This window comes from Pseudorhodoplanes sinuspersici, assembly GCF_002119765.1.
GTDB classification, from domain to species: domain Bacteria; phylum Pseudomonadota; class Alphaproteobacteria; order Rhizobiales; family Xanthobacteraceae; genus Pseudorhodoplanes; species Pseudorhodoplanes sinuspersici.
In genome coordinates, this window is sequence record NZ_CP021112.1 from 3,685,131 (window position 1) to 3,797,365 (window position 112,235).

A 112,235-nucleotide genomic window follows, 5' to 3' on the forward strand; every position below is an offset into this window, starting at 1 on the left:
GACGGTCTCCGGCAGTTCGTCGCCGACCACGATCTCACGATCCATCGTGGTGACCTGACCGCCGCTGCCGGTCGTGCGCCGCTCGGTCGCGCCGCGGCGGATTACGTCACGCTGCTTGTCCGTCAGGGTCAGCTTGCTGCGCGAGACGGACGCCGCCCGGCCACTGCGACGGCGCTGGTCGATCACCGTCACGATCTTTTTCGTGCGCGGCTCGACAATGACGATCTCGTCCTCCACCAGCACGAAGCTGTAGCCCCGATACTGCGGATAGACTGCGACGATCGCCGGCGTCACCGGATAGAGGCGAACAGAGGCGGGAACGGCTGTGCCCACAGACACCGAGAAATTCACGTTGCGAACAGGTTGGACATTAGCTTGCCGGATCGAGGTTGAAATCCGCGTGCGCTCCTGCTCGGTCGGCTGCGCCGCTTGCCGGTTGCTGTCGCCGGAACGTGCGCTGTCACGGGCGCTCTCGCCTGTTCGATTCTGCGGTGACCGTGCGTCGTCCTGCTGTCTCTGCCGATCGGGGGCAGCGCGCTGCTGTGTGCGATCGGTGTCGCGCGACTGGGTTCGCTGATTGTTTCGCATGCGCTCTGTGTCGCGCGATTGCATCTGCTGTTTACCAGGACCGCGATCCACGTCCTTAGACTGCGACCGCTGTTTCTGCTGCGACTTCGGCTGCGACGGTGATTGCCCCTCACGATCCTGCGCCGCGCCTGGCTTGCTGGTGCCGGCAGGCGTGTCAGTGTCTTGCCGCTCAGTGTCTTGCCGCTCAGTGTTTTGCCGCGGGCTCCCCTGGCCTGTGGTATCGCGCTTTTCCGACCGGTCCTGCATGCGCTGACGACGGTCCTGCTGGGCCGATGGCTGGCTGCTGCCGGGACTCTGTGATTGCGTTGCGGCGGGGCGATCCTGCGATTTCGACGGCATCTGCTCTTGCGCAGCGGCTGGTATCGCAAGAATTGTGGCCGCAGCAGTCGATAACAGGAGCGGTTTGAGCGCGAACGATTCCCCTTTGCGTTTCATCTTGTTGTTCCTCCGGTTGGTGCGTGTCCCGTCTCAACATCCAACAGCCGAAACATTTCAACGTTCCGAAAACATGGAATGCGCACCGGCGCATAACACATGGAGTTCACCCATAAGGAGAGCCCATAAGTTTCATCCATAGGTTCCACCTTGAACTTTCGTTCAGCAATATTCGCGGAACGGCGCATGTGATTCCGCGGTTGATTTGCTGTTCAAGAAACCAAGGAGGACGCCATGAAACGCCGTGTTTTGACAGCCGTTCTCGCGATAGCTTTCTCGACTGCGGCTTTTGCGCAGACCACGGACTATTACGTGGTTCAGGATGTGAAGACGAAAAAGTGCACCATCGTCGATAAGAAGCCCGAGACGACGACCGAGGTTACGGTTGTCAGCAATGGTGTCTACAAAACGCGGACCGAAGCTGAAACCGGCATGAAGTCCGTTAAAGTCTGCAGCTCGAACTAATTCCTCTTCCAGAAGGGATTGAGTATCCGGCGAAGGGCCTGCAGCTTGGACTCACGCTCTCATCGATCGGTCGACACTTGCGGATATTTGGAACGTGCAGAGCGTGGTGGCGTTAGGGGAGGGGCATAACCGGGAGAGAGTTCCATGAAGACCGTGGCTTTATTGACGCTAGGACTCATCGCGTTTTCAGCAACGCCATTGCTTGCGCAGGGGTCGTCCAAATCGGCACCCGGTCAACAGATGCAGCAAACGCCGCAAAAAGAGGACAAGGGCGCCTCAAGCGTCGCTCCGGGTCGGAAAATGCAACAGACCCCAAAGAAAGAACCGCGCGGCGCGTCGTCATTTGCACCCGGCCAGACGACAGGTTCGGGCGGCAAGTCCAAGAAAACAAAGTGAGGTCGATTAAAGCGTTTTCGAGCGAAGTGAGTACCGGTTCGCGTGAAGAAAACGCGTCAAAACAAGAGCGAGAGTTCCGGCTTTGATTCCATCAAAGCCGGAAGGGCTCGAGCTTTCGGCCCGCTTCGGTCACTTGAAATGCCGGTGCGGGCCGACCATTTGCCGCCTCTCGTCATTGCTTGTGTTTATCGCGATGCTGATTGGTCTCTTGTGATCGCGTTGGTGTCTCTTGCGATCGCACGCTGGCGCGCCGCTTTGTTTCCTCAGCGTCGTGTCGGCGAACAAGGCGTCAAATTCCGGATCTTCGTCGCCAAGGCACCAGGCTCTCCAGCGATCCTGGAATGCCATTTCGCAGTGGTGGCAATGCGCTTCAAAATTGCGGCGCTCCGTTGCCGTGAGTGTGGCCCGGCAACCGGGCAATGGCGCCCGCCCCATACATATGAATGTCCGGTTCGGCATGAAGTCCTCGCAGGCTCGGAATCGAATCACCTCCAAGCAGCGTGACATTCTGGCATGCAACCGGCCACTCGAATGTCATAATATAGGACATCGGCTTGGACGAGAACTGAACAAATTCAGAGCGTTTGGAGAACCCCAAATTTATTCCCCGGCACTCCAAAAAATATTGATGGTGGCGAGGGCGGAAATGTTTACGGCTTTGTCGAAGGCTTCGCAGCCATGAGGATTTTCATCGGTATCCTGGTCTCCCTGCTTTTGTTGCTGGCCATGGATTCTTACTGGCTGGGCGGGAAATACTTCAACACGCTGACGATATTCGTCGACACCGTGACGATACTGGGAGGCCGCTGATCTCGAAAACGCTGGGCATGTCACGCGAAATGAGATCATTGCGTTTCGTCGCTCGATCGTCTCAGAGGCCGGTCTCGATCGCACGGCCGCATCCACACGAATGCCGCAATCACCCCGCCCACAAGCGCCATCACCGCCATCGCAGCATATCCGGCAACGCCAATCGTTTCGTAGAGGAGGCCGGCCAGCAGCATGCCAAGGCTGAGGGTGATGCCTTGCATCACCGAGAAATAGCCCTGGGCCGTCGCGCTCTTTCCGTCATGCGTCGTGTGCGTGATGTAGGCGATGGCGCCAAGATGCGAGGCGCCGAAGGACAGGCCATGCAGGCACTGCAGCAACGGCAGGCTCCATCCGGGTGGGTCGAGCGCCATGATGCCCCAGCGAAGGACGCCGCCGGCGGCACCGATCATCAGCATCGGCACGCCGCTGAGCCAGGGCGGCAGCCGGCTGGACAGTGCGAACAGAACGATCTCGGCGATCACGCCGAGCGCCCATAAGGCGCCTATGGCGACGCCATCGAAGCCCGCCGCCTTCCAGGCGATGGTCGAGAAGCCGTAGTAGAAGGCATGGCTCGACTGGACGAGGCTCGCGGCCGCCACCACCGCCACGAAGCGCGGATCGCGCCAGAGCGGGCGGCTGGCGTTCGGATCGTCCTTCACGGCATGTACGGTCGGCAGGGGCAGGAGCCAGAGCGAGGTGACCGCGATGCCGATGGCCGCCGCCGCCAGCAGCCAGATCAACTGGCGCGCGTCGATCAGGTCGAAGGCGATGCCGGCACCGAGATTGGCAAAGATGAACGAGATCGATCCCCAAAGCCGCACCGGGCCGTAAGCCTTGCCCCTCGTGCGCAGGCCGCGCAGCGCATAGGCATCGAGCAGCGCCATGGCCGGTGTATGCGCGAAAGCGGCGAAAACCGTAAAGGCGACGATCAGGAGATGGGTCGGTGCGAGGCCAAGCGCGGTGAATCCGAGCGCGGTTGCACAGGCGCAGATGATGATGACGCTGCGCAGCGGAAATCCGCGTTCGGCCGCCCGCGTCGTCACCGGCACCGAAATGATGCGCAGAAGCGCCGTCGCCGACAGGATGGCGCCGACCTGGCCGGCATCGAACCCCTTGGCCTGCAGCCAGACAGGGAAGAACGGCAGGTGGATCCCGATCAGGATGCAGGACACCGCGTAGAAAAACGACGTCCTGAGCGCGAAGCCGTCGGTGGATAAGTGCCGTTCGTGAGCCATTCGTCAGCTTGGGACCAGTGGCCTTGAATCGGCCTTCACAATCATAGCGTCGATACCACGAATCTGGTCTGCATTGGCGTCATGCGCAGCCCGTCAGATCAGCCCCCGGCCTTGACCAACCGGACGCCGCCTGCGGCGGATTCGGACTATGACAGTATCCACGCCGCAGTGATGGAGACCGTGCGCGGCCGCTGGTTTCTCTCCGAATATGCCCGCCGCAACCGCCAGGCCGATACCGATGTGCTGCTCAGAGCCATCGGGCGGATCGAGTCGTTCGTCGAGGAGCAGGTCCGGCATCACGCTCCGGAGCCGGTCCCGAGCGAGAACAACGATAACCGGCCGGCGTTATCCGACGATGCGCCGGCCACCGAACCGTTTTTCGTGCCGAAGGACAAACTCGAAGGAGCCAATGCTGACCTGGTGCTGGTCCGCGAGCACATCCGCAATATCACGGACAGTCTGATCGAGTGCGGTGCGCCGTCGTTTCTGACCAACGATTTGAAACGCCGCCTGGGCGACATCGCGCGCATCTGCACGGATCTTGGTGAGATCGCCAAGGTGGCGCAGCCGGCACCGGACGAGGTTGTTGTTGCGACGGATGAGAGTGCTTCGGTTCAGGAGCACCTGGTTGAGGAGGCGCCGGAGACCGAGGCTTTCGCCCAGCCCAACGACGCCTCCGACGTGCTCGTATCGAAGCCCGAACCGCAACCGCAGCGCGATCCCTTTGCCGATATCCGCGCTTTGTCGGATGTCGAGAAGATCGCGCTGTTCACCTGATCGCGGACGACGAGCTATCTCCCATCGAAGCCACTTCACACCGGCTTCGGATTGCGTTCCTGGAAGCCGCGCTGATGCCAGTAGGGATAAACCGGCGTCACGTCGCTGGCGGCATCGAGCTTGTCGATCTGTTCTTTTGTCAACGACCAGCCGACCGCGCCGAGATTCTGCTGCAACTGCTCCTCGTTGCGGGCGCCGACGATGACGGTCGACACTGTCGGGCGTTGCAGCAGCCAGTTCAGCGCGATCTGCGGAATGCTCTTGCCGGTTTCCTTCGCCACCTCGTCAAGCGCATCGACGACGCGGTAGAGATACTCGTCATCGACCTGCGGGCCATATTGCGCCGTGTCATGCAGGCGGCTTTGCTTCGGCAGCGGCTGGCCGCGGCGGATCTTGCCGGTGAGGCGGCCCCAGCCGAGCGGCGACCACACCACGGCGCCGATGCCCTGATCGAGGCCGAGCGGCATCAGCTCCCATTCATAGTCGCGGCCGATCAGCGAGTAATAGGTCTGGTTGGCGACATAGCGCGGATAGCCGTAGCGATCTGCGGCGGCAAGCGACTTCATGATGTGCCAGCCGGAGAAGTTCGATACGCCGACATAACGGATCTTGCCGTCGCGCACGAGCGTATCGAGCGTGGAGAGCACTTCCTCCACCGGCGTCATCGCGTCGAAGCCGTGCAACTGGAACAGATCGATATGATCGGTGCCGAGCCGCTTCAGCGATGCATCGATGGTCGAGAGCAGGTGGAAGCGCGAGGAACCGACCGCATTGGGTTCGTCGTTGAAGCGGAAGGTGGCCTTGGTCGAGATCAACACCTTGTCGCGGCGGCCCTTGATCGCTTCGCCCAGCACGCGCTCGGATTCACCCGTCGAATAAACGTCGGCGGTGTCGAACATGGTCACGCCGGCATCGAGGCAGATGTCGATGAGGCGGCGCGCGCCCTTGGCATCGGTGTCGCCCCAGGCGCTGAAGAGTTCGCCCTTGCCGCCGAAGGTGCCGGCGCCGAAGCTCAGGGCCGGTACGGTGAGGCCGGATGCACCCAGTCGTCGGTATTCCATCATTGTCACTCCTGTAAAATCAAATCGTCCGTTAGAGAGGGTCGGCCGGGCAGGACACCGCGACACGTGCGGGGGTAACGCGCGTCTCACGGCGTTGGCTCCACAGCGCCACGGCAAAGGCGGCGAGCGGCACCAGCGCTGCGACCGCTGTGACCGCGCCGAGGCCCGGCCCGTAATCGATCACCACACCGCCAAGCCAGGCGCCGATGGCGTTGCCGAGATTGAACGCACCGATATTGAAACTCGAGGCGATCGCCTGACCCGCGCCCGAAGCGCGCTCCAGCACCCACATCTGCAACGGCGCGACGGTTGCGAAAGCGGCCACACCGAACAAGCCGATGAATGCCACCGCTGCGAAACGATCATGGATCGCGAAGGTCAGCGCAAACAACACAACCGAGAGCGCGATCAGGCTGCCCAGCATGGTTGGCACAAGGCGCCGATCAGCCAGCTTGCCGCCGAGAAGATTACCGACCACGAGACCGGCGCCGAATACCAGAAGGATCGGCGATACAGCTGCTTCCGAGAAGCCGGTGATGCGGGTGAGGATCGGCGCGATATAGGTGAAGCCTGCAAACACACCGACCCAGCTCAGGACTGTCGTCAGCAAGCCAAGGAGCACAGGCGTGCGGCCGAGCACAGCGAGGTCGCTACGCCAGCTGCCGTCTGCTTCCGGCGCATCGTCACGCGGGACCAGCCATACGATGACGGCGAGTGCAAGCAGGCCGATCAGTGTCACCGCCCAGAAGGTCGAACGCCAGCCGAACGCCTGGCCGAGCCAGGTGCCGAACGGTACGCCGAGAATGTTGGCGACGGTCAGGCCGGTGAACATGATGGCAATCGCCGATGCCTTCTTGTCGGGGGCGACAAGGCTGGTCGCGACGACCGATCCGATGCCGAAGAACGAGGCATGCGCGAAGGCGGTGAGAACGCGCGCTGCCATCAGCGACCAGTAATCGGGGGCCAGCGCGCAGGCGGCATTGCCGATCGTGAAGATGACCATCATCGCGATCAGCAGCGTCTTGCGCGGCCAGCGGCCGGTCAGCGCCGTGAGCAGGGGCGCCCCGACGACGACGCCGAGCGCATAGCCGGAGATCAGCAGCCCGGCGGCGGAAATGGACACTTGGAGGTCGGCACTGACCTCCAGCAGCAGGCCCATGATGACGAATTCAGTAACGCCGATTCCGAAGGCGCCGGCGGCAAGCGCATACAAGGCAAGGGGCATTGGGAAGGTCAGTCCTGGCTGTCCGGTAGAGGTGAGGAACTGGCCAAATGGACACGGCATCACCTGTGAACTAGTGTGCGCCAAAGAACATGACATGTGAGATCAATTCACGATAAGGCTGACCCCGCCATGGCCCGTCTGGACGTCAACCGGTCCGGTGAAATCGAGGTTTTCGCCCGGGTCGTGGAACTGGGCGGCTTTTCCGCGGCTGCCCGGGCCTTCCGGATGACCCCGTCGGCCGTCAGCAAGCTGGTGGCCCGTCTCGAGGCGCGGCTCGGCGTCCGCCTCGTCAATCGCTCGACCCGCAAGCTGCAACTGACCGCCGAAGGCGCGGCGTTCTACGAGCGGGGCGTCCGCATCCTGAGCGATATCGATGCCGCCGAACAGGAAGCGTCGGCGGGGGCGGCGCCGCGAGGGCGCCTGCGGATCAACACCAATGTGGCTTTTGGCTATGGCTTCCTGCTGCCCTTGATGCCGGGATTTCTGGACGCTCATCCCGGCATCTCGGTCGACATCGCTCTGACGGATACGGTGGTCGATCTCCTGGAGGAACGGGCGGACGTCGCCATCCGCGTCGGTCCCTTGCGCGATTCAAGCCTGATGACCCGCAAGCTGGGCGAAAGCCGCAATGTGGTGGTGGCGTCACCGGAATATCTTGAGACGCATGGCGTGCCGCGCACGCTCGATGACCTGCTGAAGCATAACCGGCTCGGCTTCAGCTTCACGCGGATCTTCGAGGGCTGGCCATTCCTGGATGTTGCGGGCGACATCGTGCGTGTGCCGCCGGTCGGGAATGCCTTGGTCAGCGATGGTGATGCGATGCGTCATCTTGCGCTCGCCGGTCTTGGTATTGCGCGACTCTCCGCGTTTCACGTCAATCACGACGTCGCTGCAGGGCGGCTCTTGACTTTGCTGGACGATCTCAATCCCGGCGATGTCTCGCCGATCACGGCGATCTTCGCGGGGCAAAGCGGATACGTGCCGGCGCGCGTGCGGGCATTGCTGGATTATCTGGTGGAGAATGTGAGGTTGGATTGATGCGGGATCGGATTAGTTCGACGACTGAAAGCGATAGCCGCGTGGATTGACGCCCATGATATCGCGGAAGCGGCGATTGAACGTCGAGAGATCGTCGAAACCGCAATCGAGTGCGATGGTGGAAATCGGTTCCTTGGTCCGTCTTATACGCACAGCGGCCCGATGCAGTCGCATGCGCAGTACATATTGATGGGGCGTCATGCCGACGATCCGGCGGAATGTGCGCAGGAAGTGATAAGGGCTCATCGCCGCTTCATGCGCAAGCGTCGTCAGCGGAAATCGTTCACCGGCTTTGGCTTCAATGCGTTGGATCGTCTCGGCAATTCTGCGAATGTCGCGCGGGGAGGGAGCGCGTTCTTTTGCGGCGGCGTTGCGCAACATCGTCGCAACACCGCCGGCCAGTCTCACAGCAGCTTCCTCAAGCGCAGATATGTCATTTTCGTCGCGCGCCGTTTCCGCATCGGCAATCACGCGTGCAAACCGAGGCAGGCATGGCAGCCGCGCTATGTCGAATTCGGCTTTGCCGGCTCCTGACACGGCCGAAACGGCAGCCTCGTGAAAGCGCTGCGTGAAGTGGAACGACAGGCAACGATCGCCTGTCGCATGTTCATGGCCGCATTCGAAGCAGGCGCCGGCATTGCCAAGCAGCAGCGTGCCTGGCGTCATCAAGGCCTCACCCTGCCGTGTGCGATAACGAAAAGTGCCGGATGTCACGATGGCAATGCAGACTTCATCGTGCATTTCCTCAAAGGGTTTGTCGGCTGGCCCTGATGTGCAGATAACATCCTGCACCCGCCATTCCGGCCCAGAAGCCACCAAGGTCGAATTCGTGCTCATCGATGAAAAATAGCAACTTTTCCCAAGAGGCGGAGAGGAGATCGTTTTAGAATTTCGAGATGATCAATCCAGTCAGGCTATTCCATGTCGATGCCGAAATTCGAAAATTTTGTTGCTGCCTTGCAAGCTCCCGGACCTGCAGCCGATCGGGCTGCCGGCATGTCTCTGTACGGCTGGCTGATCGGCGACTGGACGATGGATGGCATCGTCTATCTGGATGACGGCACGACGCATCGTGATCGCGGTGAGATCCATTTCAACTGGGTTCTCGAAGGCCGCGCGATTCAGGATGTGTGGATTTTTCCGGGCGTCTTCTTCGGGACGACATTGCGAGTTTACGATCCTGGCCTCGATGCTTGGCACATCCTGTGGAGCGACCCGCTCAAACAATACTACACGCGCCAGATCGGACGCGCGCATGGCGAGGACATCGTCCAGGAGGGCAGGAACGATCAGGGCGAGCCGATCCGCTGGCGTTTCACGAAAATCACGCCGGACTCGTTTCACTGGATCGGCGAGCGCAAATCCGGGGATGTTTCCGATTGGCAAATTCAGGCGGAGTTTTTTGCGCGGAGAAGGGAGCAATGATTCAACAATCGACCTGTCTCCGTTCGTCCCCGCGAAAGCGGACGAAGATTTTCAAGTCTGGGTTCCCGCTTTCGCGGGAATGAACAGAAGATAAGTTCGATCGAAATTGCTGGATCGCGCTATTCGGCTCTCACATTCATCACGCGGGTGAGCTCGCCCCAGCGGGCAAGATCATTCTTGGTTGTGCGGCCGAGTTCCTCCGGCTTGTCGGCAACGACAGGAAGACCGGCTTCCTCAAGTTTGCGCTTCACCTCGGGGTTGTTGAGCGCGAACACCAGTTCGCGATTGAGCGTGTCGATCACCGTCTTTGGTGTCTTCGCGGGTGCATAGAAGGCCAGCCACGATGTCGCTTCGAAACCCGGCACGGTTTCGGAAATCGTCTGCACATGCGGTATGCCTGAAAAACGCTGTTTCTCACCGATGCCGAGGATGCGCAGCGCGCCGTTCTTTTCATGTTCAAGCATGGTGACGATGGTGGCCACGACCGACTGGATATGGCCGCCGAGCAGATCGTTCATGGCCGGGCCGCCGCCCTTATAGGGCACGTGAACCAGTTCGATACCGGTGGCGCGATTGAGCAGCAGGCCGGCCATGTGCTGCGGACTGCCGATGCCGGCCGTGCCGTAATTGACCGTCTTCGGATTCTTTTTCACGTACGCGATGAACTCGGGCACGGACTTCGCCGGCACTGATGGATGCACGGCGAGACCGAGAATGCCGCGAACGGCGGTCGTTATCGGCGCAAAATCCTTGACCGGATCGAACGGCATTTGCTGGATGTGCGGGGTGATCGTCATCAGCGCGTTGGTGGCCAAAACAATGGTGTGACCATCGGGATCGGATCGCGCGACCGCCATCGTGCCAATACTGCCGTTGCCGCCCGGACGGTTCTCGACAATGACTGGCTGTTTCAATCGCTCCTGCAGGATCGGCTGGACGAGCCTTGCCACTTGCTCCGTTGATGCGCCGGGCGGATAGGGAAGGACGATGGTGATCGGCTTGTTGGGAAAGTCCTGTGCCGGTGCTGCGCCGATTGCGCCAAACATTGCAAGACAGGCCAGCAAAGCGGCCCTTTTGAACAACATCATCGTCATTCCCTCCCACGGGATTCATGCGGACCCTTGCGCAGTTCACGCGGTGAACCGAGCGGGCGCTCTTAATTTCGCTATAGCGAATTATTTATCGATGTAACGAATTTAACGGATCGCGCAAAACGCAGCAAGCCGCGCCCCCGGGGAATACCGGAGACGCGGCCTTTATCTGTGCGGTTGTGATGTGCGGCCTTTCGGCAGGCGTCGCGCTAGTGCGCTAGCGCGCCCGCCGCTGCGACGTTGCCGGTACCGTGCCGGTGGTCGCCGGCTTGCCGCCGCCGAAGATGAGGCGTGTCGGGTTTTCGTCGAAGTTTTTCACCGCACGATCGATCGTGTAGAGCGTGCGCCGTCCATCGGCCGCCAGTGCATCGATCTTTTTGTCGAGATTTTCCGCCGTCGCCTTGATCGCACGCACCGCTTCCGGCACGTCGCCTTTGCCGTCGGGGCCGCCGATGAGATTGTCGACGCCGGCCAGGATGTTGTCGATCTTTTCCGAGTTGCGCGACAGCGTCTCCGAGAAGGCTTCCACATTGGTGGCCGTCTTTTCGAAGCTCTGGATTGTCTTCGTAAGCGAATCCGAATTCTTCGAGAGCACATCCGAAAGCACTTCCGTGAAGGTCTCGATGTTGCGCAGCGAGTTCTTGAGCGCTTTCTCATTGTCAGCCAGCACAGAATCGATGCGCCGTGCGACATCGCGCGCCGCCGCCATCATGTCCTGCGACGAACTTGAGCCAGCCGTCAGAACCGGAATGTCGTCGAGTTTCGTGGTGACAGGGCCAGCTGTCGGCGAGCCGCCGCGCAAGGCCAGCACGGCAATGCCGGTCAGGCCCTGCGTATCGAGGCTGACCTGCGTGTCGGCCCGCACCGGTGTGTTGGCATCGACGGAGATGGTGGCGAGCGCCTGTTTCGGATCCCGCGGATCGAGCGTCAATTGGGTGACTTCACCAACGCGAATACCGTTGAACGAGACGGTCGCACCGGAGCGCAATCCACCGATCGGACCCTCGAACACAACACGATACAGCATGCGCTCGCCGGTGCCGCCGACATGATGGAACCAGTAGACGAACCCGAACGCGCCAAAGATGACGGCGAGGGAGAACAATCCGATCAGAATATAATTTGCTCTGGTTTCCATAGTCCCTCACATCGTCGCGCCAACGCGCCCGCGTTTGCCGCGGAAATATGCTTTCAACCAAGGATGCTCCGAAGCGAGCATTGTCGACATCGGCCCTGCGGCAATCACTTTGCCATCGGCAAGCACGGCAATTCGGTCACAGACGGAATGCAGAGAGTCGAGGTCATGGGTTACCATGAAAACCGTCAGCCCCAAAGTGCGCTGCAGGGTGCGGATCAGGTTGTCGAATTCGCCGGCGCTGATCGGATCGAGGCCCGATGTCGGCTCGTCGAGAAACACGATCGCCGGATCGAGCGCCAGGGCGCGGGCGAGGGCGACGCGCTTGATCATGCCGCCGGAGAGTTCCGACGGCATCTTGTTCAGCGCTTCCGGCGGCAGGCCGACCATTTTCAGTTTGGCCGCGGCGATCTCGTCGAGCAGCCGCGGCGACAGTTTGAGATATTCGCGCATCGGGAATTGCACGTTCTGGCGCACCGTCAACGCCGAGAACAGGGCGCCGTGCTGGAACAGGATGCCCCAGTGCCGCTCGATCAGTTGGTCGCGCAGTTCCTTGGCCCTGGAGAATTCCTGGCCGAACACTTCGATGGTGCCTTCGCTCGGCTGAATAAGGCCGATCATGGTGCGCAGGAGCACAGACTTGCCAGCGCCGGATGCGCCGACAAAGCCGAGAATTTCGCCGCGCTTCACGTCGAAATTCACGCCCTTCAAAACTTTCTGACGCTTGAAATTGACCTGCAGGTTGCGCACCCGCAGTGCGATATCCTGCGAAATGTCGAGCGTCGCCGGCGCTTCGTCATCGAAAAGCGAGAGAACATTATCGGTGATGGACATGGTGTCTTTCGCCCGTTTCTTATTTGTCGATCGCCGCGAAGAATACCGCAAAGACGCCGTCAAGCACGATCACGAGGAAGATCGATTGCACCACGGCGTTGGTGGTCTGCAGGCCGAGCGATTCCGCGCTGCCTTTTGTTTCGAGGCCGCGCACGCAGGCGACGATGCCGATCACCAAAGCCATGAACGGCGCCTTGATCATCCCGACCATGAAATGATCGAGGCTGATGACTTCACGCAGCCGCTGCAGGAATACGTCCGGCTGGATATTGCCATAGAGCGAGGCGACAAGGCCGGCGCCGTACAACGCCGCCATCTCGCCGAGGAATGTCAGCATTGGTACGGCGATCACGAGCGCGAGGATGCGCGGCAGCACCAGCACACTGATCGGATCGAAACCCATCGTCTGCAGCGCGTCGATTTCCTCGCGCATCTTCATCGAGCCGAGTTCGGCGGTGTAGGCGCTGCCCGAACGGCCGGCGACCATGACGCAGACGATCAGAACGCCGATCTCGCGCAGCACCAGGATGCCGACCATGTCGACGACGAAGACATCGGCGCCGAACTTGCGGAAATGGAAGATGCCTTGCTGCGCCAGAATGGCGCCGATCAGAAAGGTGATCAAAAGGATGATCGGGACAGCCCGCCAGCCGACGAGGTCGATCTGGTTCACCATCGAGATGAAGCGGAAGCTGCGCGGCCGCCACAGAATGCGCAGCCCTGCGACGGTCACCGCGCCAAGCATCTGCGCGAACAATGCACCCGATCTGACGATCTCGACGATGTTCTCGCCGATCGTCTCGAACCAATCTCCGATATAGTTGCGCCGAACGCGTTCGGGATTGGGAACTTCGGTGGTCTGATGAACCGTCTCGACGATGACGCGAAACTGCTCCGGAAGCCCGACGACATCGGCGCGAATGCCCTTCTCGCTGCTGCCACGCAAGAGACGCTCGAGCAGCCAGGCGCCATAGGTGTCGAGCTTGGCGACCCCTTGCATGTCGATGCGGAGAGTCTTCACCGGCCCCTTCGGGGCCGGCGTTGCGCGGATCACCTGCTGCTCAAGCTCACGGGCCTGATCAGCCGTCCAGTCGCCAGCCGCTACGAGCTCAAGCCGCTCGCCGCTGACCCTCCCGGTGAGCAACGCTTTTACGCTCATATAACTCCCCGCCCCGTATGCCTCTGGACGGCTCCGGGCGACACGCGCCTTGAGAAGATCCGCATTACCATCATGCTTAACAGAGCCTTACCGCCTGTCGAGCTTCCCCTTGCGAAGCGTTAAACCATGGTTAACCAAAAAGCCTTGCAGCTCTCGGTCCGCGTCGAAACCTGGCCCATAGCGGGACATTTCACCATCAGCCGCGGTGCCAAGACCGAGGCGAGGGTGGTGGTCGCCGAACTGTCGGACGGTGAGTTCCAAGATCCGATTATTGGTCGCGGCGAATGTGTCCCCTATGCCCGCTACGGCGAAAGCGTGGCGGCGGTGGCAGCCACGCTGGAAAATTTGGCTCAAAAAGTGGCCGCGGGGCTCTCTCACAAGGAAGTGCAGTCGGCGTTACCGGCGGGCGCGGCCCGCAATGCGCTGGATTGCGCCTTCTGGGACCTTGAGGCCAAGCGCACCGGCACGCCCGTTTACAAGCTGGCCGGGCTTGCGGCGCCGGCCCCCTTGATCACGGCCTTCACCATTTCGCTCGGTTCCCCCGACGCCATGGCGAAAGCAGCGAAAGAGGCGGGTGCGCGGCCGCTGCTCAAAATCAAGCTGGGTGGCGAGGGCGACATCGAGCGCATTGCAGCAATCCGCGACGCGGTTCCGCATACGGAACTCATCATTGACGCCAATGAAGGCTGGACGCCCGACAATCTCGCCGCAAATCTCGATGCCTGCGCCAAGGCCGGCGTGACGCTGGTGGAACAGCCGCTGCATGCCGATGCCGACGCTGCGCTCGCCGAGATTCAAAGACCGGTTCCGGTTTGCGCCGATGAAAGCGCACACGACACCGCCTCGTTAAAGGCGCTGCTTGGAAAATATGACGCGGTGAATATCAAGCTCGACAAGACCGGCGGGCTGACGGAGGCGCTCGCAATGACGCGTGAGGCCCAAAAACTTGGCTTGATGACAATGACCGGATGCATGGTGGCCACGTCGTTGTCGATGGCGCCGGCGATGTTGGTCGCGCAGAGCGCGCGCTTTGTCGATCTCGATGGGCCTTTGTTGCTTGCAAGAGATCGCGACAATGGCCTGCGTTACGAAGGCAGCCGTGTTTATCCGCCGACGAGGGAACTATGGGGATAAAATTCCTCGTCTGAAGATGTCGCAAAACCTTTGTGTGGCGCGGAAAAAGACACGCTTTGATGCCGAAAAAGGCGCAACGTATTTTATTCCGGGTTCCGTCCGGATTCTTCTTGGCAACGTCATGCCATCCCGTTTAATTTTGAAATCGGGACGACCCAAAACAAACGGGGAGGGTCGGAGGAATGTTCTTCCGTACCGCTTTTGCTGGCGCGTTGCTGGCTGTGCTCACTTGTGCCAACGCGAATGCTGCGTTGCGAATTTCAAACGATAAGGGTGGGCAGATTGGCCCTTATCTGGACGCCTACACAAGCCTCCGGAACTCCGGCGAACGCGTCATCATCGACGGGCCGTGTCTGTCTGCCTGTACGATCGTTCTCGGAGTGGTCCCGCGGGATCGCATCTGCGTAACGCGCCGCGCGCGGCTGGGGTTTCATGCAGCGTGGAATCCGGGTTCGGACGGCCGGCCAGTATTGAGCCGGGCAGGCACCAATGCCTTGTGGAGCCTTTATCCTGGTCACGTCAAAAGCTGGCTGAAGCGGCGCGGCGGCCTGAAGCCACGGATGGTCTATTTGTCGGGCGCAGAACTCGCCTCGATGTATAGGCTCTGCGATTAAGCGGACGCGCGGTTCGGCTTAAATAGCCCGATCGTTGATCGGGCTATTTGTGTTTGGATGGATTCAGAAAGCCGCCGGATAAACGCCGCCGTCGATCATGATATTCTGTCCGGTGATGTAGCCGGCATGTGTCGAGCAGAGGAAGGCGCAGGTTGCGCCGAACTCGTCGGCGGTTCCGAAGCGTTTTGCCGGCACGCTGTTGATACGATTCTGACGCGCCTGCTCGACGGAAATATTCTGTCGTTTGGCATTGCCTTCGATATTCGATGTCAGCCGATCGGTATCGAAAGCGCCGGGCAGCATGAAGTTGATCGTCACATTCGAGCCCGCGACCTGGCGCGCGACACCCGCCATGAAGGCGGTGAGGCCGGCGCGAGCGCCCGACGACAGATCGAGTCCGGCGAGCGGCGCTTTGACCGTGCCCGAGGTGATGTTGACGATGCGGCCGAACTTCTTGGCGATCATCGGGTCGATGACTTTCTGCGTGAGTTCGATCGCCACCGCCATATTAGCGATCACACCGTCGAGGATCTGCTCGCGCGACAATTCGCGGAAATCGCGCATCGGCGGGCCGGCATTGTTGTTGACCAGAATGTCCGGCTCCGGGCAGGCTGCGAACAGCGCCTTCTGGCCCTCAGGGCTGGCGACATCGGCGGCGACCGGAATGACCTTGGCGCCGGTGGCGTTGGCGATTTCTTCGGCCGCCGCTGTGAGGCGTTTCTCGTCGCGACCGTTGATGACGACTTCGCAGCCCTCTCGGGCCAGTGCCATGGCGCAGCCATAACCTAGGCCGCGGCTCGACGCGCAGACGATGGCCTTACGGCCGGCGATACCCAAATCCATGCCATTCTCCGTTGTCATCGTCCGCGAAGGCGGGCGATCCAGCCCTGTCAGGCTATTTTGCCGAACTGGATGCCCCGCCTCTGCGGGGCATGACAAGCGGAAAGATCGCGGCCGCCTCTTACGACAGCCGGGCGCCCTCGACCGCGCGCATGTCGTTGCCGCGCCATTCAAAGCCACGGCCAAGCCAGGCATTGACATAGAGTACCGGCAGCATCAGGTCGCGCAGCATGTAAGTCGCAACCGCCCAGCGCGAGTGATGCCAGCCCGCCTTGGCGGCCAGAAGCCATTCGGCGCCATACCAGACGGCGAGGAAAACGATCAGTGACGGCAGAACCGGTATACCGGCGAGGACGGCGGTGGCGGCGAGGGCGATGGTCGGTGGAAATCCGCCGGACACGATTTCCAGCGAGAAATAGAATGGAAAGCTTGCGCGCCGCAGTCGCGCCCAGCGCCGCTGCCGCTTCCACACATCGGCGGCTTTGCGAAAGCCGAGCGGCTGGCGCACCGGCGGCTGCATCAGCCGGACGCGCAGGCCGAGATTGCGGACGATCTTGGTGCAGGCCGCGTCCTCGGCCGATTCGGCGCCAAGCGCCCGAATGCCGCCTGCGCTTTCCAATTGCTCACGCCGCCAGAACAGCGTTTTGCCCTGCGCGAAGCCAAGGCCGATGAAGTCCGCCAGATATTGCCAGCGCGCCTGATAGGTGTTCAGCATCGCGCATTCGGTTTCGGCGAAGAAGCCGTCAGGACGGCAACCAATCGGCGGCGAACAGACAAGGCCGGTCCCTGGATCAAGCTTTTCCAGCAGCCGCTGAATGTAGTCGCGCGGCAGAAGCACGTTGCTGTCGCAGATCGATATCAGAGGATAGGCGGCTTCCCGCCATCCCTTGAAAACATTGTTGAGTTTTGGATTCTCGCTGATGCGCTCGTCGCCGATCAGCAGCCGCGCATCGATCCAGCGATGATCCGACATCAGGCGATGCAACAGCGGCACAACCGGATCGTCGGGACGCGCGGCGCAGAAAATCAATTCGTAACGCGGATAATCGAGCCGGAAGGCTGAACGTAGCGTGTCTTCGATGTAGTTCTCGAGCCCGCAAACCGGCAGCACGATGCTGACCGGCGGCGAGTCGGGTGCGGCGGCGATCGCGCGCTTATCCGGCCGGCATTGCCGAATGGCAACGGCGATGCTGATGAGATGGATCGCAAGCGCGGTCGCCGCGAAAATTGTCAGGGCAACAAGGGCGATGCTCATTCGACAAAACATGACGAAAAGCGATGACATGCTGATGACGAATGTGAGCGATTTGACCTAGGGCGTTGTCATCAAACGGCAATACGGATGTGAGACACCGGCAGCAAACCAGCGCACCGTTTCCGAAGTTCGTGCTGTATCTGCGGCAATCACTTACACGAACTCCGGAAACAAAGGTGCACTGGCAAGTCTATAATTCTAGTGCCGCTTTTGATTTTGAAGTTCCTGGCAGGAGCTTGCTGCAAATGATGCAGGAACTTCAAAATCGCGGCACTAGCAGGAATGGTGATCCCTTGCTGATGAATGCCACGAGGCCGCGCCGGTTTCGCACGCTGTTCATTTCGGATGTGCATCTTGGCGCCCGCGGGTGCCAGGCGGGCAAGCTGCTGGACTTCCTCCGTAACCACGAGGCGGACACGATCTATCTGGTCGGCGACATCGTCGATGGGTGGGCGCTGAAATCGGGCTGGTACTGGCCGCAATTGCATAACGACGTGGTGCAGAAATTCCTGCGCCAGGTTCGCAAGGGTACGCGGATCATCTACATTCCCGGCAATCACGACGAATTCCTGCGCGGTTATTACGGCACCCATTTCGGCGGCATCGAGGTTGTCGAACAGGCGACCCACATCGCCGCTGACGGCCGCAAATACCTCGTCGTCCATGGCGACCATTTCGACCTTGTCGTGACGCAGGCGCGCTGGCTGGCGTTGCTCGGCGACAAGGCCTACGATTTGGCGCTGACCGTCAACCGGATCTTCAATGCGGTTCGCCGCTGGCTTGGTCTTGGCTACTGGTCGTTGTCACAATGGGCCAAGCTCAAGGTCAAGAATGCCGTATCCTATATCGGCGAGTATGAGCGGGCTTTGGCTGCCGATGCCAAAAAGCACGACGCTCAGGGTATTATCTGCGGTCACATCCATCACGCCGCCATCCATGATGATTTCGGCATCCGCTATATGAATTGCGGTGATTGGGTGGAGAGCTGCACCGCGATTGCAGAGCATCAGGACGGCCGGCTCGAAATCATCCAGTGGCTTGCCGAAAACCCGGAAGTCGAAGTTCCGGAGTTTTCCGAAGTTCGGGCAGCCTGAGCCTTGGATTTTTGCGTTTGGCCTTTTAACGTGCCGGCGGGCTAAATTGCGGCCCTTGAGTCGACAAGAGCGTATTTTCAGATGAGCACGCATCCCGCATTGAAACCCGGCCAGCCGGTGGGGGCCGCGTTGCGGGACGTGGCTGCGGCTGTTGTTGCCGAAGCGCAGGCCATTCTGGGCGATGGCAATGGTGACCCGACCAAGACTGTTCACGGTATTCGTCGCACTTTCAAACGATGGCGCGCGTTGTTGCGTATGCTGGCGCCATTTGTTGACGAAAGCGGTCATCAACTGCGGATCGATGCACGCGAACTCGCACGCAAACTCGGGGGTGCGCGCGATGCACAAGCCACGATCGATGCATTTCGGGACGCGGCGGCAGAGCGCTCGGATCACTCGGTTCCTTTTTCTTCGCGATCCATTGCAACCATTGAAGGGCGCCTCGAAGCCCAGCGTACGTCGCATGAAACGGAGTTCTGGAATCCGCAGATCCGGCAGGAGATGTCGGACTATCTCGCCGCCGCCGCTGCGCAAGTTGCGCAGTGGGATTTGAACGAAGTTACGTTTTCCGACCTTGCCGACATGCTGGCGAAGACCTATCGCCGTGCACGCGGCTCGATCCCGAAATCCTGGGACGAGACCGAAGCCGAAGATCTGCACGAATTGCGGCGGCGCGTGGTGGAGCATCGTTATCAGATGGAATTGATCGAGCCGGCCTGGCCGCGTCTTGGCAAGATCTGGGTCGATGAAGCGCAGCGTCTGCGAACCCGGCTTGGGAAATTTCAGGACCTGGCGGTATTGACCGAAAAGACCGGACCGCATCAGACACTGGCGCCATGGCGATCCAAACTCGTGCCGCTGATTGCCCAGAGGCAGGCCGAGCATGCGCAGGCGGCGCGGAAGATGGCGGCGCGGATGTTTGCGGAACCGCCAAAGGCATTCCGCCGCCGTATCGAGGCGCTATGGGACGCACAGGCCGAAGAAGCCGAGACCTAAAGCGGCAAAAGCATTGAATCCGGCGCCGCGAGCGTTACCTTCGGGCTATGGACGCCATTTCGATTGCCGATATCGAACAGGCTGCGGGCCGTATAGCCGGTATTGCCGTCCGCACGCCGCTGATTCAATCGCCGGTGCTTGACGAACGGGTCGGGGCCCGCGTCTTCCTCAAGGCAGAAATCCTGCAGCGCATGGGCTCGTTCAAATTTCGCGGCGCCTATAACCGTTGCGCGTCGCTGCCAGTGGAAAGCCGGCCGGGTGGGGTGGTGGCTTATTCTTCGGGCAATCATGCGCAGGGGGTCGCAGCGGCGGCCAAGCTGCTCGGCATGCCGGCGGTGATCGTCATGCCCGCCGATGCGCCACGGCCCAAGCGCGAACGCACCGCCGCGCTCGGCGCGCAGGTGGTGCTGTATGATCGCGACAAGGAAGATCGTGCGGCGATAGCCCAGCGCATTGCCGATGAGCGCGGCGCGGTGATCGTGCCGCCTTTCGACGATCCGATGGTGATTGCCGGGCAGGGCACGATCGGCCGGGAGATCGTTGAGGATCTGGCCGCGCTCGGGATGCAGCCCGATGTCGTGGTGGTCGGCGCCTCGGGTGGCGGGCTTGCCGCCGGGATTTCAATGGCCGTCAAGGCCCAGGTGCCGGACGCCGATTTCTATACCGCGGAGCCCGACGGCTTCGACGATACGCTGCGCTCCTTTGCCAGCGGGCATCGCGAGCGCAACACCCGCGCCAGCGGCACGATTTGCGATGCACTGATGACGGCAACGCCGGGCGAACTGACCTTTCCCATCACCAGCCGACTGATCGGCAAGGGCGTCACCGCGACCGACCGCGAGGTGGAAGCGGCGGTCGCATTCGCCTGGCGCGAATTGAAGCTTGTGGTCGAACCGGGCGGCGCCATCGGCCTCGCCGCATTGCTGGCGGGACGGCCGAATGTGAAGGGCAAGGTCGTGGTGGCGATCCTGTCCGGCGGCAATGTCGATCCGGAATTGTTTTCCCGCATCATTGCGGCGTAACTTACGACACAAACGAAAAAGGGGCGCGCCGTTGTCGACGCGCCCCTTTTTGCTGTGTTCTTGCGGGATCGTTTAGAGCCCGGCTTTGATGGAATCAAAGCCGGGCTCTAATTTTTTATTTTGACGCGTTTTCTTCACGCGAACCGGTACCCACTTCGCTCGAAAAGCTTTTAATCGAAGCGCCCGGCTGCGTGTGCCAGCATGGTATAGACCTTGCCGGTTTCGGACGTGAGATAGGTCCGCACCATCGCCTGACCACCACGGTCGTCGCGCGACACGTCTTCCAGCAGCCGTTCGAATTCGGCGATATAGCGATCCACCGTCTGACGGAAATTGCGATCGCCGCGATAGCGGTTGCGCATGTCGTCGAACGCGCGCTGGCCATGCATCGTGTAGAGCTGACGCGTGAAGGCGTTGCGCTCGCCGCGATTGTAGCGATCCCACATATCGACCGCGACATCGTGCTCGACCATACGGGCGATATCGACCGACAGGGCATCGAGCGAGTCGATCGCCTGACGCGGTGGCGGCGGGCCCTGGCGGCCGCGCTGCGGCTGCTGCGGTCCCTCATGGGCTTCCTCACCGGCGCGGTGCAGGAGATCGGTCAGCCAACCCTGGTTTCCCGCCGGAGTGCCGCCACGTGGACCGGGCGGCTGCGGCTGGGCCGGGCCGTGCATTTCGGGCCGGCGCGGTGCCGGAGGAGGCGGCGGCGGCGTCATGACGGCCTGGGGAGCCGCCGGTTCAGCTTGGCGCGCCTGCGGGCGTGCGGGCTCGTTGCGTCCACCGACCACGGCCAGCACCGGCTCGCGCCGCTGTTCGGCAACGTCGAGATTGCGGCCATGCCGGCTGACGATGCGATTCAGCTCTGCCAGGGCCTCGATCTGGTCGACGATGACGCGGCGCATCTGCGCGGCATTTTCCGCGGTCTCCTGCGGCAATTCCATGATGCCGCGCTTCAGTTCGGCGCGCGTCTGTTCGAGCTGCGACTTCATCTCCGCAGCCATCTTCTTCATGCCGGCCAGCGTCTCGTTGAAGCGATCGGACGATTGCCGGAACATGGCATCGACCTCACTGGCCGACTGTTCGTAAATCGAGCGCATCGCGTCGCTGGTGCGCTTACGCTCTTCTTCGGTGGTTTCCCGGATGAGGTCGAATTGCTCGGCGATGGTCCGTGTTCCGCTGGTTGCCGTTTCGGCGATCACGCGGCCGATTTCGCGCGCGCGTGCTTCGGCACCATGCAACGATTGATCGAGCAGGGCGGTGAAGCGTTCGAGACGCTGTTCGAGGTCTTCGGACTTGAGGTCGAGTGTGGCGATGAGATTCTCCAGCGTCGTGCGGCGGTCGGAGACCACGTCTTCGGTGCGCTGGTTGCTTTTCTCCACCGCTTCGACCGCAAGCGCCAGCGTGCGGCCATGCTGATCGAATTGCGACACGAGGCCGGACAGATTTTCCACCACATTCGCGGTGTCGGAGCGGAATGAGGCGATATGCGAGCTCATGCGCTCGCCGGCCAGGCCGCTTCGTTCGGTCACGTCGTTGATGACATTCGCGAATTCGCTGATGCGGCTGTTCAACGTGCTTTCGATGGCCCCCATATTGTCGTGGGCACCGGTCAGCACCTCGTGCAGCAGCACGTTGGCTTCGCGCATACGCTCGAACAGGGTCGTCGATTCGTTGCGCAGCTTGGCCTGGTTTTCCAGGATCAGCGACATCGACTCGGTGGTGACACGCTGCGATTGTTCGATCGCCTCGCGGGTATTGTCCTGCAGGCTGCGCAGCGTGTGGTTGACCTTGGTCGTGGCCGTTTCGCCCGCATCGTTGATCAACCGCGCCAGCTCGTTCGAATTGTCGAGCATCGTGCGGGTGAAGTCGAAGCCCTTGGCCTCGATCGCGCTGACGGCGGACTGCGTCGCCTTCTGCACTTCGCCGGTGAATTCCTGGCTCTTGGCCGACAGGGCGGCGAGGAGCGTGCTGGAATTGGTGTCGAGAATGCGCGTCATCTCGGCGGCGCGGCTCGAAACGGCGATGGCGATCTCGTTCGCCTTGCCGGTGAAACCACGCGACACCTCGGCGCTGACGCCAAGCAGCGTGCGTTCGACCTCGGTCGAACTCTGCTTGAGCGTGCTGCCGATGCTCGTCGAGACTGCCGACAACACACGTTCGACTTCGCCGGTCGCCGCGCGCAAGGCTTCCGTCGAGGACGCCGTCAATGCCGTGAGCGACTTTTCGGCGTCGCTGGAATTGGTGCGCACCGATTCCGCCATCTCCGCCATCTTGGCATTGAGCGTATCGGCCGCCGACTTGCTGCGGGTTTCGATCTGGTTGGTCACGGCATCGGACCGCGAGGTCAGGAGGTCGACCACGGCATAGGTCCGCGATTCAATCTGCTGAGCGATCTTTTCGCTGCGTTCGGCCAGTGCTTCGGATGCGGTCCGCGTGCGGCTTTCCACCTGCGAAGCGGCATTCTCGGTCCATTCGAGCAGGAGGTCGCCTGCCGCCTTGGTGCGGGTCTCGACCTGATGTGACAGCGTATGCGCGCGTTCCGCCAGCATATCGGCGGCCGTCTTGGTCCGGCCCTCGACCTGCTCGGCGATCGCATGCGTGCGGTCGGCGAGGAGATCGGTGGTCGCCTTGGTGCGATTTTCGATGTGCTGTGCGGCTGCCTCGGCCCGCTCGCTCAGGAACTCGCCGGCCGCGCGGGCCCGGCCTTCGACTTGCTCGGCGAGGCCGTGCGTGCGCTCGATCAGGACGTCACTCGCGGTCCGAACGCGGCTTTCCACATTCATGGACGCCGTGTCGGCGCGCTCGGTCAGGAATTCGCCGGCGGTCTTTGCTCGCCCTTCGACCTGTTCGGCAAGGCTTTGCGCCCGCTCGATCAGCAGGTCGGTCGCGGAGCGGGTGCGGCCTTCGAATTGCAGAACGGCATTTTCGGTTCGATCCGAGAGGAATTCGCCCGCGGCTTTGGTGTGGCCTTCAACCTGCTCGGCGAGGGTGTTGGTGTGCTCGGTCAGCGCCTCCGCCGCCGCCCTGGTGCGGCCCTCGATCTGCGAGGTCATCTTCTCGGCGCGATCGAGCAGGAAGTCGGCAACGAGCTTGGTCCGCGCTTCCATCATCTGCGCGGCAGTCCCTGAACTCTCGTTGATCAGGCGAGAGGCGGTTTCGGAACGTTCCGACAACAGGTGCGCGGCGGCATTGCTTGTGCCGGTGACGAGTTCGGCAACCTTGCTGACGCGATCGGTGATCATGTCCACCGCCAGCTTGGTGCGCGTTTCCATCGTCTGCGCCGCCGAATCCGAACGGTCGGTGAGAAGCTGCGCCGCTTCGGCGGAACGGCCGGTGAGGAGTTCCGCCACCTCGGCCGAACGATCCGTCAAAAGCTGGGCCATTGCTGTCGAGCGCTCAGTCAGCAGTTGCGCGACAATGTCGGACCGTTCGCTGAGCAACTGAGCGGCTGCACCGCTCTTGGCTTCGACCTGCTCGGTGACCTGATTGATGCGGTTTGCCAACGCATCGGCCGCCGCGCGGCCGCGCGTTTCAAGCTGCTGGGTGACATTTTCGGTGCGGCCGATCAGCAATTCCTCAAATTTGCCGATGCGGGTATCGAGCGTGGTTGCAATTTCCTGCGCGCGATTGCCGAGAACGCCATCGATCTCCTGGCTCTTCGCCGCGATCGTATCGGCAAGGCTTGCGCCGCGCGAATTGATCGTGTTGGTCACGTCGTTGATGCGCGTATCCAGCGCTGCGACAACTTCCTTGCCACCTTCGGCGAGGGTCTTGGCGATCTCGAGAACGCGTCCGCCGAGCGCGTCGTTTAACGTCTGGGTGCGGCTGTCGAGCGCCTCCTGGAAGCGGACGAGACGCAGGTCGAGCGCATCGGTGATTTCGCCGGTCTTGTTGCCGATACGGCTGTCGAAATTGTCGATGCTGGCGCGGATCGTGTCGGAGACGGTCTGGGTGCGATCGCCGAGCCGTTCGACGAGTTCGGCACCATGCAGCTTCACGGTGCGGTCGAATTCGCCGAGATGGCGGGTGATCAGGTTTCCGAGCGACGAGGAGTCGTTGGCGATGCGCTCGGCGAGGGCGGCGCCGTCCTGATTGAAGATTTCCTCGAACGACTGCAGACGGGCGCCGAGCATCTCCCGCAGGGCGTCGCCACGGGTGCCGATGGTGCGGGCAATGGTGTCGGCCGACACGCTGAAAGTTTCCATCGCTTCGTCGCTGCGCGACAGGATAGCATCGGTGATGTTTGCCCCCGCCTGCTCGAATTTCTTGACGACGTCGTCGCCACGCAGGGTGAGATCGAGGATCAGGGAATCGCCCGTTGCTTGCAACGCCGAACTCACCTCATCGCTGCGCAGCGCAATGGCTTCGGCAGCCTGCGATGACGTATCCAGCAATTGCGCGGAGATCTCCTGCGAACGATCGCCCATCAATTCGGTGATGGCCGTCGCGCGCCGGGAGAAATCGTCCGTCACATTGGCGAGCCGAAGCTGCATCATCTCCATGAGATTCTGCGACAGCATGTCGAATTCGTCGGCGACGTTTTCGGTCTTGAAGGCGAGGCTGGCATTGAGCCGTTCGGTCGCGGTATCGATCGCGTTGGTCGTGGCGTTGCCGGAATTTTCGATCGAGCTTGCTGCGGCCAGGCTGATATTTTCGACGGCTTGCACCGTTTCCTGCGCGGTGCGCTCCAGACGCTCCAGAATTTCACCGCCACGCTCGCCGAGATGGGCCAGCATCTCGTCGCTGATGCGGCTGAGAGCGGCAGCGATATGTTCGCTCTTTTCCGTCAGATCGCGGGTGATGCCTTCGGTCGCGGAACTGACCTGCGAGGCGACCTGATCGCTGATGCCGGTGATGTCCTGATTAAGGTCGAGATGGACGCCGGTGATGGCGTTGCGTACCTGCTCGGCCTGACCGATCAGGCTGTCACGCTGTGCGGCCAGATCGTCGAGCAGGCCACGAATACGAACTTCGTTGTCGTTGTAAGCGCGTTCGAGTGCGGCAACTTCGTTCTGCACAAGCGATTCGAGTTCGGCTGCGCGCGCCAAGGCCCGTTCAACGCCATCACCCATCGCCGCCACTTCGCGACGAATGGCTTGACCGACGGTGACGAGGGATTCTCGCGCGACGCCTTCCGGTTCCGACAGGCGTATTGCGACTTCGGACATCGAATGCGTAAGGACGCGCATCTCCTGCGAGCGGGCGACCATATGCGCAATGGCGAAGAAGAAACCGAGCGGCGCGACGAAGGTCACTACAAGCGCAATCAGGGCAGGTGCAAAATTCTGCTGGAGCTGCGGCAGGAAGGACATCGCCAATATGGCGGCAAGCACCACCCAGACCGCGGATGCGATGCTGGCCATCACGTAATATTTTCGGAATGACGGCTGTGCCTGCGCCGCTTGAAGAATATGAGCCGCCGACCGCCAGTCGTCATTGGCAGGACGGCCGGGCTCGACATCGAGTGAATTGTCTTCGATGAAGAGTTCGTCTTCGAACTTGCCGGATGGTTGGGGCGCGGCGGGACGCCGAGGCTCGGCCGCGCTCGGCTGTTCGGCGATAGGGGCGCGCGGTGCAGGCGGTGTCGGAGGCGTCGAACGGGAGGCAGCGACGGCGGCTTTCCTTTCCGCATCCCTGACGTTCAGCGCCTCCTGAATGGCGGACATTGCCGCCTCGGTCGGATCCTGAACTTTTCTGGAATTATTTGACATGTTTTGCCGCCTCACCTGACGCCACTAACAGAAGCGAAGTTCCGCCGCCCGGTCAGGCATTCTCCCCCGAGCAGCATGTCCCGCTTAAAGACTACGCCGCGTCACTATCCTAACGGCTTGCCGGATCGAATAGAATATCGGCTTTTAAGCCCTTTTTAATCATCGTTAATTTGTGTGGCAGCAATCTGTGCAATTTTGGCACAGAAGGTTCCCGGGAACCGTCGTGCCCCTGCGCCGTTCATTAACCACCGTGACGGTTCGCCGGCTGAAATGGCCGCCGCTCAACGAGTTTTTACCTCGCTTTGGCCGATTCCGGGTCAAACTCATCCGATAAGAGCCGAAGAGCTCTGGGAGGCAGTTTTATGGTCGAACGGACCCCCGCGGGCCTGAAAACCGTGCTGGCGCCGCCGATTGTACCGGCTCAGCGCCCGATTGATCTGGTGCATTTGTCCCGCATGACGCTGGACGATCGCGCGCTCGAGCGCGAAGTCCTGGCGCTGTTCGATCGCCAGATGCTGCTGATGATGGAGCGGATCGGCTCGTCGACGCCCGACGTTGCCGCCGCCGCCGCGCACACCCTGAAAGGGTCGGCGACCGGCATCGGCGCCTGGCAGGTTGCCAATGCGGCAGCCGCCGTCGAGACCGCTGCAAAGGATGGGGATAAATTCTCCTGGCAGCAACGGGTGGCCGGTCTTGATCAAGCCGTGCGCGATGCGCGCTGCGGAATATCCGAGCTGCTGCAGGCGGGTTGATAAACCGCGCCAATACGCTCCACGCGCGACTAGACTATGTGGATATCGGGGCTTTTGCCGCGATGCTGGCGCATTTCATGCGATGCGCTATATAGCAGTTCCAATCTCACGGATCCCCTGCTGGCGATGCCAGCGTTCCCCTTCAAGAGGCAGGTTTCAAGCCGCAATGGCCAAGATTACGTTTATCGATCATGGAGGCGAAAGCCGCACCGTCGACGCCGAAAATGGCGCCACCGTCATGGAAACTGCGATCAAGAACGGTATTCCCGGCATCGAAGCGGAATGCGGCGGTGCTTGTGCCTGCGCGACCTGCCATGTTTATGTGGATGAAGCTTGGACCGAGGTCGTTGGCGCACCGTCGCCGATGGAAGAGGACATGCTGGATTTCGGCTTCGACGTGAAACCGAATTCGCGCCTCTCGTGCCAGATCAAGGTCACCGACCAGCTCGACGGGCTGGTGCTGCGGACGCCCGAGCGTCAGGCCTGACTCTTTTCGGTTGCGGCCGGCGATGTCCAAAATCACGTTCATTGAGCATGACGGCACCGTCCATGAGGTGGAGGCCGAGACCGGCGAGACCGTGATGGAAGCCGCGATGCGCGGCGGGGTCTCCGGCATCGTTGCCGAGTGTGGCGGGTCCTGTACCTGTGCCACCTGCCACGTTTATGTCGACGAGGCCTGGCTCGACAAGACCGGCGAACGCTCGCCGGACGAGGAAGATCAACTCGACAATGCCTACGATGTGCGCGCAAATTCGCGGCTATCGTGCCAGATCAAAATAAGCGAAGAACTCGACGGGCTGCTGGTGCGCACTCCGAGTTATCAGGGCAGGTGATTGACCAAGGGCAGGTGACGTTATGCTGGATACGACCAATGCATCCACCATCAAGACCGACGCGCTGATCATTGGCGCCGGCCCTTGCGGATTATTCGCTGTCTTCGAGCTTGGCCTGCTCGACATCAAGGCGCACCTCATCGACATTCTCGACAAGCCGGGCGGCCAATGCGCCGAGCTTTATCCGGAAAAGCCGATCTACGATATTCCCGGCATCCCGATGGTCACCGGCGACGGTCTGACCAAGGGGTTGCTCGAGCAGATCAAGCCGTTCGGTCCGCAATTCCATTTCGGCGAAATGGTGCAGACCATTGAGCGTATCGGCGATCCGCTATTCCGCGTCACCACAGATGCCGGCAAGGTGTTCGAATGCAAGGTGGTGATCGTTGCCGCGGGGGGCGGCTCGTTCCAGCCCAAGCGCCCGCCGATCCCCGGCATCGAAGCGTATGAGGCCAAGTCGGTCTATTATGCCGTGCGGCAGATGGAGCAGTTCCGCGGCAAGAAATTGCTGATCGCGGGTGGTGGCGATTCTGCCCTCGACTGGACGCTCAATCTCGCGCCGATCGCCAGCCATCTGACGCTGTTGCACCGGCGGCAGGAATTTCGTGCGGCGCCGGATAGCGTCAACAAGATGATGGCCCTGGCCGGTGAGGGAAAGATCGATTTCGTGCTCGGCCAGGTGTCATCGCTCGAGGGTGCCGACGGTCAGGTGAGCAAGGCGATCGTCAAGCGCAACGATGGTTCGAATTTCGAGATCGCCTGCGATGCGATCCTGCCGTTCTTCGGGTTGACGATGAAACTTGGACCGGTTGCCGATTGGGGCTTGAAGCTCAACGACGATCTGATCGAGGTCGAGACCGCCAGCTTCGAGAGCTCGGAGAAGGGCATTTTTGCCATCGGCGACATCAACACCTATCCGGGCAAGCTGAAGCTGATCCTGTGCGGCTTCCACGAAGGCGCACTGGCGGCGCAGAAAATCCACCGTTACGTCTATCCCGACAAGAAGCTGACCTTCCAGTACACGACATCGTCGACCAGCCTGCAGAAGAAGCTTGGGGTGGCCTGATGCGTTCAAGGCCATGTCGGTTCGTTGAATAAGCCGCTAAAAACTTTTGACACCTCCGGCGTGTCTGTTGCGGAGCATCGTCTCCGTTATCGACCGGAAATCGACGGCCTGCGAGCGGTGGCCGTCGTTCCGGTTATTTTTTTTCATGCTGGCTTCACTGGGTTTTCTGGCGGATTTGTCGGCGTCGACATTTTCTTTGTGATCAGCGGCTATCTGATCACCTCGATCATTGTCGCCGAACTCGAGGCCGGACATTTCTCTCTTCGCGCTTTCTATGAGCGGCGCGCGCGCAGAATTCTGCCGGCGCTTTTTCTTGTGACTTTGACCTGCATCCCGTTTGCGCTCATGTGGATGCCGCCCGAGCAACTCAAATCATTCGGCAAAAGCGTGGTCGCCGTCGCGCTTTTTGTGTCGAACATATTTTTCTGGTCGGAAGCTGGCTATTTCACCGCAGCCGTCGATGAGAAACCGCTCCTGCACACGTGGAGCCTCGCGATTGAAGAACAATATTATCTCATCTTCCCGCTCTTGATGATTTTGTGCTGGCCTTTGGGATCGCGGCGCATCGTTCTGCTGATTTTTCTGTCGATCATCCCGAGCTTTGCCCTGGCGCAGGTTGGATCGTATCGCTGGCCAGATGCGACCTTCTTCCTGATCTTTTCGCGAAGCTGGGAACTGGCGATCGGCGGCCTGATCGCCTTTTATCTCAAGGCGCCCATGGCGAGTGGCCGGGTCATTCGCGAATTGATGAGTTTCATCGGCATCGGTCTGATCGTGTGGGCGATCATATTTTACAGCGGCAAAACACCGTATCCCGGGATTTATGCTCTGACGCCCACGCTTGGCGCGGCCTTGATCATTGTATTTGCGGCTCCTGGAACGATCCTCGGCACCATCTTATCGATGCGGCCTTTGGTTAGTATCGGCCTAATCAGCTACAGCCTCTATTTGTGGCATCAACCGCTTCTGGCCTTTTCCCGCGTGATTTTTTCCGGGCGGCAATCGACACCACTTCTCCTTGGTTTGATCGCGCTTTGTGTTGTGCTGTCGTATTTGTCGTGGCGCTTTATCGAAAAGCCGGCCCGCAAGGTCGTTTTCCGTCCTTCCATCATGGCCGGGGCTGCTATCGCGTCGGTTCTGGTTGCCGGCCTGGGTCTTCTGGCCGCCTATGGCAATATTGGCCGGAGCTTCACTCCGGTTCAGCTTGCGCAGATGGCACCGCCGAATGCGAACCGGGATCCGCGTCTGTTGACGTGCCCGCCTGCGCCGGGGAGCCGACATGATTTTCGCGCCTGCAGCCAAAATCCCGCCCTGAAACGCAAGGCCGTTCTGTATGGCGATTCCCATGCCGGGGCATTGTATCTCGATTTGGCTGCAGCCTTGTCACAACACGGCATCGACCTCGTATTGCTCAGAAACGGAGAAAGAGGAGCGAGGCGTTTCGAATGCCAGCCGCTTCCTGGAAATTTTCGTTATGGGCAATTCGAGCCCGACATGAAGGCGCGATGTGCCGATCAGGAACGCGAGGTCGCTCGAATAGCGAACGTGCTTGGTGCGGAATATCTGTTCGTTTCATTGCGCTATACTTTCCGTCTTTTTCCCGCAACCGGTGCTGTCGACGAATTGGAATATGACAACGGAGAGGGCGGTGTCGGTGATGAAGGGTTTCGGCAATATTTCGTTCTTGGCACGAAGGGCGAGGTCTCGTTCAGCGCTGAGGATAAATTTACGGCGACTACGAATGCTTTCCGGTCTTTGATCGATTTATTTAGTGGGCGGACCGTGCTGGTCGGACCGGTGCCCGAGGTGGGATGGCGTGTGGAGAACCGCAACCGTTCCAGTATTTTGCTGTTTGGCGCCGCCGAACAGACGATTTCAACAGACTATGTTCGTTTCAAGCAGCGCAACCAGTTCGCCAATAGGATTTTGCAGAACATCGAGGGGCACAAGGGCGCGCTCCTCGTTCAACCGTCCGATGTGTTTTGCGATCGCTTGGTTGCCGGCAGGTGTGTTGCGCAACTCAATGCCGTTCCGCTCTATCGAGACGACGATCATCTCGCCTATGATGGCGCGAAGATGCTGTCGCGCTATATCGTCGAACAGCTCCAGGCCCGAAATGCACTGCGGTAATCTGCCTGCCGCGGAGTGGCTTCTTCGCGTTGAACGCCGATTAGCGCGTTGCCGGCGGCATGAGGAGCGGCAAGAGGGGCTCGACGCGAATCTGTTGCGGCGCAGGCAGCTCGAGCAGAGCCCGCAAGACCGGCAGCGCCGCATCGGCCATCGCAGCATGGCCTTCCGCCGTCGGATGGACCGCGCCGCCATAGACGGCGCTGGTCGCGCCCCAGGTGGCATCATGCAGATCGCTCGGCTGCAGCGTCGGCGACACGCCTTCGGGGAAGGTCATCGCCGTGAAATAGCTGTCATTCGCAGTGCGGACCCAGCGTGCACGGGAAGCATAGGGGCGAAAGTCGCGCGCGCGCAGGTTACAGCGCATCGGGTCCGCGGCGGCGACCGCCGGATTGCTTTCGAAGCTTTCGCCATTCTCAAGGAAGCATTCGCGATCGAAGGCCGGATCGCTCGCGGCACGCGCGCAAAAGCCGTGATTGGCGAAGTCCGCCGTATGCGTATCGACGAAGGTCATACGATCGGTGACAGGATCGCGGCAGGCTCCCGGCGTGTCGCAGGTGGCGAGCGCGCGCAATTTGGGTAGGAATCTGCCTTCAACGAAATCGGAAACGCTTCGCAGCCGTTTTGCATCGACATTGAATGCGGGGTGCACATCAAAGCCGCCGCGGCCGCCCTGGCAGATCTGTCCGCCATTCACCATCGCCGGATTGCCGTAGGTGACATAGATGACGCGCTGCAGGTTGCCGCCGAGATAAGGCTTCAGCGCCGCACGCAGCTTGGCGAAGTCACCTGGCAGATCGCGGTCCAGGGCTTTCTGGGCGTCGGATACGTCGGTAAACAGGCCGCCTTTTTCGAACAGGCCCCGCTCGGTCGAATCTTCCGTGATGATATTCGCGACGAGGCCGGCGAACCCAATGTCGTTCGCCCCGATTGTCAGCATGATGGCGTCGAGCTTGCGGTCCTTGTCGGTTTTGCGGGCAAGATCCAGTGCCTCCTTCAGCCTCGCCATCTGCGCAACGGAAGATGTTGTGCAACTGCCGACAGGCGGGCACTCGCGTGCACGCAACGAACTGAAGAAGCCATCGTCGATGGTCGAACCGGAGCAGGCCAAGGGCAGGAAGGTGACGGCGATATGCGGGTTCTCGATCGCCAAAGCGAGCGCAGCCCGCACCTGGTAGCCATAAAGCGAGCGGTGACAGGTTGCGCTCCACCAGCGGGCATTCAGCCGCGCCCAATCCGACGACGCGTTGCCGGTTCCGCTGGCCAGGGCGGGATCGCAGGCGCGGCTGCCCTTGAAGCCGACACGGCCGGGCCGGAAATATTCGCTCGTGCTGCCGGCAAGGAAACGCCGGAAGCAGAAGCCGCCATCGTCGAGGGCAATCGGACGATCCGGATTGCCTTCACCGGCGGCGATGGAATCGCCCATGCCGGCGATCAGGATATCCTGGATGGCGATATCGGCGGCCACGCGTTGCGCGGTGCCATCGGGCAGTTCGACATCGACCGTTGCAATCGTCGTGCGATCGCGGCGGACCCGGATCCGCACCTCTTCGTCGCAGCGGGTCGTGGCTTGCCGCGGCGCCCCGGCGCCATCGTCAAAGCTCCAGGCGCAGGCCGCATTGGGCGGGACCGCGCCGGCAGCGATGGCGGTGATCGGGTAGTCGGCCGCGCTCAGGTAGTTTTCCTTCTCGCCATCGCGCGTGCAGGTCTCCGGCAGGCGGCCGGATTGATCGACACAGAGATTATCGACCATGTCGCGGGCCCAGCCGCGGCCGTCGCTGGCGCGGGCCAGCCGTTGTTCGGAGGCGAGGACGCCATCGCCCCGGTAGGCGGCGGCGTGGCGGCGGAAGTCTGCCTCGTTGCGGAACAGGCGGAAACGGTTTCGGATCTCCCATTCGATCCGGATCGGGCCGGCGGCTGCGCCCGGCGCCGCGCTGGATGAGGGCAATTGCAGCGGTTGCTGCCCGCCATATTGCGCGTGGGCCGAAAATCCGCCGGTCAACAGGGGCAGGGCGGCGAGAATCGCCAGGGCATGGTGCCGATAAGTGCGAAGCGGTTTTCGGATAACATCATGCTCTAACGTATGAGAATCGATCACGTCATCGTGGTCTAGGGTGAGAGCGGGCATAGCTGGTCCGGGGGATAACGTTTGGACCGAACTAGCATACTGGTTTGGGCGGAAATAAGGGGATCTTAGTGGTCTCGCAGAGATCGTTGGCGTTGCGGAGCGGGTTTGCAGGTCGGCGCTGAACTCACCTTTTTGGACGGTGCGCGCGAGGCCATCAGCAATTCCCGGCAGATCATGATCGTCAGAGCCAGTGCAAACGGCACCATGTAATAGATCACGCGGAAGATCAGCAGCGTCGCCAGCAACTCTTCCTTTGGATACTGCGTCAGCGCGATCAGGATCGCCGCGTCGAACACGCCAAGGCCGCCCGGCGTGTGGCTGAGAAATCCGAGCAGGGTGGCGAGCACGAAGACGACGACGAAATGGGCGAAGTCGATCGGCGGCGCGACCGGGAGCAGCATATACATGCCGATGGCCGATAGACCAAGGTCGAACACGCCGATCAGGATCTGAACGAAAGTCAGCGGTGCATTCGGCAGGACAACAGACACGCCCTTGACGCCGATTTCGCGTTTGCCACCCAGAAGCCAGACGAGATAGCCGCAGATGACCAGCAACCCGCCAATGCCGATGAGCCGGTTGATCCAGGGCGGCAGATGATCGATCGCGCTGGCTGCGTCTGGCGCAAAGGCCATGCCGAGACCGAGCACGAAGGCATTGCCGAGCCAGAAGGTCAGACCGGTGACGAAGGCGATCTTGGCAACATCGAGAAGATTCAGACCCCAGGCCGAATAGATGCGAAAGCGGATCGCGCCACCAGTGAAGACTGTGGCGCCGAGATTATGGCCGATCGCATAGCTGGCGAAAGCACCCAAAGCAGCGATCCGGTAGGGGACGTGCTTGGCACCGATCGTTCGCAGCGAGAAGAAATCGTAGAAGGTCAGCGTAAAATAGGCAGCCGCAACGAACACGGCCGCGGTCGCGATCGTCGATGCCGGCACATTGCCAATCGCCTCGAGCACACGGGCCGGCTCCACATGGCGCAGCATCCGGTACAGGGTGACGCCGGCAAGGCAAAGAACCGCAAAACTGGCAATAAAACCGATCTTGTTCCAGCCGATCCTTTCATGAATCGTGCTAACGAAAATTGTCCAAATCTTCCGCATTCAGGATAGGGTCCGGCGTCGTCTTAATGTCATAGATCGGTGGGCTATGTGGCGTCTTGGCGTCCTTTTGAGGCTAGACTATGCCCGGCAAGCGACTCACGAATTCACCATCTATTGCAATCGCGACAGTTTTCTAACAACTGTTCCATCCTACAAAGCCGCAGCGTCGTAAAACTGAGACACGGTTCGCGCATCGTGCAGCCATGCGAATCGACCAGCGACACAGCGGCGGACCGGGGCGGGAATTTCGCCATCGGGTCCGTACGCTCTTTTTGTCGGATGTTCACCTCGGCACGCGCGCGAGTAAAAGCGATCGGCTGGTCGATTTTTTGCGCCATCATGATGCCGAGACGATCTATCTCGTGGGCGACATTATCGATGGATGGCGGTTGCGGTGCCGCTGGCATTGGCCGCAAGCCTATACCGATCTCATCGATGAATTGTTCAGCGCGGCGCAGAACGGCTCACGCATCGTCTACGTCCCAGGCAATCATGACGCATTCCTGCGCGATTATCCGGGCACCCACTTCGCCGGCATCGAGGTTACCGATTCGACCGTGCATGTCGCAGCGGATGGCCGGCGCTATGTCGTGGTTCACGGCGATCATTTCGACAAGACAGCGCATGTATCGCATTCCGTGGCCGCGATCGGTGCGCGGCTGAATGCGGGTTTCTTTGCACTGAGCGATTCCTGGAACCGGCTGCGCATTGCTCTCGGGTTATCGAATTGGTCTCTGTCGCAATGGGCGCGGCTTCAGGTCAAGCAGAGCATCGACTATCTCGGCGCGTTCGAACGCGACATCGCTGCGCTGGCCGCAGAGCATCGCGCCGACGGTGTCATTTGCGGCCATGTCCATCATGCGGCCATGCACGAGCGCTTAGGTCTTCTCTACATCAATTGCGGCGACTGGCTGGAGAGCTGCACGGCGGTGGTCGAGCGTTTCGACGGCACGTTTGAAATCAAATCCTGGCCGGCTGTTTCGGGAGTTACATGCTCCCGTGCGCCGTTCGGGGAATTGCAGGAAGCATGATGCGCATTCTCGTCGCCACCGATGCCTGGCACCCGCAAGTCAATGGTGTCGTCCGAACACTCCAGACGTTGGCATCGACCGCGCCGCGGTTTGGTGCCGAGATCGAGTTTCTGACGCATCAGGGACTTCGCACCTTTCCGTTGCCGACCTATCCGGCGATCCGTTGCGCGATCACCGCGCCCTGGACAATCGCCAGGAAGATCGATGCCCTCAAGCCGGACGCGATCCATATCGCCACCGAAGGCACGATCGGTCATGCGGTCCGGCGGTATTGCATTCGCCGCGGCATCGCTTTCACCACCAGCTTCCACACACGTCTGCCGGACTATGTGACGGCACGTGTGCCGATCCCGGAAAACTGGGTGTGGCGATGGCTGCAGCGGTTTCATGGCCGGGCCGAACGGGTGATGGTGTCGACGCAATCGCTGATCTCGGAATTGTCGGGGCGAGGCTTTCGCAATCCAGTGTTGTGGCCGCGCGGGGTGGATGGTGATTTGTTCACGCCGCGCAACACGGCGCCGCTGGATCTGCCGCGTCCGATCTTTCTCACGGTCGGGCGCGTCGCGGTTGAAAAGAATATCGAGGCCTTTCTCTCGCTCGATCTGCCGGGAACCAAAGTGGTGGTCGGTGACGGGCCGATGAAAGCCGAGTTGATGCAGCGCTTTCCGGATGTCGTGTTCCTGGGCGAAAAGCATCGCGATGAACTGGCGGCGATCTATTCCGCCGCCGATGTGTTCGTGTTTCCGAGCCGCACCGACACCTTTGGCCTCGTCATGCTGGAAGCGCTGGCCTGCGGGGTGCCGGTCGCGGCATTTCCGGTCGCGGGTCCGAACGATGTCATCGGCGATGCGCCGATTGGCGTGTTGAGCGAGGATCTGCGGGACGCCGCCTTGCGCGCGCTGACGATTGACCGCAAGGCGTGCCGCGACTTTGCCGAGCAGATGACCTGGGAGCGCTGCGCGAGGATGTTCCTCGACAACCTCGCGATTCTGCGGCGTGGCGCGGAAGCGGGGCGGGAAGCCGAGATGACCGCCCGCCGCGCATCCGACATGGCGTGGCCGTCAGGCCGCCGAGCCTAGCGCCGTCTTCACCTTTGCCGGCGTGAACGGCACCGAACGCATGCGTATGCCGGTGGCATCGAAGATCGCATTCGCGATCGCCGACGGCACCACAGCCGCAGCCGGTTCTCCGGCACCCCATGGCCGTTCATTCGGCCGGTCGATCAGATCGTAATGGAGCTCCGGCACATCGGGGAATGTGATGATTGGATAGCTCGCCCAGTCGAGCGTCGTGACCATCGAGCGATCCCACTTCACCTCCTCGATCAGTGTGCGGCTGACGGTCTGGATGATGTTGCCGTCGAGCTGCGCTTTGACGCCGTCCGGATTGATGATCTGGCCGCAGTCCTGAACGAGATAGAAGCGCGACACACGAACTTTACCGGTGGTGCGATCGACTTCGACATCCGCCACCGCACCGACATAGGTCCGCACCAGTTCGTATTTCACATACGATACGCCGCGCCCCTTCAAGACGTTCCCGGAATCGACCTGCTGTGCAGCGGGGCGGGTCTCCCATTTCGATAGCGCGGCCAGCCGGTCGATCAGTTCGAGTCCGCGTTTGTCGTCGAGATATTTCTTCCTGAATGCGATCGGATCGCTCTTCGCGGTCGCGGCGAGTTCATCCATGAAGCTTTCGTTGGCATAGGTGTTCTGCATGCGGCCCGGCGTCCTGATCCAGGATGGCCGGAACACTGTGTTCTCCAGACGCCGGCACACCGTGCGGACATTGGCGAATTTGTAGGGGATCGCCGAATTCTGGAAAACGTTGCCGGGCGCGATGTCATCTTTCTGCGGCAGGCCGGCGAGTGTGGCGCCGGTGAGCGGCACAAGAAAACTGCCGGCGGTCTGTTGCGGAATGAAGAAGTCGGATTCCCAAGCCGACACATTGCCCGATGAATCCATCGCCGCCCTGATATCGATCAAGGTCGGCGGCCCCATCGGCTCCCAGCCATGCTCGTCGGCACGCGACCATTGCACACGAACGGGCTGGCCGACGGCTTTGGAGAGAATGGCGGCATCGCCCGCCGCGTCCTCATGGCCATTGCGGCCGTAGCAGCCTGAGCCTTCCAGATAAATGCAGCGGACATCGTCCGGGGATATCGCAAGCATCTGCGCGAGCTGCTTGCGCAGCGAATGCGTCGACTGCGACGCCGACCATGATGTCAGCTTGCCGTTCTTGAATTCCGAAATGGCGCAGGACGGGCCGATCGAGCCATGCAGGTTCACGGCAAAATCATAAGTGGCGGAGATCTTGTTGCCGTCACCGGCGAGCGCATCCTTTGTGCTGCCGGTGTCGCTCGTCACCTGATCCTGGACCACTTTGGTGCCGCGCACATGCTCCCATAGCTTGGCCTGATCGGGCAGGGTGGCGGCTTTCGACCATTGGGCTTTAAGTTGTTGCGCGGCGCGGATGGCATTCCATTCGCTGCTGGCAACGACGCCAAGGAAGTTCTTGTCGCGCACCACGCGGACACCGGGAATGTTCTTGATCGAACTTTCGTCGACGTTTTCCAGCATAGCGCCATAAGCCGGCGGACGCACCACGCGGCCATGCATCATGCCGGGCACGCGGAAGTCCTGCATATAGGTGAACTTACCGGTCACCTTGTCGGGGATGTCGACGCGTGCGACCGGCTTGCCGACCAGCTTGTAGTCTTTCGGATCTTTGGCCTTCGCCTTTTCGTCAACCTTCAGACTGAAGGATTTGCCGCCGATCAGTTGCGCGTAGGTGACCTTCTTGCCGCCGCCAGACACAACGCCCTCGGCGATGGTGAGGTCTTCCTTTTTAACGTTGAGTTTCTTTGCCGCTTCCTCAAGCAGCGCATTGCGGGCGGTCGCGGAGGCGTTGCGGATCTGGATGCCGGCAGATTGAATCGTCAGGCTGCCCCAGGTGTTGCCCTGGTCCGGCGTGAGTTGGGTATCGCCGGTGACAAGCGAAACGCTGTTGAACGGCACATCCAGCTCTTCGGCGCACATCTGCGCCAGAGCCGTGCGAATGCCGGTGCCGAGATCGACCTTGCCGGTATAGAGCGTGACTTTCCCGGCTTTGTCGATGGCAAGGAATGAATCGACTTCATTCAGTGCGACGGGTTTGGCGGATGCTGCGCCTTGCGCGAGCACGTCGGATACCTTTCCGGCGAATGTAAAGCTGACAACGAGTGCACCGGTGCTTTTCAGAAGCTTGCGGCGTGAAAGCTGCATGGTCATGTTGGGCCCCCTCACGCGTATGTCGAAGCGCGTTTGACAGCTTTGACGATGCGGTCATGCGTGCCGCAGCGGCAAAGGTTTTTGGCCAGCGCCTGCCGGATCTGTGCGTCGGTCGGCTTCTTGTTGGAGGAGAGGAAAGCGGCGGATTCCATGATCATGCCGTTGATGCAATAGCCGCATTGCGCGGCCTGCTCTTCGATAAAGGCGCGCTGCACCGGATGCAGCTTGTTGCCGGCGCCGAGACCTTCCAGTGTCACGACTTTCTGGCTCGCATTCAGCGACGATACCGGTGTCACGCAGGACCGCACCGCCTTGCCGTCGACATGCACGGTGCAGGAGCCGCATTGCGCGAGGCCGCAACCGAAGCGCGGACCATGCAGAGCCAGATTGTCACGAAGGGCGTAGAGGAGCGGCATGTCGGGGTCGTCGATATCGACCGTGACCCGCTTGCCGTTGACGGTCAGCTGCTTTTTGGGCATTGCGAAACCTCCCGGTTTGGAACCCGGCGGCTTCGGCGTGACGGCCGTGCCGCCTTAGCGCTTGTCAGAAGAAGGCTTTCGGATCATCTGTTACCCTGGAGCCGTTCCAGAATAGCTTACGCCGATTTGTTCAGCCGCCAAGTGCGATCACAGGGAAGCGGGACGGCGTCTTGACGCGAAGGGAGGGATCGGGCCTTTCTGCATCGCACTGCAGCAGAACGTGCCGCCAAGAGGCGCCAAGAGATTCGAGATGTTCATCACTTTCTTTACCGAATTGAAGTCGGCCGGAGTGCCTGTGAGCCTGAGGGAATACCTCACGCTGATGGAGGCGATGGATCAGGATCTCGCATCGCGTCGGGTCGAGGACTTTTATTACCTGTCGCGCGCGACGCTAGTGAAGGACGAACGCAATCTCGACAAGTTCGATCGTGTGTTTGGCCATGTCTTCAAGGGCCTCGAATTGATGGAGGAGGCGCTCACCGCCGAAATTCCCGAAGAATGGCTGCGCAAACTCACCGAGAAATATCTGACCGAGGAAGAGAAGAAGCAGATCGAGGCGCTCGGCGGTCTCGACAAGCTGATGGAGACGTTGCGCCAGCGCCTCGCCGAGCAGAAGGGCCGGCATCAGGGCGGGAGTAAATGGATCGGCACCGGCGGCACGTCGCCGTTCGGTGCGTATGGTTATAACCCCGAAGGCATCCGCATCGGCCAGGACGGCAACCGCAATTTCCGGGCGGTCAAGGTATGGGACAAGCGCGAGTTCAAGGATTTCGATGACGATGTCGAGATCGGCACGCGCAACATCAAGGTGGCGTTACGCCGGTTGCGCAAATTCGCCCGCACCGGCACGCCGGAAGAACTCGATCTTGACGGCACGATCAAGGGCACCGCGCATAAAGGCTATCTCGATATCCACATGCGCCCGGAGCGGCACAATGCGGTGAAGGTGCTGCTGTTCTTCGATGTCGGCGGCTCGATGGACTGGCACATCAAGGCGACGGAGGAGTTGTTTTCCGCTGCCCGCACCGAATTCAAGCACATGGAGCATTTCTATTTCCACAATTGCCTTTATGAGCGGGTGTGGAAGGAGAACCGGCGGCGCTATCAGGAGACGACGCCGACCTTCGACGTGATGCATACCTATCCGCATGACTACAAGGTGATCTTTGTCGGCGACGCATCGATGTCGCCTTACGAGATCGCGATGCCGGGCGGCTCGGTCGAGCATATGAACGAGGAGCCGGGGCAGGTGTGGATGGAGCGGCTTACACGCACCTATCCGGCAGCGGTGTGGCTCAACCCGGTGCCCGAAAATGAGTGGGACTACACCCAGTCGATCCGCATGATGCGCCAGCTCATGAGCGGGCGGATGTATCCGCTGACACTGGAGGGATTGGATCGCGCGATGCGGGAACTGGTGCGGTAGACTTGTTGCCCGACGAGCCTGATAACCACATGCTGACCCCGCAGAACCAACCCATTGTCATTCTGGTCGATGCCGATGCCTGCCCGGTCAAGGCCGAGATCTATCGTGTAGCCGAACGGCATGGGCTGAAAGTCTCCGTTGTCTCCAATATGCCCATCGCAGTGCCGCGCGATCCGTTGGTTGAACGCGTGGTGGTGGCGGAGGGTATGGACAAAGCCGATGACTGGATTGCGGAGAGGGCACGGCCCGGTGCCGTCGTGATCACGGCAGACATCCCGCTCGCCAGCCGGGCGGTGAAGGCAGGCGCTTCGGTTCTTGGGCCGACGGGCCGGGCGTTTACGGAGGATTCCATCGGCATGACGCTGGCCACGCGCAATCTGATGGATGACCTGCGATCGGCCGGCGCGGTGACAGGCGGGCCAAAGCCGTTTTCCCCGCGCGATCGCTCTGCCTTCCTCTCCGCGCTTGATCTTGCCATCGTCAGGCTGAAGCGGGCCGGCTTTGCGGCCGTTTGAGTGTCTGCCAAAGTCAGCGAACTTTACGTGTTTTCGCCGCAACATCTGTGAAAAAGCGGGCTTCGGCGTCTCGACTTGAGACCGCAAATATCCTCTAGATACGAATCTGGGCTGGTGGATTCCCTCTGGCCCCGTTCGTCTGACCGGCCTCAACCAAAATGTCCGGCAGCCAAGGGGGTTGTCTCATGAAAAAGATTGCATTTGTCGCTGCGGCCCTGGCTGCGGCGTTGGTCGTGACCGGTGGGACCGCTGAAGCCGCCAAGAAGCGGGCGCGGGTCGTCGTCACGCCGCCGGCTCCGGCCTATACGTGGTGGAATTTCTGGGGCGTCCGCGATCCGCGTCTCGACGCATCGAATACGGTTGTCGGCGCTGGCGCTGCAGGTGCTTATTATGCCATCCGCCACGACAGGGGCCACAAGTTCTGGAGCAGCGGCGGCGGCGGTACTTATGTCGGCACCAGCGCAGCTTGCGCGGCCGTCTCGCCGATCGTTGGCACGATCGTGACCCAGCGCGAACTGACCCAGCGCGAAGTCTTCATCTCGACCGCCAATTGCTTCGTTCCGGTCGTCGGCGGCTGGGCCATGAACTACTGGTTTGACTATTATGGCTGGGACCAGCCGAAGGCCCCGCCGAGGGGACGGCGCGGCTAGAGACTTTCCGGCTTTGATGGAATCGAAGCCGGGCTTAAGGCTTATTGTTTTGACGTGTTTTCTTTACGCGAGCCGGTATCCACTTCGCTCGAAAACGCTCTAATCGCCGACGTCGAAACTAATAAAAAAGCCGGTCCGCGATGCGGGCCGGCTTTTTGTTTGAGCGTGTCGCCTTCAGAACTTTTCCGGCTTTGGGGATCAAAGCCGGAGCTCTAGCTTTTTTGTTCGCATTCTCTTCACCCGAACCGGTCGTCGCCGGACGAATCCGGCTGAGGCCGGTCCTCACTTCGTCGAAAACTAAAAATCGTCGCGACACAATTCCCATCGGCCATAGCCTTGGTCGGCGAGCAGCATCGCTGCCAAGCTCACATGCGCCGGATCGTAAGACCAGAAGATGCCATTGAGAATCCGACGATCATTCACCCTTGGCATGCCGCGCGGCGGCATACTCTGAAAATTCGCGGGATTTCCTGCGCTTCCGGTACACGAGCGCGAGGATGGTCGCGCAGCAGATTGTGTTGGCCAGAAAGATAAGCGACATGGTCGCGTCGGCGACGACGCTGGCGGCGTAGAGCGCCGTCATGCCGTTCGACACAAAGAAGAGGAACCAAGTCGTCGATGACACGGCAGACGTGTCACTCTGCCTTAAAAGCAGCGCGATCTGCGGCAGATAGGCGAACAGGCGGAAGATATTGGCGACCGAGAAGGCAACGATGATGATGGTTTCGGCGCGCATCATGGGGCTTTCCTGTGAAGGCGTGACCGTTGTGGGGTGTCGTCACTCCGCCGAACGGATGCCAAGGCGGGCAATGAGGGCATTCCAGCGTCTTGCTTCCTTTTCCTGCCACGACTGAAGCTCGCTTGGGTCGGTGCCGAGGACTTCGGCACCGGCGCGATCGAGGAGGCCGCGTATTGCGAAATCGGTAGCGAGCGCTGAGCGGACCACGTCAGCAATCCGACGTGCTGTCGCCTCTGGGAAACTTGCCGGGGCGACCATGCCCGACCACCCGAAGAATGGTTTCGACGACGGATCGAGTTCGTGCAACGTTGGCATGCCAGCGAACTGGCTCAGTCGCGTTGCACCGGTCTGCGCCACTGCCGAAAGCCGTCCCGCCCCAATATGCTCTGCGGCGGCACTGGGTATGTTGAACATCAGGTGACAGCGTCCGGCCACCAGATCGAGGCTTGCCTGCGGAAAGCCGCGATAGGGCACATGGACGACATCGAGCCCGAGCTGAGATTTCAGCTCCTCCATCGCGAGGTGCGTGGTTGTCCCCGGGCCGATCGATGCGTATGACAGGCGGCCCGGATGCGCTCGCGCATAGTCGACAATGTCGGCGAAGCGCTGCCCCGGGAAGGTGCCGGGATGAACCGTCAAGACGAACGGTGTACGGTTCAGCAGACTGATGGACCGGAAGTCTCTGGCGGGATCATAGACAAGGTTCGGATTCAGCGCCTTGGCCGTCGTCGTCGGGCCGCCCAGGACGATGCCGAGGGTATGGCCGTCGCTCGCGCGCGCCACTAAAGCCGCAGCCGCTATTCCGCCGGCGCCCAGCACGTTCTCCACGATGAAGGGCTGACCGAAGGCGGCCTGCAGGTGCGAAGCAAGACCGCGCGCCCAAGGGTCGGTACCGGAGCCGGCCGGTTGACCGAGCACAATGCGCACGGCCTGGGCCGGCCAGGCAGCCTGCGCGCGCGCGGCCGTCAGGAGGGCCGGTATCGCGCAAAGCGACGCGACAGCGCGGCGGCGCGACATCGCAACACGGAGCGGCAGGTCTGTCATCTCGCACCGGGAAAGGCTCGGAACCATTTTGAAACCTCCGTGATCTTACCGTCGCTAAGATTTCACGGAAGGATGCTCGCGTCCTGACAGCCCGCTGAAGCTGTGCTGAAATTGCGCCATGGCAGAAGATGCACCGATCCGAGCCAGTCAACCGCCCGTGCCGTCTGCGATCGGGTTCGAGGGTTTCGTGCTGGAGCCTGGACGGGGCCGGCTCCTGGGTCGCGACGGGGCCGAAATTTCCTTACGCCCCAAGGCGTTTGAACTGCTCGTCGCGCTGACTGAAGCCGGCGGGCGCCCACTGAAAAAAACCGAATTGCTGGATCGCGTTTGGGGCAAGACCCACGTCACCGAGGACAGCCTGTTTCAGGCGGTCAAGGACGCCCGGCGCGCGCTCGACGATCGGGAGGGGCGCCTGCTGCGCTACATGCCGCGCCGCGGCTATGTGCTCGATTGTACGCTGAACACCGACCGTCCTGGAAAGGTCGCGCCAGAGCCCGCTCTTTCTATCGACCGACCTTCGGTGGCAGTACTGCCGTTTCGAACACTCGGCGAGGATACATCGACGTATCTTGCAGCGGGGCTGACCGAAGAAATTTCGATTGCGCTTTCGCGGTTCCGCTGGCTGTTCGTGCTCGCCAACGCTTCCGCCATGGCGATTGCAGCACAAACCGGCAGTGCGAATGCGGAGATTCTCGAAGCCGCACGCAATCTCGGTATCCGGTATCTCGTCGAGGGCTCTCTTGCCAGGACGGAACGCCAGATCGTCGTCCGGTGCCGCCTGGTCGAGACAGCCACCGGGCGTCAGGTCTGGCAGGAGCGCTTCACGCGCGACTCCGTCGACGTGCTCGATCTGTACGAGGCGATCACGTCCGCGATTGCGGCAGCGATCGAACCGAGGCTGCTGCGGGCGGAAGTCGAACGTGTGCTGCGGCGAGGCACCAGCAACCTCGATGCTTTCGACAGCTATCTGCGCGCGCTACCCGGTTACTATTCGCGTACGCCCCACGGCAACAGTGAAGCGATCGCGCTCCTGGAAGCTGCGATCGCACGCGATCCGCATTTTGCGCTGGCGACTGCGCTGCTCGCACGCTGCGTCGCCACGAGCGTCTGGCTGGGTACGGAGCCGGACTTTGCCTCCGGGACCGCCCGTGCATTGGCGCTGGCACGTGCCGCGCTCAACATTGATCGGTCGGACTCCCAGGTGCTCGCGCTATGCGGCCACCTCCTCGTCATTGTGGGCGGCGAACATGCCGAGGGCGGGGCACTGGTCGATCTGTCCTTGCGGATGAACCCCAACAGCGCCGAAGCATGGCGCCTTGGCGGCTGGGTTTCCGCGTGGGGCGGCGAGACGGAGCTTGCCTTGCATCGCCTGGCCGAGGCCGAGAGGCTTGACCCGCTCTCGCCCCTCCAGTCGGACGTGCATTCTGCGCGCAGTGTTGCGCTGCTCATGGCACAACGCTTCTCCGAAGCAGTGGAAGCCGCACGTCGCTCCATCGCAACCACGCCGGAGGCGACGACGCCGCGGAGATTTCTCATTGCCGCGTTATGGCACGCGGGTGCACGTGAAGAGGCAAGACAGGAATGTGCGGCAATGTTGCAGCGCCAGCCCAACGCCTCGCTTCGGCGAGGGCGATGGCTTCAGGTCATGCGGCATTCCTGGATGGCAGACCTGGTCACTGAAGGACTGCGCGGAGCGGGAGTGCCGGAATAAGGCTCACCAGCCGGGTTTTGTTTTTCTCTTTTAGTTTTTGTTATCAGAGCCCGGCTTTGATGGAATCAAAGCCGGGGCTCTTGTTTGTGGTTTGACGTATTCTTCTCGCGAACCAGCCCTCGCCGGACGAAGCCGGCTGTGTCCCCGCTTTAGCTAGAAATCGTCGTCACATGATCCCCATCGGCCATAGCCGAGGTCGACAGGGCAAGCGAGGCCCGGTGGCGGCTGGTATGGGCGGCCGTACTGGTCGAAGGATGGATCTGCAGGCCTCCATCCCCAGCCGGACGTGTAAGGCTGATACGTGGGAACGGCCTGCGCGCGGGCCGCTCGCGCCTTCTTGTTTTTCTTCTTTTGAGCCGAGATATCAGTCGGCGCTGTTTGATGAAAGCCCGCCTCACGCAGGTTCTCATTCGCTGTCCCAGGCGACAAAACGGATGCTTGCGATGCATTGGGTATCAGCAGCCCGAATGCGAATGCGGCGGGGATCGCGGCTTTCAGGATTCGTGTCGACATTGTTTGTGTCCTTAGTGTTGTGTCGTCAGCGCGAGCCGCAGGCGGCCCAGCGTCCATAACCGAGATCTTCCACGCATTGGCCGATCGACCGGCGCCATGCAAATTCACCGGCATAGCCGGGCGGTCCGACATAACCGAACGACGGTGCGACGCCCGGTCGTAAATAATATGGCGAGCGCGTCGGGTCACCTCCGTAGGCACGGTAACCGGCATATCCCTGCCACGAACGTCGATGCGAAGTTTTTTTCCTTTTTTGCGCAGACAGTTCTGAATGCAGCGCGGTGTCGTGGGGCGATATCACTTGCGCTTCAGCGGCATGCGCCGGCTGAATGGTCGAGACGGCTGACACCGCGAACAACACGGCACCTGATGCAAGTAAACCCGATGCAGGTATGCGTAATGGAAGGATCAGTCTCATGACGCGGCCTTTCAACGATGAAACGATCAGTGGCGTATGATCGAGAACCCCACTGACCGTCTTAATGTGTGGTGACCTGTCTGCAGGCCACTTCACGTCTTCGTGTGAGATGCCTTGCTGCATCTCCTCGTCAGCACGCACGCCAGCGGCCGTAGCCAAAGTCCATCACGCATTGGCCCGCCGCCCGGCGCATCGCGTATTCACCCGGATAGCCATCCGGTCCACCGACGAAATCGTGCGATGGTGCGATATAACGTGGGCGAAACGGGTTAACGATCTCGCCGGTAATTGCGTCAACATAGGTGGGTTCGGCGAAAACGATGCGCCGCTTTTTTGCCGCTGATATCTCCTCGACGGATTGTGTGCCCGCTTGCGGAGCATTCGATATTTCTGCGGCCGTTGCGGCCGGGGCCGTATTGATAAGGATCGCGGCGGCAACGCCGGCCACGGCAAAGAACGCGAGTTTCATCTGAATATGCCTTCTGATTCAGGCGGGTGCGAAATTGCAAACGCCTACCGAAGACATTGGTCGAAGGAGAATGGGAACGCGTTCAACGCGTGTCGGCGCGCTTGGCAGATTTGCGGCGAGAGGCCGCACGCGTTTTTGTGGCTGTCGTTCGCGAGGCCGCAGTCCTGGCACGCCGGCGGCGAGGCGCTTTCCGCGCCGGCTTGTCATCGAACAAGCCGAATGTCGGAATATGTGAAGCGATCGCTCCGGGTGCGGCTGCCATGGTCTTTTTCAGCCCGGCCAATGCGCCGGTGTTGTTCATGACTTGCCCGAGCAGAACACCCATCTGAAAGGCCGCGGCCGCGCTCAGACGCGAATGACTGGCGATCGTGTCGCTGATGCGCCCAATGAGATCATCGGAATGGGACGATTGGGTAGTGCGGGCGGTGCGGGCCATAACAGTCTCCTGATCGCTGGAACCATGCCCTTCAAGTCGGGCCTCCGGGTTCCAGTTCCGTAAGGCGTGTGTTTGCCCTGACCTAACGTTCGTCGCCGACCCACCAGTTGCGGTAAGGCGGATCGTCATCCGTTGCTGTCGGAAGCCGGCGAAGATCCGAAATATCGAACGGCATCCGCGTATTCCGGTTGGATTCCGCCTCCCTCTGGTCGGTTTGCCGGTGCTTTTCTGGAGTTTCTGGATCGTTCATTGCTCGCTCATGCTCGTCATCATGGATTTTTATTGCGGTGCGGCTGCTCCCAATGAAGTTGCCTCGGTTGGAGAATGCGCCCGGACCGTGACTGGTTCCGGACGGCAGTGTGTCAAATTTCAAAGATTGCCTGATGCCCGACCGGAACGTCACCTCGGCTGTGACGTTGGCTGCCCAAGGGAGCGCCGCCGGCGGTCCCATGGATCTCATCACAAAAAGAAAGGAAGCCGCCTATGGGCCTGTTTTCCGCCGACATCAAAACCATGAACGATCTTTACGTCCACCAGCTTCAGGACATCTATTACGCCGAGAAGCAGATCCTGAAATCGTTGCCGGACATGATTGGCAAGGCCAGCGATCGAGATCTGAAGAACGGTCTGCAGAAGCATCTTCAGGAAACGGAAAACCACGTCGCGCGCCTGGAACAGGTGTTCAAGCTGCAGGATCTGAAGCCGAAGGCCGTGGATTGTCCGGCCATCGACGGCATTATCGATGAGGCCGAGGAAGTATCCGGCGAGGTCGAGGACAAGGAAGTACTCGATGCTGCTATCATCGCTGCGGCGCAGGCGGTCGAGCATTATGAAATCACGAAATACGGGACACTGATCGCATGGGCGCATCAGTTGGGGCGCGATGATGCCGCCGCGATCATGACGAAGACGCTCGAGGAAGAGAAAGCTGCTGACAAGAAACTGACGTCAGTTGCCGAAGCGAAGGTGAACCGGAAGGCAGCGAGCTGATCGCAGCCATCGGTCATTCAACGAAAAGCGCCGGTCGAAAGACCGGCGCTTCCTTTGTTGCGTCTTGATCGCAGGTCAGCAACCCGCAGGGATAGATGAATCAATCCGCGGCGCGCCGGCCACCGAACCACTGGTGCCGGTCGTTGCGCCACTTGCGGCAGAGCCGGTCGCGCAGGGGCGGGCATTAGGCAATGGCGCCGGCTGTGAGACGACAGGCGCGCCGCTGATATTCGGTACACTCGGTCGCGACGCTGCATTCGGATTACTGGGGCTCACCGCACCGGGAATTGGCGATTGAGTTGGACGGCTTGGTCGGCTTGCCGTTCCAGACATTGTGCCCGTTCCCGGCATTTGTCCGGTCATGCCCGGTGTGGTCATTCCAGGACTGACGCGTCCGGGTCCGGGAGTTGCCGGGGCGACGCCGGGCGGTGCCGATCCCGGAGTTAAGGACGGCGCGGTTGCGGTGCCGGTCGGGGTGCCGCTGGAAATCCCGGACGAGACGCCGGACGATCCTGTCCCGGTGCTTTGGGCATACGCCGAAACGCTCATGATCGCGGCAAATCCTGCCGCCAGGATAATTTTTTGTGACATTATTTTGTCTCCCTCATCTTCTCTCCCTCAAGCGCTCTCCCCCTAAGGGCATTCCTCGACATCAGGCCAACGTGCTGGCTATCGGCCAGTTCCGGATAAGTTCCGTGCGAAGGTCAGCCATGTGCTAAGGACGGCAAAAAAGAGGACGGTGATGGATCAGGCTACCGGCGAGACCGCGGACATTGAATATTCGTACAAGCCGTCGCTCATGGGCGGGGGGTGGACTTTCCGGCTCGCACCGGATGGCCTGCAATGGTCGGTCGGCGCGCTGACGGGGCAGGTGGCTTATCGGGACATCCGCCGCATTCGGATGTCGTTTCGGCCGGTGACCATGCAATCCTACCGTTTCCTCACGGAAGTCTGGTCGGATCGAAATCCGAAGCTGTCGATTGTTTCGTCATCGTGGAAGTCGCTAACCGAACAAGAACGGCTTGACGAAGCTTACACCCGCTTTGTCGTCGGGCTGCATGAGAAGATTGCTGCCGAAAAGGGGAACCCGCAATTGCAGGCCGGCGCGGCGGCATTTCTGTATTGGCCGGGTGCTATGATCTTCGTCGCGATTTGTCTGGCGACGATCGGAATATTGGTGCGTGCGTTGCAACAGGGCGAAACGACGGCCACGCTGCTCCTGTTGGCATTTTTTGCGTTTCTCGTTTGGCAGCTTGGCCGCTTCTTCAAGCGCAATCTGCCGCGCCACTATACGCTCGATGCCATTCCCAATGACGTGCTGCCGATCTCGCGCGGCTAATCTCGCAGCACCAGCACCGAGCACGTCGCGTATCGCACAACGTGGCCGGCGTTCGAACCGAGGAAATAGCTGCGCATGTCCGGCCGGTGTGAGGTCATTACGATAAGGTCGGCATTGATGGCTTTGGCCTCCTCGATGACCTCATGATAGATGCCGCCCTGGCGTACAGTCGCCGATATTCTGTCCGGTCCAAGGCCGCTGTCGTCGGCCAGTTTCCTCACGGCTTCATCGGCCGATTGGCGCTGCTGTTCGTCAAAATCCGGCGGCACATATTCGGCCAGCATGACAGGTGTCATCGGCAGCACATTGACGATACGCACCGAACCGGACGACGCACGCGCCATGGCGATGGCGGTATCGATGGCCGGCTTGGCGAGCTCGGGTTCAGCAAGATCGACAGGAACCAGAATCCGTTTGAACATGATCAGGCCCTCCGGGTGGTGCTCTAAAAGTCTAATCGTCCTCGCCGCCGATGGCACGCGGCGTCACAAAGCGTTCAAGACGTCCGCTGCCCGGCCCAATGGCCGACCAGCTTTTGACGTCGAAATCGATCACGGCCAGCGCGGCGGTTGGAAATTTTGCAGACAGCTTTGCGCGCGCGCGTTTGTCGCCAGATCCGACGAGCAACATGGCCGTCTCGTGTAATCCAGGGTTGTGTCCGACAATCAGGAGGGTTTTGGCAGAGGAGGGCGCCTTCGCAATCGCCGCCAGGATAGCCTCGGGTTCGGCTTCATAGATGCGTTCTTCATAGCTCGCCGGCGGCTTCTGCGGAAAAGCCTCGGCAACCAGCCGCAAGGTCTCGCGGGTTCGGACAGCTGTGGATACGATGGCTTGGTCCGGCACGAGGGCCTGACTGGCCATATAACGGCCCATGAGCGGGGCTGCTGTCTCTCCCCGTAAGGCCAATCCGCGTTGGTGATCGGTCTGGCCGGAGACCGACCAGTCTGATTTGGCGTGGCGGAGCAGCATCAGGCGGCGCATGCGTTATGAAGCCGGAGTAGGATTCGCATGGAAAAGGCTAGCATGTCATCGGATACCGCAAGCGGGCAAACCCCTGGTGAGCCACAGGTTGTCGCACCGCAGGATGCCCTGTACGGCGAGACTTATTTCGCCGCCACGGCGGTCGAGATGCCAAAGCGACCGCCGCTCACGCAGGATATCGACGTCGACATCTGCGTGATCGGCGGCGGCCTTGCCGGCTTGACCACCGCGTACGAGATGGCGCGTCGCGGCTGGTCGGTGGCCGTATTGGAAAGCCGGCGTGTCGCCTGGAACGCCTCCGGACGAAATACCGGATTCGTGCTGCCCGGCTTTGGCCAGAGCGTCGACAAGATCGTTGAGCGCGTTGGACCAGATCACGCGCGGGAATTATGGACGTTGTCACAAGGCGGCGTCGACTATGTCCGGCAGACCATCGCCGAAAGCGAGATGCAGGGAATTGCGCCGAGCGAGGGCTGGTTGCACGTCTCCAAAACAGATCGCGCGCGGCAGGTGAGCGATGACGCGGATCTGCTGCGCAGTCTCGGTGCCGATATCGAAGTCTGGCCGGAACGTCTTGTCCGCTCGAAGCTGAAAAGCGATCGCTATTTTCAGGCGATCCATTTTCCGACGGCGTTCAATATTCACCCGCTCAACTATGCGGCCGGGCTTGCGAAGCTTGCAGAAGACGCAGGCGTGCGGATTTTCGAAGAGACACGGGCGTTGTCGATCGACCCGGCGGGCGTGCGCAAACGTATCGAGACCGCGAATGGCCGTGTTCGCGCCGCGCGTATCGTGCTGGCCGGCAATGTCCATCTTGGTGAACTGATGCCGGAGATTGCGCAGACGCTGATGCCGGTGCACACCTTTGTCATCGTGACGAAGCCGCTCGGCGCTACCTTGTCGGAGGCGATCGACTATCCGGGCTCGGTGAGCGACACCGATTGGGCCGACAGTCACTACCGCATCGTGGGTGGTGACCGGCTGATGTGGTGTGGCCGCATGACGGTGTGGGACGCGCATCCGCGCCGGTTCGGCCGCAAGCTGCGCCGCGATCTGCGCAACCGATTTCCGCAATTGGCAGATGCCGAGATCGACTATGCCTGGGCGGGAACGCTCGGCCTCTCGGTCCATCGCATGCCGCAGATCGGCGAGTTGTCTTCAGGGGTGTGGCTCGCGAGCGGGTTCGGCGGTCACGGCATCAACACGACGGCAATGGCGGGCAATCTCATTACGCGCGCGATGACGGAAGGCGATGACCGCTGGCGGTTGTTTCAGCCATTTGAACTGGTCTGGGCCGGCGGCCGTGCAGGCCGCATCGTGCTGCAGACGGCTTATTGGGGGCAGCGCAAATACGAGACATGGGCGTCAGGCCGCTCGCACGGCAGCGAGGTGAGGCGTATCCGCGCCGATGCCAGAGCGAAAAAGGAGGCCGCTGCCGCTGCCGAGCGGCTTCAGGCGGAAACGGATGCTGCGGAGACAGCGCGGATCGCAGCCGGCCAGATCGGGACGCATACGGACCAGCAGGTAGTTTATGCCGAGGACATGGCGACAGCGGGAGTCGATCAGGCCGATGATTCACGCTTCGCGCGACGCCTGCGCAAGTGGAGAGACCGGACCTGATCTTTGCCTAGAGTCTTTCCGGCTTTGATGGAATCAAAGCCGGGCTAGCTTATTGTTTTGACGCATTTTCTTCACGCGAACCGGTACCCACTTCGCTCGAAAATGCTTTAGCGTCACGCCGTTTTCAGCGGCTCTCGCGCCGTGCCATGAACGCCAGCCGCTCGAACAGATGCACATCCTGCTCGTTTTTTAGCAACGCACCATGCAATGGCGGAATGAGTTTCTTCGGATCGCGCTCGCGCAGAGTCTCGGGGCCGATATCCTCGACCATCAGGAGTTTCAGCCAGTCGAGCAGTTCAGACGTTGACGGCTTCTTCTTCAATCCCGGAACGTCGCGGATTTCATAAAACAGCTTCAACGCTTCAGCCACCAGGCGCTGCTTGACGCTTGGAAAATGCACGTCGACGATCGCGCGCATGGTTTCGGCATCGGGGAAGCGGATGTAATGGAAGAAACACCGGCGCAGGAACGCGTCCGGCAATTCCTTTTCGTTGTTGGAGGTGATGACGACGACCGGCCGCTGCTGCGCCTTCACCGTCTCTCCTGTCTCGTAGACAAAGAATTCCATCCGGTCGAGCTCCTGCAGGAGGTCGTTCGGGAATTCGATATCGGCCTTGTCGATTTCGTCGATCAGAAGGACAGGGCGCTTGGGGGCCGAGAAGGCATCCCACAATTTGCCGCGCTTGATGTAGTTGCGGATGTCCTTGACGCGCTCGTCGCCGAGCTGGCTATCGCGCAAACGCGACACTGCGTCATATTCATACAGGCCTTGCTGCGCTTTGGTGGTGGACTTCACGTGCCATTCCAGCAGAGGCGCATCCACGGCCTTGGCGATCTCCTGCGCCAGCACGGTCTTGCCGGTTCCCGGTTCACCCTTCACGAGGAGCGGCCGCTCCAGCGCAATGGCCGCATTGACCGCAACCCGCAGATCGTCGGTGGCGACGTAAGCCTTAGTGCCTTCAAAACGCATGATTATTCCTTGAAACCTGATGTCGCGGCGGACACTAGCCGGCGTCTTGCACTGCGGCAATCGCTCACGGCGCCAGGCGCGACTCATGCCCGTATTTTGCCCGGCAAATTCTGCCGCCACAGTCATTGAAACGGAACTTGTTGCAGCCCGGGGCGACGCGGGAATTTCAGTAAGCTATTGATCTGACTATTTTATTTCTCTGGCATGACGCTTGCGACGTTCTTCCCCGAAGCATGCGGCCTTGGTCGGCCGCTGTCGTTCTGGAGGAAGAAGTAAATGGGTATCTTCGGCGCTCTCAATACCGCGGTCACGGGCATGCGCGCGCAGTCTTATGCGCTGGAAAACGTGTCCGGCAATATCGCCAATTCGCAGACAACCGGCTTCAAGCGGATCGATACGAGCTTTGCCGATCTGATCCCGGACAACCAGCCCAGCAAGCAATTCGCCGGCAGCGTGACCGCGAGCTCACGCATGACCAACAGCGTGCAGGGCGACATCCAGAGCGCGTCGATCGGCACCTTCATGGCAATCAACGGCGACGGCTTCTTCGTGGTTCAAAAGCCCGACAACTTCCAGGACAACCGGCCGGTCTTCGGCGGCGTCGACATGTATACCCGCCGTGGCGACTTCCAGCCTGACAAGAACGGCTATCTGGTCAACGGCGCCGGCTATTATCTGATGGGTATCCCGATCGATCCGTCAACCGGCAACGTCACCGGCAGCGTTCCGCAATTGCTGCAATTCCAGAATGACTTCATGCCGGCGCAGGCAACGACCCGCGTCGACTACCGCGCCAACCTTGCGAAATATCCGCTCACTTACCGTCATGACAAGGATGTTCCGGGCTCCGAACTGATCAATCCGGCGAACTTCTCCACTAACCCGTTGGCAGGCCCGCCGTCGCCGGCCCGCATTCTTGGCTATGGCGCGAGCCTCTCGCCCGATGCTGTCGCCGTTGCGACGGGTACGCTCGATCTGTCAGCCTTGTCTGTCGGTGCCAACGGCACGATCGAGATCAATGGGACCTCGATTGCCATCGCCGCAGGCGATGACGCGACCGCTGTGCTGAACAAGATCAATGCCGAGACCGCGACGACCGGCGTCACGGCAACACTTAACGCCTCAAACCGATTGGTTCTGACCAGCGGCGATGCCGATACCAATATCGCAATCGGTGGCGGTTCGACTCTCTCGCTGCTCAATGAGTTGGGCGTATCCGTCGGTACAACCAATGCCACAAATCTGCTCACGCAGAGTGCGGCTTCTGCCGGTCAGACCCTGGTCTTCCAGGTTGGCGCAAATCCTCCGCTGACGATCACCTTCGGTACGGGCGCTGGTCAGGTTTCCACACTCGCGGAGCTTGCAACGGCGCTCGGCGGGCTGACTGGCGGTACCGGGGCGGTCAATGCCACCAATGGCAATATCACCGTGACGGCCGGCACCATGACAGAGCAGGTCACAGTCTCAGGCTCCGCAACAACGGCCAATTTCGGCATCCGCACGCTCACCGGTCTGCCGTCGAACGGTAACGTCATTGCCAACGATGTGCAGACATTTGTCGAATCGTCCGTCGATGGCGGCGCGATCACCGTCTATGACATTTCCGGTACACCGGTGAATATCCAGTTGCGCTGGGCCAAGGTCGAGAGCGCGCTCTATGGCGGCACCGACACCTGGAATTTGTTCTATCAGACCAGCTCAAGCGCCACCGGAACGCAGACGGCCTGGACCAACGCCGGCGTCAATTACAAATTCGGCGCCGATAACCAGATGAATCCGCCGATTACAACGCTGGCTCTGAACAACGTTGTCATCGACGGCGTTTCGCTCGGCAATATCGAAGTGGCGCATGGCGCAGGCGGCATCACGCAGTTCGACTCCGCGCAGGGCAATGCGCAGGTCAATCTGATCCAGCAGAATGGCTTCGCTGCAGGTTCATTGGAAACAGTGACGGTCAACGACAAGGGCCGGATTGTTGGCTCTTATTCTAACGGCCGTACCATCGATCTGGCGGAAATCACGCTCGCCAGCTTCAGCGGCGCAGACTTCCTGAAGCGAGCTGACGGCGGCGCATTCGAAGTGACCGATCTCTCGGGTACGCCGACCTATGGCGCCTCCGGCAAGATTTCCGGCAACTCGCTGGAAGGCTCGAACGTCGATATCGCCGACGAATTCACCAAGCTGATCGTCACGCAGCAGGCCTATTCGGCCAATACCCGCGTCATCTCCACCGCGAACGATATGACGCAAGATCTGTTGAACATGCTGCGATAAGCGGCCCGATCGTAGCGAGGAGAACATCATGAGTCTGTCTCAGGCTCTCAATACGTCGGTCGCCGGTTTGAAGGTGGCGCAGACCGGACTGTCTGTGATCGCCTCAAACGTGGCGAATGCGGAAACACCGGGCTATGTCCGCAAAACCCTACATCAAAGTGCTGTCAGCATCGGTGCGGCAGGGGTCAGCGTACGGACCGAATCGATCAACCGCGAGCTCGACGCCTACCTGCAGCGGCAATTACGAACCGAAGCGGCGGGAGGCGCCTATGCAAGCCTCCGTGCCGATTTTTATTCGCAGTTGCAGCGCATCTACGGTGATCCCGGCGCCGAAGCGACGTTGGAAACGTCCTACAGCAATTTTACGACGGCGCTACAGGGGCTCAGTACGTCGCCGGATGCGCCGGCTGCACGGAGCGCGGTGATCAGTGCAGCGCAGGTGCTGGCGCAGCAGCTCAACAGCATGTCGACCGCCATTCAGGGGATGCGGAGCGACGCCGAGCTGGGGCTGAGCGATTCGGTTCAACGTGCCAACAACGCGATGCAGCAAATCGCGGCGATCAATCGTCAACTCGCGCTGAATACGCGGCCCGATGCTGCCACGGCATCGCTGCTCGATCAGCGTGACGCCTATATCGACGAGTTGTCTCAGTTGATGGACATCCGGGTCGTTCCCGGCGATCTCAATCAGATCAATGTCTTCACCAATTCTGGCGTCCAGTTGGTTGGAACGGATGCTGCGAAGCTCAAATTCGATCCGCAAGGAACGATGACTGCTGCGGCGCAATGGTCGCCTGACGCAGGCAAACGTACCGTCGGCACGCTGACGCTGGTAACGCCAACCGGCGGCGAAGTCGATCTGCTCATGAACGGCTCGATCCGTTCGGGGGAGATTGCAGCCTATATCGAGATGCGTGACGACATTCTGGTGCAGGCGCAGGCTCAGCTCGATGAACTCGCGGCCATGATGGCATCGGCACTCTCGGATGCCACCATTCCCAGCACAGCAGTCACATCGGGAGCCCAGACGGGCTTTGACATCGACACGGCGGGCCTTCTCAACGGCAACAAGATCAACCTGACCTATACAGACAATACCGGTCAGCAGCGCAACGTCACGATCGTTCGCGTCGATGATACGTCGGCCTTGCCTTTGTCGAACGATGCGACCGCCGATCCCAACGATACGGTGATTGGGGTGAGCTTTACCGGCGGCCTTGCAGATGTTGCACAGGCGCTGAACAGCCATTTCAACGGCAAGGTCAATTTTTCAGCCTCCGGCAACACACTGCGCATCCTCGACGATGGCGCTGCCAATAACACCACAATCAACGCAGTGACCGCGACCGTGACGCGGACGGGTTTAAGCGGGGACGGCGCGGAACTGCCTCTCTTCACCGACGGGTTCAGCGCTTATACCGGCGCCATTACAGGATCCGGTTCGCAAAGCATCGGCCTGGCCGGACGATTGACGGTCAATCCGGATCTTGTCGCCGATCCGAGCAAGCTGGTCGTTTATCAGGCTGGCACGGAGGCGGGCGATGCGACACGGCCGAACTTCATCCTCGACAAGTTGACCAAGGCTTCGGTCACATTCTCCGCCAAAACCGGCATTGGTTCGGTAGCGGCCCCGTTCAAAGGCACCATTTCATCGTTCTTGCGTCAGGTGATCAGCGTGCAGGGCGAGGCCGCCGCGAACGCTGAAAATCTGGCGATCGGTCAGAATGTCGTCGTCAATGCACTCAAGGAACGGGTGGCGGACGACTCCGCCGTTAACATCGATGTCGAGATGGCGAACCTTTTGAACCTGCAGAATGCTTACGGCGCCAATGCCCGGGTCATGTCGGTTGTGAAAGAGATGTTCGACCAACTGATGAATATGGTGTGAGGATAAGATGAGTATCGGTATCGGTACACGCTCGCTGCTGCTGACCCAGTCCCTTGTCGGAATGCGGTCGCAGATGGCCGATCTGCAGCGGCAATTCGCGACCGGAAAGCGGTCCGACGATTATGCCGGCATCGGCCTCAATCGCGGGCTGACGGTCAGCTTGCGTTCCCAACTCGCCGCAACCGCGAGTTATGGCGACACCATCACCAATCTCAATGTGCGGATCGATCTGGCGGAATCGGTCCTCTCGCGCATCGGCGAAATCGGCATGGAGACGAAGAATTCCGTCGCCGAGATGACGTCGGAGGAAGGCCGTATCAATGCGCAGGGCTCCGCCAAGTCGGCGCTCGGCGAAATGCTGGGTCTTCTCAATTCGCGTGCGGGCGACCGTTATATCTTCTCAGGGCTGGCCGCCGATACGCCATCGGTGGAATCGCTCGATATGATCATGGACGGCGATGCCGCTCACGCCGGATTCAGTCAGATCGTGTCGGAACGCCTTCAGGCCGATATGGGCAGTTCGGGCCTTGGGCGCCTGGTGATCTCATCGCCGGCGCCGGGTAGCGTCAGCATTGCCGAAGATGTGGCCGGTTCGGTGTTCGGCTTCAAATTGAATGCAATCAGCTCGACGCTGAGCGGCTCGACGGTGAGTGGCCCTGCGGCAACGCCACCCGCAGCGCCGGAGATGTCAATCGATCTCGGCGGGGTCAATCCTGCCTCCGGCGAGAAGGTCAGTTTCACATTCGATCTGCCGGACGGATCAAAGGAAACGATTACACTGACGGCAACGACAACGGTTCCGCCCGGCGCCGGTGAATTTGCCATCGGCCAGGATTCGGCCACGACGGCCACTAATCTGCAGACGAAATTACAATCGTCGATCGGAACGCTGGCCCGCACAAGCCTGACCGCCGCTTCGGCGCTGGCGGCCGCAGATAATTTCTTCAATACGGACGCAGCCAATCCGCCGCAGCGTGTCGACGGGCCGCCGTTCGATACGGCGACCGGTCTCGTCGCCGGCACCGCGTCCAACACCGTGATGTGGTACACGGGCGAAGCTGGCAGCCAGCCGGCACGCAGCACGGCGGCGGCGAGGATCGATCAGTCGATCACCGTCAACTACGGCTTGCGCGCGAACGAAGAAGGCATTCGCTGGCAGCTGCAGAATGTTGCTGCGCTTGCAGCGATCTCGATGGCTCCCGGCGATGCCGATTCTGAAGCGCGCGCGTCAGCGATGGCCTCTCGCCTGCGGACCGCGCTCGATGTGCCGCAAGGCACGCAGAGCACCGCCGATATCCGCACGGAGCTCGCGGGCGCACAAAAGTCGATCGATTCGGCGAAACAGCGTCATCAATACACCAACGCAACGCTGAGCGATTTTCTTGAGGGTATCGAAGGCATCTCGAATGAAGAAGTCGCGGCGAAAATGCTGGCGCTGCAGACCAGTCTTGAGGCCTCGATGCAGACCACGGCACGGCTGTTTCAGATGAGCATTCTCAACTACATGTAGCCTGTCTTCACGACGCAATAAAAAAGGCCCGCGATGCGGGCCTTTTTTGTCGAATGGATCTGACGTCAGGCGCGGCCGCTGAGGCCTGCTGCCAGCTGACGGTTGATGTTGATCAGGCTGCGCAGCCGCTCCGGTGCCGGATTGCCGCTGACATTCAACGTGTGATTCATCACGAAGATGCCGATATTGGCGATGTTCTGACGCAGTTCTGCCGGCAACGGATTGTCGTTGTTCGTGACCGATGTGAGAAACACCGTCCAGAGTTTGCGGTTGAACAGCAACGCGTGATCGAGCGCGCCGCGCTGGCCTTCCCAATCGTCGTGGATCATTTGCAATCGCGATGCAGCGCGCAGCAGAAGCTGGGCTTCGAGATCACGCGGACTTGCGGTCTGTTGTGCTACCGTTCCGTAGGCTTTGGCCGCATGATGCATGCGTTAACAGCTCCTGTTCGTAGTCAATCAGTTTTTTGGCTGATTTCAATGCCTTATAGAGATCGCCTGTTAAAATATGATTGTTGATCTCGGCGACGTGCGACCATGCGCTGGGTGCCGCGTCAACAATGTCCTTCATCAACGCGAAATAAACTTCGTGCTGATCGGTCGGATTGCCGCCGATATACATGAGCTGCACAGCGAGATAGATGCGCTTGGCCGGCGTATCGGCGCGGTCGGCCGTCATGATGTCTTTCTCGCGCAGGATCGGCACATTGCCGTCCACCAGAAATCGTGTCCGCTGATCGCTGTTGGTGATGACGCAGTCGCCGATCAGGATGCGTTCGTTCGGCTTCAGTTCGACCTTAAGGGCCATAGCGTGCTCCACGGAGACAGAGGGCGGTGACTGGCAAAGGCTTTGCCCGGAATCGTCCGCCCATGGCTGCGATCCTTCGGCGTTTATGGTTAAGGACGTGTAAACAAAAGCGGCGGGGGTTGCCCCCGCCGCTGGGAATTCCACTGAAAATCTGAGTGCCGCCTTATCCGAACAGGCGGAGCACTGCCTGGTCGGCCTGCGCCGAGAGCGACAAGGCGGTGGTTGAGAGGGACTGGCGGGTCTGGAGGGCCAGCATGTTGGCGCCTTCCTCGTTGGTGTCGGCGAGGACCAGATTGTCGGCGCCGGTTTCGAGTGTCTGGATCAGCGACTTGGTGAAGTTCTGGCGCGTTTCGACGGTGCCGAGCTTGGTGCCGAATGTCGCCGCCTGGGTGCGCAGCGTACGCAGCGCGGTATCGATTCTGGCCAGAACCGCATCGGTAGTGATGTTGTTCTGGAAATCGTCGCCGGTCAGCTCGGTGAGGCCGAGACCCGCCGCGGTGAAATCGACACCTTCGATATTCAGCATGCTGCTGCCGTCTTCGTTGAAAATCACCTTCAGACTGTCGCTGAGAAGCAGATTGACGCCGTTATAGGAGGAATCGCGGGCGAGGGCGTCGATCTGGGCGATCGTCTCGTTGAACTCGCGCTGATAATCGGCGCGCTGATCACTCGGACTGGTGACGGTGACGGACGGGGTGTAGACGCCGTTATTGGTTCCGACGAGGCCGAAGGTCGTCGGGGCGTTGCCGGTGCCGGTGATCGTGATGATGTCAGACGTGGTCGAGGTGATTTCGATCTGATTGCTGGCGTTGAAAGCGGCCGTAACGCCCGTGGGCAGTGTGAGCCCGCCCAGCCAGGCTGTGAGATCGGCGCGGTTGGTGGCAGCCGTGATGTTGAATGTCTGGGCTGCGCCCGAACCGATCTGGATGCTGATCGACTGTCCGGCCAGAGCGCTGAGCGTGGTGTTGGTGGCTTCATAGGCGGTTGCCGCAAAGCCGAGGTTGGTGCCGAGCGTTCCGCCGACCGTGAACTGGCCACCAGCCGCAGCGCTGATCTGCAGATTGCCGCCTGCATCGGCAACTGTAATGCCCGTCAAGCTTGAGGCCGCCACCGCGGCGGACAGCTCCGTAAGGTCGGTGAATGTGCCGTCAGCAGCAACGGCTCCAGCGGCGACCTTGCGGAATGTCGCTGTGTTGGTGCCATCGTTGATCGTCAGCGTGTCGCCATCAACATTGGCGGTCGCCGTTCCTTGTGCAGCGGCGGTGCCGCCGACTGTAAAGCTTTGGGTGAAGTTGCCCTTGATCGAGATCGTGCCACCAGCCTCGGTGACGTCTACGGCGGTGCCAAAAGCACTTTGAATCGCCGTTGCAAAATCAGCAGCCGTCGTGAAGCCGATATTGCCAGGAGAGACGCCATCGGTACCCGTGTCGGATTCGAAGCTGACCGTGACACCACCGAAGGTCAGGGAGAAGGTCTGACCGTCGGCCCAGTCGGTCGCCAGGTCGGTTGCGTCGATCACCACTTCCGATTGGACCGAGGCTGTCGCAGCGGCAATGCTGGTCGTAAAGTTCGCCGTGCTGGTCGCTGTAGCCGGCACATCCGGTGCAATGGCAGCCCCGGTGATCGTCTGATTGTAGGTCGCGACCGGCTGGCTGGTCTGTCGCGCCTGTTTGGCGAGCGACTTGGCTGATTCCACCAGCTTGGTGATGGCGGTGATGCCGATATCGGCCTGCTCGATGGTCTTTTGCGACTGACCGATTGCATCGAGCAGCGCGTTCATGTCACCGGCGCGGTTGTTCAGCGCGGCTGCGGTGAAATAGTTGAAAGGATTGTCGAGTGCGGTGTTGACCTTCTTGCCGGTGGCGAGCCGGTTCTGGGTCAAGGCCATAAGGTCTGCAGTATTCTGCAGCGAAAGCAGGTTTTTCCGGACGCCAGCGGACAGAACGATATCGCCCATAATGGGATTCCCTTTTATCGAAATGAATCGGTGCCGCTTATGCGGTTCGCTTCGCCTCGATAATCTTCTGGTAACCCTAATGGCCGGTAAAAAAATCCTTTCGCAGAAGTTAACGCACGCAAGCAAAAAGAAACGGCGGGGTTAACCCCCGCCGTTTCCCAGTCCGGAAAAGCCTTTCTGGCTTAGAACAGACGCAGCACCGCCTGGTCGGCCTGCGCGGAGAGCGACAGAGCCGTGGTGGAGAGCTGTTGACGGGTCTGCAGGGCGAGAAGGTTCGCACCTTCTTCGTTGGTGTCGGCGAGCACGAGTGCGTCGGCGCCGACCTGCAGGTTGTTGACCATGTTCTTGGTGAAGTCCTGACGGGTCTGCACCGTGGTCAGGTTCGAGCCGAACTTGGAGGCCTGGGTCCGCAGGCTGGACAAGGCGGCATCGATTTTCGTCAGAACCTCGTCGATCTGGCCGTTGGTCTGGAACTCGTTTCCATTCAGTGCGGTCAGGCCGAGCGACGTCGAGTCGAAGCTCACCCCTTTGATGGTCAGCGAGCTCGAGCCGTCTTCGTTGAACGCCACCTTGAGCTCGTCGCCGTTCAGCAGGTTGATGCCGTTATACGACGCATCCGAAGCCAGCGTATCGATCTGCTTGAGCAGGTCATTGTACTGGTTCTGATAGGTCGTACGGGTATCGCTGAAGGTTGGAACCGTCGCCGTCGGGGAGTGTACGCCATCCTCGTCGGTCAAGCCGAGCGCGGTGTTCACAGCAGCGTTGCTGCCATTGACGGTGATCTTCTCCTTCGATGTCGAAGTCACCGACAATACGCCAGCGCCCGAGATCGATGCAGTAACACCCGTGCCCAATTCCAGATCGCCAACCCACTCCTCCAGGTCGGCGCGGGTTGTCGTCGCCGTGAAGGTGAAGGTGTTCGCATCTTCATCGCCGACCTGGATGGTGAGCGACTGACCCGCGAGAGCGCCGAGAGTCGTGTTGGTCGCTTCATAGGCAGTCGCCGCAAAGCCAAAGTCTGTGCCGAGCGTGCCACCAACCGTGAATTGGCCGCCAGCAGCAGCACTGATCTGCAGGTTGCTGCCCGAAGCTGCGGCCGTGATGCCGGTCAGATTGGAGGCCGTCACAGCAGCGCTTAGTTCCGCCAGATTGCTGAAGGTGCCGTCAGCCGCAACAGCGCCCGACGCCACCTTACGGAAGGTCGCCGTGTTGGTGCCGTCGTTGATCGTCAGCGTGTCGCCGTCGACAGCAGCAGTGTCTGTGCCTTGGGCGGCAGCCGAGCCACCAACGGTGAAGCTCTGGGTGAAGTTACCGGCGACCGTGATGTTGCCGGCGCCATCGTCGCTGACGCTGACTGCGTCGCCAAAAGCCGACTGAATGGCCGCTGCGAGTTCGTCTGCATCGGTAAAGCCAATGTTACCGGCGCCTACGCCATCAGTGCCGGTATCGGATTCGAAGGTCGCCGTTACGCCACCAAAGGTGAGAGAGAAGGTTTGTCCGTCAGCCCAGTCGGTGGCGAGATCGGTTGCGTCGATTGCGACTGACGACTGGACCGAGGCGGTCGCAGCAGCAATTGTTGCCGTGAAAGTTGACGTGCTAGTGGCGGTCGCGTTGGTATCGGCGGCAATCGCGGTTCCAGCGATGTTCAGAGCATAAGTAGCTGCCGGAGCCGAAGACTGCTGGGCCTGCTTGGCGAGCGACTTGGCCGATTCGACCAGCTTGGTCAGCGAGGTGATGCCGGTGTCCGCGGCCTTCAGGGTCTGCTGAGCCTGGTTGATCGAATCCAGCAGCGTGCTCAGATCGCTGGCGCGATTGTTGAGCGATTGGGAAGTGAAGAAGCTTGCGGGATTGTCGAGTGCCGAGTTGACCTTCTTGCCGGTCGCCAGGCGGTTCTGCGTCATGCTCATGAGCTGAGCGGTCGACTGCAGGGAGAGGAGGTTCTGACGAACCGAAGAGGAGAGAGTGATATCGGAAGCCATTGTAACGCAACCTTTCTGGTTCACTTAGAAACGCCGATCCATCCGTGGATCGCATCGGTTTGATCGCATGGCCCCCTTGAAAACGCCGTTAAGGAACGTGGTTAACCAGTTGACAATGCGTGAACTGAGCCCTTTGTTTCTCAATGGTTATCTTCATGTTTCGGTAACGTGTTGCCGAAGTGATTCGTTAACGCGTTTTCTCGCGTTTGTGTTTTTGCCAGCTTGTATGCAGGAAGCTCAGACCGCGAAATCCGCGCGCGGTGTATTTTCGTCAGTGTCGCTTACAGGCGGAGGCGGCGACTCGACGGCGAGCTGCGTATAAGCCTTCTGACGCAACAGCGCTTCGTCTCTGTTGTCGCGACGCTGCTTGCGTGCTTCACGCTCGCGATTCAGCAACGACTGGCATTGCGCGTCGAGTGCAGGATCGTGCGAACCGGAATTTTGCGCGGCTTGATCCGAGATGGACGATTGCTGTGCGGCATTGACGCTGAGCGACGGCGCCAAGTCCGTGCGGACGGCATTGCGTCCGGCCACTCTGCGCAACGTCGTGTTGCGCGGCTTGATGGTGAAACTCGTGTCCATGACCACCTTCGGCGCTTTCTGCGCCAAGCGGATGAGGTGAGGGACGCTAGTTCGACTCTTTTAATTGGCTTTCCGGGATTTCAGTAAAACTGTATCCATTCCGTATGCCATGACGGCGCGCAGGCCGAAGCTGAACGGTCCCGGAATCCAAAACGCGGAACTGGTCTTGGACTCCCGGCCGTTTCGTTTTTGACGCCCATGAAACCTGAAACGAATTACAGCACCCGGCTCACCGCGAGCGGCTGCGATGCACTTGCGCTCGGTCCGTTGGGCCGGCCGCTTGCGCTATAGGTGGACGGCGATGCTTTGCGCACCAGTTCATCCCAGACGCCACGAACGATCCCTTCGGAAACGGCGTGAGCGGTCGCCAGAACAGTCAGATTCATCTGCAGCGCAGCGTGGAATTCGCTGTGCTTGCGCTGCAGATAGTCGAGCGCATCCGGTTGCACGTCGGAAAGCTGCGAGCGGATCTCGTCGATTTTGGCTGCACTCATATAGTAGCGGTTCGCGAGATCGGTCTTCGCAACTTCGAGCCGCGAGGCTTCCGCGAGTTTGCCGGCGCGGACCAGCGACGTTTCCTGCTCGACGATGTGCACGATCGCATCCATTACGGCCGACAGATTGGCCACGGCACTTTGCGGTTGAGGGGTTGCCGTCATGATTTATTCTCCATTGGCATTGGTTGCGCCGTGTTGTTGACGTCCTGCTGCCACATCAAGGTGCGATACACGTCTGATGCGATGCCGACGCCGCCCTTCTTGGCGAAGGACCTGGCATATTCATCGGTGAGAAAAGAGCGCCAGACACCGGTGGATTGATCGCCGCCGAACGGGCCTTCACCGTCGATCGATGTGAACATCTGGCTGAACATCGAGTTCAGAAACACCGCTTCGAAATCCTGTGCGGCGTTCATCGCCTTCTCGTTGACGCCGCCGAGGTTGTTGGCCGCGCCGCTTTCTTTCTGCGCCGAGAGGAGGGCGTAAGCGGACTTCACGCTCGACGCCGCACTCATGTCGATGCTGGATGCCATCACATCACCTCGATATCGGCCTGGATCGCGCCTGCCGCTTTGATGGCTTGCAGGATGGCGATGAGATCGCGTGGGCTAAGGCCAAGAGCATTCAGGCCATCGACGAGTTGCTGCAGCGAGACACCTTCTTTCACGATCGCGAGCTGCTTGCCGTCTTCCTGCACGCCGACCTTGGTGCGTGGCACGACCACGGTTTCTCCCATCGAGAAGGGTGCGGGCTGACTGACCTGCGGCGCTTCCGCAATCGTGACGGTGAGGTTGCCTTGCGCCACCGCGACTGTGGACACACGCACGTCGCGTCCCATCACGATCACGCCCGAGCGTTCGTCAATGACGATGCGGGCAGAGATGTCCGGCTCAATCCGCAATTGCTCGATTTCGGTGAGCAGGGCGACGATATTGGTGTCGCTCTTGCCGGGGAGGGTGATCTGCACGGTCGATTGATCGAGGGGCTCGGCGGTAGCAGAGCCCATGAAATCGTTGATCGCTGCGGCGATGCGTTTAGCTGTCGTCAGATCGCCGTTGCGCAATGCGAGGCGGATCTTGTCCATGCGGTTGAGCTGGAAGTCGATCTCGCGCTCGATGATCGCGCCGTTGGAAATGCGCCCCACTGTTGGCACACCGCGTACGATCTTGGCGGCCTCGCCTTCGGCCTGGAAGCCGGCAATGGCCAGCGAGCCCTGCGCGACGGCATAGACGTTGCCGTCGGCGCCGAGCAGCGGCGTGACCAGCAGCGTGCCGCCCTGCAGGCTCTTGGAATCGCCGAGAGCCGACACGGTGACGTCGATACGCGTGCCCTGCGTGCCGAATGGCGGCAGGTTTGCGGTGACCATGACTGCGGCGACATTACCCGTGCGCAGTTGCTGGCCGCGGATGTTGACGCCGAGGCGTTCCAGCATCGCTTGCAGCGACTGGCGGGTGAACGGGATATTGTTAAGCGTATCGCCGGTGCCGTTGAGGCCGACCACGAGGCCATAACCGATCAACTGGTTCTGACGCACGCCTTCTATATTGGCGAGATCCTTGATGCGCGAGGCGGCGCTTACCGCTTCACCCATCCCGATCAACGTCAAAGCAAACACTAGAACGCACCGCACGGTGCGGGTAACTGCAAATGTCCTCGACATCATGCTCCCCATGAGAGTCGGACTCTTGCGGTGTGTAATGCCAGCGCCGTGCCAGACGCCGTCGGGCAGTCAACGCATTGATCTCAAATGATTTTCAATAACCCTCGTGGGGTTGCGAGCGAAAGCGACGCGGCAGGGCCTGCCGTGCCCGGCATCTTTTGCCCGGCACATTTACCCGTGATTAACCATAAAGGTCGATGCTGTGCTCATGCGTATCTCAGCAAGCTCAGCGTCAGCCGTTGCCCGGGACACATCCGTCGCCCGCCGCGCGATTGCAGGCTCATTTTCTCTGGCAGATGGAATGGGCGCCCCGCCGCGCATCGGCGTCAGCCAGTTGAAGGGGATCGGGGGGATCGACACCCTGATGGCGCTTCAGGGCCTCGATGATGCGACGGAACGTCGGAAACGGGCGGTTCGCAAGGGACGGGGTGCGCTCGATGCGCTGGAAAGCCTGAAAGTGGGTCTGCTTTCGGGCGACCTCGACCAGAGCACACTCAACCGGCTCCGGGCGATTTCGAAAGATCTGAGCGAGCCGACGGGGGATTCGGGGCTCGACGGCGTTCTCGCCGAAATCGACCTGCGCGTGCAGGTGGAAATTGCCAAGTTATCCCGGCGGTGAAACTTTAGGCATGAACTGACCGCAAAAACACAAGCGATTCCAAGTACATATTATGACAGCCCCGAAAAACCGGTTAATAAATCGATATTGTCGGGAGAGGGCTCTCCGGCTATAAGCTCGCCGCCGCGAGGGGTGACTTCGACTTCGCGTCTGCGGGAGTGATGGAATGCCGGCCAAGCTCAAGGACTACCGGCCCAGCGACAAAGAGCCTTTCATGAACGAGAAGCAGCGCGAATATTTTCGCGCCAAGCTCCTCTCCTGGAAGGAAGATATCTTGAAAGAAGCGCGTGAGACGCTTCAGCATCTGCAAGATGAAAATCAGAATCATCCAGATCTTGCAGATCGCGCGTCGTCGGAAACGGACCGGTCTATTGAATTGCGGGCGAGAGATCGCCAGAGAAAACTGATCGCAAAAATTGATGCCGCCTTGGCGCGGATCGACGACGGCAGCTACGGCTATTGCGAGGAGACCGGGGAACCGATCTCGTTGCGGCGGCTGGAGGCACGGCCGATTGCGACGTTGTCGATCGAGGCACAGGAGCGGCATGAGCGCCGCGAGCGGGTCTATCGCGACGATTAGGCGGAAAGCCGAAAAAGCGCACGGATTCTATCGAAATCGTGCGTTGAACTTTTGAGAATCCGCTGCGAATCAAGCGGAATCCTCCGGAATCTTTCGGAGGCGGGCGCTCCTCCGATGCGCCAAGTTGACAAGCGCTGACACTTGCATGCACGACCGTAATCGCGGTCGTGCGGGCCGTCGGAGAGATCATGGCGGCGGCCGAAAACGGAAATGAGCTGATCCAGGTGGTTGCGCTGCTTGGAGCTGGCGTGGTCGCCGTCCCGATCTTCAAGCGGCTCGGCCTCGGCTCGGTGCTCGGCTATTTGACCGCCGGCCTGATCATCGGCCCGTATGGGCTCGGTCTTTTCACCCATCCACAAGCCATCCTGCATGTCGCCGAACTCGGCGTCGTCATGTTCCTGTTCGTGATCGGGCTGGAGATGCAGCCATCGCGGCTGTGGAGCCTGCGCGGCGAGATTTTCGGGCTGGGCGCCGCGCAGGTCGGCTTCTGCGGCGCCTTGCTGACCGCTATCGGCCTTGCGTTGGGCCTGGCGCCGGTGGTCGCATTTTTCGCAGCGATGGGTTTCGTTCTGACCTCGACCGCCGTGGTGATGCAGGTGCTCAACGAGCGCGGCGACACGTCGACGCCGGAAGGCCAGCGCATGGTGTCGATCCTGCTGCTCGAAGATCTCGCGATCGTGCCGCTGCTGGCCTTGGTCGCGTTGCTGGCGCCGGGGGCCGGCGAGGGCGGCGCGACGTCGGGCTGGATCGCGGTGCTGATCGCGGCTGCCGCTGTGGCGGCGCTGCTGGCGGCCGGCCGCTGGTTGCTCAATCCGATGTTCCGCCTGCTGGCGGATGCACAAGCTCGCGAGGTGATGACAGCGGCGGCGTTGCTGGTGGTGCTGGGTGCAGCGCTCGTCATGCAGATGTCCGGGCTGTCGATGGCCATGGGTGCATTTCTGGCCGGCGTGTTGCTGTCGGAATCGACCTTCCGGCATCAGCTCGAAGCCGACATCGAACCGTTCCGCGGCATTCTGCTGGGTCTGTTCTTCATCAGTGTCGGCATGTCGCTCGATCTGGCGGTGATGGCGACCGCTTGGCACATCATTATCGCCACCGTGTTCGCCTATATGATCGCCAAAGCCATTGGCATCTATCTGACGGCCCGCCTGTTTCGGGCACCACACGCAGAAGCGCTTTATCGCGCAGCCTTGTTCGCCCAGGGCGGTGAGTTTGCTTTCGTGCTCTACGCAGCGGCCACCAATGCCGGGATCTTCACCGGTCTGATCAATGCGACGCTCACCGCGGCGATCATCATCTCGATGGCGCTGACGCCGTTCCTGGTCATCGCATTGCGTTGGCTCCTGCCGGCGCGCGAGCAATCCTTCGACGGTGTGGAAGAGGCGCACGACCTGTCCGGCAGCGTGCTGATCATCGGCTTCGGCCGTTTCGGTCAGGTGGTGAGCCAATCATTCCTCGCACGCGGCTTCGATGTGACGATCATCGATACCGATACCGAGATGATCCGCAGCGCCGCCGATTTCGGTTTCAAGGTCTATTACGGCGACGGCGCGCGGCTTGATCTCCTGGAGGCGTCAGGTGCCCGCACGGCCAAGCTGATCGCGGTCTGTGTCGATCATCGCGAGACAGCAACACGGATCACCGAACTTGTTCTGGCGGAGTTTCCACAGACGATCTTGATGGTACGGTCCTACGATCGCGAGCACGCCCTCGAACTCGTTCACAAGGGGCTCGACATCCAGATCCGCGAGACCTTCGAATCTGCCATGAAATTCGGTGAGGAAGGCCTGCGCCAGCTTGGTGTGCCCGATGAGGAAGCGGCCGAGACCATCGAAGATCTGCGGCGGCGTGATGCCGAGCGCTTCGCGCTTGAACTGGCCGGCGGTTTCGGTGCAGGCATTGATATGCTGCACGGCAACGTGCCGAAGCCGACACCATTCACCAAGCCGAAGCGCGCCGGCCGCGTCATGGCCGAGCCGCCGGTGGATGAGGTATAGCGGTTCTACGCGCCGCGGCGCATCAGATACCAGGCGGCGAGAGCGGGGATTCCGAAGATCGGAATAAGCGCACCGATCTCGTTGATCAGCGGGATACCGGCGCGGAAGTGGCCGTAAAGCCCATTGGCGATCGAAAGAACCAGCCAGACCCAGATGAAGATCTTCGCGCCGTCAAAAGACTGGCCGATCAATGTTGGCCCGAAATGCATGATTGCAAGCAGGACGAGACCTGCGACGGTGACCATCAGAATATGCATCGTGAAAGTATACTCCGGAACCGGCGATACGTTCATAATAGCCAGCTTGCCTTTGCACAAAAATAAGCGCGGCCTCCGGCATGGGGAGCATACCGGAGGCCGCGTCGTGCCGTCGTCCGGTGCGCGCGCCGGACGACGTGGGAGCTTTTCCCACACCCCGCAAACAGGGTGAGGTCACGAGAGTTAGAACGGCAGGATAATATCGAGCACCTGCTGGCCGTAGCGTGGCTGCTGCAGATCGGTGATCTGACCGCGTCCGCCATAGGCGATGCGGGCCTGCGCGATCTTGGTCGAGTCGATGGTGTTGTCGCTTTCAATGTCTTCGGGCCGGACGACACCGGCGACGATCAACTCCCGGACTTCGAAATTGACGCGTATTTCCTGCCGGCCCTCGATCACCATGTTGCCGTTCGGCAGAAGCTGAGTGACAACGCCGGCAATGTTGGTCGAGATTTCGTCCTTTCGGTCGATCGTGCCTTTGCCGTCGCTCGTAGCGGTCGAGTCTGTGTTGACCATGACGCCGGGAACCACGACCTTGTTGAACACCGGCAATTTCTTGTTGCCGAAGAATGCTCCGACATTGACGTCTTCGGCGCCCTTGCGGGTGCGTTGGGTTTCGTTCTCGACCGTCGCCTTGTCGTTGAACTTCACTTTCACCGTCAGGATGTCGCCAACCTGATGCGCACGCTGATCCTTGAAGAAGGCGCGCGAACCGTTTCGCCACAGTGAATTCGGATTATACGATGCCGGTTGCGGCATGGGCATCGGCATCTGAACCGGCCTGTATCCGGCCACCGTTGTCGGATTTTCGATCGGCGACAACGGCGGTTGTTGACCAAGCGTCGCGACCCGGTCGAACGCCGCACATCCGGACAGCAAGGCGGCCATGCCAACAACTGCGCTCAAGGTTCGAAAGGGAGGCGAGAATACGACGGATACCATGGAACTCACTCTGCCTTATCGTCCCGCTGCGAGTGCGGAAACCTGTTGATGGGAGGCTTGGTTGATCGTGGCGCTGACGACGCGCGGTGTAAGCGACGTCACGGTGACCTGACCGTGGCCGCTGACGACGCCTTGCACGGTGCGTTTGGACTGGACGTTCGTAATATTGACCGTGTCACCGAGTGCGCCGCCGTCTTCGGCCTTGCCGCGAACGGTGAGGGTGATACCCGGCACCTGATAGTGAAGCACGACAGGTTCGCCGCGTTTGACCAAGAGCGGCTTGGCGAGATCCCCGCTGCGGATCGGCTGGCCTGGTCGCAATGCTTGCTGGATCGCCATGCCGATGGCGGCTGCCGGGTCGCGGATGGGTTCGCCCTGGGTTTCGGCCTTCGAGCGCTTTTCGATCGTCACGTCTGAGGCGCGCAGGATGTCACCGCGATTCAAAGTCCGCGTTGCGACCAGCGTGTCATAGGCTTCGCCGGCCGTGCCGGTGATGCGAGCCGGCTTTTCATCGTCAGTTTTGAATTCAATGTCGAAGCGTCCGCTGCGTTCAAGGCTGATACGTAGCGGCATCAGCGGTCCGGTCTCGGAAGGGTCGACATGGATCGATTGCAACGGCGTGTCGGCAATGATGGCGACGTTGGTCGGATCGGCAATGCGCATCCGCGCGGAGAGAAGCTCGGCAATGCGGCTGCGGATTTCCGTGGCTTCGATGATGCGGCTCGCGCGCGTGACCGAAATCTGCGACAGGCCGCCGGTATTGACGCCGAGGACATCGTGCGGACGAAGCGCCTCCAGCACGCGTGCGGTCGGCACCGTTCCTGTTTCGCCAAGATCTGGCGCGCGGAAGACTGCAATCTTCGCCTTGAATGGAGAAGCGTTCTCCACCAGATCGCCAATACGGACGAGATCGCTCGAGACCTCGACGCTGGCCCGCAGCACGGGCGTCTGTGCGGCGGCTGCGGTGGCGGTGAACGCGAACAATGCAAGGATGGCCAGGCGCTTCATTGCGGTCGCTCCTTATCGCATCATGCCGGACGTCGACTGCAGCATCTGATCCGCTGCGGTGACGACCTTGGCGTTCATTTCGTAGGCGCGCTGCGCGGCGATCAGATCGGAGATCTCGCTGACCGCTTCCACATTGGCCTGTTCGAGCGCGTTCTGCATCAGATTGCCGAAGCTGAGCGTCCCTGGTGTCCCCAGTTGTGGCGTGCCCGATGACGGTGTCTCGAGATACAGGTTGTCGCCGATGCCTTGCAGGCCCGACTTGTTCATGAACATCGCGATCTGGATCTGGCCGATCTGCGTTGGCGTTGTCGTTCCCGCCGGCGTCACCATCACCTGGCCCTGCGCATTCACCGTAAAGCCGGTTGAGTTCTGCGGAACCGTGATGGCGGGTTCGATCAGGTAGCCTTGTGCGGTGACGAGGCGGCCGGTTGCATCGACAGCAAATGAGCCGTCGCGCGTATAAGCCGTGCGTCCGTCCGGCATCGTGATCGGAAAGAAACCTTCACCGCGGATGGCGATGTCGTGCTCTTTTCCGGTTGTTATCGGCGTGCCTTGCGTCATGAGACGCGGCGTGCCGACGGTTTTCACGCCCGACCCGAGCTCGATGCCGGAAGGCAGAATATTGCCTTGCTCCGACGTCTGTGTGCCGACGCGGCGCACGTGTTCGTAAAGCAGGTCCTGAAATTCCGCGCGCTGGCGCTTGTAGCCAGTGGTGCGCATGTTGGCGATGTTGTTGGAGATGACCTGAACGTTGAGTTCCTGGGCCATCATTCCGGTTGCCGCAGTATGCAAAGCTCGCATGATGTTTCCTCGAAATTAGGCCGGGACTTCGGCAAGACGCTCGATCGACGATTTCCGCATGTCGCCGTGTTGCTGCAGCAACGTAGCTGTTTGCGTATAGGCACGGGTGACCTCGATGAGCCGTGTCATCTCGACGATACCCTTGACGTTGGATTGCTCGATCGAACCCTGGATCACGTGCGGAAGCTGCGATGCCTGCGGGACGACGCCGTTCGGAGCGGAGAATGTTGAGAAGCCGTCCTTCCGCAGACGCTGAGCATCTTCGAATGAGACTAGGCGGAGTTTGCCGCGTGTGCCGTCCGGCACGGCGATTGTTCCGTCGCGATTGATGATGATATCCTTGTCGTCGGTCTGGAACTGGATCGGGCCTGCTTCGCCCATCACGCGATAGCCCTGGCTCGTCACGAGTTCGCCCGTGCTATTGATCTGGAACGAGCCGTTGCGCGTGTAACGTTCTCCCTGCGGCGTCTGGACGACGAAGAAATCCTTGCCGTCGATTGCAACATCGAGTGGATTGCCGGTCTGCCGCAGTGGCCCTTGAGTCAGGTCGTGCCAGGTCGCGCGGTCATGCACGTAGGACAGTTTGCTGTGCTTCCCCGGAAACCCGTCATGCCGGGCCTTCGGCATGACGTATTCTTCAAAGACCGCCGTATCGCCCTTGAAACCCGTCGTGTTGATGTTGGCGACGTTGTTCGAAACCACGTCGAGTTCGCGACGCAATGCCATTTGCCGCGACAACCCGATGAGGGACGCATTTGCCATAGTCCGACTCCCCAAATGACGGCCGGATCGCGCCCTCCCAGGCGTTAACCGGTCGCTTTAACGCCGCAGCTCTCCCAAGCCGCGGATACGCCAAGCAGTGCAGAGCCCGTGCCAATCTTATATTTTCAATAATTTCAGCACCTTAGATGAAATTTGAGGTGGGCAGATGGTAACCCGGCGGCAAATCCGGCCGGGTTCAACCCGGCAAAAAATGCCCGATTGGAAGCCGCTGGAAAGGTTCTGTTAACCATCAAGTCCTAACTTTGCAGAAAGCGTGGCGCTTCCTCGAAAGGGAAGAAATCGCTGTGCGGGAGCAGGGGCTGGTCGATGGCGGACAAGAAGAAGCAGGCCGACGCGGATGTCGCGGCTGATGAAGGCGTGGCTGACGGAAAGCCCGCTCGGAAAAAGAAATTCCCACTCAAGCTGATCTTGATGGCGGTTGGTGGCCTCGTCCTGCTCGGCGCCGGAGGCGGTGCTTTCTTCATGATGAAGAACAAGGCGTCGGCGACCGCTATGGCAGCTCCGGTTGCCAAGCCGCCGGCATTCCTCGATCTTCCCGACACGCTGGTGAACCTTTCCAACACCGGAAACGAGCGCCCGCAATATCTGAAGGTCAAGATCGTACTGGAATTGCCCGATCAGACGATGGTTGCACAGGTGCAGCCGGTATTGCCGCGGGTGATGGATTCCTTCCAGACTTATCTGCGCGAATTGCGCCCGACCGATCTCGATGGTTCTGCCGGCCTTTATCGTCTCAAGGAAGAACTGACCCGCCGCGTCAATAACGCGATTGTGCCCAGTCGCGTGAATGCCGTGCTGTTCAAAGAAATTGTGGTTCAGTGACGGTATCGGCCAATGAGCGATAAGGATCAGGTCGATCAGGAAGCCCTCGCGGCGGAATGGGGGCTCGGCCTTCAATCCGGCAATGACGGTCAGGACGTTACGGTTGCGGTCAAGCCGCTTGGATTAGAGGCCGGGTTGGAGAATGCGCCGGCAGTCAGCGCGTCTGCCGACGGCGGAAGCGCCTGGGCCGCGATGATCGACGAGAGCAAGATCAGCCCGAAAGGCAGCGCCGAGCGTGTCCTCAATCAGGAGGAGATCGACAGCCTGCTCGGCTTCAGTCTCGCCGATGTCAGCCTCAACGACAATTCCGGCATTCGCGCCATTATCGACAGCGCGATGGTGTCCTACGAGCGTCTGCCGATGCTCGAAATCGTCTTCGACCGGCTGGTCCGGTTGCTGACAACATCGCTGCGCAATTTCACCTCGGACAATGTCGAAGTCTCGCTCGATCGCATCACCTCGGTGCGCTTCGGCGACTATATCAACTCGATCCCGCTGCCTACGGTGCTGTCCGTGTTCAAGGCCGAGGAATGGGAGAATTTCGGGCTCGTCACCGTCAATTCCAGCCTGATCTACTCGATGATCGACGTGCTGCTTGGCGGGCGCCGCGGCTCGGGCACGACACGTGTCGAAGGACGGCCCTATACGACGATCGAAACCAATCTCGTCAAGCGGATGGTCGAGTTGATTCTGGCCGACGCCGAATTGGCGTTCAAGCCACTCTCGCCGGTGAAGTTCAACATCGACCGGATCGAAAGCAATCCGCGCTTCGCCGCCATTACCCGGCCGGCCAATGCCGCGATCCTGATCCGGCTGCGCATCGATATGGAAGATCGCGGCGGTACGGCCGAGATCTTGCTGCCATACGCGACCATCGAACCGATCCGCGGTGTTTTGCTGCAGATGTTCATGGGCGAAAAATTCGGCCGCGATCAGATCTGGGAAGAGCATCTGGCAACCGAAATCGGCCAGGCTGCGGTCAGTGTCGATGCGGTGCTCTATGAAGCGAAGCTGCCGCTGCGCCAAATCATGGAATTGAAGGTTGGCGATACGCTGCCGCTGGAAATCCGTCCCGACGCGCACATCACCGTTCGATGCGGCGACGTCTCGCTGACCGAGGGCCGCATGGGCCGCGTCGGCGATCGTATTTCGGTTCGCGTGTCCAAGCCGTTGCGCAAGCCGAAGATGACCTACGCCATGTTCGAAAATGCCGACGATTCAAGAAAGCGCCTGGAGGCACCGTGAGCTACAATATTGGATTGATGATCGAATCCCTTGTCGCGGTTCTATTGGTTCTGACGATTTTGTATTGCGCACGTCTCAACAAGCAGATTGGACAGCTCAAGGCTGACGAAAAACTGATGAAAGCCAGCATCGTCGAGCTGGTCATGGCAACCGAGAAAGCCGAACGCGCGATCGGCGGGCTGAAGCTCACCGCAAGAGAGGCTGAAGATACGCTGGGCGCCCGCTTGCGCGAATCCGAGGCTTATTGCACGGCCATGGCCGGTCATCTGAAGGCTGGCGAGGACGTGCTCAACCGGCTTCGCAAGATCGCCTATGCCAACAAGCTTCTGGCTGGCGAGGCCACGGCGGCGAAAGCAGAGTCTTTCACCCGGAAAGATGACGTCAAAACGCAGGATCCGAAATCGGTTGTCGCCGCAGCGCAAGCTCTTGCCGAGCGGGCCATGGCGCGAGTGAATGGCCGCGCGGCATGAATGATGTCCTGCAGAAAATCCGGCTGATTCCGATTGTGCTGATCGCGGCAGGCGGACTGCTGGCGCTCAAGCTGACCGGCCTCATCCTGGATGGCGGTTATACTCTGGGCGCCGGCCATCAGGCGATGGTCGATCGCGCCGCCAAGGACGCCGCCAAAGAGGCTGCGATGACAGCCTTGGCGACACGTCCCGTACAGGTGGTGCGGCAGGTGGACCCGAGATTCCCGGCGCAAGAGGCGGCCGGCGACGTGACAGGATCAGTCCCCGCGAAGCTCAAGGAAGCGGCCAAGACCAGCACGCCGGAGGAGGCTCCGGCTGAAGGCAAGAAGATTCAGGCCCTGCCGGCGCGGCCGGCGCCCGTCAACGGCACACTGGTCCAGATGGAGGCGAATCCGATGTCGCCGTCCGAGCGCGCTTTGCTGGAACGTCTCTCCGAGAGGCGTCAGGAACTCGAGAAGCGCCAGAGCGAACTCGACATGCGCGACACGCTGTTGAAGGCAGCGGAGAAACGCCTGGAGACGAAGATCAATGATCTGAGGGATGCCGAAGCCCGGATGGTCGCCGCGACACAACAAAAAGAAGATTCCGAAAAAGAGCGGCTCAAGAATCTCGTCATGATGTACGAGAATATGAAGGCCAAGGATGCCGCCAAGATTTTCGACCGGCTCGATATCAAACTGGCGACCGAAGTGGCCAAGATGATCCAGCCGCGTCGCATGTCCGATATCATGGCGCAGATGACACCCGAAAGTGCCCAGCGGTTGACGGTCGAGCTAGCCAACGACCATCGGGACGATGGCAGGCCACAACGGCCGGCATCGGGCCAATTACCGAAGATCGAGGGACGGCCGAGCGGCTCCTGATCAACAGGGTTAACGGTGGTTTAAGCGCTGACCGCTAGGGTCGGCGGCATTCGAACGATTTTTTCTCGCGGTTGACGCAAAGCAGTAAGAGGGTCGGGCAATGGGCCGACTGACGCAGAACGCGTGGCGGTCTGGAATGGCAACGCTCGTTGCAATGGCGATCGGTCTGCTGGCGTTACTCGGCAGCGTGTCGTCCACTTGCGCGCAAGCCGTTCCCGCTGAAGTGCAGATCGATCAGTCGAGTGGCTTCGTCCGCATCCTTCTGCATCTGGTGGAAGAGGTCGAATCCGATGTGAATGTGGCCGGCGGCATCGTTGTCGTCTCCTTCAAGCGGCCGGTCGATATCGATCTCGAAAAACTGCAAAGCGCTTTACCGAACATCGTTGGCGCTGCGCGGCGCGATCCGGACGGCCGCGGTTTTCGCTTTTCGCTGACGCACAAGGCCACGGTGAATTCCATGGCGGCCGGCGAACGGCTTTATATCGATCTCTTGCCGGAGACATGGACAGGGCTTGCCCCCGGCCTGCCGAAAGACGTGATCGAGGAATTGTCGCGGCGTGCGCGGGAAGCGGAACGATCGTTGCGTAGTCAGCGTCAACTGGCGTTGAAGAGCGAAAAGAAAGCCCGGGTGCGGGTGGCAACGCAGCCGACCTTCACGCGCTACGTTTTCGAATTGCCCGATGTCATCGCGGTGACCAGCGACCGCGGTGCGGATGGTGTCACACTGGTCTTTGCCGCCCGGGTGAAGTTCGACTTCGGCGAGATCAAGGCTTCGCTGCCGGCCACCGTGAAGGCGATCGAGAGCTTCGATCAGAACGATTCCGTTTCGGTTCGCTTTGCCCTGAACGGCAAGGCCGATGTGCGAATGTTTCGCGAGGACAGGAATTACGTCGTCGACATCGGTGCGTCGGATGCCAAGGAGGCCGTTGTGGTGCCTCCGCCGCCACCGAGCCGGTCGGACGATGCCTCGCGATTGGGAACGGACTCTGATCCGAAAGCGGGACCACTTGCCGCTGTCGAAGCGCCGCAAACCGTTCCAGCCGCGCCCGCTGCGCAACGGCCAGCGCCCGCGAAGCAAGCCGCCTCGCTACTACCACAGGCCCCGGCCGACACTGCGCAACGGCCCAGCCAGCAGCGGCCGGCGGCCGCCGCTTCACCTGCCGCACCGGGCACCGATCCGGCGCGTGCGAGCGAGCCGCGTACCGCCTCACGAGAGACGGCCGTCCAAGCCGGGCAGACACCCGCACCCGCAATGTCCGCGCCACAACATGCAACGCAGCGTGCGGAGCAGGGCAGCGTCGCCGTCGGTGCCCGCCGTCAAGGCGAAAGTCTTCAGGTGACATTCCCGTTCTCGGCGCCGACCTCTGCCGCGATCTTCCGGCGCGCGGGCACTTTGTGGCTGGTCTTTGACACGCGCAACCCGATCGATGTTTCGGTCCTCGCAGGCGACGCCAGTTCGATCGTGCGTTATGCGCAAGGCACAGCATTGCCCGACGGTTATATCGTCCGCATGATGCTGGATCGTCCGCGGCTCGTCAGTGCCACGGCGGATGGCAATAGCTGGACCGTAACGATCGGCGACAATATCGCCGAACCTACTATTCCGCTCGCGGTGTCGCGCAGCATGTCCGATAGTGCACGCCCGACGATCGTTGTACCGCTCGAAAATGCGCGCGAATTGCATCGCATCGCCGACCCGGATACAGGCGACAGTCTTCTCGTCGTAACGGCATTGGCTCCTGCGCGCGGGTTCATCAAGCCACAGGACTTCGTGGAGTTCCGCGCACTGGCGTCGACGCATGGTGTCGCATTGCAACCTTTGGCCGATGACGTGCAGGTTGAAGTGTCATCCAACAACATTGTTATCGGCCGGCCCAATGGGCTCACCTTGTCCGGTGGAGGAGCGTCGGCTCGCGGCACCGCCGCTTATCGTCCGATGATTTTCGATTCCCAGTTGTGGGGCTTTGACCGTCAGGCCAATCTCACCGAGCGGCAATACAGTCTGATCGCGGCTGCCGCCGATGCCAGCGAAGCCAAACGGACGGCTTCGCGTTTTGATCTGGCGCGCTTCTATCTATCTCGCGACATGTTCGCCGAGGCGAAAGGCGTGCTGGATGTTGCGCTGGCGGATGATCGACCGACGTCGGAGGATCCATCGGGACTGGTTTTGCGCGCGGTTGCTCTGCTGATGATCAATCGTCCCGAAGAGGCGTTGAAGGAACTGACCAATCCAAAGCTCGGCGACCTTCACGATGCGCCGCTTTGGCGTGCTTTGGCGAAAGCGCGCCTCGGCCGGTGGGAGGAGGCGCACAAAGAGTTCAGGAATATCGAAGCGGCGATCGCGGTTCTGCCGGTCGAATTGCAGCGGATCGCGCTGATGGAATCGATGCGGGCGTCAATCGAAACGCGTGATTTCGCGTCTGCCCAGACAACGCTCAGCGAATTTGACACCCTTGGCACGCCACCAGAACTGGAGCCCGCAATAGCGGTATTGCAAGGCCGGCTGGCGCAGGGGCTCGGCAAAAATTCCGACGCGTTGAGAAATTACCGCGCGGCTGCGGATTCCTCGGATCGCAAGTCGGCGGCACAGGGGCAATTGCGCAATCTCGCTTTGCGTTATGAAACAGGCGATCTGCAGCGGCCGGAAATGATCAGCGAACTGGAAACGCTGACGACACTGTGGCGCGGTGACGAGACCGAAATCGAAGCCCTGTATAAGCTTGCGCACCTGTACACCGAAGAGCAGCGGTTCCGCGACACCTTCTATGTGATGCGCTCGGCCCTCAAGGCGCATCCGAATGCCGAAATGACCCGGCGTATTCAGGACGAAGCCGTCGTGACCTTCGACTCGCTGTTCCTGGCGGGTAAGGCCGACACGCTGCCGGCGGTGGAAGCGCTGAGCCTGTTCTACGATTTTCGTGAGTTGACACCGATTGGCCGTCGTGGCGACGAGATGATCCGGCGACTGGCGGACCGGCTTGTTTCGGTCGATCTGTTACCCCAGGCGGCGGAATTGCTGCAGCATCAGATCGACAATCGTCTGCAAGGCGCGGCGCGCGCGCAGGTCGCAACCCGCCTCGCGGTCGTCTATCTGATGGATCGCAAGCCCGATCGTGCGCAGGCGGTTTTGCGCGCGACACGCACGGCTGAATTGCCGACCGAATTGCGGCACCTGAGACTTCTGCTTGAAGCGCGCGCTATATCGGATATCGGCCGCCACGATCTGGCGCTGGAAGTGATTGGCAACATCGACAATCGCGAAGCGATACACTTGCGCGCGGATATTTTGTGGGCTGCCAAGCGCTTCGGCGATGCTGCCGAGCAGATCGAATTGATGCATGGGGAACGCTGGCGAGATTTTAAACCTTTGTCCGATTCCGAGCGGGCGGATATCCTGCGTGCTGCGATCGGCTATGCGTTGGGTGGCGATACGATCGGTTCAAGGCGGCTCCGCGAGAAATACGAGGCGAAGATGACCGAGAGTCCGGACAAACGGGCTTTCGAAGTTTCCACCGCACCCTATGAAGCCAACGGCACCGAGTTTCGCGCTTTATCCAAGACGGTGACTGCCTTCGATTCGCTGGATGCGTTCCTGCGCGAGATGCGGGGTCGCTATCCGGAAATCGGCACGCTGCTGCCTGTTGAAACGGAACCGCAAGCTCAAAAGCAATCCTCGCGCGCGGATGCGGATCAGACACCGACAGCATCAATTTCAAAGCGTGTGGTGCGGTAGTAATTGTTAGTGTTGAGATTTCCGGACGTGGTTGCATCTGCCTGATCGAAGCAATGACGATTGAATCGTAGTTTGAAAAATTAAAAACTGTAACGGCTCTAGTTCGTGGTATTCATGCCATCGTTGATGTGAAATCGAAGCTCAATCCTGAGCATCTCATCAAATCCCCTTTACTCGAAGCACCATCATTTGCTGCATGCGCGCAAGAAACGCGGGCGTAGTTGTGGCCTCGCGTCAGCGATAAGCGGGGCAGTGGCGAATGGTAATGCGGGGAAAGAACGAGAATAAGCTTGGTCTCCATGTTGTGTCCGCATTTGGGTTCGCTTTTCTGACGGTGCTGGCAAACAGCGAGGGACAGGCTCAAACCACCAGCATCACGCTCGATCCCATCGATGTTCAAAGCTCGCGGCGCGGCGCGACCCGGTCAGCGCCAGGTGAGCAGGCTCCGGCACCGGCGCAGCAGGACCAGCAATCGCCTTACGGGCCCGGTGAAGGTTATACGGCGTCGCGCAGCGCGACCGGCACAAAGACAGACACGCCGATCAGCGAGATCCCGCAGTCGATCAGCGTCGTGACGCAGGAGGAAATTCGCGATCAGGGCGCGCAAACAGTGCAGGAAGCGCTGCGTTATGTTCCAGGCACATTCGCCGATGCCTATGGTCCGGATTCGCGCGGCGATTATCCGCGTGTGCGCGGTTCCGATCCGAACATCTATCTCGACGGCATGCGCGCGATTAACACCTGGAAGTTCATGGAATGGCGGCCCGATCCGTACACGCTGTCACGCATCGAGGTTTTGCGCGGGCCAGCCTCCGTCTTGTACGGAGACATGACAACCGCCGGTCTTATCAACATGGTGTCGAAGCTGCCGCAGGCATTCAGCCACAATGAGATCGGCGTGCAATATGGCAGCTTCAACCGTAAGCAGGTCCAGTTCGACTCGACCGGCAAGCTGACAACCGATGGTCAATGGCTGTATCGCCTCATCGGCGTGTTCCGCGACAGTGATTATCAGACCGATTACGTCAAAAATGACCGGATTTTGATCCAGCCCGCGATTACATGGAAACCGACAAACGACACATCATGGACGCTGCTTGGCTTCTATCAGAAGGATCTGACCGGTTCGTCCACTGCATTCCTGCCGCATGTCGGCACAGTCTATCCCGGCGCGTTTGGCTTCATTCCCGTCAACCGCTTCGTTGGTGAGCCGGGTTTCGACCGCTATCAGGTTACGACCGGGGCCGCCAGCAGCATATTCGAGCATATGTTCAGCGAAAATTTCAAAATTCGCCAGAGTACGCGTTACATGCATACGAACGGCATGTATCATACGATGTATCCGGATCTAGCGACCTATGATCCAACGACAGGGAAAACCGGCCGTTCGGTCTGGATGGACAATGTCGTCCGTAATAGCATCACGTCGGATACAAATGCGCAGCTTAAATTCTCGACTGGACCTGTCGAACACAAGGTTCTAGCCGGCTTCGACTATCGATTGCTGACCGATAACGGTGAGAATGGCTTTGCGTCTGATCCCCGGCCGTTCGATCTTTACAATCCGGTTTATCTCGGCGTCACGCCGCCGGACCTCGCCTCGTATGAAGCGACACGTCAGATTCAGGCTGGCATGTATCTGCAAGATCAGATGCGCTTTGGTCAGTGGATCGCTGTTGCCGGCATCCGCTATGACAAGCTGACGAACAAGGCGGAGTTCTCGCCTAATCAGCAGCAGCACGCCACCACTAGCCGTCTCGGTCTGATGTATGAACTGCCGGGCGGTCTCCATCCCTATGTGACGTGGGGCACTTCGTTCAATCCGATTTTCGGCGCCAACATGTGTGTGGGTGGCAATTTCTGTAAACCGAAAGAGGGTGAACTGAAGGAGGTGGGGTTCAAGTACAATCCGCGGCCCGGATTTGCCGTAAACGGCGCGTTGTTCGACATCACCGAGAAAAATCGGGAAGTTTACGACGAAAACTTCCTGATCAGGCAGATCGGTGAGGCCCGGATCAAAGGCGGCGAACTCGAAGTCGTCGGCACGGTCGCGCCTGGTCTCGACATCATCGGTGCCTATTCCTATACCGATGGCCGGGTGACGCAGGGTGACTTCGTTGGCAGTCGGCTAGAGGTGGTGCCGCTGCACCAGGCCTCGCTGTGGGCCAAGCAGAAGTTCTCGATGTTCGGTATCGACGGCTTTTCGATCGGCGCCGGCGTCCGCTATGTGGGCGAGTCATGGTCGACCGGCCCGGATCCTTTCGGCGACATTCAAACGATCACGACGCCCAGTTTCATGCTTTACGACGCCATGTTTGCATGGGAAGACGCGCACTGGCGGTTCCAGATCAATGCGACGAATCTTGGCGATAAGGCCCACGTGACGACCTGTCTTGCGCGTGGTGATTGTTTCTACGGATCGCGTCGCACTATTCTGTCCAGCCTCACCTATAAGTTCTAAAGTTGTGAAGATACAATTGTGAGGGACGGATGTTGAGTTCCCGCGCCATCAGGATCTGGTCCAGCATTCACACCTGGACCAGCTTGATCAGCACCGGCTTTATGCTCCTGCTCTGCATCACGGGGCTGCCGCTGATCTTTTACCACGAGCTGAATCACGCCCTCTACGACGAGGTCGAGCCGGCACAGCTCGCCGCCGACGCACCGCGCGCCAATCTCGACACCGTGGTGGCGAACGGGCTCGCGAAAATCCCGGGCCATGCCGTCCAGTTCATGTTCTGGGATCGCGAAGAGCCCGAAATTGTCATGCTCAGCATCGGCAAGACGGTGAATTCCGATCCGGAGCAGAACCGGATCGTACGGCTTGATTCGCGTACCGGAGAGTTCCTCGATGAAGTGGATTTCCGCTCGCGCCTGATCTTCGTCTTCTACCGGCTGCATGTCGACATGTATGCCGGGCTGCCGGGCAAACTGTTTCTCGGGCTGATGGGCTTGTTGTTCTGTGTCGCCATCATCTCCGGCGTGGTGCTGTATTGGCCATCCACGCGTAAACTCGATTTCGGCGCCGTGCGCAGGGAGCGGCCGCGCATCGTGCGCTGGCTGGATCTGCACAATCTGCTGGGTGTCGTCACCGTGGTCTGGGCGCTGACGGTCGGCTTCACCGGTGTGATCAACACCTGGGCGGACCTGATCTTCAAGTTGTGGCAGAACGATCAGCTTGTCGCGATGACGCAAGCGTACAAGGATCGTTCGCCGCCGCAGGGACCGACCTCGGTGGATGAGGCGGTCGTCGCCGCACGCGAGACGATGCCAGGCATGCAGCCGTCCTTTGTCGCTTTTCCGGGTAATCCCTTCAGCAGCAAGAGCCATTATGCGGTCTTCATGCGTGGCGAGACGCCGCTGACGTCACGGCTGTTGCGCCCGGCGCTGATCGAGGCCGAAACGGGCAAGTTGACCGACAGCCGCAGTCTGCCGCTTTATGCCAAGGCGCTGCTGGTCTCGCAGCCGCTGCATTTTGGCGATTATGGCGGCATGCCGCTCAAGATCATCTGGGCGATCCTCGACATCGTGACGATCGCTGTCCTGATCACCGGCCTGTATCTGTGGGTGGCGCGGCGCCGGCGGGCGCGATTGCCGTCGGGCCGCGTGGCGCGTCAACTCGCTCCCGTGGACGTACAGGCCGCGAGCTTTCAAAGGAAATCCGGATAGATTCCGGCGGCGAGGATCGGCAAAGATCAGATTTGATCTGTTCTAATCTTCTTTGTCTCGAACGATTCTAATTTCGTTGGATCGTGCTCAGTCATTCGCAGCATTGTTCAGCACGCCCCGATGTGGTGCATTGGGAAATGGACTCGCACGACCTGTACAATCTTCTGTTCGACAAAATCAGCATCGTCACAAGAGACGACGGCCAATCGCAGCTACCGCGTTTTGCGAAATTGTTGCGCTGGTCGTCGTCGCTCGGTTGCGTGATTCAGGCCTGCGATGAGGAAATCGCGTCGCCGATCCAGTCGCATTGCGTGACCAAACCGAGCCTGTTCATCACCGCCGTCCTTCGTGCCGACTGGAAAGATGGCGAGCCCTATAGCAACGTCACCGACGTGTCTTACGTGAAGAACACATTGCTTGCAGTGGCGATGCGCGAGCCGGTGACGTGGATTGGCGAAACGCCGCGCTGCGATCGGCTGCGCGTCGTCGGTATTGCCGTGCCTGCCGAGAAACTCTCGGCGATCGGGCTGGGCGATCACTTCGAAGACATGTTCGACGATCCCGGCGCACCCATTGGGATCAAATCCATGTCGATGTCGCCCCAGATCAGGGCGCTGGCGGAGGAGATGCTCGACCCGTCGGAGGAAGGTGGCATCGGCCAGCTTCTTGCCGAGGCGCATGCGACGGAGATGGTTGCCCGTGCCTTGTCGGCTTTCGCCGACAAGGATGAAACAACCAGGCTGAACGAACGCGATCGTATGGCCGTCAGGCGCGTCCGCGATCTTCTCGAATCCGATCTGTCCTGTGACTGGATGTTGGCGGAATTGGCAAAGCAGGCCGGCCTCAGCGCGCGCTCGCTGAACACCAAGTTCCGCATCGCCTTTGGCGCATCGGTGTTTGAATATCTGAAACGCCGTCGCCTGGAATTCGCTCATGAAACGCTGATGCAGCGTCGGATGTCGGTGTCGGAGATTGCGTACCGAGTGGGCTACGAATCGCCGGCGAATTTCGCCACCGCCTTCCGCCGCCATTTCGGCTATGTCCCGACCGCTTTGCTGCGTCCGCGCATCAATTAGAGCGCGGCAGAATCGGTCGTTCGGTGTTTCAGTCTGGAATCGTTGCAAATTGCGCGCCGATTTTGCCCGGTCCCGCAGGCATTTTCCTTCACGCAAACGCCTTTCGCTTTCCGGCAAAGGTCATACCGGTTCCGGCGAGAGGACGGATTTGCATAGTGCCGGAGGATTGGACTGTTTTGGGGGCTCGTTAAGCGTGCGTCGGAATTTGCGTCGGGGTGGCTGCGGTAAGAATTTGACGGCCGCCGGTTGTGATATTCGTGTCGGTGTTTTGGTTGCCGGGGTCGCGGTTTTGTCAGGCGTTGCGCTCGACGCTTCGACACATGCGATTTTCGCACAGGAAGCGATTCAGCTTGATACCATTGAGGTGCGGGGCCGGTCGCGATCGTCAGCCGGACGGCAGGCGGCTCCGGCAGAGCAGGTTCAGTCCACACAGGTGGAGGTGATTGAACGCGGCGATGGACCGGTGCAGGGAATTGTCGCGACACGCAGCGTCACCGGAACCAAAACCGACACGCCGATCACGGAAATTCCGCAATCCATCTCGGTCGTCACGCAGGATCAGATCACCGAGCAGGGCGCGCAAACCATCAGCGAGTCGCTGCGCTACACGCCAGGTGTGTTTGCCGGTATCAATGGCGAAAGCGCGAAGTATGACGAGACGCGCATTCGTGGCTTCCTGCCGTATTATTATCTCGACGGGATGCCGCTGCCGTTGAATCGGTTTTTCGCGACGCCGCGGATCGAACCGTATGGGCTCGAGCGCATCGAAGTGTTGAAGGGCCCGTCGTCCGTTCTCTATGGCCAGAACTCGCCCGGCGGCCTGATCAACATGATCAGCAAGCGGCCGACATTAACGCCGTTCGGCGAAATCGAAGTTTCTGCTGGAAGCCACGATTGGTGGCAGGGCGCATTCGATGTCGGCGGTCCGGGCAACGCCGACAAGTCGTTCCTCTATCGGTTCACCGGCCTGGTCCGCGATTCCGATACGATGGTGAATTTTGCCAAGGACAAAAGGCTGTTTTTGGCGCCGTCCTTTACGTTCCGCAACTTCGACTCCTCGCTGACGTTGCTCATGCAATACGGCAAGGACCAAGGCTCGTATCCTCAGCAATATCTGCCGGCACAAGGGACGCTGTTTCCCAATCCAAACGGAAGGATCCCGCGTAGCTTTTTTGTCGGCGAGCCAAACTGGGATCGCTTCGAGCGCGAGCAATGGGCGGTCGGCTACGCCTTCGAGCATCGCTTCAACGAGACGTGGCAGTTCCGTCAGAACCTGCGATACATGGCTGTTGATACTTATTGGCAAGCCCATCGCAGCGAAGGATTTATTCCGCCGGACCTCGTGAACCTTCAGCGCGGCGCATATTCGCAAGACACGGATGCGCGCACTTTCACGATCGACAACCAGTTGCAGGCAGATTTCGCGACCGGGCCGCTTCAGCACAAGGTGCTTTTCGGTCTGGATTATTTCCAGACCGCCGGAAACAACGATTTCCGTTATGCATTCCCGCCAATGTGGGGCGGTACCGTGCAGCCGATCAACGTTTTCAATCCGGTCTATAACGGATCGGTCCCGCCGCTGGTCCCGCGTTACAACTATCACGACAGGAAGAATCAACTTGGCATCTACGCGCAGGATCAGATCAAGTTTGATCGCTGGATTCTGACCGTCGGAGGCCGCCACGATTGGTCTGACGTCTCGGTGACAGACTCGGTTGCCAACACGTACGATCAGGTGAGGAGTCAGGCTTGGACGGGTCGTGCAGGTCTGGGTTATACATTTGATAATGGCGTCACGCCGTATATTGCGGCTGCCACGTCGTTTGAACAGGAAACAACTGTCGGTTTCCCATCTGGAAAGTTGTTCGAGCCGACCACGGGTGTGCAATATGAAGCTGGCATCAAGTATCAGCCGGTCGGCACCAAGGCGTTATTCACGGCGGCGGTCTACGATCTGACACGCAAGAATGTGATCACCACCAATCCAGCATTCATTGCCATACAGACTGGCGAGGTGAATGTTCGCGGCGTCGAATTGGACGCAAAGGTCAGTGTGACCGATCGGCTCGATGTGATTGCTGCATATACTTATATGGATTCGGAAATCACAGAGAGTTCTAATCCTTTGCAACTCGGCCGTCCGCAGCCGATGACCCCCCACAACATGGCTTCCGGTTGGATCGACTACATGGTGTTGCCGGGATTGAAACTCGGTGGTGGCGTGCGTTACGTCGGCGCTAATTATTCCGAAACGGAAACGGTGGACCAGCTTTTGGTTCCATCCTACGTCGTCTATGACGCGGCGGTTCGATACGATTTCGGCGCGCTGGATCGATCCCTCAAAGGATTGGAGCTAAGGGTCAACGCCACCAATCTGTTCGACAAAAATTATGTGACCTATTGCTACGGGTATGCTTACTGCAGCCTCGCGCCGGGACGCACGGTCCTTGCGACCATGGCCTATCGGTGGTGAGCAATGACAGAATCATTCCAAAGAACAGGGCGAAACTGGAAGCAGGTGTTCGGTATCCCGATCATGCTCGGAGTTCTGAGCGCGATCGGACTGATATCAGCTCTGCTTGGTGACGAAGTCTGGAACGTGTTGTCGTGGATCGCGCTTGGCGTGCCGTGTGCCGTCATCGCCTGGTATTGGTTCGGGCGACGCCTCGCTGTGCAGTGAACCGGAACAAGGCGGGGTGTAGCTAAGTCCCGTAGCTCTGCACCAGGCTGCCGGCGACGAGCGACCAGCCGTCGACCAAGACGAAGAAGATCAGCTTGAAGGGCAGGGAGACCACGACCGGCGGCAGCATCATCATGCCCATCGACATCAGCACCGATGCCACCACGAGGTCGATGATCAGGAACGGCAGGAACAGCAGAAAGCCGATCTCGAAGGCGCGTTTCAGTTCCGAAATCATGAAAGCCGGGATCAGCACGCGCAGCGATACGTCGTCCGGCGTTGCCGGCTTGGCTTCGCGCGACAGGTCCATGAACAGCGCGAGATCCTTCTCGCGGACATTCTTCAGCATGAAAGTCTTGAACGGACCGGAGGAGCGTTGAAAGGCCTGCTCGGCAGTGATCTCGTTATTGGCGAGCGGACGCAGGCCGACCTCATAGGCGTTCTGGAATGCCGGTCCCATGATGAAGGCCGTCAGAAACAGCGCCAGAGCCACCATCACCGAATTCGGCGGCGCCGTGCCGGTGCCAAGCGCGGTGCGCAGCAGCGACAGCACCACGACGATCCGCGTGAACGAGGTCATCATCACGAGGATCGAGGGCGCCAGCGACAGCACCGTGATCAGCGCGATCATCTGGATCGCGCGCTCGGTCAATCCGGCGCCTTGTCCGAAATTGATGCTGATGTCTTGCGAGAGGGCTGTGTCTGGGAGAACAACAAGGATCGCGGCCACCGTCAACAGACGGACGCAGCACGCGATTGTTTGCGTCAAGATGGCTTGCCTGACGGCCGGCCGAGAAGGTTTGCCATTTCTTCCTCAAGGCTACCGAACATGTCGTCCGGCTTGTCCGATTTTTCAGGCGCAGCTTTCGCCGGTGCCGGTGCGGGTTTTGCTGCCGCCGGCGCCGATGCTTCTTTTGGCTTCTCGGGAGCAGCGGCGGCCGGCGAGGTGACCTCCGGCGCCTTTGCAGGCGCGGCCGGCTGAGCCGGCGGCGGTGTGACAGGCGGCGCCGCGCGCGGTGCTTCTGCAGCGGGCTTCAGTCCCGGTTGCATCACGCCTGGACGTGATGCCGGCGTCGCTGGTGCCGCCGGGCGGCGGAGCGCCGCTTCAAGGCGTTGCGCCATGTCGGCGAGATTCTGATCGGCGGATTGCTGTTGCGATGCGGCTTGGGGTGCCGGGGCAGGCATCGGAGCCGGCTTGGGTGCCATGCGCGCTTCCACACGAGGGGCTTCCACCCGGGGCGCTTCCACAGCCGGGGCAGGCGCCGGCCGCGGTGCCGGAGCAATGGGTTCCGCAGGACGAACGGACAATTCAGCCGCGAGGCCGGCCAGCGGGTCGGCTGCGCGCGCGCGCCTTGGCAGGGCCGGTGGTGGGGATTGCTCGGGCTGCAAGGCCCATTGCGAGGAATCCTCAAGCGGTGCCGGCCGCGGCATGGGAGCGGGACGCGGCGTCGGCTCCGGCTGCAGGGATGCCCAGCTCGCATCCTCGCTCGTGGCGCCGGCAAGAACACGGGTGAGGTTATCGGCGACCGAGGAGGCACGCTCGCGGCTGCTCTGACCCCTGAGGATATTGGCTTCTACGAGGATGTCGGTCGGCCCGCCGATCATGATCAGGTGCTCGACATTGTCGCGCCGGATCAGCACCAGCTTGCGCCGGCCATCCACCGCGCCGGCCTCGATCACGGCGAGACGCGGCGCCCGGCCGCGGGCTTTCTGGCCACCGAGGGGCCCCGAACCGAAGCGGCGAATCAGCCAGGCGGTCAGACCGATCAACGCGAAAACGACGACGAACGCGATGAAAAAGCGCACCGGCAGCGACGTTCCTTCCCCAAAAAGGCTATCCATCGGACCTACCGGCCTCCTCACTGAAGGGCTTATCCGTGCCCCGATCGTCTTGGGGTCTCGGCAAGACTTGCCGACCCTAAGACTAACAAAACCCTAACGGACCTGTTGAGTGTTTATCGCGATTCTATCGCATTTCCAGGCCGCAACTTGCTGTTTTGGTAAACCGTTCGGCTAAGGCCAAACGATGGCAAGGCCACCGAATACCGATTTTAACCAGATGTTAACCATACACCGGGCAAGAATTGCCTGTCGCCGCGAGTCCTTGAGTCCAGAATTTGCGGTCCTTCATGCTCGAAGAACAGGCCATGCCCATTTCAGGACTACCGATCCTCACCATGCTCCGCACCAAAATGCAGTGGCATCAAGAGCGGCAGCGTTTGCTTTCCGAGAACATCGCCAATTCGGACACCCCAAAGTTCAAACCGTCCGATCTGACACCCCCGAAATTTGATTCGTCGGTGGCCGGGCCGAGCGTCTCGCTTCAACGGACCAGTTCGGCGCATCTGACCGGCTTTTCCGGGGGGACAGCACCGTGTTCCAGCGGGGCAAGCCCGGCGGCGCGGAGACCCGCCCCGCCGGCAACGCCGTCAGCCTCGAAGACGAGATGCTGAAGGTCGCCGAGAACCAGATGGACTACCAGGCGGCGGCGAGCCTCTACACCAAAAGCCTCGGCCTGATGAAAACCGCACTCGGCAAACGCTAACGGACAGCATTCATGGATTTCATCAAGTCGATTGCCATCGCGGCATCGGGGCTGCGAGCCCAGGCCGGACGTATGCGGGTTATCGCGGAAAACATTGCCAACGCGGACTCGACCGCCAGCAATGCCGGGGCTGATCCCTATCGTCGCAAGATTCCGACCTTCCATTCCGAACTCGACCGCAGCCTCGATGCGCGCGTCGTCAGTCTTGGCACCATCAAAACCGACCAGACGGCTTTCACGACGAAGCATCTGCCGGGGCATCCCGCGGCCGATGCTTCGGGACATGTCAAATATCCGAATGTGAACCCGCTTGTCGAAATGACCGACATGCGGGACGCGCAACGTTCCTACGAGGCCAACATCAATGTCATCGGCGCCACGCGCCGGATGCTCCAGCGTACCATCGACATTCTAAAAGCATAACGGGAGACGATCATGCAGACCGCCGCGACAGCAGCGAAAGCTTATGCCAGCCTAGCCTCCATCAACAGTCCGACCGCAGCCGCGGCCAAATCGGTTCAGGACAGCAGCGGACCGGGCTTCGGTGCGATGCTCAACAATGTCATGAATACAGCCTCGCTCGGCAATCCCGCGGCAGGCGCGGCGCGCTCGGTCCAGGATGTCGGCGGGCAGAATTTCGGTTCGCTGCTGAAGGATGCGATGGGCCAGGTGAACCAGGCCGCCCGCACCGGCGACGCGCAATCGCATGCCATGGTGACAGGCAAGGCCAACGTGGTCGATGTCGTCACCGCAGTTGCGGAATCTGAAGTCGCCGTGGATGCCCTGGTTGCGGTCCGCGACCGGGTGGTTGCGGCCTATGAAGAAATCATGCGCATGCCGATCTGATCGGCACGCGCGATTTTCAGACGACAGCAATCAAGAAGATATCCGATGACAGGCCCCGAAGTCCTCGATGTGGCGCGTGACGCGATCATCACGCTGGTGATTGTGTCGGCGCCGCTGATGCTGGTCGGCCTTGCCGTCGGCGTCGCGATTTCTCTCTTTCAGGCTCTGACCCAGATTCAGGAAATGACGCTGGTCTTCGTACCGAAGATCCTGGCGATGTTCGTCGCCATGCTATTGGTGTTGCCCTTCATGGCGGATTCGCTGCAAGGTCACATGATGCGAATCTCGGCGCGAATCATACACGGCGGATGAGATAAAGCACTTCCCGCGACATTCGGCGGGAGGCGGAAACGACATATGCAGCTCGACGTCTCATTTCTCCCGGCGCTGGCTGCAACCTTCATGCTGGTTTTCGCACGTATTGGCACGATGGTGATGCTGTTGCCGGGGCTCGGCGAAATGAGCATGCCGGTGCGTGTGCGCCTGAGCATCGCCTTGGCCCTGGCTGCGGTGTTCCTGCCTCTGCACCGGACCGCCTATAATATCGATCTGCGCGAGCTTGGACCGGTGCTGCTGATGCTCGGCCACGAAATGATCATCGGCGCCATTCTCGGTTTCACAGCGCGGTTGTCGATCTCGGCTTTGCAGGTTGCCGGCGCGGTGATCGCGCAGCAGATGGGGCTCGGCTTCGTCACAGCTGTCGATCCGTCGATGGGTCAGCAAAATGTCATCGTCGCCAATTTCCTCACCATGCTTGGCGTCACGCTGATTTTCGCAACCGACCTGCATTACCTTGTCATTGCCGCGCTCAACGACAGCTATCGTCTGTTTGCGCCTGGCGCGTCCATTCTGGTTGGCGATGCCGCGTCCCTGATCACCAAGACGGTGGCTGGTGCTTTCAAGGTCGGCATTCAGCTTTCCGCGCCATTCCTTGTTTTCGGTTTGTTGTTCAATCTCGGCCTCGGCGTGCTGTCGCGGCTGATGCCGCAGATGCAGGTCTTCTTCATCGGTCTGCCGCTGTCGATCCTGCTTGGTTTCCTCATCCTGATCGCCGTCGTCGGCGCGATGATGGGAACGTTCATTGACTTCATCGGCGCGATCCTTCGCGAACTCGCTCCTTATTCATGAGGTGAGATCGCGATGGCCGAGCAGAGCGAAGACAACGAGAAAACAGAAGACCCCACCCAAAAACGATTGGACGAAGCCCTCGAGCGCGGCGACGTTGCCAAGAGCCAGGAAGTCTCGACATGGTTCGTCCTGGCCGGCGCGACCTTGATGTTGCTGACCTTCGGCAACCAGATGGCATCAGGTCTGAAGACGACACTCGGTGGCCTGATTTCCAATGCGCATCGTATTCCGACTGACGGAACGGCGCTCATTCTTCTCTCCGGCCGTATCGGCAAGGAGGTCATTGCGGCTGTGGCGATTCCAATTCTTCTGGTCGCGCTGTTCGCAATCGGCGGCAATATGATTCAGCACCGGCTGGTCTGGTCAACGCAAAGCCTGACCCCCAAGCTCTCAAAAATTTCGCCAGCGGCCGGCTTCAAACGATTGTTTTCCAAGATTGCGCTGGTCAATTTTGCCAAGGGCATTGCCAAGATCGCCATTCTCGGCACGGTCATGACCATGCTGCTGTGGCCGGAACGTACGCGCCTCGAGGGGCTGGTGACGCTCGATGTGGCGGCGATCCTGCCGTTCACGGCGGTGTTCGCGCTGAAGATGCTCGGCTTTGTCGTGATCATCATGGCCTTCATCGCCGGCGCGGATTACTTCTTCCAGTATCGGCAGTGGTACGAAAAACAGAAGATGTCGCTGCAGGAGATCAAGGAAGAGTTCAAGCAGACCGACGGCGACCCGCAGATCAAGGCGCGTATCCGCCGCATTCGCGAAAGCCGCATGCGCAAGCGCATGATGGCCGCGGTGCCCGAAGCCTCGGTCGTCGTCATGAACCCGACCCACTACGCGGTCGCGTTGAAATATGAACGCGGCGACAATGCCCCGCTCTGCGTTGCCAAGGGGCTCGACAATATCGCGCTGAAGATCAGGGAGGTGGCCGAGGCGCATGGCGTGCCGGTGGTGGAAAATCCGCCGCTGGCCCGTGCGCTGCACGCGACTGTGGACGTTGATCAGGAAATCCCGGCGGAACATTACCGGGCGGTGGCCGAAGTCATCGGTTACGTGATGCGGCTGCGGCGGAGGCTGAATTGATGGCTCTTTATTTTCGTCATTCCGGGACGGCGCATCACGCCGGACCCGGAATCCAGGGGCGGCGCAGTCGGTGTTTGTGGCTCTGGATTCCGGGTCCGCGCCCTTCAGGCGCGTCCCGGAATGACGAGAGATGCAATGCCCCCTTGCGGATCACCTGCAGCTTGAGGCACTAGCAGTCATGACGACAACCGATATGGGCGAGATGCGGGATCCCGGCAGCCTGGACCGGTCACAGCGCGGCGGCTCCATCGGGCTTGTGATCGTGATCGCCATTGCGCTTGTGGGCGCAGCGGTCGGATTGTTGCAGGTCGGACGCGGCAATACCTCTCTGTATATCCTTATCCTGCTGGCGATTCTCGGCACCGTCGGGGTGTTTTCGCTGTTCGCGCTGGCGGCCGGCATCCTGCGCTTTGCCGGGCAGGACAGCGGCAACCCGATGATCCGCGGGTTGGTGGATGGCGCATTCGACGGCATCCTCGTCACCGATTCCAGCGGTCGCGTCGTTTATGCCAACGCGGCCTATCTGAACCTGATTGGGGCTGCCAGCGCCAAGGATGCCCGGCCGATCGAGCGCGTGTTCATCGGCGACCCGGATGTCTCCGAAGCCGTCTATCGCCTTTTGAAAGCAGCCCGCGAAGGACGGCGTCTGCAGGAAGAAGTCCGTGTCGGCGGCTTGAAGGACGAGCCGGCACGCTGGCTTCGCCTGCGGGTGCGGCCGGGCGACGCGGGACGCAACGCACGGACGACGGTGTGGACCGTTGCCGATGTCACCCGCGATCGCGAAAAGCAGGAAAATGTCTTCCAGGAACTGCAGCACGCGATCGATTATCTCGATCACGCGCCGGCCGGCTTCTTCTCGGCCGATGCTGCCGGCAATATCGTCTATCTGAATGCAACACTCGCAAGCTGGCTCGATCAGGATCTGGCGGAAGTCGGCTCCGGCGGTTTGAAACTGACGGATGTCGTTTCGGGTGAGGGTGCTTCGCTGCTGGCGATCCCGCCGGAGCCAGGCGATGTGAAGACCGAAATTCTCGATCTCGACTTCAAGACGCGGAGCGGGCTTTCCGTTCCGGTCCGTCTTTTCCATAAGGTAGCGTTCGGCGCCGACGGCGTGCCGGGACCGTCGCGCACGCTTGTGCTCAATCGGGCGCGCGGCGAGCAGCAGGATGCACAGCGCGCCGCCGAAGTGCGCTTCATGCGCTTCTTCAACAATACGCCGATGGCGATTGCGACGGTCGATCGATCCGGTCGCATCATGCGATCCAATGCGTTGTTTGCGCGGCTGTTCAAGGGAGCTGCGGCAGAAGGTCCGGCACGCAGTATTCTCTCGACCGTCGCCGAACGCGATCGCAGCACGCTGGAACACGCGATCGCCAAGGCGAGCGAGGGGCAGGGCGACATTGCGCCGGTCGAGGCCGCGCTGTCCGATAGCAGCGACAAATTCGCGACCTTCTTCCTGACTGCGATCGACGATGACGGCGAGCGCGATTCAGAAACAGCCATCATTTACGCGCTTGATACGACCGAGCGTCGCGCGCTGGAAGGCCAGATCAAGCAGCAGCAGAAGATGGATACTGTCGGTCAGCTGGCTGGCGGCATCGCGCACGATTTCAACAACGTTCTCTCCGCCATCATGATGGCGACGGATTTCCTTCTCTCGGCGCACAAGCCGACCGATCCGTCCTTCTCGGACATCATGCAGATCAAGCAGAATGCGAACCGCGCCGCATCGCTGGTCCGCCAATTGCTTGCGTTCTCGCGCCGTCAGACCTTGCGGCCGCAGGTGCTCGACCTTGGCGAAGTCTTGTCCGATCTCGGCATGCTGCTGAAGCGCCTGATCGGCGAGAAGGTGAAGCTCGATGTCGTGCATACGCGCGACCTGTGGCCAGTGAAGGCTGACCTGTCGCAATTCGAACAGGTGGTGGTGAATCTGGTCGTCAATGCGCGCGACGCGATGCCCGATGGCGGCAAGCTGACGATCCGCACCGCGAACATGTCTGCGGCCGATATTCCGTCGGCGGCCTATAAAGGCATGCCGTCCGGCGATTACGTGCTGGTCGAAGTGACCGATTCCGGCACCGGCATGTCGGCCGAAGTGCTGACGCAGATCTTCGAGCCGTTCTTCTCCACCAAAGAAGTCGGCAAGGGTACGGGTCTTGGCCTCTCGACGGTCTATGGCATCGTCAAGCAGACCGGCGGCTTCATCTATCCGGAATCGGAGGTGGGCAAGGGAACAGTCTTCCGTATTTTCCTGCCGCGACATATCCCCGAAAAGGAAGAGATCAAGCCGGCCGATGCACCGGCGATCGCAGCGCTCACATCAGCCGAGAAGCTTGCACAGGCCGCGCAGCCCGATCTCACCGGTCATGGCACGGTGTTGCTGGTCGAGGACGAAGAAGGCTTACGTGCACTCAACGCCCGCGGGCTCGCCTCGCGCGGCTATACGGTGCTGACGGCCTCCAACGGCGTCGAGGCGCTGGAAGAGCTGGAGCGCAATGAGGGCAAAGTCGATCTCGTGGTGTCCGACGTGGTGATGCCGGAGATGGATGGTCCGACGTTGCTGAAGGAAATGCGCAAGACCAATCCGGACCTGAAGATGATTTTTGTATCCGGTTACGCCGAAGAGGCGTTCGAGAAGAATCTTCCGCAGGGGCCGGATCGTCAGTTCAAGTTCCTGGCCAAGCCGTTCACGCTGAAGCAGCTCGTGGAAGTGGTGAAAGAGACGTTGGCGAAGTGAACAGTCGGGCGGGTTAGCCGAAGGCGTAACCCGCCATACAGAATCACCAGCCGTTATAAGCCGGACCCCAGCGGCCGGCACGGCGGCAGACGAAGCCGATGTAATCGCCCGGCCAGGGATGCACACTGGTGATGATCGCGTACTTCTTGTAGCGCATGCAATGCGCGCCGGCGAGGTGCAGCGCATATTCGTCGGCGCCCGGCTGCCAGGGAATCATGCCGCCGGTGTCATTGCCCTTCACGCCCGACCCGAACCAGAGGAAGACGCCGAGCATCGTGGCCGTAAGAGCGCGGATGTGAGGCCGGTTCAGTCGCAGCGGCATGGGCAACCCCTTCAATCCAGCCGGTCGAATCCGGCCGGCACATCATGCACAGTATTATGTCAGGTGTTCCGTCGCGGTCCAGTGGCGGTCAGTCAGCATGCGGCACTGATGCACCTAAACTTCGGTCCCGCCAGCCCCTATATGTCGCGCCGAATAGCCGTCCTGGGAGGACCGAAATGCCGGGTAAAATGCAAATTCGCTTGATCTTGTGCGGCCTTGCGGCTGCAGCCATGCTGGTTCTGGCGGTTGCGGATGCCGATGCCGCGCGCCGCGGTGGCGGCTTTGGCAGCCGTGGCAGCCGCACCTATGCGCCGCCGCCGGTCACGCAGACGGCACCGAATACCGCAGCTCCGATCAACCGATCGATTACCCAGCCGCAGGCACCGAATGCTGCTGCCACCGCAGGTCAAGTTGGCGCGGCGCGGGGCGGCTTCTTCAATCGTCCGGGCTTCATGGGCGGTCTGATGGGCGGCCTTCTCGGTGCGGGCCTGTTCGGCCTGTTGTTCGGCAGTGGCCTTTTCGGCGGCCTGTCGGGTTTCGCCGGTTTTCTGGGGCTTCTGATCCAGATCGTTCTGGTGGTGATCGTCGCGCGCCTGCTTTGGTCCTGGTGGCAGCGCCGCAATGCGCCGGGCTATGCCACGGCGGCCGGTCCGTCGATGCGCAATGCCGGTCCGCAGGACAATAATTCTCATGAGCGTCAATCGATGTCGCAGCCGGCTTACGGCGGTGGCGGCGCGCCGATGATGGGCGGTGGCGACACCATCGAGATCGGCGAAGCCGACTTCAACACGTTCGAGCAAAAGCTGTCCGAAGTGCAGGCGGCTTACAGCGCCGAAGATATCGGCAAGCTGCGTCAGCTCGCGACGCCGGAAGTCGTCAGCTATTTCGCCGAGGAACTGACCGACAATGCCAGCCGCGGCGTGGTCAACACCGTCAGCGACGTGAAGCTGCTGCAGGGCGATCTCGCCGAAGCCTGGCGCGAAGGCGACAAGGAATACGCAACGGTGGCGATGCGCTATTCGTCGATCGACTACACCGCCGAGCGCCAGTCCGGCAATATTGTCGAAGGCGACAAAGAGCCGTTCGAGCGCACCGAAATCTGGACGTTCGTGCGTTCGCGCGGCGGCGAGTGGCTGTTGTCGGCCGTGCAGGAGGCGTAAAGCCAACCGCGTCACGCAAATTTTTGAGAAGCCCGGCGGCAACCCGCCGGGCTTTTTCTGGGCTGGTAGTACGATCCGCGTTGCGGCTTTATTGCGGCGGCGAGCCAAATCCCGCCCGCTCGGCGACATGAAATCGGCGGATGCCAATGCTGCATTCGTTCCGGGGGCTTTCGCGCCTTCGGAGGGGAGATGCGCGCCGCTGCGATCTTGTTGTCTGCTATTATCTTTGTCTCGCACGATGCAGGTTTTGCCGCGACGCCCCGCGTCGCCGACTTCTCTTCATCCGATAACGTGCTGACCTGGATCAACGGCTATCGTCACAGGCCCGAGCCCGATCGTCTGCCGGCGGCGATCCAGGCCATGAGCCGCTATGGCGCGCTGCGCGATCCGGAAGGCTCGGGCGTCTATGTCGGCTTCATCTCCGGCGTGATCGGCGCCAACCCTGATCGCGCGAGCGCGCTGATCGAAGGCGCTTTTCCCATCAACACGGAAGATCATTGGGCCATCGTGCGCGCCATTGCCCATTCCGGTTTGCCGAACTGGAAACAGGTGTTGTCCGAACAGTCACCGCATATGCCGACGCGCGCGGTGATGATCGCGAAATATTTCGATGGCTCATTGCCGACGATCACGGCAACGGTCCCGCAGCCGCCGCTTTCGGCGAGCGACAAGATCAAGCAATTCTTCTCGCGCGAGAAGCCAAAAGGACCTGAAGTCGACTGGGCGCTCGACGCCTCACCGGAAGTGTTGGACATGCTATGGGGCAAGTATTTTGCGACCGGCGATTACGGACCGATCCTGCGTATCGTCGGCATGCTGCCATGGTCAAAGGAGCGCGACAGTGTCGACAAGCTCACGCTGGGCGTGATGGCGAAATTTACCCTCGCCACGAATTCTGCGCGCAATCCGGAATTGCTGGCACTCTTGAAGCGCTCCGCGCGTCATCAGCCGAAGGAGACGGCGGAGATCCTGAAAACGATCATCGATGCAGCCGACACGATGCAATTGACGGCGCTCCGCAAGGAAGCGGTTGGTGCGATCGAGGATCTGAAACGCAAAGGGCCGGGCAGCAAGCGCGATGTCGCGACCGCCGGCAAGATCGGCGAAGGCGCGATTGCGCTGGGCTGTCTCGGTGCGGCCGTGACCGGGCAGGTTGCGCTTGGCTTGCCCTGCGTGGTCGGTGGGGCGGTAACGTCGGCGGTGTTGAAGGGGTGGACGGGGCAGTAAGTGGAAATTGGAAGGCAATATTGAATGCGGGACGTGGAGCGCTTTTTCGTCATCACTGGCGGTCCCGGTTCTGGAAAGACCACACTGGTCGAGGCGCTGGCGGCAGCCGGCTTCGCGCGCACGGCCGAAGCGGGGCGGGCCGTCATTCAGGAGCAGCTTGCGAATGGTGGCGGGGCGCTGCCGTGGAAGGATCGGGCTGCTTTCGCCGAGAAGATGCTGGAGCGGGATATCCAATCCTACAAAGCGACCATAGCGCAGACCGGGCCGGTGTTCTTCGATCGTGGCATTCCCGATGTGGTCGGCTATCTGCGCTTGTGTGGCTTGCCGGTGCCGGTGCATCTGATGAAAGCCGCGACGGACTTTCGTTATCATCGCCGCGTGTTCATCGCGCCGCCCTGGCGCGAGATTTACGCGCAAGATGCCGAAAGGAAGCAGGACTTCGACGAAGCGCAGCGGACGTATGATGCGATGGTAGAGATTTATAGCAAGCTTGATTATGAGCTTGTGATACTGCCGCGTATGAACGTTGAGGAGAGGGTGAGGTTTGTTGTTGATGCCATTGCTCGCCAAGGGCATCGGCAGCATTAATTGTTCGCTCGTCCCCGCGAAAGCGGAAATTCAGTCTTCTTTTTTAAATTCCAGGTCCCCGCTTTCGCGGGGACGAACGGGGGATTAATGAGCGGGCTATCCAAGAGTATGCTGCAAATGGCTGCAAGCGGTCAGCGATCCGTTTTGGTCGTGTCGGTGCTTTGCCGCCGCCCGAAGACAGGCGTGCCTTCATAGCGGTCATCGACCCGCCGCGCCGCGTCGCGGATCTCGGTCCAGGCGCGGGTCGCGAGATCGTCGTCCTGCTTGGATTGTGTGACCGACGCCGGCGTCAACAGCCGTGTTGGCGGGGGCATGACGTCGAGCGGTGCGCGCAAGGGTGCCAGCTGCACAACTTCGGCAACATGCGGTTCAGCGCGTTTTTGCGCAGGGCGCAACGCCGGTGCGATCGCTCCAATCTGCGCCTTGATGGCTGCGATCTCCTGTTCGGCCGCGCTCAGCGCGGCGTTCTTGCCGGCGATCTCACGTTTGGCGTTTCGCAGTTCGGTGCGTGCGGATTGCTCGCGCGTCTCGGTTTCTTTCAACGCAGCGTCGACGGCTCCCAGTTCCTGCTTTAATCGCGCGATGAGCTGCGTCTTTCTGGCCAGATCAGTGGCATGCGCGGCGGTCTTGTCGCGCAATTGCGCAAGGCTCATTTCAAGCTTGGTGGTTGCGGCGGCAAAGCCGGCGCGGATGCTGTCTTTCTCCGCGCGCATCTCCTGAATCGACAGCGGCAGTTCATCATATTTTTTGCGCGTCAGCCGAACGGCGCGGTGATGCACCGCCGGCATCACCATCAAGGCCATCAGCCACGCAGCCAGAAAGCCGACGAGGCCGACCATGACATAATCCAGAGGAATGGAGCCGCCCATCAGTCCACCCGTACGCTACCACCGCCCATTGCGTGACATGACAGCGTGCCTGCTTCAAGAGCGGCTGTCCATTAACCTGAATAGGGGATCGGATTCCGGGGTTGATCTTCAGAGCAACAGCCCTGAATGCGGAGGTCTGACATGCGCAATGGCTTGATATCGATCGCGGCTTTTGCCGCAGCCATCATCTTACCGACACTTCCCGCTGCGGCGCAGCAAACCGACATGACATTCTTCGTCACGAGCAACGGTCTCGGCAAGGGTGGCGACCTGGGCGGTCTTGACGGAGCCGACAAGCATTGCCAATCGCTGGCACAGGCTGCCGGCGCTGGTGGGAAGACTTGGCGGGCTTACCTTTCGACGCAAGGTGCGGGCGCTGTGAATGCGCGTGATCGCATCGGCAAGGGCCCGTGGCAGAATGCCAAAGGCGTTGTGATCGCCAAGGATGTCGCGGAGCTTCACAACAACAATAACATCAACAAGCAGACCGCGCTCACCGAGAAGGGCGAGGTGGTCAATGGCCGCGGCGACCAGCCGAACCGTCATGATATCCTCACCGGCTCGGAGCCTGATGGCGTCGCATTTACCGGCAGCAACGACCGAACCTGCGGCAACTGGACGAAAAGCGGGGACGGCTCGGCGATGGTCGGCCACCACGATCGCATGGGTTTCGACGAACAACCGCCGGCGAAATCCTGGAATTCGTCGCATTCGTCACGTGGCCCGGGAGGAGGGTGTTCGCAGGCCGATTTGCGCAGCACCGGCGGTGACGGTCTGCTCTATTGCTTTGCGGCGAACTGATTGTCCAATTCGCGCTGCGGTGCTTTATAGCACCACAGCCCCGCACCCGACCGACGCGTGCGGCGGCTTATTCGCTGGAACGGGGGCCGTATGCGTTACGAACTCTATTACTGGCCGCAGATCCAGGGGCGCGGCGAATATGTCCGTCTGGCACTGGAGGAAGCGGGCGCCGACTATATTGATGTTGCGCGCAAGCCGCGCGGCGAAGACAAGATGCTGCATCTGATGCAATCGCGGGCGGTGAAGACGCCATCGTTCGCTCCGCCCTTTCTCAAGGCCGGCAAGCTGCTCATCGGCCAGACGCCCAACATCCTTCTGTATCTTGGCAAGCATTGCGGACTGGCGCCGAAGACCGAAGCGGGACGGTTATGGGTGCATCAGTTGCAACTGACGATTGCCGATTTCGTTGTCGAGATTCACGACACGCATCATCCGATCGGTTCGGGCCTTTACTACGAGGAGCAAAAGCCCGAAGCGGAGCGCCGGGCCGACGATTTCCGGGCTCATCGGGCGCCTAAATTTCTCGGCTATTTCGAGCGTGTGATCAAGGCGAGCGGCGGGCCTTATTTGACAGGCCGCCGCGTCACCTATGCGGACTTGTCTTTGTTCCAGATCGTTGCCGGTCTGAACTATTCCTTTCCGCGGATGATGAAGCGGCAAGCGAGGAAATATCCACATATCCGCAGTCTGCATGATCGTGTGGCCGCGCGTCCGCGCATCGCCGCCTACCTCAAGAGCGAACGGCGCATTCCTTTCAACGAGATGGGTATTTTCCGCTTCTATGACGAGCTGGATGGATAGGATCGCATCCCACCCATCCCACATCTCCAAAATTCGTATCGCCGCGTGAACCTGACGCGGGTCCACCGCAACCAATTCTGGCACATTCCTTAAAGGGGACCTTCATGACCAATCTGATCGCGCGGCTCGCCGCAGCCAGTCTCATTTCCGGAGCTCTCATGCTTGCCGCTCAGCCTGCTTTTGCCGACACGCTGTTCAAGATCGTGACCGTCAAGGACGAAATCATCGTCGGTTTGAACGATACCGAACTTTCCGATTTTGGCGGCGACGCCGGCGGTATCGCCAAGGCGATCGCGTCCAAGGGCTCCCTGACACTCTGGCAATATGCGGTGCGCCAGGCAAAGGATGGCGAGCGCCAGATGGCGCCGCTGCAGAAGGTCGGCGTATTGGCCGCGTCCTCGCTGCGGGTTGAGCCCTACAAGCAGCCATTCAAAGTGCTTCCGCACGAGTGAGCGGCGACTGGCGGACTAAACGTCGTTCGCATCCCGTTCGGCAATCGCTTCGATCCGCATCAGGTCGCGGATGGCGACCTTTTGCGATCGAGGGCAAAGGGCACGACGAGTCCGCCTGTCGTTCGAGCTGCGGTCTGCCGCATCATAATCGGCGCGCCGTGACAAAAAACAAATTCGGCCTCCGCATCACGGAGGCCGAATGTCGCGTTCCTCGGTCTCAGATCAGTGCGACAGGGAATTGGCGGATTTCGCCGGGTCGTGATCCTTGAAGACGTCGTGGTTCTCGGGTCCTTCCACCACCAGCACGCCGGCGAGTCCTTTTCGACGCGGCTCAGGGCGTGATCGACCAGCATGTATTTGCCGGGGACTTCGAGCTTGAACTCGACCACTGCGGCGCCGTCGGGAGGAACAGTGGTGGTCTGCACGCGCCGGCTGGGCGCGCAACGGCGTGTTGGCGCGTGCCTCGGCGGGGCCAGCGCGTGGGCAAGGCGCCGTCCTTGACACCCAAGGGGTGCTTCAACATTGTTCCCCCATAAAACAAACAAGACTAAGGGAAACGCCGTGAAGCTGATCAGTTTTCGCTGGAAGGACCGTGACCGTGTCGGGTTCGCCATTAGTGGCGACCGCTTCGCCGATCTTGGCGAGATTGCGCAAGCGATGGGTCGCCCGCCATATGCCGACATGATTGCGCTGATCGAAGCGGGGGACGAAGGGCTTGCCTTTCTGCGCGAGGCACAGACCTTCATGCTCGAGCGGCCGGGTCGTGTGAACGCCATCGATGCAAAAGCCATCGTCTTCCATCCGCCGGTGCGGCGTCCGTCGAAGATCTGCGGTGTCGCGCTGAACAATTCCGCCAGCAACGACCGCAAGATCAGCGCGCCCGATCATCCGCTGTTCTTTCTGAAGCCTGCGTCCTCGCTTGTCGGTCATGGCCAGCCGATCGAGGTCTATGACTATTATGGCTCCGTCCATCCCGAGCCGGAATTGGCCGTCATCATCGGCAAACACTGCCGGCATGTGCAGGCGAAAGACGCGCTTGATGTCGTCTATGGTTATTCGATCATGAACGACATGACCGGCAATTTCATGCGGGCGCAGGACATGGTGCATTACTATGCGCTGTATCCCTCGAAAGACGATCCGAATGTCGTCGAACGGCGCGAACAGCATCTGTCCTACACCGCACGCTACAAGGGCTCGGACACCTTTGGCCCCTTCGGTCCTTATCTCGTGACGAAGGACGACATCCCCGATCCGCATGCGCTCGATGTCCTATGCTGGCACAAGGACGAGCTGATCGCCGAAGATTCGACGCGCTATTACACCTATTCGGTGCCGGACGTGATCGCCTATATCACCCGATATCATTCGCTGTGGCCCGGCGACGTGATCTCCATGGGCACGGCGTTTCGGCCAGGCAAGGCCGGACGGCGCAGCCTTCATACCGCCAACATCACCGCCTTTGGTGGGCCGGTCAGCGTGTCCATCACCGGGCTCGGCACGCTGGTCAATCCGGTGAAGCGGATGGACGACGTGGAGGCCCAGGCTGCCGAATGATTGCCGCCGAGGAACGACATGAGTGTGAACGCGCAAGCCTGGCCTGCCTTGCCTTACACGGACTGGAAGGATAGCTGCGCAACGTTGCACTTGTGGACGCAGGTCGTCGGCAAGATCCGCCTCGTGCAAACCCCTTGGGTCAATCACTCCTGGCATGTGCCGCTCTATGTCACAGCGCGCGGCCTGACCACATCGCCTGTTCCCTACAAGAGCAGCGCCTTCCAGATCGATTTTGACTTTGTCGATCATGTGCTGTGGCTGCGCACGAGCGAAGGTCATTATCGTCAGATCATGCTGATGCCGATGACGGTTGCCGACTTTTACGGCAACGTCCTGGTCGATCTGAAGCTGCTCGGCATCGAAGTGGCGATCGATACCATGCCGAACGAAATTCCCGATGCCATTCCGTTCCCGCAAGACACGGCCCACTATGCCTACGATCCGCAGGCGGCGAATGCCTTCTGGCGCATCCTTCTGTCGACGCATCTTGTGATGTCGCATTTCCGCACATCGTTTCTCGGCAAGGTCAGTCCGGTGCATTTCTTTTGGGGCAGCTTCGATCTCGCAGTGACGCGGTTTTCCGGACGCAAAGCGCCGCCGCATCCGGGCGGGGTGCCGAATTTGCCGGACGCGGTGGCGCGGGAGGCCTATTCGCATGAGGTCTCGAGCGCCGGTTTCTGGCCGGGCGGAGGCGGCATGATCGAAGAGCCGGCTTTTTATTCCTATGCATACCCCGCGCCGGACGGGTTTTCGGAGGCGAAGGTGCGTCCCGCCGCGGCCTATTTCCACAAGACGCTGGGCGAATTCATTCTGCCCTACGAGGCCGTCCGCACGGCGAGTAATCCCGAACAGACGCTGATGGATTTTCTGCAGTCGACCTATGACGCCGCGGCCGATCTCGGAACATGGGACCGTAACGCGCTGGAATGCGCGCCTGGTATGCCGCGTCGTCCACGGCCCGTGTAAGGGCCTTTGCAGACGCCCGCCAATTGCCTAGAACGGCGCACAGGCAATTTGCAAAGTTATATTCAAATCCATGCTGGACTGGCTGCACGACCTTCCGACCTGGCTTGGCGCTTTGGTGATCGCTGCCGCTTTCGTCGTTCCGACAATGGTCGGCTCGTATTTTCTCCAGCCCTCGATTGCCCGCCTGTTTCGCGGCGAACGGGATATCAACACCATACTCGGCTTCCTCCTGAACGCGTTCGCGCTCTATTTCGGCGTCTTGCTGGCGCTGCTGTCGATCGCCGTATTCGAGAACCATAACAGGGCCGAGGACGCCGTCGTGCGCGAGGCGGTCAGCATCATCAAGCTGTATCGCGATCTGAACGGCTATCCCGAGCCGGTGCGCACGCAGCTTTCCAATACCCTGAATGAATATGTGGATGAGGCCATCGGCCCCGGCTGGGTGCTGCAGCAACGCGGCGAACCCAATCCGAAGGAAACAGCCATCATGTTCAAGTTTCATCGCACGGTGGCAGACTTCAAGCCCACGGATACCGGTTCCAGCATCCATCACGCCGAGATGTTGCGGGCGCTGAACGATTTCATCGAGGCGCGGCGGTTGCGGATTTCGGCCGGCGGCGAGTCGATCCCGAAGATCATGTGGTTCATCGTCCTGGTCGGTGCGGTGATGAACGTGTTCGTGATCTGGATGTTTGACCTGCGCCCGTTCACCCATGCCATCGTCGGCGGGACGTTGTCGTTGTTCATCGGTCTTGTGATTTATATGGTTGCAGTGCTGGACGCACCGTTCAAGGGCACCTACGGCCTCAAACCCGAGGCGATTATCGCCATTCACGGTCGCGCCGGGATGGATCACCAACAGTAAATTCCATTCTTGGCCTGCACCTTGTTGGATTGAAATCTTGTTGGCTGAAATCTCTTGGCGCGGCTGGCTGCGACCAGGCCTGGCTCGCAGTTTTGATCGCCTCATGCGCGCTGTTTGAAAGAGCGCGCATGAGCGAGGCCTTCGGCAGCAGCGTCAGTCGCACACCCAGACCTGGCGCCAGCGCAGGCCATAGGGCGTGGCGACGCGCTGCAATTCGTAGCATTCGTCGTCGCCGTAATAGGACGAGTAGTAGGGCGCGCCGTAGGCATACGCACCGATGAATGGGGCGCCATAAAAGGCGTAGCCATAGCCGCGTCCGCGCCGGTGATAGCGACCGCGATGCCAGTTGCGTCCGCCACCGGCCCACCTGTTGCCATCCCAGTTGCGTCCACCATCGGCGATACGCGGGCCGCCGCCGCCACGATTGATCGTCACACGTCCGCCGCGCATGCCATCGCCGCTGCGGAATGCCGGACCACCGCCGCGGAATCCGTCGCCGCCGCCACGGATGGCCATGCCGCCGCCGCGCATACCTCCACCGCCGCCGGCGCGCATGCCACCGCCGAAGCCGCCGCCTCCACCGCCACCCATGCTCATGCCACCACCGCCTCGGCCGCCTCCGCCTCCACCGCCGCCTCGGCCGCCATCGCCTTTCTGCGCGAAGGCGGGCGCTGCCGCGAAGGCCAGTGCGCCAGCAAGGGCGATGGCTGTGATTGTCTGTTTGAACATTGCGCTTCTCCTGACCCAATACGCCCCTATCGCTCTAACGCCGTCACGAGCGTTTCGGCGCAGACGAAAGCAACATTTTCGTACGATCAAAATACGGGCGGGCGCGGGTGACGGTAAGGCGGAACCATGGCCGCGATCCACCATCAGGTGGCCGCGCGGCCATGATCATCATTGCCGTCAGTAGCACACATTCTCACGCTGCCACCGCAGGCCTTGGGGCGTCCGGACGCGGACCAGCCGGTAGCATCCATCGTCGTAATAGCCGTAAGGCACGTCATAAAAGCTGTCGTAGTACGGGTAGCCGTAAAAGGCGAAATTCCGGCGGCCGCGGAAATGGGCATGCCCGCGACGTCCGTTATGGGCATGTCCGGCGTTGCTGCGCTGCGGACTGGCGTGTCCGCCGAGTGCAGCGACATGACCGCCGGTCCCATGGGCTGCACCGAAGGCCGAGCGTGCCGTGTCGGACGGCGCGCCTGTAAAGCCGGCACCACCCAGTCGCATTCCGGTGCCGCCATTGTGGAGGCCACCTAAGCTGGCGCCGCCAAATCCGCTGTGGCCCAGGCCACCGGTATGCAAGCCACCGCCGAGGCCACCACCGTGGAAGCCGCCGCCGAGGTCGCCACCATGGAAGCCGCCGCCGAAATCTCCGCCACCGTGGAAGCCACCGCCAAAGCCGCCACCATGAAAGCCGCCGCCGCCACCGAACCCGCCGCCGCCATGGCCGCCACCACCGCCACGCGCGAGGGCGGGGCCTGCAGCGAGTGCCAGCGCACTGGCAAGGGCAATGACCGTGATCGTTTGCTTGAACATTTGCGCTTCTCCTAATGCGATGCGCCCCCTGCGTTGATGCCGATGTGCCTTTCGCACAGGGCGCCAACCCGACAATTGAGTTATTGAATGCCGCGTGTCATTTCAGCGGCGCGCGGAAACGCAAGCGCAAGAGCGGACAAAGGAAGGCAATCGTCGCGCACAACATCGCCGCGCGGCCCCGTCAGGAGAGCCGTGCAGCGATCGAATTTAATTTCCGTAATAGCAGACATTCACAGGCCGCCACCGCCATCCATGATGCCGTGTCAGAACACGGACGAGCCGGTAACATCCGTCGTCATAGGCGTATGTATTGTAGATCCCGCTATAGAACGGGTCGCCGAAATAGGCGAAGACGGCGCCGCCATAGCCATGGTGATGATGTTTGTGACCGTTGCCATGATGATGGTGATGGCCCTGTCCGCCGTTTCCATGGCCGTGTCCGCCATGACCGCGCGCAAGAACAGGGCCGGTGCCAAGATGCGGTGCGCCGAATGCGGGATGTCCGACGGTCACCGGCGCGCCACGCTTGACGCCAGCGAAAGCCGATCCATGCAGGTCAATCTCCATCATGCGGGATGAGCGAAAAGCGGGCACGCCTGTGCACCCCTGTTCTTTGCGGCGCGGAACGGCATATCGCGGGCGATCGATGTCGCGGCGTCGGCCGGCGCATCATTGTGGTGCGTGTCTTTATCAAGAAGACGCAAAAGACTCCGCAACGCGCAGGACACGAGGCGGTGGGATGGACCGAGCTCATCCCGCGTCCACGGGATTGGTCAGTGATGTTTGCATTCGCTGCGTGAGAGCATGTCAGATCGATCAATTACGTCGAAAAGTTTCAGCGTAACGCGCTTCGCGCATGACCAAAAATTTAGATGCAACAATACGATCACATCTTATCTCAGGGTCGCATCTCAGATTTTGCATTCTCGAGGAGGCAATCGATGAACCACGTATCCGACACAGGCACGATCGCAGCCCATCAGGGCACGTCAAACGCGGCCGCGCACGGGCATATCCATCACGACATCTTCATCACGCTGAAAGACAAGAATCCCGACGCCGTTCAGAAGCAACTCGACCTTGGAAAGAAATATCTGGCCAATCATCCTGGAGAGCTGTCGTTCTTCGCGACGGCGCTGGCGCACGACCTGACGCGTCACAAGCAGGTCGCCTATCTCTTCAATGACGACGGCTTCGACGTGGCCTTTCACATGGTGTTTGCCAATCGGGAGGCGCATGACGCGTATCAGGTGTCCGATGCGCACGTGAAACACTTTATCCCGCAGAGCAATCCCAACTGGGTGAAGATCCGCGTCTTCGATTCGGTCGAGCGCTGAGCGGTCTTGGCGCGTTACGGCCTGTTGTTCGGCCGCTTCTCGTCAAAACGTGACGAGAACGCAATCACCGCGACGATAAACACCAGCAGCAGAAGCGCGACCGACAATTGCACGATGCCGAAATTCGGCGCGTCCTTGGCGACAAGCCAGCCGGCGATGATGCCAGCCGGAATCATGATCAGCCGAATGAGCCAGCCAAACACGGTGTAGTCCTTTCGCGGCTTCGATTTAGTGGCCGCGATCTTAGCGGGGCGATGCGCTTATCGGCAATCGGATCAAGTCCGATATTCCGCAGGGCTTGATTGCAGATTGTAATGAATCCCGGATTTTGCGGAATTATCCGCTCGTCCCCGCGAAGGCGGGGGCCCAGAGCGTTTAACGCGTGCTCGTTTGTGGTTTTCTGGATTTCCGCCTCCGCGGGAATGAGCGGCGAGTGGTGAGGGCGCGACGTCTCGCAGGCAGTTCGTCTGGCTGTTGCGTGCGATGCCGTGTTACCGCGCGGCGATCTTCCGCAGCCAGTCGGCGAGCAGCGCCTTCTCATAAACGAACGGATCGCCGGAAAAGCGCGCCGACGGGTTCATCAGGTAATTCATGTCGGTCAGCGTCTCGCGGCCGGATTGCGGCTTGCCGCCGCCGGTCAATTGATAGCGCAGCGTGATGCGTGGCGGCGTGATGTCTTTCAGGATGCGGACATTGGCGGCGTTGCCGAGCAGCGGGTTGTAGATGCCGGCGCGTTGGAAATCGAGGATCTCGATCCGCAAGCTTGCGCCCGGCTTCAACAACGATTGTGCCGCGCGCACGATATAGCCGGTCAGTTCGCTGACCGCGGCGGCGCGCTCGCGCGGCGTGAAGCGATAGCGGAAATCGTCGTCGTTGAAGCGTTCGGGATGAACGAAGGTGACCTTGACGGCGGCGGGTGCCGCCATTGCGGGCGACGGTGCCGCGATGGCGCATGCAGCGGCGATCACGATCGCGGCAGCGAAGGTCCGGCACAGCATGATCACGCGAGGTCTCCGATGGATGGGGCGGGGAGGGCGGCAAAGAACACAATTGTCCTCCGTCCAGATAGGGGATGTTCGATCTGCGCCAAAGGGTAATCGGCGATGCAGCGGCGTTCTTTGCATTCCTTTGGAAATTCTCTAAAACGCGCGACGAAGCCGTCGAGGCAGCCAAATCGCGAGTGTTTTCAATGAACGCCCCTGTCACCCCGCCGATCCCCGCCTACAAGCACACCCCGCTGTTCCCGCTCGGCAAGGACAAGACGCCGTATCGCAAGCTCGATGTGCCGGGCGTGCGGGTGGAAAAGGTGCTGGGCAAGGACGTGCTGGTGGTGCCGGCGGAGGCGCTGAAAGTGCTGGCCGAGGCGGCGTATTCCGATATCAACCATTATCTGCGGCCAGGCCATCTGCAGCAGCTTCGCAACATCCTCGAAGACTCAGAGGCCAGCGACAACGACAAGTTCGTTGCGTTTGATTTTTTGAAGAATGCCAATATCGCCGCCGGCGGAACGCTGCCGATGTGCCAGGACACCGGCACCTGCATCATCATGGGCAAGCGCGGGCGCAATGTGTGGGTGGAGGGTGACGACGAAGCCGCGCTCGCGGAAGGCGCGCGCGATTCATACCTGAAGAAGAACCTGCGCTATTCGCAGCTCGCGCCGCTCTCGATGTTCGAGGAAAAGAATACCAAGTCGAACATGCCGGCGCAGGTCGAGCTCTATGCGGACGGCGACGACGAATACAAGTTCCTGTTCATCGCCAAGGGCGGCGGCTCGGCCAACAAGACGTTCCTGTTCCAGGCGACGCCCTCGATCCTGACGCGCGACCGCATGCTGGCCTTCCTGAAAGAGAAGGTGCTGACGCTCGGCACCGCGGCGTGCCCGCCGTATCATCTGGCGATCGTGATCGGCGGCACCTCGGCAGAGCTGAACCTGAAGACGGTGAAGCTCGCCTCCTGTCGTTACTATGACACGCTGCCGACGCAAGGGTCGGAGGACGGTCACGCCTTCCGCGACCTCGAGATGGAGCAGGAAGTGCTGAAGATGACGCAGTCGCTCGGCGTCGGCGCGCAGTTCGGCGGCAAGTATTTCTGTCACGACGTGCGGGTGATCCGGCTGCCGCGGCATGGCGCGTCATTGCCGATCGGTCTTGGCGTATCGTGCTCGGCTGATCGTCAGGCGATGGGCAAGATCACCAAGGACGGCGTGTTCCTGGAAGAGCTGGAGCACAATCCGGCGAAATATCTACCGGACATCGATGAATCCACGCTCGGCGGCGAGGTGGTGCAGATCAACCTCAACCAGCCGATGGACGCGATCCGCAAGACGCTGTCGCAATATCCGACCAAGACACGCCTCTCGCTCACCGGCACCATGATCGTGGCGCGCGACCTTGCCCACGGCAAGCTGCGCGAGCGGCTGGAGCAGGGCAAGGGCCTGCCGGATTATTTCAAGAACCATCCGATCTATTATGCCGGTCCCGCCAAGACGCCGGCCGGTTACGCCTCCGGCGCGTTCGGCCCGACCACGGCGGGGCGGATGGACAGCTATATCGACCAGTTCCAGGACGCCGGCGGCTCGCTGGTGATGGTGGCCAAGGGCAATCGCTCGCCGGCGGTGCGCGAAGCCTGCAAGAAATACGGCGGCTTCTATCTCGGTTCGATCGGCGGGGCGGCCGCCAACCTTGCCGAACATTGCATCAAGAAGGTCGAGACCATCGAATACCACGAGCTCGGCATGGAAGCGATCTGGCGCATCGAGGTGGAGAATTTCCCGGCCTTCATCATCATCGACGACAAGGGCAACGACTTTTTCAAGGAGTTGAATTTGGGGTGATGAGCATCCATTGCTCCGCTCATTCCCGCGAAAGCGGGAATCCAGAGCCACACAACGAGAGTTTTCGTTTCGCCCTGGGTCCCCGCCTTCGCGGGGACGAGTGGAGTGGATGTATAAGCCCTGTGGGCTTAACCATCCCGCCAATTGAAATTTTATTGCAATCGGCATAATGCTGAGGCGGAAGGCCCTTCATCCGATTCTGTCATCAGCGGATTTATCGTTCCGGACCATGGCTAAAGCATTCCGTCGCCCCTATCGCGTCGGCCGATCCCGTACCGGGCTTGGCGGCTTCGCAACCCGCGAAATCCAGAAGAACGAACTGATCGATACCTATCGCGGTCAGATGATCGACAGCAAAACCGCTGACGAGCGCGACAATCGTTATATGTTCGAGGTCAATTCGCGCTGGACCATCGACGGCTCCAACCGCCGCAACCTCGCGCGCTATTTCAATCATTCCTGCCGCCCGAATGCCGAAAGCGACGTCAAGGGCCACACGGTCATCATCAAGGCCCGCAAGAAGATTCAACCCGGCGAAGAGATCGTCTACGATTACGGCAAGGATTACTTCGATATCTTCCTGAAGCCGGTCGGCTGCAAGTGCGACAAGTGCCTGGAAAAGCGCGCCGCCGAGCGCGCCGAAAAAAGGGCCGCCGCGGCTGGCAAGAAGCCGACGGTGAAGCGCGGCAAGGTCGCCGGTGCGAAGAAGGCCGCGCCGAAGAAGACGAAGGCCGTCGGCGCGAAGAAAAAGAAGACCACGAAGAAGCGGAAGTAGTTGTCGGTCGTCCCCGTGAAAGCGGGGACCCATACGCCGAGACCTTTCGATGATCGTTCGCTGGGCGTTACAATCATACACCGCTGTGGTTATGGGGCCCCGCTTTCGCGGGGACGACCAATACTCATTCGCGCTCAGCACATCGCCCCGGTA

The 112,235-nt window shown here is 60.6% G+C and carries 109 protein-coding genes and 1 pseudogene (1 of these 110 only partly in view); 61 read left to right on the forward strand and 49 right to left on the reverse strand.

The window, feature by feature from the left end:
• Positions 1-1,023, reverse strand: partial view of a DUF1236 domain-containing protein gene (locus CAK95_RS17860; RefSeq protein ID WP_086089135.1) — the 5' portion only. Its footprint begins 132 nt before the window's first position; the window shows 1,023 of its 1,155 coding nt (coding positions 1-1,023); its start codon is at positions 1,021-1,023; its stop codon lies off the left edge, out of view.
• Between the two features lie 234 nt (positions 1,024-1,257).
• On the opposite strand from CAK95_RS17860, the gene CAK95_RS17865 reads away from it, so the two are divergent.
• The 4 genes from CAK95_RS17865 (at position 1,258) to CAK95_RS30215 (ending at position 2,694) form a co-directional block, all read left to right on the forward strand.
• On the forward strand, positions 1,258-1,488 hold the full coding sequence (locus CAK95_RS17865; RefSeq protein WP_086089136.1) for a hypothetical protein: 231 nt from the start codon (positions 1,258-1,260) through the stop codon (positions 1,486-1,488).
• Positions 1,489-1,632: 144 nt separating this feature from the next.
• Positions 1,633-1,884 (forward strand): hypothetical protein, encoded by a 252-nt coding sequence (locus CAK95_RS17870; protein WP_086089137.1) that lies wholly within the window; start codon positions 1,633-1,635, stop codon positions 1,882-1,884.
• 42 nt (positions 1,885-1,926) lie between these two features.
• Positions 1,927-2,388 (forward strand): hypothetical protein, encoded by a 462-nt coding sequence (locus tag CAK95_RS29710; protein ID WP_210190723.1) that lies wholly within the window; start codon positions 1,927-1,929, stop codon positions 2,386-2,388.
• Positions 2,389-2,562: 174 nt separating this feature from the next.
• Positions 2,563-2,694: a hypothetical protein gene (locus CAK95_RS30215; RefSeq protein ID WP_280949821.1), complete on the forward strand. Its 132-nt coding sequence runs from the start codon at positions 2,563-2,565 to the stop codon at positions 2,692-2,694.
• A 35-nt stretch (positions 2,695-2,729) separates the two neighbouring features.
• On the opposite strand, the gene CAK95_RS17880 is transcribed toward CAK95_RS30215, so the two are convergent.
• Complete coding sequence (locus tag CAK95_RS17880; RefSeq protein ID WP_086089139.1) at positions 2,730-3,929, reverse strand: MFS transporter; 1,200 nt, start codon at positions 3,927-3,929, stop codon at positions 2,730-2,732.
• 81 nt (positions 3,930-4,010) lie between these two features.
• On the opposite strand from CAK95_RS17880, the gene CAK95_RS29635 reads away from it, so the two are divergent.
• The gene (locus CAK95_RS29635) at positions 4,011-4,706 is read left to right on the forward strand and encodes a hypothetical protein (RefSeq protein ID WP_183044147.1); all 696 of its coding nucleotides are present in this window, start codon (positions 4,011-4,013) and stop codon (positions 4,704-4,706) included.
• A 35-nt stretch (positions 4,707-4,741) separates the two neighbouring features.
• On the opposite strand, the gene CAK95_RS17890 is transcribed toward CAK95_RS29635, so the two are convergent.
• Positions 4,742-5,767: an aldo/keto reductase gene (locus CAK95_RS17890; RefSeq protein ID WP_086089140.1), complete on the reverse strand. Its 1,026-nt coding sequence runs from the start codon at positions 5,765-5,767 to the stop codon at positions 4,742-4,744.
• A gap of 31 nt (positions 5,768-5,798) precedes the next feature.
• A complete protein-coding gene (locus tag CAK95_RS17895) occupies positions 5,799-6,992 on the reverse strand; it encodes an MFS transporter (RefSeq protein WP_086089141.1) in 1,194 nt (397 codons plus the stop codon).
• A gap of 129 nt (positions 6,993-7,121) precedes the next feature.
• Here CAK95_RS17895 and CAK95_RS17900 point away from each other — a divergent pair, with 129 nt between their 5' ends.
• Positions 7,122-8,030, forward strand: coding sequence for a LysR family transcriptional regulator (locus tag CAK95_RS17900; RefSeq protein ID WP_086089142.1), 909 nt, complete (start codon positions 7,122-7,124; stop codon positions 8,028-8,030).
• 12 nt (positions 8,031-8,042) lie between these two features.
• On the opposite strand, the gene CAK95_RS17905 is transcribed toward CAK95_RS17900, so the two are convergent.
• Positions 8,043-8,822 (reverse strand): helix-turn-helix transcriptional regulator, encoded by a 780-nt coding sequence (locus tag CAK95_RS17905; RefSeq protein ID WP_342587959.1) that lies wholly within the window; start codon positions 8,820-8,822, stop codon positions 8,043-8,045.
• A 135-nt stretch (positions 8,823-8,957) separates the two neighbouring features.
• Between CAK95_RS17905 and CAK95_RS17910 the strand changes: the two genes are divergently transcribed.
• Positions 8,958-9,455 (forward strand): hypothetical protein, encoded by a 498-nt coding sequence (locus CAK95_RS17910; protein WP_086091496.1) that lies wholly within the window; start codon positions 8,958-8,960, stop codon positions 9,453-9,455.
• A 119-nt stretch (positions 9,456-9,574) separates the two neighbouring features.
• On the opposite strand, the gene CAK95_RS17915 is transcribed toward CAK95_RS17910, so the two are convergent.
• From CAK95_RS17915 to CAK95_RS17930, 4 genes are all read right to left on the reverse strand, one after another.
• Positions 9,575-10,543, reverse strand: a complete 969-nt coding sequence (locus tag CAK95_RS17915; RefSeq protein ID WP_157699666.1) for a Bug family tripartite tricarboxylate transporter substrate binding protein — start codon at positions 10,541-10,543, stop codon at positions 9,575-9,577.
• Between the two features lie 220 nt (positions 10,544-10,763).
• Positions 10,764-11,684 (reverse strand): MlaD family protein, encoded by a 921-nt coding sequence (locus CAK95_RS17920; protein WP_086089145.1) that lies wholly within the window; start codon positions 11,682-11,684, stop codon positions 10,764-10,766.
• Between the two features lie 6 nt (positions 11,685-11,690).
• Positions 11,691-12,515, reverse strand: coding sequence for an ABC transporter ATP-binding protein (locus CAK95_RS17925; protein ID WP_086089146.1), 825 nt, complete (start codon positions 12,513-12,515; stop codon positions 11,691-11,693).
• 19 nt (positions 12,516-12,534) lie between these two features.
• Positions 12,535-13,674, reverse strand: coding sequence for an ABC transporter permease (locus tag CAK95_RS17930; protein ID WP_086089147.1), 1,140 nt, complete (start codon positions 13,672-13,674; stop codon positions 12,535-12,537).
• Positions 13,675-13,800: 126 nt separating this feature from the next.
• On the opposite strand from CAK95_RS17930, the gene dgcA reads away from it, so the two are divergent.
• Together dgcA and CAK95_RS17940 are read left to right on the forward strand one after the other, a co-directional pair.
• Entirely contained in the window at positions 13,801-14,808 is a 1,008-nt protein-coding gene (dgcA, locus tag CAK95_RS17935) for an N-acetyl-D-Glu racemase DgcA (protein WP_086089148.1), read from the forward strand.
• A gap of 182 nt (positions 14,809-14,990) precedes the next feature.
• Complete coding sequence (locus CAK95_RS17940) at positions 14,991-15,422, forward strand: hypothetical protein (RefSeq protein WP_086089149.1); 432 nt, start codon at positions 14,991-14,993, stop codon at positions 15,420-15,422.
• Between the two features lie 63 nt (positions 15,423-15,485).
• Here CAK95_RS17940 and CAK95_RS17945 read toward each other — a convergent pair whose 3' ends face one another.
• The gene (locus CAK95_RS17945) at positions 15,486-16,265 is read right to left on the reverse strand and encodes an SDR family oxidoreductase (protein WP_086089150.1); all 780 of its coding nucleotides are present in this window, start codon (positions 16,263-16,265) and stop codon (positions 15,486-15,488) included.
• 118 nt (positions 16,266-16,383) lie between these two features.
• Positions 16,384-17,517, reverse strand: coding sequence for a glycosyltransferase (locus tag CAK95_RS17950; protein ID WP_086089151.1), 1,134 nt, complete (start codon positions 17,515-17,517; stop codon positions 16,384-16,386).
• A gap of 299 nt (positions 17,518-17,816) precedes the next feature.
• On the opposite strand from CAK95_RS17950, the gene CAK95_RS17955 reads away from it, so the two are divergent.
• The 3 genes from CAK95_RS17955 to CAK95_RS17965 all read left to right on the forward strand — a co-directional run bounded on the left by CAK95_RS17955 (position 17,817) and on the right by CAK95_RS17965 (position 20,629).
• Entirely contained in the window at positions 17,817-18,611 is a 795-nt protein-coding gene (locus tag CAK95_RS17955; RefSeq protein ID WP_086091497.1) for a UDP-2,3-diacylglucosamine diphosphatase, read from the forward strand.
• An 81-nt stretch (positions 18,612-18,692) separates the two neighbouring features.
• On the forward strand, positions 18,693-19,607 hold the full coding sequence (locus CAK95_RS17960) for a CHAD domain-containing protein (RefSeq protein ID WP_086089152.1): 915 nt from the start codon (positions 18,693-18,695) through the stop codon (positions 19,605-19,607).
• Positions 19,608-19,654: 47 nt separating this feature from the next.
• Positions 19,655-20,629, forward strand: a complete 975-nt coding sequence (locus CAK95_RS17965; protein ID WP_086089153.1) for a threonine ammonia-lyase — start codon at positions 19,655-19,657, stop codon at positions 20,627-20,629.
• A gap of 170 nt (positions 20,630-20,799) precedes the next feature.
• Here CAK95_RS17965 and CAK95_RS17970 read toward each other — a convergent pair whose 3' ends face one another.
• Positions 20,800-26,298, reverse strand: coding sequence for an apolipoprotein A1/A4/E family protein (locus CAK95_RS17970; RefSeq protein WP_183044148.1), 5,499 nt, complete (start codon positions 26,296-26,298; stop codon positions 20,800-20,802).
• Between the two features lie 407 nt (positions 26,299-26,705).
• Between CAK95_RS17970 and CAK95_RS17975 the strand changes: the two genes are divergently transcribed.
• The 5 genes from CAK95_RS17975 (at position 26,706) to CAK95_RS17995 (ending at position 31,124) form a co-directional block, all read left to right on the forward strand.
• Positions 26,706-27,095, forward strand: coding sequence for an Hpt domain-containing protein (locus CAK95_RS17975; protein ID WP_245303448.1), 390 nt, complete (start codon positions 26,706-26,708; stop codon positions 27,093-27,095).
• Between the two features lie 166 nt (positions 27,096-27,261).
• Entirely contained in the window at positions 27,262-27,582 is a 321-nt protein-coding gene (locus tag CAK95_RS17980) for a 2Fe-2S iron-sulfur cluster-binding protein (RefSeq protein ID WP_086089155.1), read from the forward strand.
• A gap of 22 nt (positions 27,583-27,604) precedes the next feature.
• Positions 27,605-27,928, forward strand: a complete 324-nt coding sequence (locus CAK95_RS17985) for a 2Fe-2S iron-sulfur cluster-binding protein (protein ID WP_086089156.1) — start codon at positions 27,605-27,607, stop codon at positions 27,926-27,928.
• A gap of 22 nt (positions 27,929-27,950) precedes the next feature.
• Entirely contained in the window at positions 27,951-28,994 is a 1,044-nt protein-coding gene (locus CAK95_RS17990; RefSeq protein WP_086089157.1) for an NAD(P)/FAD-dependent oxidoreductase, read from the forward strand.
• Between the two features lie 117 nt (positions 28,995-29,111).
• On the forward strand, positions 29,112-31,124 hold the full coding sequence (locus CAK95_RS17995; RefSeq protein ID WP_245303872.1) for an acyltransferase family protein: 2,013 nt from the start codon (positions 29,112-29,114) through the stop codon (positions 31,122-31,124).
• Positions 31,125-31,164: 40 nt separating this feature from the next.
• Here CAK95_RS17995 and CAK95_RS18000 read toward each other — a convergent pair whose 3' ends face one another.
• Together CAK95_RS18000 and CAK95_RS18005 are read right to left on the reverse strand one after the other, a co-directional pair.
• Positions 31,165-33,249 carry an SGNH/GDSL hydrolase family protein gene (locus CAK95_RS18000; protein ID WP_147413434.1) on the reverse strand — a complete coding sequence of 695 codons (2,085 nt, stop codon included), beginning with the start codon at positions 33,247-33,249 and terminating at the stop codon, positions 31,165-31,167.
• A gap of 65 nt (positions 33,250-33,314) precedes the next feature.
• Positions 33,315-34,355, reverse strand: a complete 1,041-nt coding sequence (locus tag CAK95_RS18005) for a putative bifunctional lysylphosphatidylglycerol flippase/synthetase (protein ID WP_086089160.1) — start codon at positions 34,353-34,355, stop codon at positions 33,315-33,317.
• 203 nt (positions 34,356-34,558) lie between these two features.
• Here CAK95_RS18005 and CAK95_RS18010 point away from each other — a divergent pair, with 203 nt between their 5' ends.
• Both CAK95_RS18010 and CAK95_RS18015 read left to right on the forward strand, forming a co-directional pair.
• On the forward strand, positions 34,559-35,386 hold the full coding sequence (locus CAK95_RS18010) for a UDP-2,3-diacylglucosamine diphosphatase (protein ID WP_086089161.1): 828 nt from the start codon (positions 34,559-34,561) through the stop codon (positions 35,384-35,386).
• The gene (locus CAK95_RS18015) at positions 35,386-36,465 is read left to right on the forward strand and encodes a glycosyltransferase family 4 protein (protein ID WP_086089162.1); all 1,080 of its coding nucleotides are present in this window, start codon (positions 35,386-35,388) and stop codon (positions 36,463-36,465) included. Before CAK95_RS18010 ends, CAK95_RS18015 begins: the two co-directional genes overlap by 1 nt.
• Here CAK95_RS18015 and CAK95_RS18020 read toward each other — a convergent pair.
• Together CAK95_RS18020 and CAK95_RS18025 are read right to left on the reverse strand one after the other, a co-directional pair.
• The gene (locus tag CAK95_RS18020) at positions 36,448-38,655 is read right to left on the reverse strand and encodes a xanthine dehydrogenase family protein molybdopterin-binding subunit (RefSeq protein ID WP_086089163.1); all 2,208 of its coding nucleotides are present in this window, start codon (positions 38,653-38,655) and stop codon (positions 36,448-36,450) included. The genes CAK95_RS18015 and CAK95_RS18020 overlap by 18 nt on opposite strands.
• An 11-nt stretch (positions 38,656-38,666) precedes the next feature.
• A complete protein-coding gene (locus CAK95_RS18025; protein ID WP_086089164.1) occupies positions 38,667-39,134 on the reverse strand; it encodes a (2Fe-2S)-binding protein in 468 nt (155 codons plus the stop codon).
• A 250-nt stretch (positions 39,135-39,384) separates the two neighbouring features.
• On the opposite strand from CAK95_RS18025, the gene CAK95_RS18030 reads away from it, so the two are divergent.
• The 3 genes from CAK95_RS18030 to CAK95_RS18040 all read left to right on the forward strand — a co-directional run bounded on the left by CAK95_RS18030 (position 39,385) and on the right by CAK95_RS18040 (position 41,725).
• Complete coding sequence (locus CAK95_RS18030) at positions 39,385-40,560, forward strand: vWA domain-containing protein (RefSeq protein ID WP_086089165.1); 1,176 nt, start codon at positions 39,385-39,387, stop codon at positions 40,558-40,560.
• 29 nt (positions 40,561-40,589) lie between these two features.
• Complete coding sequence (locus tag CAK95_RS18035; RefSeq protein ID WP_086089166.1) at positions 40,590-41,075, forward strand: YaiI/YqxD family protein; 486 nt, start codon at positions 40,590-40,592, stop codon at positions 41,073-41,075.
• A gap of 185 nt (positions 41,076-41,260) precedes the next feature.
• Complete coding sequence (locus tag CAK95_RS18040; protein WP_086089167.1) at positions 41,261-41,725, forward strand: hypothetical protein; 465 nt, start codon at positions 41,261-41,263, stop codon at positions 41,723-41,725.
• A 297-nt stretch (positions 41,726-42,022) separates the two neighbouring features.
• Here the strand turns inward: CAK95_RS18040 and CAK95_RS30220 are convergent, their stop codons facing one another.
• The 3 genes from CAK95_RS30220 to CAK95_RS18050 are packed head-to-tail and all read right to left on the reverse strand — an operon-like array spanning position 42,023 to position 43,535.
• Positions 42,023-42,148, reverse strand: coding sequence for a hypothetical protein (locus CAK95_RS30220; RefSeq protein WP_280949822.1), 126 nt, complete (start codon positions 42,146-42,148; stop codon positions 42,023-42,025).
• On the reverse strand, positions 42,141-42,464 hold the full coding sequence (locus tag CAK95_RS18045) for a hypothetical protein (protein WP_086089168.1): 324 nt from the start codon (positions 42,462-42,464) through the stop codon (positions 42,141-42,143). The genes CAK95_RS30220 and CAK95_RS18045 overlap by 8 nt, the downstream gene beginning before the upstream one ends.
• A gap of 39 nt (positions 42,465-42,503) precedes the next feature.
• Positions 42,504-43,535, reverse strand: coding sequence for a Bug family tripartite tricarboxylate transporter substrate binding protein (locus CAK95_RS18050; protein ID WP_086089169.1), 1,032 nt, complete (start codon positions 43,533-43,535; stop codon positions 42,504-42,506).
• A gap of 91 nt (positions 43,536-43,626) precedes the next feature.
• On the opposite strand from CAK95_RS18050, the gene CAK95_RS18055 reads away from it, so the two are divergent.
• Positions 43,627-45,219, forward strand: coding sequence for a winged helix-turn-helix domain-containing protein (locus CAK95_RS18055; RefSeq protein ID WP_086089170.1), 1,593 nt, complete (start codon positions 43,627-43,629; stop codon positions 45,217-45,219).
• A 153-nt stretch (positions 45,220-45,372) separates the two neighbouring features.
• Here CAK95_RS18055 and CAK95_RS29715 read toward each other — a convergent pair whose 3' ends face one another.
• From CAK95_RS29715 to CAK95_RS18080, 5 genes are all read right to left on the reverse strand, one after another.
• Entirely contained in the window at positions 45,373-45,732 is a 360-nt protein-coding gene (locus CAK95_RS29715; protein WP_147413436.1) for a hypothetical protein, read from the reverse strand.
• A gap of 25 nt (positions 45,733-45,757) precedes the next feature.
• The gene (locus tag CAK95_RS18065; RefSeq protein ID WP_147413438.1) at positions 45,758-46,291 is read right to left on the reverse strand and encodes a hypothetical protein; all 534 of its coding nucleotides are present in this window, start codon (positions 46,289-46,291) and stop codon (positions 45,758-45,760) included.
• Positions 46,281-46,619 (reverse strand): hypothetical protein, encoded by a 339-nt coding sequence (locus CAK95_RS18070; protein ID WP_086089173.1) that lies wholly within the window; start codon positions 46,617-46,619, stop codon positions 46,281-46,283. Before CAK95_RS18070 ends, CAK95_RS18065 begins: the two co-directional genes overlap by 11 nt.
• 82 nt (positions 46,620-46,701) lie before the next feature.
• A complete protein-coding gene (locus CAK95_RS18075; protein WP_086089174.1) occupies positions 46,702-47,055 on the reverse strand; it encodes a hypothetical protein in 354 nt (117 codons plus the stop codon).
• 82 nt (positions 47,056-47,137) lie between these two features.
• A complete protein-coding gene (locus CAK95_RS18080; protein ID WP_086089175.1) occupies positions 47,138-47,506 on the reverse strand; it encodes a hypothetical protein in 369 nt (122 codons plus the stop codon).
• A 32-nt stretch (positions 47,507-47,538) separates the two neighbouring features.
• Between CAK95_RS18080 and CAK95_RS18085 the strand changes: the two genes are divergently transcribed.
• Positions 47,539-48,045 carry a YciE/YciF ferroxidase family protein gene (locus CAK95_RS18085; RefSeq protein WP_086089176.1) on the forward strand — a complete coding sequence of 169 codons (507 nt, stop codon included), beginning with the start codon at positions 47,539-47,541 and terminating at the stop codon, positions 48,043-48,045.
• 742 nt (positions 48,046-48,787) lie between these two features.
• Positions 48,788-49,384, forward strand: coding sequence for a hypothetical protein (locus tag CAK95_RS18095; protein ID WP_086089178.1), 597 nt, complete (start codon positions 48,788-48,790; stop codon positions 49,382-49,384).
• Here CAK95_RS18095 and CAK95_RS18100 read toward each other — a convergent pair.
• Both CAK95_RS18100 and CAK95_RS18105 read right to left on the reverse strand, forming a co-directional pair.
• Positions 49,381-49,806 carry a universal stress protein gene (locus CAK95_RS18100; protein ID WP_086089179.1) on the reverse strand — a complete coding sequence of 142 codons (426 nt, stop codon included), beginning with the start codon at positions 49,804-49,806 and terminating at the stop codon, positions 49,381-49,383. The two genes, CAK95_RS18095 and CAK95_RS18100, sit on opposite strands and share 4 nt — an antisense overlap.
• A 31-nt stretch (positions 49,807-49,837) precedes the next feature.
• Positions 49,838-50,365: a SixA phosphatase family protein gene (locus CAK95_RS18105; RefSeq protein ID WP_086089180.1), complete on the reverse strand. Its 528-nt coding sequence runs from the start codon at positions 50,363-50,365 to the stop codon at positions 49,838-49,840.
• A 27-nt stretch (positions 50,366-50,392) separates the two neighbouring features.
• Between CAK95_RS18105 and CAK95_RS18110 the strand changes: the two genes are divergently transcribed.
• Positions 50,393-51,985: an NAD(P)/FAD-dependent oxidoreductase gene (locus CAK95_RS18110; RefSeq protein WP_086089181.1), complete on the forward strand. Its 1,593-nt coding sequence runs from the start codon at positions 50,393-50,395 to the stop codon at positions 51,983-51,985.
• A 124-nt stretch (positions 51,986-52,109) separates the two neighbouring features.
• Here the strand turns inward: CAK95_RS18110 and CAK95_RS18115 are convergent, their stop codons facing one another.
• Positions 52,110-52,955: an AAA family ATPase gene (locus tag CAK95_RS18115; RefSeq protein ID WP_198343735.1), complete on the reverse strand. Its 846-nt coding sequence runs from the start codon at positions 52,953-52,955 to the stop codon at positions 52,110-52,112.
• Positions 52,956-53,231: 276 nt separating this feature from the next.
• Here CAK95_RS18115 and CAK95_RS18120 point away from each other — a divergent pair, with 276 nt between their 5' ends.
• Genes CAK95_RS18120 through CAK95_RS18130 form a run of 3 tightly spaced genes read left to right on the forward strand, consistent with a single transcriptional unit; the run spans position 53,232 to position 58,627 of the window.
• Positions 53,232-55,229, forward strand: a complete 1,998-nt coding sequence (locus CAK95_RS18120; RefSeq protein WP_086089182.1) for a flagellar hook-basal body complex protein — start codon at positions 53,232-53,234, stop codon at positions 55,227-55,229.
• Positions 55,230-55,257: 28 nt separating this feature from the next.
• Positions 55,258-57,117: a flagellar hook-associated protein FlgK gene (flgK, locus tag CAK95_RS18125; RefSeq protein ID WP_086089183.1), complete on the forward strand. Its 1,860-nt coding sequence runs from the start codon at positions 55,258-55,260 to the stop codon at positions 57,115-57,117.
• Positions 57,118-57,124: 7 nt separating this feature from the next.
• Entirely contained in the window at positions 57,125-58,627 is a 1,503-nt protein-coding gene (locus tag CAK95_RS18130; RefSeq protein ID WP_086089184.1) for a hypothetical protein, read from the forward strand.
• A gap of 65 nt (positions 58,628-58,692) precedes the next feature.
• Here CAK95_RS18130 and flaF read toward each other — a convergent pair whose 3' ends face one another.
• The 8 genes from flaF to CAK95_RS18170 all read right to left on the reverse strand — a co-directional run bounded on the left by flaF (position 58,693) and on the right by CAK95_RS18170 (position 66,109).
• A complete protein-coding gene (gene flaF, locus CAK95_RS18135; protein WP_086089185.1) occupies positions 58,693-59,058 on the reverse strand; it encodes a flagellar biosynthesis regulator FlaF in 366 nt (121 codons plus the stop codon).
• Positions 59,000-59,434 carry a flagellar biosynthesis repressor FlbT gene (gene flbT, locus CAK95_RS18140; protein WP_086089186.1) on the reverse strand — a complete coding sequence of 145 codons (435 nt, stop codon included), beginning with the start codon at positions 59,432-59,434 and terminating at the stop codon, positions 59,000-59,002. Before flbT ends, flaF begins: the two co-directional genes overlap by 59 nt.
• A 163-nt stretch (positions 59,435-59,597) precedes the next feature.
• Positions 59,598-61,391, reverse strand: coding sequence for a flagellin N-terminal helical domain-containing protein (locus CAK95_RS18145; RefSeq protein ID WP_086089187.1), 1,794 nt, complete (start codon positions 61,389-61,391; stop codon positions 59,598-59,600).
• Between the two features lie 182 nt (positions 61,392-61,573).
• Positions 61,574-63,370, reverse strand: a complete 1,797-nt coding sequence (locus CAK95_RS18150) for a flagellin N-terminal helical domain-containing protein (RefSeq protein ID WP_086089188.1) — start codon at positions 63,368-63,370, stop codon at positions 61,574-61,576.
• 237 nt (positions 63,371-63,607) lie between these two features.
• Positions 63,608-63,952, reverse strand: a complete 345-nt coding sequence (locus tag CAK95_RS18155) for a hypothetical protein (RefSeq protein WP_086089189.1) — start codon at positions 63,950-63,952, stop codon at positions 63,608-63,610.
• Positions 63,953-64,167: 215 nt separating this feature from the next.
• Complete coding sequence (locus CAK95_RS18160) at positions 64,168-64,611, reverse strand: hypothetical protein (RefSeq protein WP_245303450.1); 444 nt, start codon at positions 64,609-64,611, stop codon at positions 64,168-64,170.
• Positions 64,608-64,982, reverse strand: coding sequence for a flagellar assembly peptidoglycan hydrolase FlgJ (gene flgJ / locus CAK95_RS18165; protein ID WP_245303451.1), 375 nt, complete (start codon positions 64,980-64,982; stop codon positions 64,608-64,610). Before flgJ ends, CAK95_RS18160 begins: the two co-directional genes overlap by 4 nt.
• Positions 64,982-66,109, reverse strand: a complete 1,128-nt coding sequence (locus CAK95_RS18170) for a flagellar basal body P-ring protein FlgI (protein WP_086091502.1) — start codon at positions 66,107-66,109, stop codon at positions 64,982-64,984. Before CAK95_RS18170 ends, flgJ begins: the two co-directional genes overlap by 1 nt.
• 208 nt (positions 66,110-66,317) lie before the next feature.
• On the opposite strand from CAK95_RS18170, the gene CAK95_RS18175 reads away from it, so the two are divergent.
• The 3 genes from CAK95_RS18175 (at position 66,318) to CAK95_RS18185 (ending at position 69,305) form a co-directional block, all read left to right on the forward strand.
• On the forward strand, positions 66,318-66,728 hold the full coding sequence (locus CAK95_RS18175) for a flagellar assembly protein FliX (RefSeq protein WP_086089190.1): 411 nt from the start codon (positions 66,318-66,320) through the stop codon (positions 66,726-66,728).
• Positions 66,729-66,894: 166 nt separating this feature from the next.
• Complete coding sequence (gene dksA / locus CAK95_RS18180; RefSeq protein ID WP_086089191.1) at positions 66,895-67,308, forward strand: RNA polymerase-binding protein DksA; 414 nt, start codon at positions 66,895-66,897, stop codon at positions 67,306-67,308.
• Positions 67,309-67,496: 188 nt separating this feature from the next.
• A complete protein-coding gene (locus tag CAK95_RS18185) occupies positions 67,497-69,305 on the forward strand; it encodes a monovalent cation:proton antiporter-2 (CPA2) family protein (protein WP_086089192.1) in 1,809 nt (602 codons plus the stop codon).
• A gap of 5 nt (positions 69,306-69,310) precedes the next feature.
• Here the strand turns inward: CAK95_RS18185 and CAK95_RS18190 are convergent, their stop codons facing one another.
• The 5 genes from CAK95_RS18190 to flgF form a co-directional block, all read right to left on the reverse strand.
• The gene (locus tag CAK95_RS18190) at positions 69,311-69,562 is read right to left on the reverse strand and encodes a hypothetical protein (RefSeq protein ID WP_147413439.1); all 252 of its coding nucleotides are present in this window, start codon (positions 69,560-69,562) and stop codon (positions 69,311-69,313) included.
• A 183-nt stretch (positions 69,563-69,745) separates the two neighbouring features.
• Entirely contained in the window at positions 69,746-70,504 is a 759-nt protein-coding gene (gene flgH / locus CAK95_RS18195) for a flagellar basal body L-ring protein FlgH (RefSeq protein ID WP_086089194.1), read from the reverse strand.
• A 15-nt stretch (positions 70,505-70,519) separates the two neighbouring features.
• Positions 70,520-71,512 carry a flagellar basal body P-ring formation chaperone FlgA gene (flgA, locus tag CAK95_RS18200; RefSeq protein WP_086089195.1) on the reverse strand — a complete coding sequence of 331 codons (993 nt, stop codon included), beginning with the start codon at positions 71,510-71,512 and terminating at the stop codon, positions 70,520-70,522.
• Positions 71,513-71,524: 12 nt separating this feature from the next.
• Entirely contained in the window at positions 71,525-72,313 is a 789-nt protein-coding gene (gene flgG / locus CAK95_RS18205) for a flagellar basal-body rod protein FlgG (RefSeq protein WP_086089196.1), read from the reverse strand.
• Between the two features lie 15 nt (positions 72,314-72,328).
• A complete protein-coding gene (flgF, locus tag CAK95_RS18210) occupies positions 72,329-73,075 on the reverse strand; it encodes a flagellar basal-body rod protein FlgF (RefSeq protein WP_086089197.1) in 747 nt (248 codons plus the stop codon).
• A 327-nt stretch (positions 73,076-73,402) separates the two neighbouring features.
• Between flgF and fliL the strand changes: the two genes are divergently transcribed.
• From fliL to CAK95_RS18260, 10 genes are all read left to right on the forward strand, one after another.
• The gene (gene fliL, locus CAK95_RS18215; protein WP_086089198.1) at positions 73,403-73,918 is read left to right on the forward strand and encodes a flagellar basal body-associated protein FliL; all 516 of its coding nucleotides are present in this window, start codon (positions 73,403-73,405) and stop codon (positions 73,916-73,918) included.
• A 12-nt stretch (positions 73,919-73,930) separates the two neighbouring features.
• Positions 73,931-75,163, forward strand: a complete 1,233-nt coding sequence (fliM, locus tag CAK95_RS18220; protein ID WP_086089199.1) for a flagellar motor switch protein FliM — start codon at positions 73,931-73,933, stop codon at positions 75,161-75,163.
• Positions 75,160-75,633 carry a DUF6468 domain-containing protein gene (locus tag CAK95_RS18225; protein WP_086089200.1) on the forward strand — a complete coding sequence of 158 codons (474 nt, stop codon included), beginning with the start codon at positions 75,160-75,162 and terminating at the stop codon, positions 75,631-75,633. The genes fliM and CAK95_RS18225 overlap by 4 nt, the downstream gene beginning before the upstream one ends.
• Positions 75,630-76,496, forward strand: a complete 867-nt coding sequence (locus CAK95_RS18230) for a MotE family protein (RefSeq protein WP_086089201.1) — start codon at positions 75,630-75,632, stop codon at positions 76,494-76,496. Before CAK95_RS18225 ends, CAK95_RS18230 begins: the two co-directional genes overlap by 4 nt.
• Before the next feature lie 136 nt (positions 76,497-76,632).
• Positions 76,633-80,229 (forward strand): tetratricopeptide repeat protein, encoded by a 3,597-nt coding sequence (locus tag CAK95_RS18235; RefSeq protein WP_086089202.1) that lies wholly within the window; start codon positions 76,633-76,635, stop codon positions 80,227-80,229.
• Between the two features lie 265 nt (positions 80,230-80,494).
• A complete protein-coding gene (locus CAK95_RS18240) occupies positions 80,495-82,690 on the forward strand; it encodes a TonB-dependent siderophore receptor (RefSeq protein ID WP_086089203.1) in 2,196 nt (731 codons plus the stop codon).
• Positions 82,691-82,719: 29 nt separating this feature from the next.
• Positions 82,720-83,898 (forward strand): PepSY-associated TM helix domain-containing protein, encoded by a 1,179-nt coding sequence (locus CAK95_RS18245; protein WP_086089204.1) that lies wholly within the window; start codon positions 82,720-82,722, stop codon positions 83,896-83,898.
• A 137-nt stretch (positions 83,899-84,035) separates the two neighbouring features.
• Positions 84,036-84,974 (forward strand): helix-turn-helix domain-containing protein, encoded by a 939-nt coding sequence (locus tag CAK95_RS18250; RefSeq protein ID WP_086089205.1) that lies wholly within the window; start codon positions 84,036-84,038, stop codon positions 84,972-84,974.
• 289 nt (positions 84,975-85,263) lie between these two features.
• Positions 85,264-87,447: a TonB-dependent siderophore receptor gene (locus CAK95_RS18255; RefSeq protein WP_157699669.1), complete on the forward strand. Its 2,184-nt coding sequence runs from the start codon at positions 85,264-85,266 to the stop codon at positions 87,445-87,447.
• A gap of 3 nt (positions 87,448-87,450) precedes the next feature.
• On the forward strand, positions 87,451-87,654 hold the full coding sequence (locus CAK95_RS18260; RefSeq protein WP_086089207.1) for a hypothetical protein: 204 nt from the start codon (positions 87,451-87,453) through the stop codon (positions 87,652-87,654).
• Between the two features lie 22 nt (positions 87,655-87,676).
• Here the strand turns inward: CAK95_RS18260 and fliP are convergent, their stop codons facing one another.
• Together fliP and CAK95_RS18270 are read right to left on the reverse strand one after the other, a co-directional pair.
• Positions 87,677-88,411, reverse strand: coding sequence for a flagellar type III secretion system pore protein FliP (gene fliP, locus CAK95_RS18265; protein WP_425349708.1), 735 nt, complete (start codon positions 88,409-88,411; stop codon positions 87,677-87,679).
• 8 nt (positions 88,412-88,419) lie between these two features.
• Positions 88,420-89,496 carry a flagellar biosynthetic protein FliO gene (locus tag CAK95_RS18270; RefSeq protein WP_086089209.1) on the reverse strand — a complete coding sequence of 359 codons (1,077 nt, stop codon included), beginning with the start codon at positions 89,494-89,496 and terminating at the stop codon, positions 88,420-88,422.
• 305 nt (positions 89,497-89,801) lie between these two features.
• On the opposite strand from CAK95_RS18270, the pseudogene flgB reads away from it, so the two are divergent.
• The 7 genes and pseudogenes from flgB to cckA all read left to right on the forward strand — a co-directional run bounded on the left by flgB (position 89,802) and on the right by cckA (position 95,990).
• Positions 89,802-90,199 (forward strand): annotated as a pseudogene (flgB, locus tag CAK95_RS18275) (flagellar basal body rod protein FlgB).
• A gap of 12 nt (positions 90,200-90,211) precedes the next feature.
• The gene (gene flgC / locus CAK95_RS18280; protein ID WP_086089210.1) at positions 90,212-90,622 is read left to right on the forward strand and encodes a flagellar basal body rod protein FlgC; all 411 of its coding nucleotides are present in this window, start codon (positions 90,212-90,214) and stop codon (positions 90,620-90,622) included.
• 12 nt (positions 90,623-90,634) lie between these two features.
• Complete coding sequence (fliE, locus tag CAK95_RS18285) at positions 90,635-91,045, forward strand: flagellar hook-basal body complex protein FliE (RefSeq protein ID WP_086089211.1); 411 nt, start codon at positions 90,635-90,637, stop codon at positions 91,043-91,045.
• A 45-nt stretch (positions 91,046-91,090) separates the two neighbouring features.
• Positions 91,091-91,357 (forward strand): flagellar biosynthesis protein FliQ, encoded by a 267-nt coding sequence (gene fliQ / locus CAK95_RS18290; protein ID WP_086089212.1) that lies wholly within the window; start codon positions 91,091-91,093, stop codon positions 91,355-91,357.
• 45 nt (positions 91,358-91,402) lie between these two features.
• Positions 91,403-92,173: a flagellar biosynthetic protein FliR gene (gene fliR / locus CAK95_RS18295; protein ID WP_086089213.1), complete on the forward strand. Its 771-nt coding sequence runs from the start codon at positions 91,403-91,405 to the stop codon at positions 92,171-92,173.
• Positions 92,174-92,185: 12 nt separating this feature from the next.
• Positions 92,186-93,253: a flagellar biosynthesis protein FlhB gene (gene flhB / locus CAK95_RS18300; protein WP_086089214.1), complete on the forward strand. Its 1,068-nt coding sequence runs from the start codon at positions 92,186-92,188 to the stop codon at positions 93,251-93,253.
• 178 nt (positions 93,254-93,431) lie between these two features.
• Positions 93,432-95,990: a cell cycle histidine kinase CckA gene (gene cckA, locus CAK95_RS18305; RefSeq protein ID WP_086089215.1), complete on the forward strand. Its 2,559-nt coding sequence runs from the start codon at positions 93,432-93,434 to the stop codon at positions 95,988-95,990.
• Between the two features lie 43 nt (positions 95,991-96,033).
• Here the strand turns inward: cckA and CAK95_RS18310 are convergent, their stop codons facing one another.
• The gene (locus CAK95_RS18310) at positions 96,034-96,312 is read right to left on the reverse strand and encodes a hypothetical protein (RefSeq protein ID WP_086089216.1); all 279 of its coding nucleotides are present in this window, start codon (positions 96,310-96,312) and stop codon (positions 96,034-96,036) included.
• Positions 96,313-96,488: 176 nt separating this feature from the next.
• On the opposite strand from CAK95_RS18310, the gene CAK95_RS18315 reads away from it, so the two are divergent.
• The 3 genes from CAK95_RS18315 to CAK95_RS18325 all read left to right on the forward strand — a co-directional run bounded on the left by CAK95_RS18315 (position 96,489) and on the right by CAK95_RS18325 (position 99,287).
• Positions 96,489-97,472, forward strand: a complete 984-nt coding sequence (locus CAK95_RS18315; RefSeq protein WP_086089217.1) for a TIM44-like domain-containing protein — start codon at positions 96,489-96,491, stop codon at positions 97,470-97,472.
• A 189-nt stretch (positions 97,473-97,661) separates the two neighbouring features.
• A complete protein-coding gene (locus tag CAK95_RS18320) occupies positions 97,662-98,699 on the forward strand; it encodes a hypothetical protein (RefSeq protein WP_086089218.1) in 1,038 nt (345 codons plus the stop codon).
• Between the two features lie 24 nt (positions 98,700-98,723).
• On the forward strand, positions 98,724-99,287 hold the full coding sequence (locus tag CAK95_RS18325) for an AAA family ATPase (RefSeq protein WP_086089219.1): 564 nt from the start codon (positions 98,724-98,726) through the stop codon (positions 99,285-99,287).
• A gap of 131 nt (positions 99,288-99,418) precedes the next feature.
• Here CAK95_RS18325 and CAK95_RS18330 read toward each other — a convergent pair whose 3' ends face one another.
• Positions 99,419-100,156 carry a hypothetical protein gene (locus CAK95_RS18330; RefSeq protein WP_086089220.1) on the reverse strand — a complete coding sequence of 246 codons (738 nt, stop codon included), beginning with the start codon at positions 100,154-100,156 and terminating at the stop codon, positions 99,419-99,421.
• A 141-nt stretch (positions 100,157-100,297) separates the two neighbouring features.
• Between CAK95_RS18330 and CAK95_RS18335 the strand changes: the two genes are divergently transcribed.
• From CAK95_RS18335 to CAK95_RS18365, 6 genes are all read left to right on the forward strand, one after another.
• Positions 100,298-100,957: a lectin gene (locus tag CAK95_RS18335; protein WP_086089221.1), complete on the forward strand. Its 660-nt coding sequence runs from the start codon at positions 100,298-100,300 to the stop codon at positions 100,955-100,957.
• Between the two features lie 90 nt (positions 100,958-101,047).
• Positions 101,048-101,758, forward strand: a complete 711-nt coding sequence (locus CAK95_RS18340; RefSeq protein WP_086089222.1) for a glutathione S-transferase — start codon at positions 101,048-101,050, stop codon at positions 101,756-101,758.
• Positions 101,759-101,862: 104 nt separating this feature from the next.
• Positions 101,863-102,210 (forward strand): hypothetical protein, encoded by a 348-nt coding sequence (locus tag CAK95_RS18345; protein ID WP_198343736.1) that lies wholly within the window; start codon positions 101,863-101,865, stop codon positions 102,208-102,210.
• A 561-nt stretch (positions 102,211-102,771) separates the two neighbouring features.
• The gene (locus CAK95_RS18355) at positions 102,772-103,767 is read left to right on the forward strand and encodes a fumarylacetoacetate hydrolase family protein (protein WP_086089223.1); all 996 of its coding nucleotides are present in this window, start codon (positions 102,772-102,774) and stop codon (positions 103,765-103,767) included.
• An 18-nt stretch (positions 103,768-103,785) separates the two neighbouring features.
• Positions 103,786-104,733, forward strand: coding sequence for a DUF5996 family protein (locus tag CAK95_RS18360; RefSeq protein WP_086089224.1), 948 nt, complete (start codon positions 103,786-103,788; stop codon positions 104,731-104,733).
• A gap of 70 nt (positions 104,734-104,803) precedes the next feature.
• A complete protein-coding gene (locus CAK95_RS18365; RefSeq protein WP_086089225.1) occupies positions 104,804-105,598 on the forward strand; it encodes a bestrophin-like domain in 795 nt (264 codons plus the stop codon).
• A 153-nt stretch (positions 105,599-105,751) separates the two neighbouring features.
• On the opposite strand, the gene CAK95_RS29300 is transcribed toward CAK95_RS18365, so the two are convergent.
• The 3 genes from CAK95_RS29300 to CAK95_RS18390 form a co-directional block, all read right to left on the reverse strand.
• Positions 105,752-106,327 carry a hypothetical protein gene (locus tag CAK95_RS29300; protein ID WP_157699670.1) on the reverse strand — a complete coding sequence of 192 codons (576 nt, stop codon included), beginning with the start codon at positions 106,325-106,327 and terminating at the stop codon, positions 105,752-105,754.
• 177 nt (positions 106,328-106,504) lie between these two features.
• A complete protein-coding gene (locus tag CAK95_RS29305; protein ID WP_157699671.1) occupies positions 106,505-107,137 on the reverse strand; it encodes a hypothetical protein in 633 nt (210 codons plus the stop codon).
• Positions 107,138-107,344: 207 nt separating this feature from the next.
• On the reverse strand, positions 107,345-107,707 hold the full coding sequence (locus CAK95_RS18390; protein WP_086089229.1) for a hypothetical protein: 363 nt from the start codon (positions 107,705-107,707) through the stop codon (positions 107,345-107,347).
• A gap of 371 nt (positions 107,708-108,078) precedes the next feature.
• Between CAK95_RS18390 and CAK95_RS18400 the strand changes: the two genes are divergently transcribed.
• Positions 108,079-108,474 (forward strand): Dabb family protein, encoded by a 396-nt coding sequence (locus CAK95_RS18400; protein ID WP_157699672.1) that lies wholly within the window; start codon positions 108,079-108,081, stop codon positions 108,472-108,474.
• A gap of 14 nt (positions 108,475-108,488) precedes the next feature.
• Here the strand turns inward: CAK95_RS18400 and CAK95_RS18405 are convergent, their stop codons facing one another.
• Both CAK95_RS18405 and CAK95_RS18410 read right to left on the reverse strand, forming a co-directional pair.
• Positions 108,489-108,677: a hypothetical protein gene (locus tag CAK95_RS18405; protein ID WP_086089232.1), complete on the reverse strand. Its 189-nt coding sequence runs from the start codon at positions 108,675-108,677 to the stop codon at positions 108,489-108,491.
• A gap of 288 nt (positions 108,678-108,965) precedes the next feature.
• Entirely contained in the window at positions 108,966-109,472 is a 507-nt protein-coding gene (locus tag CAK95_RS18410) for a DUF3016 domain-containing protein (protein ID WP_245303875.1), read from the reverse strand.
• 191 nt (positions 109,473-109,663) lie between these two features.
• Between CAK95_RS18410 and CAK95_RS18415 the strand changes: the two genes are divergently transcribed.
• Both CAK95_RS18415 and CAK95_RS18420 read left to right on the forward strand, forming a co-directional pair.
• Positions 109,664-111,307 (forward strand): fumarate hydratase, encoded by a 1,644-nt coding sequence (locus CAK95_RS18415; protein WP_086089234.1) that lies wholly within the window; start codon positions 109,664-109,666, stop codon positions 111,305-111,307.
• A gap of 229 nt (positions 111,308-111,536) precedes the next feature.
• Positions 111,537-112,082 carry an SET domain-containing protein gene (locus tag CAK95_RS18420; RefSeq protein ID WP_086091504.1) on the forward strand — a complete coding sequence of 182 codons (546 nt, stop codon included), beginning with the start codon at positions 111,537-111,539 and terminating at the stop codon, positions 112,080-112,082.
• Positions 112,083-112,235: the final 153 nt, after the last annotated feature.

Excerpts from the sequence above, each read along its gene's own strand:
- CAK95_RS18175 (WP_086089190.1), top strand. The coding sequence starts at position 66,318 with ATGCGTATCTCAGCAAGCTCAGCGTCAGCCGTTGCCCGGGACACATCC.
- CAK95_RS17960 (WP_086089152.1), top strand. The coding sequence starts at position 18,693 with ATGAGCACGCATCCCGCATTGAAACCCGGCCAGCCGGTGGGGGCCGCG.
- CAK95_RS18005 (WP_086089160.1), bottom strand. The coding sequence starts at position 34,355 with ATGCGGAAGATTTGGACAATTTTCGTTAGCACGATTCATGAAAGGATC.
- CAK95_RS18335 (WP_086089221.1), top strand. The coding sequence starts at position 100,298 with ATGCGCAATGGCTTGATATCGATCGCGGCTTTTGCCGCAGCCATCATC.
- fliR (WP_086089213.1), top strand. The coding sequence starts at position 91,403 with ATGCAGCTCGACGTCTCATTTCTCCCGGCGCTGGCTGCAACCTTCATG.
- CAK95_RS18035 (WP_086089166.1), top strand. The coding sequence starts at position 40,590 with ATGCTGACCCCGCAGAACCAACCCATTGTCATTCTGGTCGATGCCGAT.
- CAK95_RS18390 (WP_086089229.1), bottom strand. The coding sequence starts at position 107,707 with ATGATGGAGATTGACCTGCATGGATCGGCTTTCGCTGGCGTCAAGCGT.
- CAK95_RS18270 (WP_086089209.1), bottom strand. The coding sequence starts at position 89,496 with ATGGATAGCCTTTTTGGGGAAGGAACGTCGCTGCCGGTGCGCTTTTTC.
- CAK95_RS18115 (WP_198343735.1), bottom strand. The coding sequence starts at position 52,955 with ATGCGTTTTGAAGGCACTAAGGCTTACGTCGCCACCGACGATCTGCGG.
- CAK95_RS18040 (WP_086089167.1), top strand. The coding sequence starts at position 41,261 with ATGAAAAAGATTGCATTTGTCGCTGCGGCCCTGGCTGCGGCGTTGGTC.
- flgF (WP_086089197.1), bottom strand. The coding sequence starts at position 73,075 with ATGGCAAATGCGTCCCTCATCGGGTTGTCGCGGCAAATGGCATTGCGT.
- flgC (WP_086089210.1), top strand. The coding sequence starts at position 90,212 with ATGGATTTCATCAAGTCGATTGCCATCGCGGCATCGGGGCTGCGAGCC.
- CAK95_RS18345 (WP_198343736.1), top strand. The coding sequence starts at position 101,863 with ATGACCAATCTGATCGCGCGGCTCGCCGCAGCCAGTCTCATTTCCGGA.
- CAK95_RS18095 (WP_086089178.1), top strand. The coding sequence starts at position 48,788 with ATGGATCAGGCTACCGGCGAGACCGCGGACATTGAATATTCGTACAAG.
- CAK95_RS18415 (WP_086089234.1), top strand. The coding sequence starts at position 109,664 with ATGAACGCCCCTGTCACCCCGCCGATCCCCGCCTACAAGCACACCCCG.
- CAK95_RS17965 (WP_086089153.1), top strand. The coding sequence starts at position 19,655 with ATGGACGCCATTTCGATTGCCGATATCGAACAGGCTGCGGGCCGTATA.
- CAK95_RS18025 (WP_086089164.1), bottom strand. The coding sequence starts at position 39,134 with ATGCCCAAAAAGCAGCTGACCGTCAACGGCAAGCGGGTCACGGTCGAT.
- flgH (WP_086089194.1), bottom strand. The coding sequence starts at position 70,504 with ATGGTATCCGTCGTATTCTCGCCTCCCTTTCGAACCTTGAGCGCAGTT.
- CAK95_RS18315 (WP_086089217.1), top strand. The coding sequence starts at position 96,489 with ATGCCGGGTAAAATGCAAATTCGCTTGATCTTGTGCGGCCTTGCGGCT.
- CAK95_RS17955 (WP_086091497.1), top strand. The coding sequence starts at position 17,817 with ATGAATGCCACGAGGCCGCGCCGGTTTCGCACGCTGTTCATTTCGGAT.
- CAK95_RS18155 (WP_086089189.1), bottom strand. The coding sequence starts at position 63,952 with ATGGACACGAGTTTCACCATCAAGCCGCGCAACACGACGTTGCGCAGA.
- CAK95_RS18320 (WP_086089218.1), top strand. The coding sequence starts at position 97,662 with ATGCGCGCCGCTGCGATCTTGTTGTCTGCTATTATCTTTGTCTCGCAC.
- CAK95_RS18185 (WP_086089192.1), top strand. The coding sequence starts at position 67,497 with ATGGCGGCGGCCGAAAACGGAAATGAGCTGATCCAGGTGGTTGCGCTG.
- flgA (WP_086089195.1), bottom strand. The coding sequence starts at position 71,512 with ATGAAGCGCCTGGCCATCCTTGCATTGTTCGCGTTCACCGCCACCGCA.
- CAK95_RS18055 (WP_086089170.1), top strand. The coding sequence starts at position 43,627 with ATGGCAGAAGATGCACCGATCCGAGCCAGTCAACCGCCCGTGCCGTCT.
- CAK95_RS18160 (WP_245303450.1), bottom strand. The coding sequence starts at position 64,611 with ATGACGGCAACCCCTCAACCGCAAAGTGCCGTGGCCAATCTGTCGGCC.
- CAK95_RS18050 (WP_086089169.1), bottom strand. The coding sequence starts at position 43,535 with ATGGTTCCGAGCCTTTCCCGGTGCGAGATGACAGACCTGCCGCTCCGT.
- CAK95_RS17990 (WP_086089157.1), top strand. The coding sequence starts at position 27,951 with ATGCTGGATACGACCAATGCATCCACCATCAAGACCGACGCGCTGATC.
- CAK95_RS18235 (WP_086089202.1), top strand. The coding sequence starts at position 76,633 with ATGGCAACGCTCGTTGCAATGGCGATCGGTCTGCTGGCGTTACTCGGC.
- CAK95_RS18030 (WP_086089165.1), top strand. The coding sequence starts at position 39,385 with ATGTTCATCACTTTCTTTACCGAATTGAAGTCGGCCGGAGTGCCTGTG.
- CAK95_RS18145 (WP_086089187.1), bottom strand. The coding sequence starts at position 61,391 with ATGGGCGATATCGTTCTGTCCGCTGGCGTCCGGAAAAACCTGCTTTCG.
- CAK95_RS30215 (WP_280949821.1), top strand. The coding sequence starts at position 2,563 with ATGAGGATTTTCATCGGTATCCTGGTCTCCCTGCTTTTGTTGCTGGCC.
- CAK95_RS17880 (WP_086089139.1), bottom strand. The coding sequence starts at position 3,929 with ATGGCTCACGAACGGCACTTATCCACCGACGGCTTCGCGCTCAGGACG.
- CAK95_RS17925 (WP_086089146.1), bottom strand. The coding sequence starts at position 12,515 with ATGTCCATCACCGATAATGTTCTCTCGCTTTTCGATGACGAAGCGCCG.
- flbT (WP_086089186.1), bottom strand. The coding sequence starts at position 59,434 with ATGGCCCTTAAGGTCGAACTGAAGCCGAACGAACGCATCCTGATCGGC.
- flhB (WP_086089214.1), top strand. The coding sequence starts at position 92,186 with ATGGCCGAGCAGAGCGAAGACAACGAGAAAACAGAAGACCCCACCCAA.
- CAK95_RS17920 (WP_086089145.1), bottom strand. The coding sequence starts at position 11,684 with ATGGAAACCAGAGCAAATTATATTCTGATCGGATTGTTCTCCCTCGCC.
- CAK95_RS17910 (WP_086091496.1), top strand. The coding sequence starts at position 8,958 with ATGCCGAAATTCGAAAATTTTGTTGCTGCCTTGCAAGCTCCCGGACCT.
- CAK95_RS18100 (WP_086089179.1), bottom strand. The coding sequence starts at position 49,806 with ATGTTCAAACGGATTCTGGTTCCTGTCGATCTTGCTGAACCCGAGCTC.
- CAK95_RS18310 (WP_086089216.1), bottom strand. The coding sequence starts at position 96,312 with ATGCCGCTGCGACTGAACCGGCCTCACATCCGCGCTCTTACGGCCACG.
- CAK95_RS18170 (WP_086091502.1), bottom strand. The coding sequence starts at position 66,109 with ATGTCGAGGACATTTGCAGTTACCCGCACCGTGCGGTGCGTTCTAGTG.
- CAK95_RS17940 (WP_086089149.1), top strand. The coding sequence starts at position 14,991 with ATGTTCTTCCGTACCGCTTTTGCTGGCGCGTTGCTGGCTGTGCTCACT.
- CAK95_RS18230 (WP_086089201.1), top strand. The coding sequence starts at position 75,630 with ATGAATGATGTCCTGCAGAAAATCCGGCTGATTCCGATTGTGCTGATC.
- CAK95_RS18250 (WP_086089205.1), top strand. The coding sequence starts at position 84,036 with ATGGACTCGCACGACCTGTACAATCTTCTGTTCGACAAAATCAGCATC.
- CAK95_RS18410 (WP_245303875.1), bottom strand. The coding sequence starts at position 109,472 with ATGCTGTGCCGGACCTTCGCTGCCGCGATCGTGATCGCCGCTGCATGC.
- CAK95_RS18330 (WP_086089220.1), bottom strand. The coding sequence starts at position 100,156 with ATGGGCGGCTCCATTCCTCTGGATTATGTCATGGTCGGCCTCGTCGGC.
- CAK95_RS18365 (WP_086089225.1), top strand. The coding sequence starts at position 104,804 with ATGCTGGACTGGCTGCACGACCTTCCGACCTGGCTTGGCGCTTTGGTG.
- fliM (WP_086089199.1), top strand. The coding sequence starts at position 73,931 with ATGAGCGATAAGGATCAGGTCGATCAGGAAGCCCTCGCGGCGGAATGG.
- CAK95_RS29635 (WP_183044147.1), top strand. The coding sequence starts at position 4,011 with ATGCGCAGCCCGTCAGATCAGCCCCCGGCCTTGACCAACCGGACGCCG.
- CAK95_RS18010 (WP_086089161.1), top strand. The coding sequence starts at position 34,559 with ATGCGAATCGACCAGCGACACAGCGGCGGACCGGGGCGGGAATTTCGC.
- CAK95_RS18360 (WP_086089224.1), top strand. The coding sequence starts at position 103,786 with ATGAGTGTGAACGCGCAAGCCTGGCCTGCCTTGCCTTACACGGACTGG.
- CAK95_RS18000 (WP_147413434.1), bottom strand. The coding sequence starts at position 33,249 with ATGCCCGCTCTCACCCTAGACCACGATGACGTGATCGATTCTCATACG.
- CAK95_RS17900 (WP_086089142.1), top strand. The coding sequence starts at position 7,122 with ATGGCCCGTCTGGACGTCAACCGGTCCGGTGAAATCGAGGTTTTCGCC.
- CAK95_RS18400 (WP_157699672.1), top strand. The coding sequence starts at position 108,079 with ATGAACCACGTATCCGACACAGGCACGATCGCAGCCCATCAGGGCACG.
- dgcA (WP_086089148.1), top strand. The coding sequence starts at position 13,801 with ATGGTTAACCAAAAAGCCTTGCAGCTCTCGGTCCGCGTCGAAACCTGG.
- CAK95_RS17945 (WP_086089150.1), bottom strand. The coding sequence starts at position 16,265 with ATGGATTTGGGTATCGCCGGCCGTAAGGCCATCGTCTGCGCGTCGAGC.
- CAK95_RS18110 (WP_086089181.1), top strand. The coding sequence starts at position 50,393 with ATGGAAAAGGCTAGCATGTCATCGGATACCGCAAGCGGGCAAACCCCT.
- CAK95_RS29305 (WP_157699671.1), bottom strand. The coding sequence starts at position 107,137 with ATGTTCAAGCAAACGATCACGGTCATTGCCCTTGCCAGTGCGCTGGCA.
- flgJ (WP_245303451.1), bottom strand. The coding sequence starts at position 64,982 with ATGGCATCCAGCATCGACATGAGTGCGGCGTCGAGCGTGAAGTCCGCT.
- CAK95_RS18080 (WP_086089175.1), bottom strand. The coding sequence starts at position 47,506 with ATGGGACCGCCGGCGGCGCTCCCTTGGGCAGCCAACGTCACAGCCGAG.
- CAK95_RS17950 (WP_086089151.1), bottom strand. The coding sequence starts at position 17,517 with ATGAGCATCGCCCTTGTTGCCCTGACAATTTTCGCGGCGACCGCGCTT.
- CAK95_RS18130 (WP_086089184.1), top strand. The coding sequence starts at position 57,125 with ATGAGTATCGGTATCGGTACACGCTCGCTGCTGCTGACCCAGTCCCTT.
- fliE (WP_086089211.1), top strand. The coding sequence starts at position 90,635 with ATGCAGACCGCCGCGACAGCAGCGAAAGCTTATGCCAGCCTAGCCTCC.
- CAK95_RS18150 (WP_086089188.1), bottom strand. The coding sequence starts at position 63,370 with ATGGCTTCCGATATCACTCTCTCCTCTTCGGTTCGTCAGAACCTCCTC.
- CAK95_RS18260 (WP_086089207.1), top strand. The coding sequence starts at position 87,451 with ATGACAGAATCATTCCAAAGAACAGGGCGAAACTGGAAGCAGGTGTTC.
- CAK95_RS18325 (WP_086089219.1), top strand. The coding sequence starts at position 98,724 with ATGCGGGACGTGGAGCGCTTTTTCGTCATCACTGGCGGTCCCGGTTCT.
- CAK95_RS17895 (WP_086089141.1), bottom strand. The coding sequence starts at position 6,992 with ATGCCCCTTGCCTTGTATGCGCTTGCCGCCGGCGCCTTCGGAATCGGC.
- CAK95_RS17970 (WP_183044148.1), bottom strand. The coding sequence starts at position 26,298 with ATGTCCGCCATTCAGGAGGCGCTGAACGTCAGGGATGCGGAAAGGAAA.
- CAK95_RS18085 (WP_086089176.1), top strand. The coding sequence starts at position 47,539 with ATGGGCCTGTTTTCCGCCGACATCAAAACCATGAACGATCTTTACGTC.
- CAK95_RS18070 (WP_086089173.1), bottom strand. The coding sequence starts at position 46,619 with ATGAAACTCGCGTTCTTTGCCGTGGCCGGCGTTGCCGCCGCGATCCTT.
- CAK95_RS18015 (WP_086089162.1), top strand. The coding sequence starts at position 35,386 with ATGCGCATTCTCGTCGCCACCGATGCCTGGCACCCGCAAGTCAATGGT.
- CAK95_RS18120 (WP_086089182.1), top strand. The coding sequence starts at position 53,232 with ATGGGTATCTTCGGCGCTCTCAATACCGCGGTCACGGGCATGCGCGCG.
- CAK95_RS18240 (WP_086089203.1), top strand. The coding sequence starts at position 80,495 with ATGCGGGGAAAGAACGAGAATAAGCTTGGTCTCCATGTTGTGTCCGCA.
- CAK95_RS18190 (WP_147413439.1), bottom strand. The coding sequence starts at position 69,562 with ATGCATATTCTGATGGTCACCGTCGCAGGTCTCGTCCTGCTTGCAATC.
- flgG (WP_086089196.1), bottom strand. The coding sequence starts at position 72,313 with ATGCGAGCTTTGCATACTGCGGCAACCGGAATGATGGCCCAGGAACTC.
- flaF (WP_086089185.1), bottom strand. The coding sequence starts at position 59,058 with ATGCATCATGCGGCCAAAGCCTACGGAACGGTAGCACAACAGACCGCA.
- cckA (WP_086089215.1), top strand. The coding sequence starts at position 93,432 with ATGACGACAACCGATATGGGCGAGATGCGGGATCCCGGCAGCCTGGAC.
- CAK95_RS18075 (WP_086089174.1), bottom strand. The coding sequence starts at position 47,055 with ATGGCCCGCACCGCCCGCACTACCCAATCGTCCCATTCCGATGATCTC.
- fliQ (WP_086089212.1), top strand. The coding sequence starts at position 91,091 with ATGACAGGCCCCGAAGTCCTCGATGTGGCGCGTGACGCGATCATCACG.
- CAK95_RS18020 (WP_086089163.1), bottom strand. The coding sequence starts at position 38,655 with ATGACCATGCAGCTTTCACGCCGCAAGCTTCTGAAAAGCACCGGTGCA.
- CAK95_RS17930 (WP_086089147.1), bottom strand. The coding sequence starts at position 13,674 with ATGAGCGTAAAAGCGTTGCTCACCGGGAGGGTCAGCGGCGAGCGGCTT.
- fliL (WP_086089198.1), top strand. The coding sequence starts at position 73,403 with ATGGCGGACAAGAAGAAGCAGGCCGACGCGGATGTCGCGGCTGATGAA.
- CAK95_RS18045 (WP_086089168.1), bottom strand. The coding sequence starts at position 42,464 with ATGATGCGCGCCGAAACCATCATCATCGTTGCCTTCTCGGTCGCCAAT.
- CAK95_RS17890 (WP_086089140.1), bottom strand. The coding sequence starts at position 5,767 with ATGGAATACCGACGACTGGGTGCATCCGGCCTCACCGTACCGGCCCTG.
- CAK95_RS18340 (WP_086089222.1), top strand. The coding sequence starts at position 101,048 with ATGCGTTACGAACTCTATTACTGGCCGCAGATCCAGGGGCGCGGCGAA.
- CAK95_RS17975 (WP_245303448.1), top strand. The coding sequence starts at position 26,706 with ATGGTCGAACGGACCCCCGCGGGCCTGAAAACCGTGCTGGCGCCGCCG.
- CAK95_RS17915 (WP_157699666.1), bottom strand. The coding sequence starts at position 10,543 with ATGATGTTGTTCAAAAGGGCCGCTTTGCTGGCCTGTCTTGCAATGTTT.
- flgK (WP_086089183.1), top strand. The coding sequence starts at position 55,258 with ATGAGTCTGTCTCAGGCTCTCAATACGTCGGTCGCCGGTTTGAAGGTG.
- CAK95_RS29715 (WP_147413436.1), bottom strand. The coding sequence starts at position 45,732 with ATGTCGACACGAATCCTGAAAGCCGCGATCCCCGCCGCATTCGCATTC.
- CAK95_RS18105 (WP_086089180.1), bottom strand. The coding sequence starts at position 50,365 with ATGCGCCGCCTGATGCTGCTCCGCCACGCCAAATCAGACTGGTCGGTC.
- CAK95_RS17870 (WP_086089137.1), top strand. The coding sequence starts at position 1,633 with ATGAAGACCGTGGCTTTATTGACGCTAGGACTCATCGCGTTTTCAGCA.
- CAK95_RS17980 (WP_086089155.1), top strand. The coding sequence starts at position 27,262 with ATGGCCAAGATTACGTTTATCGATCATGGAGGCGAAAGCCGCACCGTC.
- dksA (WP_086089191.1), top strand. The coding sequence starts at position 66,895 with ATGCCGGCCAAGCTCAAGGACTACCGGCCCAGCGACAAAGAGCCTTTC.
- CAK95_RS18420 (WP_086091504.1), top strand. The coding sequence starts at position 111,537 with ATGGCTAAAGCATTCCGTCGCCCCTATCGCGTCGGCCGATCCCGTACC.
- CAK95_RS18245 (WP_086089204.1), top strand. The coding sequence starts at position 82,720 with ATGTTGAGTTCCCGCGCCATCAGGATCTGGTCCAGCATTCACACCTGG.
- CAK95_RS17865 (WP_086089136.1), top strand. The coding sequence starts at position 1,258 with ATGAAACGCCGTGTTTTGACAGCCGTTCTCGCGATAGCTTTCTCGACT.
- CAK95_RS29300 (WP_157699670.1), bottom strand. The coding sequence starts at position 106,327 with ATGTTCAAACAGACAATCACAGCCATCGCCCTTGCTGGCGCACTGGCC.
- CAK95_RS17985 (WP_086089156.1), top strand. The coding sequence starts at position 27,605 with ATGTCCAAAATCACGTTCATTGAGCATGACGGCACCGTCCATGAGGTG.